This is a genomic window from Novosphingobium sp. FSW06-99 (genome assembly GCF_001519065.1).
GTDB lineage: Bacteria > Pseudomonadota > Alphaproteobacteria > Sphingomonadales > Sphingomonadaceae > Novosphingobium.
Genome location: NZ_KQ954251.1, coordinates 396,306 through 511,648, shown reverse-complemented (window position 1 = coordinate 511,648; position 115,343 = coordinate 396,306). Strand labels below are relative to the sequence as shown.

Sequence of the window (115,343 nt, the reverse complement as noted above, 5' to 3'; positions counted from 1 at the left end):
CAGTCGCGTGCAGGCGGTGGTGCAGGAACTGCAGGGCGAAAAGATCGACATCATCCCCTGGAGCGAAGATACCGCGACTTTTGTGGTCAACGCGTTGCAGCCCGCCACCGTCAGCCGCGTGGTGATTGATGAGGAAGAGAGCCGCATCGAAGTGGTTGTGCCCGATGACCAGCTCAGCCTGGCGATCGGTCGCCGCGGCCAGAACGTGCGACTGGCCTCGTCGCTGACCGGTTCGGCGATCGACATCATGACCGAAGCCGAAGCCTCGGAAAAGCGGCAGAAGGAATTCACCGAACGCTCCAAGACGTTCGAGGAAGAACTCGATGTCGACGAAACGCTGTCGCAGTTGCTGGTTGCCGAAGGGTTCAGCGAACTGGAAGAAGTCGCCTATATCGACATCAGCGAACTGTCGAACATCGACGGCTTTGACGATGAACTCGCCGGCGAATTGCAGAACCGCGCTTTGGAGGCGCTCGAACGCCGCGAAGAGGGCCAGCGCGAGGAACGTCGCAACCTGGGCGTCGAAGATGCCCTGGCCGAATTGCCGCACCTGACCGAAGCGATGCTGGTCACGCTGGGCAAGGCCGGGATCAAGACACTCGACGACCTGGCTGATCTGTCCACCGACGAACTGATCGCGCGCAAGCGGGTCAACGAACAGCGCCGCCGGGGCAACACCAATGAACGTCCCGACCGTCGCGAACGGTCCGAACGCAGCGAAGACAAGGGCGGTGTGCTGGGCGAATATGGCCTGAACGAAGAACAGGGCAACGAAATCATCATGGCCGCCCGCGCGCACTGGTTCGACGATGAACCTGCCGCTGCCGCTCCAACCGAGGAGGCCGCCGATGCGGAATCCTCGCAATGAGCCGCTAACCGCAGACATCCGGGGCAAGGCCCGCGGCTCGGCAGCACGCCGGGGCGCGGCCGGCACCCCCGTGCCAGACCGGCCGGGTGCAGAGCATCCGGGCGGCGGCGGAGTCGTGCCTGAACGGGCCGCCCGGGCTGTCCCCGAACGCAAATGCATCCTGACCGGGCAGCACGATGATCGTGACGCGCTGATTCGGCTGGCCCTGTCGCCCGATGGCGACGTGCTGCCCGATGTATTGGCGCGTGCGCCGGGACGTGGCGCATGGATCGGGGTGACCCGCGTCGAGCTGGACCAGGCGATTGCCAAGGGCAAGCTGAAGGGCGCATTGGCGCGGGCCTTCAAGGGCACGCCGCTGAACATTCCCGTCGACCTTGGCGATCGTATCGAAACCGCGCTGCGCCGCGCCCTGGCCGATCGGCTGGGGATCGAATTGCGATCGGGTATGATCGTACTGGGCACCGAAAAGATCGCCGCTGCGGCGCGGGCCGGGGTGGTGACATTCCTGGGCCATGCCAGCGATGCGGGCGGCGATGGAGCGGGCAAACTGGCACAGGCATGGCGCGTGGGCGAACAGGCCGAAGGGTCTGGACGCAAAGGTGTGATCTTGCCGCTGGACCGCGCGGCGTTGTCTGTGGCATTGGGCCGCGACAACGTCGTTCACCTGGCGCTGACCGATGCCGCTGCCGCCGCGCGCGTGACAGGGCTGCTCGGGCGCCTCATGCATTTTACGGGTTGTAGACCTACGGGTGAAGCCACTGCCGTGGTGACTGACACGGCTGTGGCGAACGACGAGATTGATACGAAGGGCGAATGAGTTCGATGAGCGATAGCGACAAAAAGCCGACACTGGGCCGCAGGCCACTGGGCCTGAAGACCTCGGTGGAAGCGGGCGAGGTCAAGCAGACCTTCAGCCATGGCCGCACCAACAAGGTGGTGGTCGAGGTGAAACGGCGCAAGATCATGCCGCGTCCTGGTGAAGGCGCCGCGCCCGAAGCGCCCGTCGCCGCACCGCAGCCCGCGCCCGCGCCCGCTCCGGTGGCGCGTCCGACTCCGCCGCCTCCGCCGCCGGTGGCGCCCGCCGCCTCGCGCGAAACGCGCCAGGAATTGCAGGCGCGCCTGCTGCGCGAAGCCGAAGAGGCGCGCATTGCCGCCAACGAGGCCGCCAACCGCCGCGAACAGGAAGAGCGCCTGCGCGCGGCCGAGGAAGCGCGTCTGCGCGCCGAGGAACAGCGCCGCGCCGCCGATCCGGCGACCGAGGCACCGGTTGCCGCGCCCGAACCGGCTGTCACGGTTGTCGCCGAAGCGCCCGTCGCTGCGCCCGAACCAGTCGCTGCAGCGGCCGAACCCGCTGTCGCCGCCGCCCCGGCTGAAGTGCCCGCCGCCGCAGCCACGGCCACGGCGCCTGCCGCCGCCGAAACCACCGGCGATGCGCGCCCGGCACAGACCGCGCCGCGCCGCTTCACCCCTGTGGCACCGGTCAAGCGCCCCGAACCGGCGGCCAAGAAGCCGGTGCATGCCCCGCGCGACAAGAACGCCAACGACCGCCGCCAGGCAGGCAAGTTGACCGTTACGCGTGCGCTCAACGAAGACGAGGGCGCGCGCGCCCGTTCGCTCGCCGCGCTCAAGCGTGCGCGTGAAAAGGAACGTCGTGCGCATTATGCCGGGCAACAGCACGTGCGTGAAAAGCAGGTGCGCGATGTCGTCGTGCCCGAAGCGATCACGGTGCAGGAACTGGCCAACCGTATGGCCGAAAAGGCCGCCGATCTGGTCAAGGCGCTGTTCAAGATGGGGGTGATGGTCACCATCAACCAGACCATCGATCAGGACACCGCCGAGCTGCTGGTCACCGATTTCGGCCACAACGTGCAACGTGTCAGCGACAGCGATGTCGATATCGACACCAGCATCGATGTCGATGACGAAGGTTCGCTGCAACAGCGTCCGCCGGTCGTCACGATCATGGGCCACGTCGATCACGGCAAGACCAGCCTGCTCGACGCGCTGCGCGGCACCGATGTGGTACGCGGCGAAGCCGGTGGCATCACGCAGCATATCGGCGCCTATCAGATCAAGACCAAGGGCGGTGATTTCATCACCTTCCTCGACACGCCGGGCCACGAAGCCTTTACCGAAATGCGCATGCGCGGTGCCAATGTCACCGATATCGTGGTGCTGGTTGTGGCCGCCGATGACGGGATCATGCCGCAGACGGTGGAGGCGATCAACCACACCAAGGCCGCAGGCGTGCCGATGATCGTGGCGATCACCAAGGCCGACAAGCCCGAAGCCAATCCGCAGAAGATCCGCGAACGCCTGCTCGAATACGAAGTCCTGGTCGAAGAGATGTCGGGTGACGTGCAGGATGTCGAGGTTTCGGCCAAGACCGGGGCCGGGCTCGACACGCTGATCGAAAAGATCCTGTTGCAGGCCGAACTGCTCGAACTGCGCGCCAACCCCGATCGCGCCGCCGAGGCGACCGTGATCGAGGCCAAGCTCGACAAGGGCAAGGGGCCGCTGGCGACTGTGCTGGTGCGGCGCGGCACGTTGAAAGTCGGCGACATTCTGGTGGTCGGCACCCAGTCGGGCCGCGTGCGCGCGATGCTCGACGACAAGGGACGCCAGATCAAGGCCGCCGGACCGTCGCTGCCAGTCGAAGTGCTCGGCATCGGCGGCGTGCCGATGGCGGGTGACACGCTGACCGTGGTCGAAAACGAAGCGCGGGCGCGCGAAGTTGCCGCCTATCGCGAGGAAAAGGCCAATTCGAAGCGCACCACGTCGCCGCAGGCGAGCATCGACACGATGTTCTCTGCGCTCAAGGCCAAGGAAGCCGTCATAGAATTCCCGGTGGTGATCAAGGCCGACGTGCAAGGTTCGACCGAGGCGATCGTCAACGCGTTGAACCGCCTGTCGACCGACGAGATCAAGGTCCGCGTGCTGCAATCGGGCGTGGGTGCGATCACCGAAGGCGACGTGACGCTGGCCGCGGCCACCGGCGCGCCGATCATCGGGTTCAACGTGCGTCCCAACGCCAAGGCGCGTGAACTGATCGAACGCAACAAGGTGCGGCTGAAATATCACGACGTGATCTATCAGTTGACCGACGAGATCGCGCGCGAAATGGCGGGCGAACTTGGACCGGAACGCATCGAAACCGTGGTTGGCCGCGCCGAGGTCAAGGAAGTGTTCCCCGCCGGCAAGCGCGACAAGGCCGCCGGTCTGCTGGTGCTCGAGGGCTATATCCGCAAGGGCATCCACGCGCGGCTTACCCGCAACGATGTCATCGTGTCGGCCACGCTCATCGCTTCGTTGCGCCGTTTCAAGGACGACGTGTCGGAAGTGCGCGCCGGTCTGGAATGCGGGGTCATGCTGGCCGATACCAACGACATCAAGCCGGGCGACATGCTCGAAGTGTTTGAAGTCGAGGAACGCGCCCGCACGCTGTAAAATCCTCCCCGTGCTGGGGAGGATATATCGGAGGGCGGGATGCTGGCGGTCTTTCTGGGCTCGATCAACGTGGGTGGTAACCGCGTGGTGATGGCAGATCTGTGCGCCGCGCTGGGCAACGACGGGTTCGGTCCCGTCTCCAGCGTGGTGGCCAGCGGCAATCTGTTGCTGGCGGGGCACGACCACGCCGAACCGGGTCTGGGTGCCGCGATCGAGGCGAGCATCGCACGCCATTTCGGCATCACCAGTGTTGCGCTGCCGCGCACGCGCGACCAGGTGCAGGCGGCGATCGACGACAATCCGTTTGCCGCTGGTGATCCGGCGCGGGTGCACACCCATTTCCTCGAATCGACGCCGGATGAGGCCGCGTTTGCCCGATTGCGGGCCGATCATGCCGGGCGCGGGGCCGAAACCCTCGCAATCGGACCTGGCGCACTCTATATCGACTATATCGATGGCGTGGGCAGCAGCAAGCTGACCGCGGCTTTCATCGTACGTCGGCTCGGCTGTCGGGGCACCGCGCGCAATTTGCGCTCGCTGGCCCGGATTGCCGAGCGCATGAACTCGAACGGATAGACACAGACATTGGCTCGTCCCAACCAAACTCCCGAAACCCGCTCCGTCCGCCTGCTCAAGGTGGGTGAACAAGTGCGCCATATCCTGTCGGACCTGCTGTTGCGGCAGGAAGTGCACGACGAAGTGCTGTCGGCGCACACCGTTTCGGTGACCGAAGTGCGCATGACGCCCGATCTGCGCCAGGCCACGGTGTTCGTGAAATCGCTGCTGGGCAGCGATGAAGCGGCAGTGCTGAAGGCGTTGCAGACCAACACCGCGTTTTTCCAGCGCGAGGTCGCCGGGCGGCTGAAGCTGAAATACGCGGCCAAAATTCGCTTTACCGCCGATGAAAGCTTTGATGTGGCCAGCCATATCGACAACCTGCTGGGCGATCCGCGCGTGGCCCGCGATCTTGGTCGCACCGAACCCGACGCCTGATCGTCGACGCCGATGGCCAAGCTGCATTTCTACTATGCCAGCATGAACGCGGGCAAATCGACCGCGCTGTTGCAGGCCGATTTCAACTATCGCGAACGCGGCATGGCGACGATGCTGTGGACGGCGGCAGTCGATCACCGGCCGGATGCCACGCCGGGGCTCGATATTGTCAGCCGGATCGGCATTGGCGCGCCCGCCCGGCGCTATGATCGGGATACCGATCTGGTGGCGGCGATCATGCCCGGTGCGCCCGATCTGTCGGCAGTGCTGGTCGATGAGGCGCAGTTCCTGACCGAAGACCAGGTGTGGCAACTGGCGTGGATTGCCGACGAGGCGGGCATTCCGGTGCTGTGCTATGGCTTGCGCACCGATTTTCGCGGCGCGCTGTTCGAAGGGGCGGCCACTTTGCTGGCAATTGCCGACCGACTGGTCGAATTGCGCGGGGTGTGCCACTGCGGCGCCAAGGCGACGATGAACTTGCGCATCGATCCGCAGGGCCATCCGGTGCGCGATGGCGCGCAAACCGAAATCGGCGGCAACGATCGCTATATCGCGCTGTGTCGGCGCCATTTTCGTGAAAGTCTTGGATGATGAGCGACGACGGCCTGTATATCCCGCTGGGCGGTGGCGAAGGCGACGGCGATCTGGCGCTGCTGCCGCTGACCGAGGCGCATCGTGAAGGCCTGCGCGCGGCCTGTGCGCAAGACAGCGCGATCTGGGATATCTATCCGACCAACTATCTGGGCGAGGCGTTCGATCCGCAATTCGATCTGCTGCTGTCGGGCGGCACGAAACGCCGGGTCTATGCCATCCTGCAAGGCGGCACCGTGGTCGGCATGACTGCGTGGATCGATCAGGGGCAGCCGGGCTGGTCGATCGAAATCGGCAACACATTTGTCGCGCCGGGCCTGCGCGGCAGCGGGCTCAACACGCGGGTCAAGCATCTGTTGCTCGATCATGCCTTTGCCTGCGGGATCGAGCGCGTGGGGTTCAAGGTCGATCAGCGCAACACGCGCAGCCAGGCCGCCGTGACCAAGCTGGGCGCCACGCGCGAAGGCGTGTTGCGCCATGAACGCAAGACCTGGACCGGGCATGTGCGCGACACCGTGTCGTTCAGCATTCTTCGCGCCGAATGGCTCGCGCGATGAACGGGGCCCTCTACGAAGCGGCAACGATGATCCTGCCGCTGATCTTTGCGATTGTCTGTCACGAAGTGGCGCATGGTCTGGTCGCGCGGATGCTGGGCGACCCCACCGCGTCGGAACGCGGACGGCTGAGCCTCAACCCGCTGCGCCATGTCGATCCGTTCGGCACGATCGTGCTGCCCGGCCTGCTCGCGCTGACGCATATGCCGGTGTTCGGATGGGCCAAGCCGGTGCCGGTCAACTATGCCCGGTTGCGCAACCCCAAGCGCGACATGGCGCTGGTCGGCGCGGCGGGCCCGGCCAGCAATTTCGTGCTGGCGGCGTTGAGCGCAGTGGCAATCGGGTTGATGGCGCGCAGCCTGCCGACGGGGGCGAAACCCGGTGCGGTTGAAACCTTCGTGTTCGAAAATCTGGTCAATTTCATCCAGTTCAATTGCTTTCTGGGCATGTTCAATCTCTTGCCGCTGCCACCGTTCGATGGTTCGCGGATCTTGCGCGGGATCGTGCCCTGGCCGCTGGCGCGCCTGCTCGACCGGATCGAACCGTTTGGCATTCTGATCTTTGCGCTGATCTTCGTGATCCTGCCGCAAATGGCGCCGTCGCTGCATCTGCTCGATCGCTTTCTGTTGCCGCCGGTGGGCTGGCTGCTCGACCAGTACGGCGCGCTCGAAGCCTGGGTGGCGGGGCCTCTGGTCAATACCGGATCATGAGCGTTCACGGCTGGATCGTGCTCGACAAGCCGCTGGGTCTTGGTTCGACCCAGGCCGTCGCGGCGGTCAAGCGGGTGTTGCGCCAGGGCGGGCATGGCCGGGCCAAAGTGGGCCATGGCGGCACGCTCGATCCGCTGGCCACCGGGGTGCTGCCGATCGCCATTGGCGAGGCGACCAAGCTGGCGGGCCGCATGCTCGACGCGACCAAGGCCTATGAATTCACCGTGCGCTTCGGCAGCCAGACCGACACGCTCGATCTGGAAGGCACGGTCATCGCCACCAGCGATGTGCAACCTGCGCCGGGCGCGGTGGCCCACGTGGTGGCACAGCGGTTTACCGGCCCAATCGAGCAAGTTCCGCCCGCCTATTCGGCGGTGTTGATCGATGGCAAGCGGGCTTATGATCGCGCGCGTGGTGGCGAAGACGTCGACATGCCGATGCGCAGCGTGATGATCCATCGGTGGGATTCGATCGTCGAGGGCGACAACCAGGCGACTTTGGCTGTTACCGTATCCAAGGGCACCTATATCCGCAGCCTGGCGCGCGATATCGCGCTGGCGCTGGGTACGGTTGGCCATGTCACCATGTTGCGGCGGGTCAGGGCCGGGCCGTTCGATCTGTCTCAGGCGATTTCGCTGGACAAATTGGACACGATCGCTAAGGGCGCATCCCTTGAACACATGATCTTGCCATTGGAGGCAGGGCTGGACGACATCCCGGCTCTTGACCTCGACCCCGAACAGGCAAGGGCGGTCCGACAGGGCCGCGTTCTGACGGGGTTGCCCCAATCCGACGGGCTGTGGCTTGCGCGATCCGGCATGGTGCCGGTGGCGCTGGTCGCTCTGGCGGATGGCGCCATGCGCGTCGAGCGGGGTTTCAATCTGACCGATGTCGCGGAGTGCAGATAAATGACGGTTACCGCAGAAAAGAAGCAGACGATCATCACCGACAACGCCCGCGCAGTGGGCGATACCGGTTCGCCCGAAGTTCAGGTTGCCATCCTGACCGAGCGGATTGTCAACCTGACCGAACACTTCAAGCTGCACCATAAAGACAACCATTCGCGCCGTGGCCTTTTGCAAATGGTCAACAAGCGTCGCAGCCTGCTCGACTATCTGAAGAAAAAGGATGTCGAACGCTACAACGCCCTGATCCAGAAGCTGGGTCTGCGCAAATAAGCGTACCTGGAAAGCGGCCCCTTCGCGGGCCGCTTTTTGTATTCGGGCCATTCGCAATTCGGCGAAAGGCCCAGGGGTGTGAACGAAACCCCACACCGGACCGGGACGGAACCCCCGGCAAGCAAATCCCGCGCGGCAATAGGGCCCGTGGGCTGAAGGAAAAACGATGTTCGACGTCAAGACCGTATCACTGGAATGGGGCGGAAAAACCCTCACTCTGGAAACCGGCCGCATTGCCCGTCAGGCTGACGGGGCGGTCCTCGCCACGTATGGCGAAACTGTCGTGCTGTGCGCCGTCACCGCCGCCAAGTCGGTCAAGGAGGGGCAGGATTTCTTCCCCCTGACCGTGCACTATCAGGAAAAGTTTTCCGCCGCCGGCCGTATCCCGGGCGGCTTTTTCAAGCGTGAACGCGGCGCCACCGAAAAGGAAACGCTGGTTTCGCGCCTGATCGACCGCCCCGTGCGGCCGCTGTTTCCCGAAGGTTTCTACAACGAAATTAACGTCATTTGCCAGGTTTTGAGCTATGACGGCGAAACCGAACCCGATGTCGTGGCGATGCTGGCAGCCTCTGCCGCGCTGACCATTTCGGGCGTGCCGTTCATGGGCCCGATCGGCGCCGCGCGCGTCGGTTACAAGGATGGCGAATACCAGCTCAATCCGTCGCTGACGGCCGTCAAGGAAGGCCAGCTCGATCTGGTCGTGGCCGCCACCGGTAACGCGGTGATGATGGTCGAATCCGAAGCCAAGGAACTGAGCGAAGACGTCATGCTCGGCGGCGTGCTGTTTGCCCATGCGGAAATCCGCAAGGTGATCAACGCGATCATCGATCTGGCTGAAATGGCCGCCAAGGACCCCTGGGACATCGACCTGTCGGACAACACCGCCGACATCAAGGCCAAGCTCAAGAAGCTGGTCGGCAAGGATATTGCTGCCGCCTACAAGCTGACCAACAAGTCGGCCCGCGCCGATGCGCTCAACCTGGCGCGCGACAAGGCCAAGGCCGCATTTGCCGACGAAACCCCGCAGACCAAGATGGTGGCGATCAAGACCCTGAAAAAGGTCGAGGCCGACATCGTGCGCACCGCCATTCTCAAGGATGGCCAGCGCATCGACGGTCGTACCGTCACGCAGATCCGTCCGATCGAAGCGATGGTCGGTTTCCTGCCGCGCACGCACGGTTCGGCGCTGTTCACGCGCGGTGAAACGCAGTCGATCTGCACCACCACGCTGGGCACCAAGGACGCCGAGCAGATGATCGACGGTCTGGATGGCCTGTCGTATCAGCGCTTCATGCTGCACTACAACTTCCCGCCCTATTCGGTTGGCGAAGTTGGGCGCTTCGGCGCTCCGGGTCGTCGCGAGATCGGCCATGGCAAGCTGGCATGGCGCGCGCTGAACCCGGTTCTGCCGTCGAAGGAAGAGTTCCCCTATACGATCCGCGTGCTGTCGGACATCACCGAATCCAACGGGTCGTCGTCGATGGCGACGGTCTGCGGCGGTTCGCTGTCGATGATGGATGCGGGCGTTCCGCTGGCACGTCCGGTTTCGGGCATTGCCATGGGGCTGATCCTCGAAGGTGACGAATTCACCGTGCTGTCCGACATTCTGGGTGATGAAGATCACCTGGGCGACATGGACTTCAAGGTGGCCGGCACCAGCGAAGGCATCACCACGATGCAAATGGACATCAAGGTTGCCGGGATCACCGAGGAAATCTTCCGCGCTGCCCTGGCCCAGGCCAAGGAAGGCCGCGCGCATATCCTGGGTGAAATGACCAAGGCGCTGGGTGAAGTGCGTGGCGAACTGTCGGCGCATGCGCCGCGGATCGAAACGCTGCAGATCGACAAGTCGAAGATCCGCGACATCATCGGCACCGGCGGCAAGGTGATCCGCGAGATCGTCGCGACCACCGGCGCCAAGGTCGACATCGACGACGAAGGCCTGATCAAGATCAGCTCGTCCGACCTGACCCAGATCGAAGCGGCCCGCCAGTGGATCCTCGGCATTGTCGAGGAAGCCGAAGTGGGCAAAGTCTACAACGGCAAAGTGGTCAACATCGTTGATTTCGGCGCCTTTGTGAACTTCATGGGCGGCAAGGACGGCCTCGTGCACGTGTCGGAAATGCGCAACGAGCGCGTGGAAAAGCCGGGCGACGTGGTCAAGGAAGGCCAGGACGTCAAAGTCAAGGTGCTCGAAATCGACCCGCGCGGCAAAGTGCGCCTGTCGATGCGCCTGGTCGATCAGGAAACCGGTGCCGAGCTGGAAGACACCCGCCCGGCACGCGAACCGCGCGAACCGCGCGGCGATCGTCCCGACCGGGGTGATCGCGGCGACCGCCGTGGACCGCGCAACGATCGCGGCGGCCGTGGCCGTGGCGACGACCGTGGTCCGCGTCCCGATCGCGGCCCCCGCCCCGATCGCGATGACGGCCCGGCGCCCGACCATCTGCCCGCATTCCTGAAGTCGGACGATTGATCGTCCACTTCTGACGCGACGCCAGACAAAGGGGGCGATGGTCTTGGACCATCGCCCCCTTTTTTTGGGCGATTGACCCGGTGGAGTGCCAGTCATACCATGGGCCGGTCGAAAACCGGGGGGTGCCCGATGAAACCTGTACGGCTGTTCTGGCTCTCGCTGATCCTGGGGACTTTGCTCATGCCCGAAGTGCCGCACGCTGAATCTGTTGGCCATATCACCGGCATCGGTGGGATATTTGTGCGCAGCAAGGACCCCAAGGCGCTGGCGGCGTGGTATCGCGATGTGCTGGGGATCAAGGTCGAACCATGGGGCGGGGCGATGTTGCGCTACGATGCGCCTGACCATCCAGCCGTGCTGGTGTGGAACGCCTTTGCCCAGGGGACCACCTATTTCGACCCGTCGAACCGCGAATTCATGCTCAATTTCGCGGTCGATGATCTCGACGCCTTCCTGTCGCGGATCACCGCCAAGGGAGTGACCGTGATCAAGCGCGACGACAGCGACCCCAACGGGCACTTTGCCTGGATCGTCGACCCCGACGGCACCAAGATCGAACTGTACCAGCCGGCCAGAAAATAGGCTTCAGGCAACCTTGCGCAACGGCTCGGGCGCTTGCCCGGCAATCACCACGCGGTTGCGCCCGGCCTGCTTGGCGGCATAGAGTGCGTCGTCGGCCGCTTTCAGCGCGGCACTGCGCGTGCGCGCGGCCAGCGCGTCGGCAATCCCGCCGGAAAAGGTGATCCGCCCGAACGGCGTGTCGTTGGCGCGATTGATCAGCCGTTTCTGGGCGATCTCTTCTCGCGCCGCGTCCAGCCGTGCCCAGGCCTCGTTCAGGCTGGCCCCGCGCAGCAGCACCGCGAATTCTTCGCCGCCATGACGTGTGACATGGCACCGCGCGTCGGCGATGCGGCCCAATGTTTCGGCGACATAGCGGATGATACGGTCGCCCGCCGGGTGGCCATGCGTGTCGTTGATGCGTTTGAAATTGTCGATGTCGCAAAACGCCACGCACAATGTCTCGCCGCCCAGCGTGGCTTCGCGCATTTCTCGGTCGAACAGTTCGTCGAACGCGCGCCGGTTTGGCAGTCCGGTCAGATGATCCTGATTGGCCAGGCGGCGCGCCTCGTCGAGCCGGACCTGCAAGGTGCCGATGCGTACCGCGCTGGCGGTCAGTTCACTGGCGACCGTGCGCGTGTGATCGAGCATGCGCCGCGTCAGTGCCGTCAACCGCCCGACCAGATCCGCGTCGGGCGACTGGCTTTGCAGATCGGCGACGTGGCCTTCGAGCGCGACCGAATACGTGCCGGTAGCATCGCGCGCGCCGTCCATCGTTCGTCCGATATCCGACAGATTGCCCTCCAGTTCGCCCACCAGCGTCGCCATCGCTTCGGCAGTGGCATCGCGGGGCTGCACCGCCTGCGCGTCTTCGAGCCACCGCAGCGTGATGGGCAGGCCCTTTTCGGTGCGTTCATGGATCAGTTGGGCCAGCCGCGGGCTGCCGCCGGTGATGCAGTCATAGGCAATCGACAGCGTGAACGGCAGCACTTCGAGTTCGTGATCAATCAGGAAATCGGCAACTTGCGCGATCAGGCGGCGCCGGGCGTGCAGGGCCGCGTCGCGCGGGCTGAGCGGGGCGCCTTCGGGGGCTGGCTGCGGGGTCGATTTCGGGGCAACGCCCAGCCAGGTGCGCCAGCGTGGCACGCGGGGGGAATCTGAAGTTTGCTTTGCTGTCATACCCGTCAAGGACGGCATTGCGACAGCGATGTTAACCAAGGCCCGGCCCGCAATGCGGACCGGGCCTGGCCAATGTCTGCGCCAGTGTCAGCGCACGCGCGGGCCGCCGAACGGCATCGGCGGGGGCGGGCGGCGATGGCCGCGCGGCAATTGCGCCTGATAGGCGCGGCCGCAATGTTCGACGCAATAAGGGAAACCGGGGTTCACCTTTTCGCCGCAGAAATGGAAATCGGGTTCGCCCGGATGCCCCATCGGCCAGCGGCAGATACGATCGCTGAGATCGAGCAGACTGGTCTTGTCGGCGATTTCCGGGCTGGGCCGGGCCGGAACCAGCCGACGCGGCGGGGCGGGCGGTATCGGCGCCTGCTGATCGCCTGGGCCCTGACGCAGAAATCCGCCGGGGCCGACCGACACGATGCGGGGTTGCGGCGCGGCGGGCGGTGCGTCGGTGGCGGCCGCCGCCGGTGCCGGGGCCGCAGCGGGGGCTGGCGCGCGCGGGGCAGGCGGGGCAACCGGGGCGGCTGCGGCTGGGGGAGGTGTGGCCGGGCGGGGCGGCGGCGCCACGCGCGGTTCGACCGGGGCAACCACACGCGGGGCGGGTTTTGGCGGCGTTTCGGCGCGCGGGGTTTCCACCTTTTCATTGGGCTTGACCGGTGAAGGCCGCGCCTTGAGGCCCAGCCGGTGCGCCTTGCCGATCACCGCGTTGCGGCTGACCCCGCCCAGTTCTTCGGCGATCTGGCTGGCGGTGGCGCCGCCTTCCCACATCTTGGTCAGTTTTTCGATCCGCTCGTCCGTCCAACTCATGCCAGTTCCTTCAAGGGGCAGATGCAGCCGCCCGCCATACATATCCTGATCGCAAGGGCAATCCCGCCCAGCCTGCGATCCGCTTGCTATTCCCAAACCACCGCGATACCGCATGGGGCATGGCCGATCAACCGATCCTCGAAACATCGCTGCCCAGTGCGGGTGGCGTCATGTCCAGCTATGCAACAGTGGGGCAATTCCCGCCGCCGGGTGCGCCGGTGTTTCGCGGGTTCAACCGGTTGGGCCTGTGGACACTCTATATGAAGGAGGTTCGCCGCTTCTTCAAGGTTCAGACCCAGACAATCTGGGCGCCGGCGGTCACGACCTTGCTCTATCTGGTCATTTTCACGCTCGCGTTGGGTGGTGGCGGGCGCATGGTGCTGGGTGTGCCGTTCGCCAGCTTTGTCGCGCCGGGGCTGATTGCGATGGGCATGGTCAACAATGCCTTTGCCAACGCCAGCTTTGGCCTGCTGGTCGGCAAGATGCAGGGCACCATCATAGACTATCTGATGCCGCCGGTGTCAGAGGCGGAATTGCTGATCGCGCTGGTCGGTGCAGCGGTCAGCCGCGCAATTCTGGTCGGCCTGGCGCTCTATGCGTCGATGTGGCTGTGGCCGGGGGTCGATCTGACCATGCATCACCCCTGGGCCGTGGTGTGGTTCGGGCTGATGGGGTCGGTGCTGTTTTCGCTGATCGGCGTGCTGACCTCGTTGTGGGCAGACAAATTCGACCAGAACGCAGCGGTCACCAATTTCGTGATCACGCCGATGGCGATGCTGTCGGGCACGTTCTATTCGGTAACCCGGCTGGCACCGGCGTTTCGCGCGATCAGTGCGTGCAACCCGGTGTTCTATATCATGTCGGGGTTCCGCTATGGCTTTCTGGGCCAGAGCGACATCGGATCGACCAACGCGGCGGTGATGGGTGGCGCGATCGGGCTGGGCGTGCTCAATGCCGTGCTGGCGGCCATCACTTATGCGCTGTTGCGCTCTGGCTGGAAATTGCGGACCTGATGCTGTCGCCCGGCCGGATCGGGCGGATCGAACAACGGACCAATCAGTGCGACAGCTTGCGGCGCAGGCGATAGCGCCCGTCGCGAAAGGCCTCGAACATTTCGGTTACCGATGGGTGATCGACCGGGCCGGCCTCGGCATCGGTGATCAGGTTCTGCTGGCTGACATAGGCGACATAGCTGTTTTCGCCGTTTTCCGCGAGCAAGTGGTAAAACGGCTGCTCTTTGTCGGGGCGCACGTTTTCCGGGATCGACTGATACCAGTCTTCGGAATTGGCAAACACCGGATCGATGTCGAAGATCACCCCGCGAAAATCGAACAGCTTGTGCCGTACAACCTCGCCGATTGAAAAACGTGCCTCGCAGATCGGCGGCGCCACGATTTCACGGCCGCTCTGGGCCGAAAAGTAATTCCCTCGTTCCATAGCGGGTATATAGGGCTGCCCGCCCCGGCAAACAAGCGAGCCTTGGTGCAATCGATCACCCTTCCTGTGGCGGCCAACGCTTTTTACGCTTGGCAAGGTCGGAACCATGCGCTAACGGCGCGCTTCCCGACCCGGACCGCCCCTGTGGCGCCCGACGACACTTCGCGGAGAGGTGGCAGAGTGGTCGAATGCACCGCACTCGAAATGCGGCATACTCGTAAGGGTATCGAGGGTTCGAATCCCTCCCTCTCCGCCACTTACCATTCGAAACGATCATGCAGGCCAAGGGGCCTGTTTGGCTGGCAGCGCGCCATTACGATCATTTCCCGGGACGCAGCGCGACCCGCAGGCCGATCGGCGTGATGATCGCCGCCAGCGCTGCGCCAAACAGCAGCTTGGCGGCCAAGGCCGCCGCCAGCGCAAGCTGCGTTCTGCCGATCAGCGCCAGGGTTGCCGTGGCACAGCCCACTGCCACCGCCGCGCTGCCCAACGCCAGCAGCAGTGCGGTCTGCCACAATGTGTGCGGCAGCGGCAGGCGGGTTGGCCATGGCGCCATCCTGCCCGCGCGCACGGCGCGCCGTGCGATGGTGCCGGGCACGAGTGTGGCCATCAGCGCAATCATGAAGGCCTGCGGTCCGAAATCGAACACATAACCGCCCACACCCCACACCGTAACCGGCCGCCTGAATCCGAACACCAACCCGAAGAACACCAGACTGAACGCGCTGTTGATGATCACGCTGACCAGCGTTTCGCGGCGGATATAGGCAGTGACGGGTTTCATGCAGTGGGGTTCCAACCAGATCCGGGGCGGCGGCGCAGCGGCGGTTTCAGCATGACAGCGATCGCAAGTCCACCGCATTGCGCCGCCGCACGATCCCGTTTGCAGGCCGGGCGGGCGCGCCGCAACGCCCGGTTTTGCGGTGATATGCAGCGCTGGCTTGACAGCGCGCCAGCAACAATCATATTTATGTGATAAATCGGAATCAAAGCTGAATCGCTTGGGAGGGACTACCATGAAGTACAAAACGATCCTGCTGACATCGCTTGCCGGTGTCATGCTGGTTCCTGCGGTCGCGCGCGCCGCAGATGATGCGGCCGCGGCACCCGACACATCCTCGATCATCGTGACCGGCCTGCGCGCCAGCCTGCGCGATGCCTTGCAGGCCAAGCGGGTCAGCACGCTGGTGGTCGACACGATTTCGTCGAAGGACATCGGCGCCTTGCCCGATATCACCATCGCCGACGAATTGAACCGCCTGCCGGGTGTCAACGCCTCACGCGATCGCGGCAACGACAGCCAGGCCTCTGTGCGCGGGCTGGGGCCCCGGCTGGTGCTGGGCCTGGTCAACGGGCGCGAAGTGGCCACATCCGAACCCGATCGCAACGTGCGCTGGGAAATCTACCCTTCCGAAGACGTGTCGTCGGTCACCGTGTACAAATCGCAGGATGCCAGCCTGATCGACGGCGGCGTGGCTGCGACAATCGATATCCGCACTTTGCGCCCGCTCGATTATGTCGGATCGCCGCTGATCGTGCGCGCCGGGGCGCAGTACAACAATGGCGGCAAGGACATCCCCAGCTACAACCGGTGGGGCGAACGCGGCAGTCTGCAATATGTGGCCAAACTGTCGGACACGTTCGCGCTGTCCGCAGGTGGCAGCTATCAGAAACAGCGCAACGGCAAGCTTTCGTTCCAGGGCTGGGGCTATAACCAGGCCAACACCTTCGGCGACAATGCCCCCACCTATAACGGCAATGCGGTCAACGCGCCCTATGGGGCGCAGACAGAACTCGACGCCACCACCGAAACCCGCTGGAGCGCGACCGCCGCGATGCAGTGGAAGCCGACGGCCGATTGGGACATCAACGCCGATTTCCTCTATTCCGACGTCAAGATCGCCGAGCCGCAGTATCAGCAGTGGTATGGCAACAGCAACGGCTGGGGCGACTGGGGCGGCACGATCGGTGCGACCGGCGACATCTATCAGCCGGGCAGCTTCACGCTGGCGGGCAACGACATCGTGGCGGGCACGCTGCACAACTATTCGTCGGTCACCAATGTCATCGCCGACTATACCGAAGACAAGCACTTGCTCGCCACCGGTCTGAACGCGAAATACAGCAATGGCGACAACACGTTGAAATTCGACGGGTCCTATTCGCAGGCCGTGCGCACCAATTCGTGGTACGCAGCGGAATCGCAGGTCTATCCGCAGTCGGTCACGTTCAACACCGCCGCCAACGTGCTGCCCAGCGTCAGCGAAAGTTCCGACCCGGCGGCGCCCGGCATCCAGAATTTCAACACCACCGGCGACACTGGGCCGCAACGTCTGTCCGACAGCCTGGGCGCGTTGCAGATCGATTTCTATCACCGGTTGCACGACAGCTTTTTCACCGGGTTTGGCGTGGGCTGGCGCGCGGCGGCGCGGACCAAGACGTTCACTTCGGGCAGCGCGACGGTGTCGATAAACGCCGCTACCCCGGCGCTGAGCGAATTCAGCGTGAACAACACCGGCGTGACCGTGCCCAACTTGCTCTACGCCGATTTCAACCAGCTTGTTTCGGTCAGCAATGCCACCGCGACGGGCGATGACACGCAATACTGGCGCGTGACCGAGGACACCTATGAAGGCTATGCCAAGGCTGATTTTGCCGGGAACGCCGGCAGCGTGCCGTTTGCGGGCAATATTGGCGTGCGCCTGGTCGATGTCAGCACGGGGTCATCGGCGTTCCTGGGCACGACATCGTACAGCAACACGCTGGGGGCCAATGTCACCGCGTTTCAGCCGGTCTATTTCGGCAACCACTATTTCCGTGCGCTGCCCAGCCTGAATGTCAACTTCACGTTGAACCCTGACTTGCTGCTGCGTGCCGGTGTGGCCGAAGTGATGAGCCGTCCGCCGCTCGACGAGCTGCGCGCGGCGACCAACCTCAGCTATTATCCGCCCACTTATCTGCAAGGGGGGTCGGGCAATCCGCTGCTGCATCCGTTCATGGCGACGCAGGCCGACTTGTCGGCGGAATGGTATTTCCACAAGGATGCGCTGTTTGCCGTGGCCGGCTATTACAAGAATGTCGGCACCAACATCGGCTATGGCCAGTCGATCGAGACGATCGCCGGCACGCCCTATACCATCACCGGGCCGCAAAACGGGCCGGGCGGGCATATCCTGGGCAGCGAAATCACGTTCCAGACGCCGTTCTATTTCATCCCCGCGCTCGATCATTTCGGCGTCTATTCGAACGTCGCGCTGGTTACGTCCAACCTCAAGGAACTGGCCCCGGTCAGCAATCCGTTCCCGGCGGTGGGGCTGGCCACGTTCACCAGCGAAACCGATCTGTGGTATTCGGGCCATGGCATCGACGCGCGCGTCGGCCTGAAGCATCACAGCCCTTATACCGCGATATTCGGCTGGAACGCCGCAGTGCTGACCCGGCTCGATTCCGAAACGACGCTGGGGGCAAGCATTTCCTATGCGATCAACCGTTCGCTCAGCGTGCGGTTCCAGGCCAACAACCTGACCAACCAGGCCGCGCGGTACTATTTCAACAACGATCCCAACCAGATCGCGCGCTTTGAAAAGTATGGCGCCAACTATCTGGCGGACATCACGTTCAAATACTGACCAAGCAAGGGGCGCCCCACCGGGCGCCCCTTTTATTCAGGGCCTGGACGCGCCGTAATCCTGGCTGAGGAAATCGAACACCGGCAGTGCGGCATGGCGCGTCAAATCGAACCAGGCCGCATTTTCCCAAGTTGATCCGGTGCCCCAGCGGGTCTTGCACCGGGTCGAGACCCAGTCGGGCGCCCAATAGACCACGCCGCTGCCGCCGCTGGCGACGACAGTGCGGGTCAGATCGATCATATAGCGTTTCTGGTCTGCGGGCGTTGCGCGATAGCCGGGGGCCAGCGCGTGTTCGCCCAGCACATTGCCGCTGCTGTCGGCACCCTCCAACGTGAACGGATAGGCGGTTTCCACCACCACCACTTGCGCGCCATAGCGCGCGCGGGCGGCGGCGATCACTTTGCCCAGCCCCGAAAAGCTGTATTTCGACCATTCGGAATAATAGCTCATGCCGATCAGATCGTAATCGAGCACACCCGCCACGGTTGCCGCATCGAACCACGGGATCACGTTTTCGGGCTGGGCGATATGCAGCATGACCTTGATGGGCGCGTGATGCGCGCGGGCCACTTCGCGCACCGCCGCTATCCCTGCGTTGATCAGGCGCGCATCGCGCGGCCAGTCGATCGGCTTGTCCTTGTTGCCGCCCAGCATTTCCGAATTGATCTCGTTGCCGACTTGCACCCATTCGGGCAACTGGCCTGCCGTTGCCAGCCTTTCGAGCACATCGCGGGTATAGTCGTGCAGCGCGGTTGCCTGCGCAGCGGTGTCGAGCCCAGCCCAGGCAGCGGGCGCGCGCTGCTTGTCGGCATCGGCCCAATCGTCGGAATAGTGGAAATCGAGCAGGACTTTCAGCCCGGCATCATGCGCGCGGCGGATCGATTTGAGCACGTCGTCATACGTGCTGTAATGCGTCCAGTCGGGATTGTTCCAGATGCGGATGCGCGCGATCGTGCCACCCGACGCCTTGAGCAGCACGAACGGATCGGCGCCCTGGCCATTGGCGTCATGGAATTTTGCGCCGCAATCCTCCATCTCGTTGGTGAACGACAAGTCCGCGCCCAGATCGAGCGGGGCGGCGTGAACCGGGGCGGCAAGCAGCGTTGTCGCGAGGAACCAGTGGCGCATCAGCGATCTCCGTAAAACAGCAAGTCGAGCGTGGCATCGGTCAGGCCTTCGCCCGACACCACCAGACGCGCGCCGCCGGGTTGTCCATTGCTTTGCACGATGGCCTGGGCCAGGCCGTTGAACGCGCGGCGTGTGGTGCCATGGTCGGGCTCGGTCGAGGTGGGATTGCCATTTCCCACCCCGATCAGCCGCGCCGCGCCGCTCAATGCAAAGCGCAAGGGCGTATCGGCAGTGGGCACCGGGTTGCCCGCCGCGTCGAGCACTTCGACGCGCACGGCCGCACAATCATCGCCATCGGCGCGCAACCGCACGCGTTCGGCGCCGACCGACAGCCGTGCAGGCGCCCCGGCGGTGACCCGCCGGTCGCGCGCGACAATGTGGCCATGGTTGCGGCCGACCGCTTCGAGCACGCCGGACCGATAGGGCACCTGCCACACCAGATGTCCGTTTTCGGGCATCGCCTTCACCCCCAGGCTGGCGCCGTTGAGCAGCAGTTCGACGCTCTGGGTGTTGCCATGAACCCAGACCTCGATCGGTTGACCTGCCTTGCCCGGCCAGGTCCAGTGCGGCAGCAGATGCACCAGCGGTTGATCGCGGCGCCACCAGGCCCGGTAATAGTAGGCGTTGTCCTTGGGGAAACCGCACAAGTCGTAGGCCCCGAAATAGCTCGAAGTGCTGGGATACGCGGCGTAGGGCGTGGGTTCGCCGCGATAGTCGAACCCGGTCCAGATGAACCCCCCGGCGATCCCCGGATTGGTCGCCACGATCGGCCACCATTGTTCGGCGGTGGCCGCCCACCAGGGATGTTCGGTGTCATAGGCACGCACGACATGGGCTGCGGCGTCGTTGGCATAGGCGCCGCGTGTGGCCACCGTGCTGGCGGTTTCGGTGCCGATCACTGGCACATCGGGATGGGTGGCCTTGAACGCGGCGATCTGGTCGGTGCGGTAGTTGAAACCGACCACATCGATCGCCGTCGCCGCGCCCGGTTGATACCACCCGCTGTCCATCGCCTGGGTGGTCAGCCGCGTGGGATCGAGCGACTTGGCGCGGGCGACCAGGGCGCGCGACAGGCGTGCGCCGCGCTCGGTGCCCTGATGGCCCTCCTCATTGCCGACCGACCACAGAATGATCGAGGGATGGTTGCGGCTCGACCGGATCATGCGATCGAGCTGGTCCAGCCCTTCGGGGCCGTCGCTGTTGAGCCGGGTTTCGGCAATCATCATCATGCCGCGCGCGTCGCACAGATCGAGCAGCGCCTGCGCCGGCGGGTTGTGCGCGCTGCGCCAGGCGTTGGCGCCCATGTCGCGCATGCGGGCGATGCGCCAATCATGCAACGCGGCGGGGATCGCGGTGCCCACCCCGGCATGGTCCTGGTGGTTGCACACCCCCATCAGCTTGACCGGACGGTCATTGAGGAAAAACCCCTGCCGCCCGTCGAAGCGCAGGCTGCGAATGCCGAACGGGGTTTCGACCCGGTCGATCGCCACGCCGTCAATCAGGACTTCGCTGACCAGCCGATAGAGCGCCGGGTCTTCCACCGACCACAGTCGCGCTGTGCCGAGCCGCACCGTGCAATCACGCGCGGCGGTCGCGCCTGCTGCCAGCAGGGCAGGGGGGCAATCGGCGTGGCCGACGATCTGACCGTCTGGGGCGATTACGCTGTGGCGCAGCGTGAGCGACGCGGGCGTGGTGCCCAGATTGGCGCAATCGGTGGTGATTGCGATATCCGCGCCGCCATCGCGCGGGGTGGCGCGCACAAACACGCCCCATTGCGGAATGTGTTGCGCGGGTGCCGACACCAGCGTGACCGGGCGATAGATCCCCGCGCCTTCATAGAACCAGCCTTCGCCCAGGCTGGCATCGACGCGCACGGTCAACTGATTGGGGGTGCCGTCATAGTTGCAGAAATCGGTGATATCGACGCGGAACGGGGCATAGCCGCTTTCACTGCCGCCAACGTGATAGCCATTGACGATGATCATCGAGGCACGGAACACGCCGTCGAATTCCAACCACACCGCGCGGCCCCGGTCCGCCGCCCCGACCGGCAGGCGGCGGCGATACCAGCCCACGCTGTTTTGCGGAAAATCGCGGCCGATCGCGCGAAACCCGTGTGCGGCGGAAAAATCTTCCTTGCCCTTGGGTACCGAGGCGGGCGGGGCATAGCCGAGCGTAACCGCCCAATCGTGCGGCACGCGCACAGTATCCCACCGGCTGTCGTCGAAATCGGGCGCGGCGGCGTCGGTCAGCTCAAATCCCGGTTTGGCGAAGCTGCGCTGCCAGGCGCCAAACCCGAAATCGCGCGCGGGATCGGCGGCATGGCCAAGGTGAAAGCGCCAGCCATCGGCCAGCACGGTTTCCCGGCGCAGTGGGGTGATGTCCTGCGCGGGCAGCGGCGCCGCACGCGCAGCGGTCGAAACCGCCCCGGCCAGCGCACCGGCACCTGCAAGCAGCGAACGGCGATCGATCATCGGCATGGCAAGCGGACCTTTCTGTCAGAATTCAAACGGGGGCAGGGCGCGCGTGTGGCCGACCATCATGGCATCGGCGACCAGCATCAGCGGGCGATGATCGACTTCACTGGCGCCGCCATCGATCATCGCGGCAAACCGCGCATAGAGCCGGGCATATTCGCCATCGGCATCGGTGGTCTGTGGCTGGTCGTCGATGCTCAGCCGGTGCCCGCCTTCGCTCAGGCGCAAGGTGCCGGCATCGGTATCGATGGTGATGTCCCATTGCGGCGTGCCCGGGTGCGCGATCGACAGGTCACACGTTACTGGCGCCTGCCCGTCGTGCAGCATCGTCACCTTTGCCTCCATCGGCGCAACGCGGTTGGCGGGCACCGCCAGATCGGCGGCCACGACTTCGAGCGTGCCGTCAAGAATATGGGTCAGCAGCGAAAACGCGTTGATCGCCGGATCGAACACGCCAAAGCCGCCCGCTGCCAGCAGCCAGTCCTGCCCCGGATGCCATTGGCGGATGTCTTCACGCCAGACGATGCGTACCGCCGCGATCTGCCGCCCGGTCAGCCAGGCGCGGGCCGCATCGGCGGCGGCGGTTTCGCGTGAATGCCAGGTGGCCATCAGGCTGATCTGGGCGGTACGCGCGGCACGCGACAGCGCCTCGACCTGGCTCAGGCTGGCGGCGGGGGGCTTTTCCAGCATGACATGGCGCCCTGCGGCAATCGCCATGCGGGCCAATCCCGCGCGCACCCCCGGCGGGGTGCACAGGCACACCGCATCGATCGCATCGCCACCGGGCGCAGCAAGCATCGCGGCCAGATCGGCATGGGCGGGAATCCCCTCGATCGACCCGTGCGGGCTGGCGGTGGCCACCAGTTCAAAACGGGGATTGCCACGAATGGCCGGGATATGTTGATCCTGGGCGATCTTGCCGACACCGACCAGTCCCAATCGAATCAAAGATTTATGCATCCAGACCATCCTCCGCTTTACTTTTATATGATATATATGCTTATATCGGTCAACCGGTCGCAAAGCTTGCGGGAATCGTCTAGTCAGGCCGGGTCGATCGAGCAGGAGCCTGGAAAGCATGTCGGAAGCACCCCGAACCCCGCGCCTTCGTTCACGCGCATGGTTCGACAACCCTTCGTCCCCCGACATGACCGCGCTCTATCTCGAACGCTATCTCAATTACGGACTGTCGATCGACGAGCTGCAATCCGATCGCCCGATCATCGGTATTGCCCAGACCGGCAGCGACCTCAGCCCATGCAACCGGCACCATCTGGTGCTGGCCGAACGCGTCAAGGACGGCATCCGCGATGCGGGAGGCATCCCCATCGAATTTCCGATGCACCCGATCCAGGAAACCGGCAAACGCCCGACCGCCGGGCTCGATCGCAATCTGGCCTATCTGGGTCTGGTCGAAACGCTGTTCGGCTATCCGCTCGATGGCGTGGTGCTGACCATCGGGTGTGACAAGACCACCCCGGCGTGCCTGATGGCGGCGGCCACCGTCAACATTCCGGCGATCGCGCTGTCGGTCGGCCCGATGCTCAATGGCCATTTCCAGGGCCAGCGCACCGGCAGCGGAACGATCGTGTGGAAAGCGCGCGAACTGCTGGCCAAAGGCGAGATCGACTACAAGGGCTTTATCAAGCTGGTCGCATCGAGCGCGCCGTCGACCGGCTATTGCAACACGATGGGCACCGCGACGACGATGAATTCGCTCGCCGAGGCGCTGGGGATGAGCCTGCCGGGCAACGCGGCGATCCCCGCGCCCTATCGCGATCGCGCCGAATCCGCCTGGGCCACCGGGCGCCAGATTGTCGAAATGGTGCAGGCCGACCGCAAGCCGTCGGATATTCTGACGCGCGCGGCTTTTCTCAACGCGATCCGCGTCAATTCGGCGATCGGCGGGTCAACCAATGCGCCGATCCACCTCAACGCCATCGCGCGCCATATCGGCGTCGAACTGTCGCTCGATGACTGGCAGGACCATGGTGCCGATGTGCCGCTGCTGGTCAACCTGCAACCGGCGGGCGACTATCTGGGCGAGGATTATTATCGCGCCGGCGGGGTTCCGGCGGTGATGGGCGAATTGTATCGCGGCGGGCTGCTCGATGGCGGCGCGCTCACCGCCAACGGGCGCACGGTTGCCGAAAATGTCGGCGATGTGGTGATCGAAAACGAGGATGTGATCCGTCCGCTGAACCGTCCCTTGCTCAACGGTGCCGGGTTGACCGTGCTGCGCGGCAACCTGTTCGACGCGGCGGTGATGAAGCAGAGCGTCATCTCCCCTGATTTCCGCGCGCGCTATCTGGCCGATCCTGCCGATCCCGAAGCGTTTGAAAGCCCGGTGGTGGTGTTCGACGGGCCCGAGGATTACCACGCGCGGATCGATGATCCGGCACTGGGGGTGACCGATCGCACGATCCTGGTCATTCGCGGGGCGGGGCCGATCGGTTATCCGGGCGGCGCCGAGGTGGTCAACATGCGGCCCCCCGCCGCGCTGATCCGCGCCGGGATCGACGCGCTGCCGTGCATCGGCGACGGGCGTCAGTCGGGCACCAGCGGCAGCCCCTCGATCCTCAACGCCGCGCCAGAGGCCGCCGTGGGCGGCGGTCTGGCGCTGTTGCGCACCGGCGATGTGGTGCGTATCGATTTGCGCAAAGGCCGCGTCGATGTGCTGATCGATGAGGCCGAGCTGGCGCAGCGCCGGGCGCAAAACGCTGCCGATCCGTTCACCGGCCCGCCCAGCCAGACGCCGTGGCACGAGATTGCGCGCGCCGAAACCGGGCAGTTCGATGGCGGGGCGGTGATCGAACGCGCGGTCAAGTATCAGCGCATCGCGCAGACGCGCGGGCTGCCGCGCGACAGCCACTGAAGGGCGGCGGTCATGCCACACTGGACTGTGCTGCCGCGTCCCGGCAATCGGCGCGATCTGCTGGGCGAGGGCATTTGTTATGTCGCGCGCGAAAACGCGCTGTTTTGGGTCGATATCCTGGGGCAGCGGCTGCACCGGCGTGGCCTTGACGATGACGCCTATGCCGAATGGGACATGCCGGACCTGATCGGCTGGGTGATCGAACGCGCCGATGCCCCCGGTTTTGTCGCCGGGCTGCGCTCGGGGTTTCACACGCTCACGCTCGATCCCTTTGCGCTGGTGCCGATCGGCCATCCCGAGCCCGATCTGGCGGGCAACCGCATGAACGATGCCGTGGCCGACCGCCATGGGCGCATCTGGGCCGGCACGATGAGCATGGATGGCAGCCGCGACAGCGGCGCGCTCTATCGGCTCGATCCCGACATGACCTGGATGCGCGCCGATGGCCCCTATCGCATCGCCAATGGCCCCGCCATCGCGCCCGACGGACGCACGCTCTACCACACCGACAGCGCGCGCGGCGTGGTCTATCGCTTTGCCATCGACGAAGCCGGGCAATTGGGCCCGCGCGAGACCTTCGTGGCGTTTCCGGATGCCTGGGGTTCGCCCGACGGCATGACCACCGACAGCGAGGGCGGGGTGTGGATCGCGCATTGGGGTGGGGGCTGTGTCAGCCGTTTTACCCCTGATGGGCAGCGCGAACGCTGGATAGATTTGCCCGCCAGCCAGATCACCCGGCCCTGTTTCGGCGGGCCGCAGCTTGACCGGATGTTCGTCACCAGCGCCGCCGATGGCGTGGATGAGGCGATGGCGGGGTGTGTGTTCGAAATCGACCCCGGCGCACGCGGTGTGCCCGCGCACCGGTTTGGCGGCTAGGCGTGGTGGTGGGCCTGTTCGGTGGCAATCACGGTCATCACGTCACCGATGATCGCGGTCATCGCGGCATGGGCGCGCGCCGGATCGCCCGCGCAGATCGCATCCTTGACCGCGCCGTGCGCGGCCAGATCGGCGGTGCGACCGACAATGCGGTTGGTAAAACGGATCGAAGTGCGCAACGCGGTCGCCACGACATCGCGAAACTGCGCAAAGAACGGATTGCCCGACGCGCGCAGGATCGCCAGGTGAAATGCGATATCGGCGTTGAGCCCGTCATCGTCGCCCGCTTCGGCGGCGACCATCCGCGCAAAGCCCGCCTCGATCAGCGCCAGCCCGCGCGCATCGGCGGTCTGCGCGGCCAGCGCGGCGGCGGCCGGTTCGATCGCGGCGCGCAATTCGTTGAACTGGCGCAGCAATTCGGGCGAGAATTTGCGTTCGAGCAGCCAGCGCAGCACATCGGCATCGAACAGGTTCCAGTTGGCGACCGGCTGCACACTGGTGCCCTGACGCGGACGCGCAGTCAGCAGGCCCTTGGCAGTCAGCATCTTGACCGCCTCGCGCGTGACCGAACGGCTGACCCCGTGTTCTTCGGACAAGTCCGCCTCGGTCGGGAACGGCGTTTCGGCAAAGGCACCCGTGACGATCTGGCGCCCAAGGTGTTCGAGCAGGCCATACGTCAGGTTGCGTCCGAGCCCGCCGCGCAGATCGTCTGTTTCGCTGCTCATGATGCGCCTCCGGTATCAATTCATTTTAATCATATAAATAGACATGCGGCCAGGTTGGCAAGGCATTTGGGGGGAGTGGCGTCGCAATGAGGTTGTCGGCAATCGATACGGCGATGGTGATTGCCTATGCGGTGTTCATTTTCGGACTGGCGCAATGGGTCAGCCGCAGGAAGGCGGGCGCGGTCGAAGACAGCGCGGGCTATTTCCTGGCCGGGCGCGCACTGCCGTGGTGGGCGATCGGTGCATCGCTGATCGCCGCCAACATTTCGGCCGAGCAGATCGTCGGCATGGCGGGATCGGGCTATGCCATCGGGCTGGCCATCTCGTCCTACGAATGGATGGCGGCGGCGACCCTGCTGATTGTCGGCAAGTTCTTCCTGCCGGTGTTCCTGAAAAACCGCGTGACCACGATGCCCGAATTTCTTGAGGCGCGGTTCGGCCCGACCATCCGCACGGTGATGGCGGTGTTCTGGCTGGTGCTCTATGTGTTCGTCAACCTGACCTCGATTCTGTGGCTGGGCTCGATCGCGGTGCGCGAAGTGGCCGGGGTTGACCAGGATCTGGCGCTGGCGGGGCTGGGGCTGTTCGCGCTGGCCTATCAGTTCCGCGGCGGGCTGCGGGCGGTGGCGCTGACCGATATCGTGCAGGTCGTGCTGCTGGTGCTGGGCGGGCTGATCATCAGCGGGCTGACCCTGGGCAAGATCGGCGCCGGGCATGGTATCATGGCAGGCTTTGCCACCCTGCTGGCGCGCGTGCCCGACCATTTCCACATGATCCTGAAACCGGGTGATCCGCATTACAAGGATCTGCCGGGGCTGGGCGTGCTGATCGGCGGGATGTGGATCGCCAATCTGTCCTATTGGGGGTTCAACCAGTATATCATCCAGCGCACGCTGGCGGCCAAATCGCTCGACGAAGCGCGCAAGGGCATCGTGTTTGCCGCATTCCTCAAATTGCTGATGCCGATCATCATCGTGCTGCCCGGCATTGCCGCGGTGCTGCTCGCGCCCGATCTGGCCAAGCCCGACAACGCCTATCCGGCCATGATGCACATGCTGCCGCCGGGTCTGCTCGGGCTGGTGTTTGCCGCGCTGACCGCCGCGATCATCGCCTCGACCGCCAGCAAGATCAATTCGATCGCGACGATCTTCACGCTCGACCTTTACAAGCGGCGGATCGATCCTGCCGCCAGCGAGGCGCGGCTGGTTGCCGTGGGGCGGATCACTGCCGTGGTGGCCACGGTAATCGGCATTGTCGCGGCGCGGCCCTTGTTGGGCAGCATGGATCAGGCATTTCAGTATATCCAGGAATTTTCGGGGTTCGTGACGCCGGGGATCACCGTGATCTTCCTGACCGGGCTGTTCTGGCCACGCGCGACAGAAGCCGGCGCGCTGGTCGGTGCATTGGCCAGCGTGGTGTTGAGCGCGGTGTTCCGCTTTGGCGGGATCGCGGCGCTGACATCGGTGCCGTTCATGACCCGCATGGAACTGGTGTTCTTTGCCTCGCTCGGGCTGACCGTGGTGGTCTCGCTGGTCCAGGCACCGCCCGTGCGGCGGGGGCTGGGGATCATGGAAGGCGTGTCGTTTGCCACCAGCCGCAGCTTTGCGGCGGCCGCGGCGCTGATCGTGGCCATTCTGGTGGCGCTCTACTGGGTATGGTGGTGATATGACCGGCAATCTGATCGCGATCGACTGGGGCACCACCAACCGCCGGGTCTATCTGCTCGATGCGGCGGGCCAGGTGTGCCGGACCGAACGCAACGGCATGGGCCTGCTGGCGGTACCGGCGGGGGGCTTTGCCGAAGAAGTGGCGGCGATCCGCGCGCGGTTTGGGGATTGGCCGGTGATTCTGGCCGGGATGGTCGGATCGGCGCGCGGCTGGATCAATGTGCCCTATCTGGACTGTCCGGCCGGCATTGCCGATCTGGGCGCGGCGCTGCACTGGCTCGACGATGGCCGTACCGCGATCGTGCCGGGGCTGGCCGATCCGGCAGGCGACGTGATGCGCGGCGAAGAAGTACAAGTGCTGGGCGCAGTCGCCGGCGGTCTGGTGCCCGACACCGCACTGCTGTGCCAGCCGGGCACGCATTGCAAATGGGCGCGCGTGGCGGATGGTCGGCTGACCACCTTTGCCACCGCGATGACCGGCGAGGTGTTTGCGCTGCTCAAGGCGCACAGTCTGCTGGCCGATTTTCTGGGCGGCGACGTCACCGATGATGCGGCGTTCCGCGAAGGCGTGCGTGACGGGCTGTCGGGCCGGTTGACCACCCTGCTGTTCCGGGTGCGCGCCGCCGCGCTGCTGGGGCGCCGCCCGATCGAGCAGAGCGCCGCCTATGCCTCCGGCCTGTTGATCGGCCACGATGTCGGTGGCGAAGACCTTGCGGACGGACAAGTGGTTCATCTGCTGGCCGATCCGCAGCTTGGCGCGCTCTATGCCTCGGCCATCCGCCTGGCCGGGGGCACCCCGATCATCATCGACAGCCACGCCGCGTTTGTCGCAGGCGTGACCCACATCTGGAAAGCGAGCCAACCATGACCCCATCCGACAGCTTGTTCCACAACGCGCTGGCGCGCTGCCCGTTGGTGGCGATCCTGCGCGGGGTGCGCCCCGACGAAGTCTGTGACATCGGCGACGCCCTCGTCGAGGCGGGCTTCGCGATGATCGAGGTCCCACTCAATTCGCCCGACCCGCTCGATTCGATAGCGCGCCTGGCCGGGCGCTACGGCCCCGACGTGTTGATCGGCGCGGGCACTGTGTTGCGCGTGACCCAGGTTGCTGCGGTTGCTGCGGCAGGCGGGCGGCTGATCGTGTCGCCCAACGTCGATGCGGCGGTGATCCGTGCCAGTGTCGCGGCGGGGCTGGTGTCGTTGCCCGGCTATTTCACGCCGACCGAGGCGTTTGTTGCGCTCGATGCCGGGGCTCACGGGCTCAAGCTGTTTCCCGCCGAAGCGGCCAGTCCGGCCGTGCTGCGGGCCCAGCGCGCGGTGCTGCCGGCAACCACGCCGATGTTTGCGGTCGGCGGGGTGGGGATCGACAATCTGGCGATCTGGATGGCCGCCGGGGCACAAGGCGCGGGGCTGGGTTCGGGGCTCTACAAGCCCGGTCTGACCGCGTCCGAAGTGGCGCAGCGCGCGCGCGCCTATGTGGCGGCGATCCCGCTCAGGGATTGATGATGCGCTGGGTGGCGGCCTTGATGGTCGCCTCGATCCGGGTGGCCGCGCCCAGTTTGGTGCGCGCGTTGTCAGCGTGGAAATCGACTGTCCGTTTTGACAGGCCGAGGATCTGTGCGATTTCCGACGAAGTCTTGCCGCGCGCGGCCCAGGTCAGAATTTCGATTTCGCGCGGGTTGAGATGCACGGTCACCGGCCAGATATCGCTTTTGGGCGTGCGGTCGAGCTTTTGCCGGATGATCGCGTCGAGCAGTTCGAAATCGACGGGCTTGGTCACATAGTCGTCCGCGCCCAGATTGCGCGCCTTGATCATCGAATCGCGATCGGTGAATGCGGTCAGGAACAGGAACGGCATGTGCCCCAGGCGCGGGTTCATCTCGGCCAGCCGCGCCAGGATGTCGAACCCCGACAGCAGCGGCAGGCTGATATCGCACAACACCAGATCCGGGCGTTCGGAGAGGATCAGCCGCAGCCCTTCGGCGCCATCGTGCGCCTGGCGCACCTGATACCCGCGCTCGCCCAGATCCTCGGCCAGCAGCGTTGCCGTGTCCTTGTCGTCTTCGATGCACAAGATCACGGGTGACACGCTAGCCATGACGGTACGAACTTTCTCCTTGGCCGCTCCATAAGCCTTCAGATGCAGGCATACAAAGCCGATTTGCAGCCCGACGTCCGCAGCCCGTTGATATCGCAGGCTGCGGACCGGCGCGTCAGAAGTGGAGGATTACGTCGGCCGAAGCCATCAACTGGTGGTTCTTGGCCTGGCTGGCATCGCCGGTGGCCAGATTGATGTTGAAGGCTGCAGCATCGATCGATCGATAATAGACAATTTCGGGGCGCACCTCGATCTGCGGTGAAAACCAGTGCTGCCAGCCGATGCCGGTTTCCCAATACCGCGTCTTGGTGCCGGTGCGCTGGCCTTCCTCGTCGTTGTAATATTCGGTGCGGAACGACAGATTGTCGAGCGGGTCGGGTTCCCAGTTCAGATACGTCAGCATGGTGAACACGTGCGCGGTGCACGACACCGCGTTGACATTGGCGCATTGCGCGCCGCCCGGGCCGTTGAAGGGATAGAACTGCGGGCTGAACGGTGTCCCGCCCGCTTCATAGATCGCCAGACCAGGTGACCCGGCGTCAACGTTGACGACCTTTTTCTGGTAGAGCGTATAGCTTTCAAACGCGATATGCGTGGTGTCGGTGAACTTGTGGTAATATGTCCCGCCCCACCATTGCAGGTTGTTATAGCCCCAGTTGCCGGCATTGATCGCATCGCCGCAAAGGTAGATGTTGTCGCGCGCCGACTGGTTCTGATAGCGAATGCATGCGGTAACCGATGGCGTTGACCCCGGATCGCGCTTGAACGTCGCGTTGGGATAGAGCGTATCGGCGGTGGTGGCATTCTGGCCCAGTGCGTTGATATAGGGGATCGCCGCGCCATATTGCTGCACCGCATAGTTGGGCAGTTTCTGATCAGCGTTCCAGAACGCGGTGTCGGACCCCATGCTGACACCCAGTTGCAGAAACAGGTTCTTGGTCGCTGCCAGCGTCAACTGTATGCCATTGTTGGTATAGTTGTCATAAGTATACGTCAGCGAATGGGTATACATATAGTTGTTGGGCGCCAATTGCGCCTCGATATCGGGCAAGGCGATATAGCGGCCAAAGCGGATCATCAGGCCCTGTGCGACCTGCGGAATGAAGATCTCGCCATAGATCATCGGCATGTCATAGCCGTTGGCCTTGTTGCGCTGGAACAGCCCCTGATCGACCAGAAACCCCCGGCTGGCGGTATAACGATAGTCGGTGCCATAGATGCCCGACACACGAAATCCCCAGTCGACATGATCGTTCTGCACGGTATCGGGCGTGCGTTCGACATAGAGCACCGCCTGGTCGAGCATCACCGTGTTGGGCGCAAAGGCATAGGCCGCCGGCTGGTTACCCTGCCGCACATTGCTGGTCGACAGGTTGCCGCCGACATCGACCCAGCCATAGGCCTGGATATGGGCTTTGGCCATGGCCTGGCCCAGCCCGGTATCGCCGATCGCCACCATCAACGGGCTGTCGACCGAATTGGGCCGGTTGACCCCCAGCAGCGTGGTGCCCCCATAGGAATATTCGGTGAACGGATAAGGCGGCGATGTGGCAGGCGCGGGCGCCCAGTCGGCGCGGCGCGGCGCCGGGGCATTCGGATCGACTTCGAGCGGGGAGGCTGCCAGGCCCCATTCGGCGGCCTGATAGTTGAAGAACCGGCCGATCACGCTGGTGCCGAGCGCGGAATCCTTGATCGTGGCGGGGTTGGCCGGGGTCGATGCGGCGGGCGCCGATGCAGGCTGGTCGCCCGAAGCGCTGTCGGGGGGCGCGGCGTGTGCGGCGGTTGCGCCCGACAGCGCACTGCCCAGCAACAGACCGGCGTAGAGCACGGAGGAAGGTTTGGTCATCGATTGCCCTTATAAAGCGCGAACCGCCTCAAGCGTCCTGGCGGAGGTGACGGTTCGATTGCCATCCACGATTGCGAGGCAGCGCCAATCCGCACTGCTTCGCAATCGGGACAACTGCGTGCACTTGTAAAATCGGCCCATGCGCAATTCCCGGACTGCGCCGGAAATTGCGCATGGTGGCGATCACCAGTGGATGATGATGTCGCCCGACACCAACAACTGGTAGTTTTTCCCCTGCGACGTATCGCCGGTGAAATTGTTGTTGTTGAAGGCCTTGGTATCGAGCGAGTGGTAATAGACGATTTCGGGGCGGACTTCGATCTGCGGCCCGAACCAGTGCTGATACCCGAACCCGACCGAATAATAGCGGGTCTTGTAGCCGGTGCGCTGGCCTTCTTCGTCGTTGTAGAATTCTTCGCGGAACGAAATGTTGTTCAGCGGGTTGAATTCATAGTTCCAGTACGACAGTTCCGTCGCGGAACGGGCGGTACAGGAAACCTGCGTGGTGTTGTTGCACTGCGCCGCGCTGGGCCCGTTGAACGGATAATAGCCCGGGTTTGCGCCATTGTTGAAGGTCGGGCTGAACGGCGTGCCGCCGCTCTGCCAGATATATTGGCCGGTGGTTTCGCCAGGATTCTGTCCGGCATAGGGCACCGCGGCCTGATAGTTGAGGTTCAGGACATGGCGCTGGAACAGCGTGTAGGTTTCGAACGCGACGTGGAACTTGTTGGAAAACTTGTGGTAATAGGTCATGCCGAACCACTGGAGGTTGTTGTACCCCCAGGTGCCGTTGTCGATCGCGTCCATGCACAAGTAAAGGTTGTCGCTGGCCGAATCCGACTGATACCGCGCACAGGCGGTGAACGCGGGCTTTGACCCCGGGTCGCGCTTGAACGTGTTGCCGGGGAACAGCGGATTGGGCAGATAGTTGGTAAGGGTCTGGTGCGCGTTCCACAGTGCGGAATCGGTGCCGGCCGCAACCGCAGCCTGCAGGAACAGGTTCTTGGTGACCGCCAGCGTCAGCGCAATGCCTTCGTTGGTATAGTTGTCATAGGTATACGTGATCGAGTGCGTATACATATAGTTGTTGGGCGCGAGCTGTGCCTCGATATCCGGAACCGAGATATAGCGGCCTACACGGATCAACAGCCCCTTGGCTATGTGGGGAATATACAATTCGCCATAGATCATCGGGATATCCAGCCCGTTGACCTTGTTCCGTTCGAACAGCCCCTGATCGACAAGGAACCCGCGCGAGGCGGTGTAGTGATAGTCAGACCCGTAGACACCGCCAACGCGGAAACCCCAGTCGACATGGTCTTCCTGCACGGTATCAGGCGTGCGTTCCACATAGAGCGCCACCTGGTTGAGCAATACCGTATTGGGATCATAGGCATAGGCCGCAGGCGCGTTGCCGCCCTGCACTTTGCTGGTCGACAGGTTGCCGCCGACATCGACCCAGCCATAGGTCTGGATATGGGCCGACGACAGTGCCTTGCCCACGTCGGTGTCGGCGATCGCCACCATGAACGGGCTGTCGACCGAGGCAGCACGATTGGCCCCCAGTGCGGTCGCCGCGCCATAGGGCCATTCGGTGAAGGGATAAGGCGGCTGCGTGACCGGTTGCGGCGGGAAATAGCCGCGCCGTCCGGGAGGGGCATTGGGATCGGTCGCCAGCGGCGAGGCTGCCTGGTTCCATTCGGCGGCCTGATACTTGAAGAACCGTCCGATGACGCTCGTGCCCAGCGAGGCATCGGTGATGGTGGCGGGTGCCGGCGGTGTTGCTGCAGGTGTGGCGGCTGGTGCGGTCTGATCGCCCGATCCAGTCGGCGTTCCGGCGTCGGCTGATGTGCTGACGACGGCGCCATCGGCTTTGTCGGCAGCGGCGAAGGCTGGCATTGCGGTGGTCGCAAGCGCCAGCCCCACGCAATACGCGAGGTTATGCTTTCGCATGGTTTTTTGAGCCCCAGTTTGTGGTGTTTCACCACTTTTTGTACTTTTGGGGGTCGATACGCCGTTTTATCATTTGTGCCCCGGATGCATGCATCCAGCGCACAGTTCCCACCGGTTATGGTCGTATCAATCCCAATCATTCGAGTGGGGCATGGCACCTGCTTACGTTGCCACCCCCGAGTTCCGGGCTACCCAACAAGGGTGGACGTTTAAACGCCTTTTATATTTGACCCCACTTTCGCTAATGCAGTGTTGCAGCGCAGCAACGGTTGGTTTCGTTTGCATCCAATAAATATGCGCAACTTTATATCCATATTGGTGGAATTTTAGCAATCAAGCACTACCAAGTTGCTAAAAAAGCAGCATTTAATACGTCGCTTTGCGAATCACCAAATTGATCATTTGCGCGCATGCGTGATTGTCATCAGTGGTTTTTTTGACGGCGCGCATATACGGACCGGACTATGCGGATAAAAGAGGCCCCGAAACCGCAAGCGCGATCCCGGGGCCAGTCCAGGCGTGGCATGGAATCGTGGGGCTCAATCCGCGATACCGGCCAGCTTGCACGAACAGGTCAGAAGTGGACGATCACGTCGCCAGCAGCCACCAACTGGTGGTTCTTGGGATTGCTGGGGCCGGTGCCGGTGGGATCGATGTTGAACGCCGCCGCGTCGATCGAGCGGTAATAGGTCAATTCGGGGCGCACCTCGATCTGCGGCGAGAACCAGTGCTGCAGCCCCAGACCCACTTCCCAATAGCGGGTCTTGGTGCCGGTGCGCTGGCCTTCCTCATCGTTGTAGTATTCGGTGCGCAGCGACACGTTGTCGAGCGGATCGGGTTCCCAGTTCCAATAGGCGAGCGTCGCAAACGTGTGCGCGGTGCACGACAGGGCGTCGGGATTGGCGCACTGCGCGCCGCTGGGGCCGTTGAACGGATAGAACTGCGGGCTGAACGGCGTGCCACCGGCGGCAAAGATCGCGGCACCGGCCGAACCTGGGTCCACGTTGATCACGTGTTTCTGGTAAAGGTCATAGACTTCCAGCGCAACGTGGGTATTCGACGTGAACTTGTGGTAATACGTGCCACCAAACCATTGCAGGTTGTTGTAACCCCAGGTGCCGCTGTTGATCGCGTCCGCGCACAGATAGATGTTGTCGCGCGCGGAATTGTTTTGATAGCGTACGCAAGCGGTGATTGACGGCTTGGCGCCGGGATCGCGCTTGAAGTTTGCATTGGGGAACAGCGTGTCGGTTACGGCGCTGCCGTCGGCGTTGTAGAACACCTGGCCATAGGCGTAGTTCGGCAATTTCTGGTTGGCGTTCCACAGCGCGGTGTCAGACCCGGCGCTGATACCCAGTTGCAGGAACAGGTTCTTGGTCGCCGCCAGCGTCAACTGCACACCTTCGTTGGTGTAGTTGTCGAAGGTATAGGTCAATGAATGCGAATACATATAGTTGTTTGGCGCAAGCTGCGCTTCGATATCAGGCAAAGAGATGTACCGGCCGATACGGATCATCAAACCCTGGGCAACCTGCGGCACGAAGATTTCCGCATAGATCATCGGCATGTCATAGCCGTTGACCTTGTTCTTCTGGTATAGACCCTGATCGACCAGAAAGCCCCGGCTGGCAGTATAACGGTAATTGGTGCCGTACAGCCCCGATACGCGAAAACCCCAGTCAACATGATCGGTCTGCACGGTGTCTGGCGTGCGTTCGATATAGTACACCGCCTGGTCGAGCACGACAGTGTTGGGAGCAAAGTCATAGGCCGCGGGCGCGTTGCCCTGGCGCACATTGCTGGTCGACAGGTTGCCGCCGACATCGACCCAGCCATAGACCTGGATATGCGCCTTGGCCAGCGCCTGGCCCAGGCTCGTATCGGCGAGCGCCGTCATCAGCGGGCTGTCGACCGAATTGGGCCGGTTGACGCCCAGTAGCGTGGTGCCGCCATAGGAATATTCGGTGAACGGATAAGGCGGCGATGTGGTCGGGGCCGGTGTCCAATCGGCGCGGCGCGACGCAGGCGCGTTCGGATCGGTTTCCAGCGGCGATGCAGCCAGGCCCCATTCGGCGGCCTGATAGTTGAAGAATCGTCCGATCACGCTGGTGCCCAGCGCGGAATCCTTGATGGTGGCCGGTGCTGCAGGTGCGGCCGCCGGTGCAGGCGCCGCAGCCGGTGCGCTGGCCGCCTGATCGCCCGCGTCGGCGGTTTCAGCCGCCGCAGTGGTGCTCAACCCCATCGCGGTGCCAAGCATCAGCCCCGCATAGAGGCCTGCATAAGATCGCTTCATCGTGTGCCCTCATGTCGGCTCCGATCGCGCACCCGGTTTTGCGGGCTTCACGCTGTGGTCCGACGGGCATCATCGCTAGGCGCCAAGCGGATTAAGAAGCAAAGGGCGGTTCGCTGATGCAGCATAAAGTTTTCGTAAAGATTTCAGAATGATGTACGTCAAATGGCGTACGTGGGCCGGTATCTAGTCGGTTTCGGGCGCCAACCATTGACCCAGATCGGGCGCTTGTGCGATCAGCGCCAACCCGTGTGCGATCGATGTCAATTCCCCGCCACCGGCCAGTTTTGCCTCACCAAATCGCTGCGCAAACAGGTTGCGCACTGCCGGAATCAGCGATGATCCGCCGGTCAGGAACACATGGTCAATCTGGTGCGGGGCCAGGCCTGCGCCGGCGATTGCGCTGTCGACCGTTTCGGCAATGCGGTGCAGATCGGGCGCGATCCACTGTTCGAATTGCGCGCGGCTGACTTCGGCCTCGATCGTCAACCCTTCGCCGCTGAACCGGAACTGGCCGTGGGTGGCGCCCGACAGGGCACGCTTGATCTGCCCGACTGCTTCGTAAAGCCCATGGCCCAGCTCGTTTTCGACCACCGCGATCATCCGCCCGATCGCGGCGGGATCGGTGGCACTGTGGCGCAGCCGGGCCAGTTGTTCGAGCGTGCGCCGGTTGCGCATCAGCGCCAGCCGCGACCAGTCGCCAAAATCGGCAAAGTGCGCGGGTGGAATTTCCAGCACTTTGTCGAACGAGCGATAGGTGCCGCCTTTGCCGAGCAGCGGCAGCACCAATTGATCCATGATGCGGAAATCGAACCGGTCTCCGGCGATCCCGATCCCTGCGGCGCCCAACGGTGTGCAGCGTTGCGCCGCGCCCGGTTCGGCCACTTGCACCACCGAAAAGTCGCTGGTGCCGCCGCCAAAGTCGGCCACCAGCAGCACCGCCGGTTCGGTCAGCCGCGCGGCAAAGCTGTAGGCGGCGCCCAGCGGTTCATAGACATAGGCGACCTTGCGACCCAGCGCGGCGAACATCGCCTCATAACGCGTGCGCGCCAGCGCCGCATCGGGGCGCGATCCGACATAACGCACCGGGCGCCCGACCACCACGTGATCGGGCAGATCGCGCATCGCCGAGCCGCCATGCGCGGTCAGATGGCGCAGAAAAATCTGTCCGAGCTCTTCAAACCGCAGGCGTTTTTCAAACAGTGTCGCGTGTTCGAACGCCGCATTGGCCGCCACCGACTTGAACGACTGGATAAACCGCGAGGCCGAGGGATAGTCGAGAAATTCGGCGATCGCCCAGGGCCCTGCGGCATCGGCCAGCCCGCCGCGCACCGCTTCGTCGTGCCAGAAACACAAGGCGGACCGGAACACTTGGGCCGGGCCATCGGGCGTGGCGAAATCGACCAGATCGACCGCGCCTGCTGCATCGGCGCGCGCCACCACCGAATTGGTCGTGCCGAAATCGATGCCCAATGCGGCGTGCCTGTGCGGCGACATGGCGAATAATTCCTCGGCGTCGGTGGAACGGTCGGGCGCTATGGCAGCGTCGCCGCGATCCGGCAACCGCACATGCGATCAGGCCGGCGGCAGCACCGCCAGCCAGTGGCTGATGGCGATCACCGCGATCCCCGCCAGAACCGTCAGGTGGGGCAGATAGCCCGCGCCGGTGGCCACACCCGGTTCGGGGCGCAAGTGCAGATCATCGACCATGTCGGCGGGAAAGTGGCCCTTGTCGACCACATAGTGCCGCCAGGCAAACACCGGGAGGATCAGCGCGACGCACACCAGCCCGGTGTAAAGCGTGCCTTTGCCCAGCAAATCGGCACCAACCCCCATCAACGCCAGATTGACGAACGACAACACCGTACCTGCGCCCAGCAACACGTTGGGCGCACGATAGGGGCGTTCCCAGCCGGGGCGATCCATGCGGTGGATCCATGCCGAATTGAGATTGAGAAAGTTGAACAGGATATAGCAGACGTTCGACACGCCCAGCACGAACACGTAGTCCGACATCGACAGCAGGATCAGGTTGAACCCCAGATCGGTCCACATCGCCGCGGTCGGCGCCCCGGCATGGTTGACCCGGCCCAGATAGCGCGGCAGCCAGCCATCGGTCGATGCCTGATAGAGCGTGCGCGAAGACCCGGCCATCGACATGATGATCGCCAGCAGCAGCGCCAGGATCATCATCACCACGATCACGTTGCCAACCACCGGCCCGGCGTGGATCATCCCCGCCATCGCCTTGCCCACGCCCATGTTGTCGGCAATGTCGGGCGCCAGCATGCCGTTCAGCCCGAGCACACCCTGAAAACTGATCGGTACCAGCGTGAACACCACGATGCACAACAGCCCCGACGACAGGATCGCCTTGAACGTGTCGCTGGCCGGATTGCGGAATTCGCGAGTATAGCACACCGCCGTTTCGAACCCGTATGTCGACCATGCCGCGACAAACAGCCCGCCCATGAAGATCGAAATGCCCATCGCATCCCAATGGCCGTTCACCGGGTGCCCGGCGGCATCGTGCGTCAGCGGCAGGATCGGCCAGATATTGGCGCGCGGCAGATCACCGGTCAGCAACGGAACCAGCCCGATCAGCAACAGCGGCAGCAAGGCAACCACACCCAGCACGACCTGGGTGCGCGCGGTCGAACTGATCCCGCGATGCTGGATCGCAAAGGCAATCAGCAAAAACGCTGCGCCGATGATCGCGGTGGCATTGATGCGCAGCGTCAGCCCCGCCTTGAGCATCGACAGATCGACCAGAGTGACCTGCCAGGTGTTGATCGCGGCATTGGCGCCGAACAGGATCGACAGCGAAAACCCCGCCGCCAGTCCCGATCCGATCGCCAGCACCGGCGACCAGGCCAGCCAGTTGCACCACACCGAAACCGGTGCAAACAGCTTTGAATAGCGCGCCCAGGCCACTGCGCCATAGACCGAGGCGCCGCCCGACTTGTCGGGAAACAGCCCGGCGATTTCGGCATAGCTGAACGCCTGGATAAACCCGAACAGGATCGACAGCGTCCACACCAGCCACGACGCAGTGCCGACCGAGGCGGCAATCGTGCCGACCGTGAACAGCACCAGCGCAGGCACCCCGCTGGCGATCCAGAACGCGCCGGTCCAGCTTATCCCGCGTTGCAGTCCCGGGCTGTCAGCCGGTTCGGCGTGCGCCACACTTGCCATTGTTCGTCCTTCGCAACGGGGGGATCAGGATCGGACGCGCGTCTTGTCGGGATCGTAATGCGGAAACCGCACGACCTGGGCACCGATACGTTTCTGCTGCCCGTCCAGCTTGCCGATGGCGAGCACAGTGCCCGGCGCCGCCTGCGTCACATCGATCCGCGCCAGCGCGATCGTGCGGTTGAGCACCGGCGATCGCGTGGCGCTGGTGATCACGCCGACCTGTACCCGCCCGGCATAGACCGCATCGCCGTGCCCGACATGATCGGCACCCTCGATATTGAGCCCCACCAGTGTGCGCTGCGGATGCTCGCGCCGCCGTGCCAGCGCCTCGGACCCGACGAAGGCGGTGCGCTTTGATTTGGGCGCGGCAAAGCCGATGCCGGCCTCGAACGGGTCGGTCTGGTCGCAGAATTCATAGCCCGCAAACACCAGTCCCGCCTCGATACGCAACATGTCGAGCGCATCAAGCCCGGCCGGCAACAGCCCGTGCGGTTCACCTGCAGCGATCAGCGCGTCCCACAGTTCCGGCGCGCGGGTCGGGTGGCACCAGATTTCATAGCCAAGCTCTCCGCTATAGCCGGTGCGCGACACCACCACCGGCACATCGCCAAGCCGCCCGGTGGTAAAGCGGAACCAGCCCAGTTCGGCCACGCTGGGCCGATGCGCGGGGGTGGTCACCAGCGGGGCCAGAATGGTGCGCGACAAGGGGCCCTGCAACGCGACATTGGCAAGCTGGTCGGTGGATGAACGCACCCACGCCTGCAACCCGCGCTCGGCGGCAAGCTGGCGCAGCCACACGCCGCACCAGTCTTCGCCGCAGACCCAGCGGAAATTGGTGGGGCCCAGGCGGAACACCGTGCCGTCGTCGATCATCCCGCCGGTTTCGTGGCACATCGCGGTATAGACGATCTGCCCGACGGCCAGCTTGGTCATGTCGCGCGTGACGGCCAGATCCATCAACGTTTCCGCATCGGGCCCGGTCACCTCGAACTTGCGCAAGGGCGACAGGTCGATCAGCGCGGCGCGCTGGCGGCAGGCCCAGTATTCGGCAATCGCCCCGTGATTGGTATAGGCGCTGGGCAACCAGAACCCGCGATAGTCGATCATCTGGCGGGTCAGTGCGGCAGTGCGCGGGTGAAATCCGGTTTCGCGGGTCAACCGGGGAGGGGCGTCTGGGGTCATGCGATGGGCATTGCCGGCGCGCAGCGCGGCACTCCTGTCATAGATGCGGACATGGATGTCGGTGGGTTCCCAGCCATTGGCCGGATCGATGTCATCGGCACACGAGGATGACGCGCAAACCAGATCGACGGCCGCGCGCAGCAGCACATAGTCGCCGGGGCGCGACCACGGTTCGTCCATGCCGATGGTGCCGTCTTCGGCAACGAAGGTGTTGTAGAAGAAATTGATCGCGGGCCAGCCTGCGCGCGCCGCCACGCCGTGCTCGGCCAGCGCGCGGTTGAAATTGTCGGTGCAATTGGCATGCCCGGGATAGCCCTGATCGTCGTAATACTTGGCCGTGCAGGCCAGCAGAAATGTGTCATGCCGACCCACCGTATCGGCCACCACTTCGACCAGCGGGCGCAAGTCGGCGTCGAAATAGCGTGCATGAAGCCCGGGGCTGGAGAAACTGCGCCCCATCAACGTGCGCGTGACGGTGGGATCGAGCCCGCGTTCTTCGCCGCGATCGAGCGCCGCGGCATCGAACGCCAGGAAATCGGAACATTGCCGCCCGGCAACATCGATGATCTGGATATAGTCCCCGGCGCGCACGCGATAGGCGCGCGCGGTGGCGGCATCGACGCGCACATCGAGCAACGGTTCGGCCAACGGCGGGGGCAAGTCGGCGCTCGCATCGGCGCGGGCAATATGCACGTGCAGGTCGGTCGGCGCATCCTGCGCCTCGGGCGCCATCGGCGCGCCTGGCGCGGTCAGCGTGACGGTCATCGCACGATCGGCGGTGAACCGGTGCTCTGCCCCTGCAACATCGCCAAACAGCGCGATCGCCTCGTCCCCATCGGCGGCATGGCGCACCAGCACCCCGGGTTGCAGTCCTTCGGGATCGACGATCCGCACGCGATCACCGGGACCGAGTGCAAACTGTGCCTCGCTGCCGCCCGGCACCACGAACAGGCGGTCCTGCGCGGCGGGCAAGGGCGGGTCGCTGCGCGTTGCCGTGGCCATTGACCCGCTCTTGCAATCAGACGGTGGTGTCGCTGGTGGCCAGGAACGCTTCGAGCGAATCGTCGAGCGCCTCCATCCAGCGGGTGTGGTGACGCGGGCTCATCGTGCCGGTCAGTACCGAGCGGTAGGACTGGTTGCGATAGCCCATGATATCGTGCTGCTTGTCGTGCTCCCACTGTTTGAACAGCGCGGCCACCGCCTCGGTATCGAGGTGCGGATAATCGGTCGCGGCGATCAACTGCGCCACATAAGCCGCCTGGAAATCGATCTGCTGCTCGGGATTGGCGGCGGCTTCCTCACGGGCCTGCCATTCGGCACTGCTGGCGGCGCGGGTTGCGGCATCGGGGATGGCGATCTTGCCCAGGATCACGTCGCGCACAAACCAGGCCTGCGCGTCGAACATGTTGAATGTGAAAAACTGGTCCTGCATGCCGACATAGAACAGCGCGGGATTGTCCTGCCACACCACCCCCTGCCACAGATTGCCGGGATAGAGCCGGTTGTGCGTGACCAGACGCAGATCGTCGGTCAGGAACGGGAAATGGTGCAGATAGCCGGTGCACATCACGATGGCATCGACCACTTTTGAGGTGCCGTCGATGAAATGGACGGTGTTGCCTTCGACTTTGGTCAGCAAGGGGCGTTGTTCGAACTGTTCAGGCCAGTCGAACGGCAGCGGGCGCGTGCGATAGCTGAACGTGACCGACCGCGCGCCATACTTGATGCATTGCGTGCCGATGTCTTCGGCCGAATAGGAACTGCCGACCATCAGCACGTCCTTGCCCGCGAATTCATCGGCAGAGCGGAAATCGTGCGCGTGCATCACCCGGCCGGGGAACGTTTCGATGCCTTCGAACTGCGGCACGTTGGGGGTGGAAAAATGCCCCGAGGACACGATCACGTGGTCAAACGTTTCCTCGTAGGTCTCGTCGGCAATCTGGTCCTTGACCCGCACGGTGAACAGTTTGCCGGCGTCATCCCACGACACCCAGCGCACGGGGCTGTTGAAGCGCACATAAGGGCGCACCCCCGCGCGTTCGACCCGGCCCATGATATAATCGTGCAGCACCGCGCGCGGCGGATATGACGGGATCGGACGCCCGAAATGCTCTTCGAACGAGTAATCCGCGAATTCGAGGCATTCCTTGGGGCCGTTCGACCACAGATAGCGGTACATCGATCCGTGGACGGGTTCACCAAACTGGTCGAGACCGGTGCGCCAGGTGTATTTCCACAAGCCGCCCCAATCGTCCTGCTTTTCAAAGCAGACCACCTCGGGAACCGCGATCCCCTTGGCTTTGGCGCTCTGGAACGCACGCAGCACGGCAAGTCCGCTCGCACCGGCACCAATCACTGCAATCCGCTTGGCCATCACTGTCTCCCGCCCCATGGCAGTCCGGCGCCCGATTTCGCGGCGCCAACATCATGCCGAACGATAACCGGCACCCCGATTACCGTCAACTCTTAGGAAAAATAATTTCGTATAAAGAATGTTTCCTGCACAATTCAGCCCCCGGTGCTGCCCGCGCGGGGATAGATGATGATCGACAGATAGCGTATCACGCCGGCGCCCATCGCTTCCGGCCCATGCTGGGCCTGGCTGTCGAACAACAAGGTGTCCCCGGCCTTGAGCTCATAGCTGCGATCGCCATGACGATAGGACAGCTCGCCCTCCAGCATATAGATCAGTTCGGTCCCGCTGTGCGAAAAGCTGGTATAGGGCAATGCGTCGGCCGACAGCGTGATCATGTAGGGTTCGATCACCAGATCACCGCTGAGCAAATGGCCCAGCAATTGGTAGATATGCCCTGCCTTGGTGCCGCGCCGTTCGATCTTCACGCCCTGCCCGGCGGCCACGAACGAACAGTCCTGGCGATCCTCGGCCAGCGCAAACAGCGCCGAAATCGGCACGTTGAGCGCCTGCGCCAGCGAATGCACCGATGTCAGCGAGGGCGAGATCTGGCCATTTTCGATCTTCGATAGCATCCCGGTCGACAGACCCGCCGCCGCGCTGAGATCGGCCACCGACAAGTCCTGCTGACGACGCAACTGGCGCACGCGCAGGCCCAGCGCCTTTTCCAGCGCGCGCGGATCGTTGCGCGGGGCGCCCGAACCGGTCGGGAACGGTTCCGCCAGGGCGGGCGCATCGGTCGTTTCGACCGCTGGTTCATCGTTCGCGCTGGTGCGTCCCCGGCGTGGCATCTGTGGTCTCCCGTCAATCCGACAAAGCAGCACAATCGGGCGTGATGCCGGGTGCCGTGGGCGCACCGTCGTCAAATTGGGCCAGATAGGCAACCAGCAACTCGCGATAGCGGGTCAAACCCTTGTATTCGGCAATGTCGGGATGCAGATCGCGCATCACCCGGTGCAGGCGGCGGCCCCACTTGGGCACGCGGGTCAGTTCGTTCAGGCTGGCCAGATACGTCCGGATGCCGAACAGCAACGCGTTCGATCGCGGCAGGCGGAAAAAGCTTTGCAATTCGACGCGCAGGAACAGCCGGTCGCCAATCGTTTCCGCGGTCAGGCTGGCGCGATCGGGCCCCCACAGCGGATAGTTTTCGGGCGAGGTGTCGAGCCGCGGGTTGATCGTCATCGTCCAGTTGAGCCGCCGCGCCGGATGGCCATAACGCACCCGCATCAGATATTGCAGCGCGCGGTCGAACACCCCGGCCTGATGCGCCAGCGGCACTGGCCCATGCCATTCATGGAACGTCATGCCGACATCGAACGCCAGGCTCCAGTCGGCGGGCACGGTGGCAACGCCGCCATCGATGTACAGCGTGCCATCGCGCTGATCCTGCAGCGTGAAATCGCCCTGCGCCTGGCGCACGATATATTCGAACGGCGGATGGGGCAGGGTGGTCGCATCGCCAAAGCGAAAGGTGTGGTGGATGCCCAGTGGTCGGTTGGTCCAGGTCCAGTCGAGCCCGTCACGTTCGAGCGTGAACTGGTCGGGATAGTCCGCAGCCAGACTTTCCATGATCAGTTCGAGCGTGTCCCACTCCGCCTCGCGCATATGCGGCAGCACCAGACAGCGGCCCGGTTCCAGCGCCAGCACTTTGGCGCGTTCCGCGCATTCAGCCACGTAATGTTCGTCGACATCGAACCCTACGGCAAACACGCCCGCCGATCCGGGGCGCGTGTGCGGTTCCATGTTGACGCCATACATGTAGGCGTCTTCGCCGAACGGAAAGGGAAAGCGCAGGATCGCGGTTTCGCTGTTGCCATAGCGGAAATCGTCGCGGAACGTTTCGTCGGGCTTGAACCGGGTCGCCATCACGGGGTGTCCTTCAGATATCGAGCACGAGCAGGGCGCTGCGGCTGCGCGAGACGCAGGGCATCACATGGCACCCCTGTGCGCGCTCGGCTTCGCTCAGGAAATGGTCGCGATGTTCGGGTTCGCCCTGCCGTACGGGCAGGATGCACACGCCGCAGGCGCCCCCCCGGCACAGCGATGGCGTGTCGATGCCGGCCGCCTCGATCGCTTCGAGCATGGTCTGGTCGCCCGCCACCGCGATCTCGATATCCGAAGCGGCGAGGCGCAGCACGAAAGGTTCGCCCCCGGCGGCGCCGAAATCCTCGCGATGGACGTGGCTCGATGGCCAGCCAAGCCCGGCGGCGGCGGCCTCTACATGGTCCATCAGCCCGGCCGGGCCACAAGTATAGACATGGGTTCCAAGCGGTTGCGCCGCCAGCAACGCGGGCAGATCGAGGCTGGTGCGACCGCCATGGATATGCACCTGCTCGCCCGCGCGCGGTGCCAGCAGTGCGGCAAACACCCCGATTTCATCGGCGCTGGCGATCTGGTGCAATTCGAACGGCGCGCCGGTTTCGCGCAAACGGGCGACAAACGCCAGCAGCGGCGTGATGCCGATGCCGCCGCCGATCAGCAGATGCTTTTTCGCCTGACTGTGCAACGCAAACAGGTTGTGCGGCACGGTCGCGTCGATCACGTCGCCGGGCGCCAGTGCCTCGTGAATATGGCGCGATCCGCCGCGCGAACGATCCGCGCGCCGCACGATCAGTTCATAGCCATGTTCGGGGTCGGCGCTGACCAGCGTATAGGAATTGCGCAAGGGCCGCGCGCCATCGGCGCCCGGCAGGCTGAGCGTGATATGCGCGCCGGGGGCGGCGGGTGGCAGCCGCGCGCCATCGGCGGCGCGCAGATGCACGCGGCGCAGCCCCGGCGCGATCAGCGCGGCATCGGCCACCACCAGGGTCAGCGTGTGGTTGTCCATCATGCGCAAAGATCCTCGACCGGGGGCACTTCGCCGGGCGCTTCGGCATCGCACTGCACCCCCATCCAGGTGTTGTGGACCCGCGAAAAATGATCGCGTACGGTCAGCACCGCGCCACAGCCCGCGCATGTGACCAGCGTGGTGGTGACGCCGGGATTGACCGTGCGGCAATGCACGCAGGCGACGCGGCGTTCCGGCGCCCCGCAGGCGAACAGGCGCATTTCCTCGCGCCCCATGCCCGCCTCGCGCGCGATTTTTGCCACATCCCACACGAACGGTTCACTGCCCACGGCATAGATCCGCAGGCCCATCGTTTCCGCCGCAAGCCGATGACGCAGCAGCGCAAGCAAATGGCTGGCCGAACGAAAGCGCTGTTCACTCGGGGCCCCGAACGGCTGCGGCATGACCAGCGCATGCCCCGCCACCGTCCAGCGTTCGGGGAAATCGGTCAGGCCATGGCCGGGGGCAAAGGCGTCGTCGGGAATGGCGGCGCCATCGCACAGCAGCAGATGGGCGCGCGCCTGCGCAAACGGGGAAAGCGGGGCATAGCGGGGGCGGTTGGTCATCGACAAAACAGTCTCGAACAAGGCCTCGAACAAGGCAAGGTGCGGGCAGGGACCATGATGCGCTCCGGGCGGGAAAGACGCAAAAACTTTCTCAGGGGGAAATAAATTTGTCAACGAGGCAATTAGCGTCTCGACAGTCCCCGACCCGATTGATAGGTCTTTTCGCGCAAGAGGAAACCCTTTCCCGACCCCGCCCGCATTTGAACGAGAGGTTGTCCATGCCCGATTCCTGGCGTTTTTCCGCGCTTGCCAGCCGTCACCGCGCGCTCGGTTCCAACCTTGAAGACTGGAACGGCATGGGCACCGCATGGACCTATGCCCATGACGTGCAGGACGATCACACCATGATCCGCACCCGCGCCGGGCTGATGGACGTGTCGGGGTTGAAGAAAGTGCATCTGGTCGGCCCGCATGCCAATGGCGTGCTCGACATGATCACCACACGCAATGTCGGCAAGATCGCGCCGGGCAAGTCGGCCTATGCGACGATGCTCAATGACGATGGGCACTTCATCGACGATTGCATTCTCTATCGCATGGGCCCCGATAGCTGGATGGTGGTGCATGGATCGGGGGCCGGGCATGAAAGCCTGGTCGCGGCGAGCACTGGGCGCAATGTTGCGCTGTTGTTCGACGATGATCTGCACGATCTGTCGCTGCAAGGGCCGGTGGCGGTCGATTTCCTGGCCGAACATGTGCCGGGCATCCGCGATCTCAAGTATTTCAGCCATGTCGGGGCAAAATTGTTCGGCGCGCCGGTGCTGATCTCGCGTACCGGCTATACCGGTGAACGCGGCTATGAAATCTTTTGCCGGTCGGCCGATGCGCCGATGCTGTGGGACACCATTCTCGACAAAGGCAAGGCGATGGGCATCGGCCCGGCCTGCTTCACCGCGCTCGATCTGTTGCGGGTGGAAAGCTATCTGCTGTTCTATCCCTACGACATGTCGGAATATTTCCCGTTTGCCGATGGGTCGACCGGCGACAGCCTGTGGGAACTGGGGCTCGATTTCACGGTCAGTCCGGGCAAGACCGGTTTTCGCGGCGCGGATGCGCATTACCGTCTGAAAGGCCGAGAGCGGTTCCGCATCTATGGTATCGAACTGGCATCGGGCATCGCGCCGGAAATGGGCGACCGGCTGCAAGTCGATGGACGCGACGTGGGCGTAGTGACGATCGGCATGGTGTCGAAACTGACCGGGCGCACGCTGGCGATTGCCCGGCTGGATGTCGATGTGGCAGTGGCCGGCACGCCGCTGACGCTGGTCGGCGCACAAGGGAAGGTTCCCGCCACTGCGCAGCCTCTGCCGTTCGACGATCCGAAAAAGACCAAGCGCACTGCCGTCGGCTAAAGGAATTGGCGTCCTTGCACACGGGTCTTGTATCTGTGATCACGGGTTGATTCTTTTCGGGGGGAATGTGAGTCCATGGTCGATGTGACAACCAGCGACGACGACGATCTGAAGGCGCTCGGCTATTCCGCGCAGTTCGAACGGTCAATGTCGCTGTGGGAAAATTTCGCGCTCGGATTCACCTATCTGTCGCCGGTGGTTGGCGTCTATTCGGTGTTCGCCATCGGCATGGCGGCGGGTGGCCCGCCGATGATCTGGTGGTATCTGATCGCCGCGCTGGGGCAGATGATCGTCTGCCTGACCTTTTGCGAGGTGGTGTCGCAGTTTCCCATCTCGGGCGGGCTCTATCCCTGGTGCCGCCGCCTGGTCGGCAAGAAATGGGCGTGGATGGCCGGCTGGATCTATGGCTGGGCGCTGTTCACCTCGATCGCGGCGGTGTCGGCGGGCGCGGCGCCCTTCGTCGGGCCCTTGCTGGGCTTTACCACCACGCCGGTTACCGCGGGGCTGCTGGCGATCGGGCTGGTGGTGATCTCGACATTGACCAATCTGGCCGGGACGCGCGTGCTGGCGCGGGTGGCGATGTTCGGCTTTATCTGCGAAATTCTCGGCGCCATCGTGGTCGGCGCGTTCCTGCTGCTGTTTCACCGGCATCAGCCGATCGGGGTGATCTTCAACACGTTCGGCATCGTCAAGAGCGGGTCCTATGCTCCGGCGTTTCTGGGCGCGGCGATTGTCGGCCTGTTCACCTGCTATGGCTTTGAGGCCTGCGGCGATGTGGCCGAGGAAACCCCCAATCCCGGCGTCGCCATCCCCAAGGCGATGAAATCGACCATCTATGTCGGCATGTCGGCGTCGATTTTCGTCGCGCTGGCGCTGATCCTGTCGCTGCCCGACGTGATGGGCGTGATCACCGGGCGCGTGGCCAATCCGATCGAGGATGCGCTGAACATCGCGTTCGGGCCGATCGGGGCCAAGGCGGTGGTGGTGGTTGTGCTGGTGTCGTTCCTGTCGTGCGCGCTGTCCATGCAGGCGGCCGCGAGCCGACTGGTCTATGCCTATGCGCGCGACGAAATGGTGGTGGCGAGCGGCTGGCTGTCAAAAGTGTCGGAAAAGCATCATGTGCCGATGAACGCGCTGGTGCTGTCGGGGCTGATCGCCTGTGCGGTGCTGGTGCTGGGCATGTTCTTTGCCGATGCGGTCAACACCATCGTCAGCTTTGCGGTGGTGGGCATCTATGCCGGGTTTCAGATGGTCGTGCTGGGCGCGACATTTGCCCGCGGGCGCGGATGGCAGCCGCACGGACGCTTTCATCTGGGCGCGTGGGGCTGGCCGGTCAATTTGGCGGGAATCGCCTGGGGCCTCAGCTCGATCGCGATCATGCTGCGCCCCGCCGACGGCGCGCCGACCTGGTATGCCAGCTATGGCATGGCGCTGACATTCGGCGCGGTGATCGTGTCGGGTCTGCTCTACATGGCGCTGGGTCGCCCCTATGATCGCAGCGATGCGCCCGCTGGCGATGCCTGGTTGCGCCGCCGCCCGACCGGTTTGTAATACAACGAGGAGATGCGAGGATGCGTACCCTGATCGTCCTGCTGGGCGCCCTGGCCATTCCGGCCCACGCGGCGCCCGTCCACCCGACCAAGGTCGATGTGGTCGAACGCGCCGAGACCGATACGTTCAGCGTGAAAGGCGGCAGCGCGGCCGAAAATGTCGGCGATGTGCTGACCTTTACCAACCCGATCTACGATGCGTCGAACAGCAAGAAGGTCGGCGTCGACCAGGGCTATTGCGTGCGGCTGATCGTTGGCAAGACGATGGAATGCCACTGGACGCTGATCCTCGCCAAAGGCCAGATCATGGTCGATGGCCCGGTCGCCGATGGCGACAACGCGCCCGACACCACACTGGCGGTGACCGGCGGCACCGGCGCCTATCGCGGCGCACGCGGCGACATGCTGATCCACGCCCGCGACGCCAAGGCGACCGCGTATGATTTCCATTACCGGTTGATGTAGCGCGCGCGGTCGGCGCAAATCCTGGCCCCAATCTACAACACCCGATCATCACCGCCGCGCGCATCCTTCGACGAGCTCAGGATGAGCGAGGTGGTGTGAATTGGAGGGGTGGGGATGGGGTCGCCCGGCTTCAGCAATCAAGCGTCGTCGCGCGTTCCCATTCGGTGAGGTGGCGCGCGTAATCGTTCCATTCGGCGTGCTTCAGCTTGACATAGCTCGGCACCAGATCGCCCAGCGCTGCGCCCAGCACCTCGCTGGCTTCGAGCGCGCGGATCGCGTCGAGCAGGTTGAGCGGCAGTTTGGGCACGCCGGTCACTTTCTCGCCCTCGGTATACATGTTGATGTCGAGGCGTGGCCCCGGATCGCGTGCGTTGACGATGCCGTCGATTCCGGCGGCGAGCGCCACGGCAGGCAACAGATACGGATTTACCGCGCCATCGGCCAGTCGCAGTTCCATGCGGTTGGGTTCGGGCACGCGGATCATGTGGGTGCGGTTGTTGCCGGTCCAGGTTACCGAATTGGGCGACCAGGTCGCGCCCGAATTGGTGCGCGGGGCGTTGATGCGTTTATAGCTGTTGACGGTGGGGTTGGTGATCGCGGCCATCGCCGGGGCACTGTGCAACAGGCCGCCGATGAAATGCTTGGCGACAGGGCTGATATCCTCGCCCGCCTCGAACGCGTTGGTATCACCCTGCCACAACGACAAGTGGATATGGCAACCGTTGCCGGTCAGGTCGATAAACGGCTTGGGCATGAACGTGGCGCGCTGGCCGTGCTTTTCGGCGACCGACTTCACCAGAAACTTGAAGAACGCCATGCGGTCTGCGGTGATCAGCGCGTCGTCATAGTGCCAGTTCATCTCGAACTGGCCGTTCGCGTCCTCGTGGTCGTTCTGGTACGGTTTCCACCCCAGTTCGAGCATGGCGTCGCAGATTTCGGTGATCACGTCATAGCGCCGCATCAGCGCCTGTTCGTCATAGCACGGCTTGGTCTGGGTGTCGGCGCCGTCGGAAATGGTCTTGCCGTCCGGCGTGATCAGGAAGAATTCGCATTCCACCCCGGTCTTGAGCTGATAGCCAAGCTCCGCCGCGCGCGCGATCTGCGCCTTGAGCGCGTTGCGGGGGCTTGCGGTGACCGGTTTGCCCGCCATCCATAGGTCCGCCGCCAGCCAGCCCAGTTCCTTTTTCCACGGCACCTGGATCAGGCTGGCCGGATCGGGCACGGCAAACAAGTCGGGATCGGCGGGCGTCATATCGAGCCAGGTGGCAAACCCGGCAAACCCGGCGCCGTTCTTCTGCATCTCGCCGATTGCCGCCGCCGGGACCAGCTTGGCGCGCTGATTGCCGAACAAGTCGGTATAGGAAATCAGGAAATACTTGATGCCCTTGGCCTGGGCGACTGCGGCCAGATCGATGCTCATCCCGATGCTTTCTTTTAGAATTGTTGGCCCGGTATCCAGTTCGTCCCCGCCAAGGGCACGCGCGCCATTGCCGCCGCCTCGATGGTCAGTGCGACCAGATCTTCAGGTTCCAGATTGTGCAAGTGGCGTTTGCCGCAAGCGCGCGCGATGGTCTGCGCTTCAAGCGTCAGCACGGCGAGGTAATTGGCCAGCCGCCGCCCCGCCGCCACCGGATCGAGCCGCGCGGCCAGTACAGGGTCCTGCGTGGTGATGCCGGCGGGATCGCGCCCTTCGTGCCAGTCGTCATAGGCGCCCGCCGTCGTGCCCAGCGCGTTGTATTCGGCCTCAAGATGCGGGTCGTTGTCGCCCAGCGCGACCAGCGCCGCCGTGCCGATCGCCACCGCATCGGCGCCCAGCGCCAGCGCCTTGGCCACATCGGCGCCGTTGCGGATGCCGCCCGACACGATCAGTTGCACTTTGCGGTGCATGCCCAGATCCTGAAGCGCCTGCACCGCCGGGCGGATCGCGGCGAGAATGGGGATGCCGACATGTTCGATGAACACGTCCTGCGTTGCCGCCGTGCCGCCCTGCATGCCGTCGAGCACCACCACATCGGCACCCGATTTCACCGCCAGCGCCACGTCGTAATAAGGCCGGGTGGCACCGACTTTGACATAGATCGGCTTTTCCCAGTCGGTGATCTCGCGCAGTTCCTCGATCTTGATTTCCAGATCGTCGGGCCCGGTCCAGTCGGGATGGCGACAGGCCGAACGCTGGTCGATCCCCTTTGGCAAAGTGCGCATCGCCGCCACGCGGTCGGAAATTTTCTGCCCCAGCAACATGCCGCCGCCGCCGGGCTTGGCCCCCTGGCCGATCACCACTTCGATCGCGTCGGCCTTGCGGATATCGGCGGGGTTCATGCCATAACGGCTGGGCAGGTATTGATAGACCAGCGTCTGCGACTGGCCGCGTTCTTCGGGCGTCATCCCGCCGTCACCGGTGGTGGTGCTGGTTCCCGCGATCGTCGCGCCGCGCCCCAGCGCCTCTTTGGCTTGCGCCGACAGCGCGCCAAAGCTCATGCCTGCGATGGTGATCGGGGTTTTCAGATGGATCGGCTTCTTGGCGAACCGCGTGCCCAGCCACACATCGGTGGCGCACTTTTCGCGATAGCCTTCGAGCGGATAGCGTGACACCGAGGCGCCGAGGAACAGCAGATCGTCAAAATGCGGCAGCGCGCGCTTGGTGCCGCCGCCGCGAATGTCATAGATCCCGGTGGCTGCCGCGCGGCGGATTTCGGCCAGCGTGTGCGGATCGAACGTCGCGGAAAAGCGCGGCAAAGTCTGAGGAATGTGCGAATTGTCCATTTCAGATCCTCAGTAGGCCGAGGCGTTGTCGACGTGAAAATTGTACAGCCCGCGCGCCGAGCCATAGCGGCGGAATTCCGTCGGGCTGACCCCTTCGACGCCCGCCTCGTGCAGCAGTTTCGCCAGGATTTCCTCGTGTTCGGGGCGCAAGTCCTTTTCGATGCAATCCGCGCCGAGGCTCTTGACCGCGCCGCGCACGAAAATCCGCGTTTCGTACAGGCTGTCGCCCAGCGCTTCGCCCGCATCGCCCAGCACGACCAGATTGCCCGCCTGCGCCATGAACGCCGACATCGGCCCGATCGAGCCTTTGACCACGATATCGACGCCCTTCATCGAAATGCCGCAGCGTGCCGAGGCATTGCCGTCGATCACCAGCAATCCGCCGTGCGCGGTGGCGCCGGCCGCCTGGCTGGCATCGCCCTTCACATGCACGCGGCCCGACATCATGTTTTCGGCCACGCCCACGCCGACATTGCCGTTGACGACGATCGTCGCCTGACTGTTCATCCCCGCGCAGTAATAGCCCGCGTGGCCGTCGATTTCGATGGTCACCGGCGCATCGACCCCGGCAGCCAGGGCATGCGCCCCGTCGGGATTGGCGATGTGCCAATGCGTTTCGTTGGTGTTGGCCGGCAGCGCGTGCAGCGCGGCGTTGAGATCCCGCTTTGACGAGACGGCAAGGTCGACCACCGGCATCAGTTACGCTCCCACACATAGGCATGCGCGGGCTCGGGCTCGAATATGCGCGCGGTCTCGATGCCGGGCAGGCCGACCAGTGCGCGATATTCCGACCCGAACGCGACATAGCGGTCGGTTTCGGCCATCACCGCCGGTTTGCACGAAATCGGATCGCGCATCACCGCAAAGCCGTTTTCGGTGCCGATGACGAACGTATAGAACCCGTCGAGATCTTCCAGCCCCGCCTCCAGCGCGGCGGTCAGGCTGTCGCCTTCACGCAGGCGCCAACTGATATAGCCCGCCGCCACTTCGCTGTCGTTGTCGGTGGCGAATGTCAGCCCTTCGTGCTCGAGCTGGCGCCGCAGCGAACGGTGGTTCGACAGCGATCCGTTGTGCACCAGGCACTGGTCGCGCCCGGTTGAAAAGGGGTGCGCGCCATCGGTGGTGACGGCGGATTCGGTGGCCATGCGGGTGTGTCCGATGCCATGCGTGCCGCGCATCGCCGGCAGCGCAAAGCGATCGGCGACCTGGCGCGGCAGGCCCACTTCCTTGTACAATTCGATCCGCTTGCCGGTGCCGGTAACCACCAGATCGGGGCGGTTGAGCGCCAGCCAGCCGCGCACCTGTTCCTCGGCAAACACCGGGAACGACAGCACCAGGTGCGTATCGCGCCGGATTGCGGTGGCAATGTCCGCCAGTGCGGCCTCGACTTCGTCGAGCCGGGGGCCGCGCACGGTCACTTTCAGGTGTTCGGCTTCGCCATGGCCATAGACCGCAAAGCCTGCGCTGTCGGGCCCGCGACTGGTCATCACGACCAGCATGTCCGCCAGCAGGCGGCCGAGTTCCGGCTCCAGCGCAGGGTCCTTCAGAAACAGGCCGACAATTCCGCACATGGCTGAGATTCTCCAGATCGTCTGCCTTCGGGATAGTCTGCGGATCGGGAGTGTGTCAATCACGAAGAAACGGAATTTCCCAAGAGGAATATTTTTGCGTGAGTGTCTGACCCGACACTGTCGTGTCGGGAAGTCGGCACCGGCCCGCTCCCCCGCCCGACCACCCTACTATAGGTATCCTATGGGTGGTCGGGCGGGGGAGCGGGCCGGTGCCGACTTCAAAACGCGCCCTTTCGCGCGTTTCGAGTCAACTCTTGATCCTAATCCCGGAACACCACCGTCTTGTGCCCGTGCAGCAGGCTGCGGCCATCGAGGTGCAATTGCACAGCGCGCGCCAGCACGCGGCGTTCGATATCGCGGCCCTTGCGCACCAGATCCTCGGCGCTGTCGGCGTGGGTGATACGTTCGACATCCTGTTCGATGATCGGGCCTTCGTCGAGATCACCCGTCACGTAATGGGCGGTTGCGCCGATCAGCTTTACCCCGCGCTCGTGCGCCTGATGGTACGGCTTGGCGCCCTTGAAGCCGGGCAGGAACGAATGGTGGATATTGATGCAGCGCCCCGACAGCCAGGCCGCCATCTCGTCCGACAAGATCTGCATATAGCGCGCCAGCACCACCAGTTCGGCGCCGGTTTCGGTGACGATGGCGCGGATCTGCGCCTCTTGCGCAGACTTGGTATCGCGCGTGACGGGCAAATGGTGGAACGGGATCGCGCCCAGATTGACATCGCCAAGCGCCTCGCGCGGATGGTTGGACACCACGCCCACCACATCCATCGCGATTTCGCCCATTTTCAGGCGATAGAGCAGATCGACCAGGCAGTGGTCGAACTTGCTGACCAGCAGCAGCACTTTTTGCAAGGCATCGCGCCGCCGCCATTGCCACGTCATCGCAAAGCGTTCGGCAATCGCGCCCAGATCGCGCCCGATCGCATCGGCGTCGCTGCCGTCATCGACAGCAAACACCAGCCGCATGAAAAAGTGGTTGGCCGCCGCATCGTCGTATTGCGAGGCTTCGGTAATATTGCCGCCGTGGTTGAAGATGGTGGTGGCGATTGCAGCGACGATGCCGGGCTGGTTGCGGCAGGACAGGGTCAGCAGATATTCGGTCATGCGTGGGTATCTTCCTGAAGCGCCGCGACGCCGGCTTGCAGCCAGTCGCGGAAACTGTGGGCAAAACTGCGGAAAACCGCGAGGTGGTAATGGTCTGGCGCAGGGCAATGGACGATCACGCCGATATGCGCGATCACGCTGACCACCGCCGCGCCGGGCACCAGCGTGGTCAGATCGACCGGCAATCCCTTTTGCAGCAGGCGCTGCGCATCGGTGCCGATGACAAGCCACAGGACATAGGCGCTCGACTGGTCGATCACCGTGGCACGCCCGGCCAAGCCATCAGCCAGCCGTTCGGCCCAGTCGGGCGATGCGACATCGGCATAGGCCAACCACTGGCCGGGCGCCACGGGCCACAATCCATCGATGTCGAATGCGGCCCCGCCATGCGCAATGACGCTGGCCAGGCCAAACCCGGTCTGTTCGATCAGCGCAATATCAGCCACGCAGCTTCTCCCCCGCCGGATCGTGGAACACCGGATCGCACACCAGCGCGCGCACATCGGCCCCGCGCACGGGATCGTGGACGACCACCTCTTCGCCATGTCGCTGCGCCCCGTGGGCAAGCAGTGCCAGCGCGATCGGATGGCCGAGCGTGGGCGAAAAACACGCCGATGTGACAAAGCCTTCGTCGTTGGCCGCCACTGGTGCCGCGCCGGGCCGCAGCAGATGCCCGCCCGCGCGGATCGCCGATGCGCCATCGACCGGCCGCAGCCCGACCAGCCGTGGCCGTGCGGGATCGACCAGCGCGGGCCGGGCCGCCATGATCCGCCCGATATAGTCCTTTTTGGTCGAGGCCATGCGGCCCATCCCGAGGTCGGTCGCGGTGGTCCATCCGTTCAGTTCGTTGCCCGCCGGATGGCCCTTTTCGATGCGCATCACGCCCAGCGCCTCGGTGCCATAGGCGATCAGGCCGAACGCCGCGCCGACAGCAAACAGATGCTCGACCAGCGCCGCGCCAAGCCGCGCGGGCACGCTCAGTTCATAGGCCAGCTCGCCCGAAAACGACAGGCGATAGAGCCGTGCAGCATGGCCGCGCCAGCGCAAGGTGGTTGCGCCCATGTAGGGCAGCGCGGCGTTCGACACGTCGAGATCAGGCAGCGCGGCGGTCAGCAGATCGCGCGAACGCGGCCCGGCAATCGCATATGTCGCCCATTGTTCGGTCACCGAAACCGCCGCCACGTCCAGATCGGGCCACAGCACTTGCCGGGCGAAATCGATGTGGCGCATCACCGGCGCGGCATTGGCGGTGGTGGTGGTCATGAACCAGCGATCATCGGCGATCCGCGTGACCGTGCCGTCATCGAACACCAGCCCGTCTTCGCGCAGCATCACGCCATAGCGCGCCTTGCCCACCGGCAGCGTCGAAAACATGTTGATATAGAGCCGGTCGAGCAGCGTGCCGACATCGGGCCCGGCCAGTTCGATCTTGCCCAAAGTCGAGACATCGCACAGCCCGACACCGCCGCGCGTGGCGCTGACCTCGCGATCGACCGACTGACGCCAGTCGGTTTCATGCGGCAGGGAAAACCACTGGGCACGTTTCCATTGCCCGGCGTCGACAAATACCGTGCCGTGCGCTGCGGCCCAGTCATGGCTGGCGGTGCGGCGTTCGGGGCGGAAGTGGCGCCCGCGATGATGCCCGCCAAACGCACCGATGGCCACCGGCACCACTGGGGGCCGCGCACGGATCGTGCCGGTTTCGGCCAATGCGCGCCCGGTCGCGGCGGCCAGCAGGCCGTGGCCGTTGACTTGCCCGACGCGGCCCTGATCGGTGGCCATGCCGAGCGTGGTATAGCGTTTGAGATGTTCAACGCTGGTAAAACCTTCGCGCACGGCCAGCGTGATGTCGCTGGCGGTGACGTCGTGCTGAAAATCGACAAAGGCCTTGGCCTTGCACGGGCCGCTGGCCCACACCGCGCTGACCGCGTGGGGGGTGTTTTCTGCATGGGGCAGGGGAGAGGGGTTGATCGTCCGCCCCAGCGTCTGCGCCGCATCGATCGCAGCGCGGCGCCCAGAGGCCAGGATATCGCCCAGCCCGAACCGGCCTTCGGCTGCACCTGCAGCGTCGAGCCCGGGCGGGGTATCGCCCGGCACATAGGCCGCGATGTCGGCGCGCCAGGCCGGTTTGTGGCCGAGATGCGCGGCCAGCGCGATCTGCGGGTTCCAGCCCCCCGCCACCGCCAGCAGGTCGGCGGCAAAACGGTGCGTGCGCCCGGTGCCATCGCGTGCCTCGATCGAGGTGAGCGGGCTGCCTTTGGCGGCGATGATCTGCCCGCCGGTCAGCACCTGCACCCCGACAGCGCGCACGGGCGCTGCCAGCGCGTCGGTCACGACGCTGCGCGTGTCGATCACCGCGACCAGCGTGATCCCCGCGGCCAGCAGATCGTGCGCGGTGGTCCAGCCGCTGTCGGTGGCGGTGAACACCACCGCGCGGCGTCCGGGCGCCACGCCATAGCGCAGGCAATACGTCGACACCGCCGAGGCAAGCATCACGCCGGGGCGATCGTTGCCGTCGAACACGATCGGGCGCTCGGTCGCGCCGGTGGCCAGGATCGCGCGGCGGGCGACGATTTTCCACAGCCGCTGGCGCGGTTGGCCGGGGCGCGGGACGGGCAGATGGTCGGCCACTTGCTCGATCGCGCCATGTTCGCCATCGTCGAACCGGCCAAACACGGTGGTGCGCATCAGCAACCGCACGTGCGGCATCGCGGCAAGTTCGGCCATCGCCATCGCCGCCCATTGCGCACCGCCAAGGCCGCCCAACCCGGCGCGTTCCGACAGCAGATGCCCGCCGGCCAGCGGGTTTTCGTCGGCCAGCACCACGCGCAGCCCCGCGCGGCCCGCATCGAGCGCGGCAACCAGCCCGGCGGGCCCGGCACCAACCACCAGCAGATCGCAGAACGCGTGGTCATGTTCGTAGTGATCGGGATCTTCCAGCCCCGACACCGCGCCAAGCCCTGCGGCGCGGCGGATCACCGGTTCATACAGCTTTTCCCAGGCTTTGGCCGGCCACATGAAGGTCTTGTAGTAGAACCCGGCGACGAACAGCGGGGCAAACACCTGGTTGATTGCCATCAGGTCAAGCCCGAGGCTGGGCCAGCGGTTCTGGCTGGTCGCCTCCAGCCCGTCGAACAGTTCGATCGTGGTGGCCCGCGTGTTGGGTTCGGCACGCGCGCCGCTGCGCAAGGTGACCAGCGCGTTGGGTTCCTCGCTGCCCGCTGTCAGCACACCGCGCGGGCGGTGATATTTGAAACTGCGCCCGAACAGCCGCACCCCGTTGGCCAGCAGCGCCGAGGCCAGCGTGTCGCCGGGATGGCCAAGATAGGCCTTGCCGTCAAAGCGGAACGACAGCGTGTGCAGGCGGTCGATCAGGCCGCCGTGCGGCAGGCGGAACGGTTGACCGGTCATGCCGCGCGCTCCGGCCGGGCCAGCCGTGCGCCGACAATGGTGTGATCGCGCGTGTTGCGTTCCACGCGCAGCCAGTTGCGGCACCCCTGCGCATGATACCACAGTTCTTCGAACAGGCCCGCCGGGTTGTCGCGCAAGTAGACATAGTCGAACATCGCCTCGGCATCGTCGCCCGCCGGGCGCACCGGGGCGGCATCGCCGCGCGAGACGAATTCACGCGAATCGCGCGATCCGCAGAACGGACAGGGAATGCGCATGCGGAACGCTCCTCAGTGCAGATTGGCTTTCAGTGAAGGTTAGCTTGGGCGCCAACGCCCTTCTCATCGATCACGTGCCCGGTGCGGAACCGGTCGAGCCGATAGGCTGTGGCGGTTTCGTGCGGGCTGTCGGTGGCCAGCAGATGCGCAAAGCACCAGCCCGAGGCGGGCGTTGCCTTGAACCCGCCATAGCACCACCCGGCGTTGAGATAGAGGCCCGCCACCGGGGTGTGGTCGATGATCGGCGACCCGTCAAAGCTCATGTCCATGATCCCGCCCCAACTGCGCAACAGGCGCACCCGGCCGATCATCGGCATCAGCGCCATGCCGCCTTCGCACACGTCCTCCACCACCGGCAGATTGCCGCGCTGGGCATAGGAATTGTAGCCGTCGATATCGCCGCCGAACACCAGCCCGCCTTTGTCCGACTGGCTGACATAGAAATGCCCCGCGCCAAACGTGATCACACCGGGGATCAGCGGTTTCAGCCCTTCGGACACGAACGCCTGCAGGACATGGCTTTCGATCGGCAGGCGCAGCCCGGCCATCGCTGCGACATGGCTGGTCATGCCTGCCACGGCCAGCCCGACTTTGCCCGCCAGGATCGTGCCGCGACTGGTTTCGACACCCGTCACTGTGCCGCTGGTATCGCGCACAAAGCCGGTCACTTCGCAATTCTGGATGATGTCGACCCCCAGTGCAGAGGCCGCGCGGGCATAGCCCCAGTTAACCGCATCGTGGCGCGCGGTGCCGCCGCGAGCCTGCAACAGGCCGCCCTGGATCGGGAAGCGCGCATTGTCGAAATCGAGAAACGGCGCCATCTTGCGCACCGCATCGGCGTTCAGCAATTCGGCATCGACACCGTGCATGCGCATGGCATTGCCCCGCCTGGCATAGGCATCGCGCTGCGGATCGGAATGATAGAGATTGAGCACGCCGCGCTGGCTGACCATCGCGTTGTAGTTCAGATCCTGTTCCAGCCCTTCCCACAGCTTCATCGACCATTCGTAGAACGGTTCATTGCCGGGCAGGCCATAGTTCGATCGGATGATGGTAGTGTTGCGCCCGGCATTGCCGCCGCCGATCCAGCCGCGTTCGATCACCGCGACATTGGTGATCCCGTGCACTTTGGCCAGATACCACGCGGTGGCGAGGCCATGGCCGCCGCCGCCGACAATCACCACGTCATAGCCGTCGCGCGGGGCCGCATCGCGCCATGCCGGTTGCCAGCCGCGATGGCGTTGCAGTGCCTGGGCGGCAAGTTGCACGATCGAATAGCGCATTGGACACCCTTTTTCGCGCTGACCAACTAAATTTCTTGACGGGAAAGCTAGGCCGCCTTCAATGACCATGCTTGTCCAATCAGGAACAATTCATGTCTCCCAGCGACATTCGTATCCCTTCTGCTGCGCCGATGCCGCTTGGCCTGTTGTTGATTCCCGGCTTTGCGCTGATGGGCTATGCCACGCTGGTCGAGGCGTTTCGTGCCGCCAACACGTTGTCGGGCAAACCGCTCTATGCCTGGCACCATGTTTCGCCCGATGGCGCGGCGGTAGAGGCAAGCAGCGGCGCGCGCATCCTGGCCGATGCGCCGGTGGGGCAACGGTTCGATTGCGCGCGGCTGTTCGTGTTTGCCGGAGGCGATCCGCGCGGTTTCAGCGATGCCGCCACGTTTGGCTGGCTGCGCCAGTTGGCACGCGGGGGCTGTGCCATCGCCGGGATCTCGGGCGGGCCCTATGTGATGGCGCGCGCGGGTTTGCTGGCGGGGCGACGCGCGACCATCCATTGGGAACACCGTGCGTTGCTGGCGCAGGAATTTCCCGCGATCACGCTTGATAGCGGGCTCTATGTGATCGACGGGCCGATCATCACGTGTGCTGGGGGTACGGCAGGGCTGGATCTGGCGCTGGCGCTGATCGCGCGGGATCATGGCGACGATCTGGCGCAACGGGTCGGTGAATGGTTCATCCGCACCACCCCGCGCGACGCCGCCGGGCCACAAAGGCCGAGCGCGTCCGAACGCCACGGCACCACCAACCGGATTGTGCTGCAGGCTCTGGCGATGATCGAGGCCAGTCTCGACAGCCCACCGTCGCGCACCGCCATCGCGGCGGCCTGCGGACGCTCGCTGCGCCAGGTTGAACGGCTGTTTCAGGTGCATCTGGGGCAGACCATGGCGCAGACCATGTTGGCCCTGCGGCTCGACAGCGCGGCGCATCGCCTGCGTACGACCGATGCCAGTGTGACGGCAGTCGCGCTCGATTGCGGGTTTGTCAGCGCGGCGCATTTTTCGCGCGTCATGCGCCAGCGGTTTGGCGTGCCGCCGTCGGCGCTGCGCAAGCCATAGTCCCGGATCACCCGTGCGGCGATCCGGGACTTGCACTGGTCAGAAGTGGTACCGCACGTTGAAGCCCCAGGTGCGCGGACGGGCATAGTCCGACTGCGTTGCGCCCGAATAGAGCGTCCCGTCATAGGCATAGATGCGATAGGCGCGGTTGAAGATATTGTTCACATAGAACGCGAAATCGAAATTGCTGTCCTTGGGCGTATAGCCGATGCGCGCGTTTTCGACGTTGTAACCGGGTTCCTGTTCGACCGGGGCGCACAGCAGGGTAAAGCACATGTGCGACTGATACATGGCATCGCCCTGGATCATCGCCATGCCGCCGGCCAGTTCGAATTCATAGCGCACCAGCGCATTGCCCGACCAGTGCGGCGCCTGCGGCAGATCGTGCTCGACATAAGTCACCCCATCGGGCAGCAGCACGTTCGGAACATGGCTTTCTTCCCAGCTTTCCGACAGATTGACGGTCAGCCCGGCGATCGGATGGGTGCTGAATTCGGCCTCAACCCCGCCAGCACTGGCATGCAGGTTGCGGATTTCCTGCGAATAGCCGACTTGCACAAATGCCTGATAATTGTGGTAATCGTAGTAATAGCCGACCAGGTTCAGGTTGGAATGAAACGGCAGGCTGGTCTTGATGCCCACTTCCCAGTCGGTCAGCACTTCGGGCTTGAACGCGATCCCGTTAATCGTGTCATAGACCGCCGCATCGGCAATCTCGACACCGGGGACAGCGGCGTTGAGCGTGGGCGTGCCGGTGGAAAAGCTGAACCCGCCCGATTTCGATCCCCGGTTGTAGGCGGCATAGATCAGCGTGGCCGTGGTCGGCTTGAAATCGAGTTCGGCACGCGCGGTCACGCCGCGATAGGTTTCGTCGGCAACATTGTTGGGAATCGAGAAATCGCCTGCCGCCGCGCTGCCCGATACGCCATTGGTGGGATCGTTGAAGCTGACCCCGTCGGGGCAGTAATGCATTGAAAAGCCCGACCAGTATTCCTGCCCGTTATAGCAGCCCAGTTTGTGATCCTGCCAGTAGCGTGCCCCGCCGATCAGTTTCCACTGATCGTTGAACTTGTATTCATCCTGGGCAAAGAACGCAAAGCTGCGGGTCTGTTGATAGTATTGAACCTGCGGGTCATATTCGTCGAACGGCGTGGCATATTGCGCGTGGAAATGGCTTTCGATCGACATGCCGAACGCGCCGAACACCAGATAGTTCTTGCCGAACGTGGTGGCCGCCCGCAGTTCTTCAGAGAACTGGTTCATGCGCATCCGCTGGTTGAAGATCGTGCCCGGCGCATAACAGGTGATCGAAATATTGCCGGGGCAGGGGCCGGGGGTATACGTCTCACCCTGAACATAGGGAAATTCGGGCTGGCTATCGCCCACTTCGTTGTAGAACTTGTTGAGGTACTGGTAATCGGTGATCGAGGTGATATCGAACACGCCGGCCTTGGCATCGATGCGATACGTGGCGCCAAAGAACTGCCGATTGACATAGGGATCGCCGGTTGCGGCAATCTGCCAGGGATTGCCGCCGCGCCATGCCACCACGGTCTGGCCATTGATCACGCCGTTGAAACCGGTGGCCATCGCGCCTGGCGTGGTGTTGGTGCCAAAGCCAGCCGACGGGGCATAGCCAGGCAGGTTGTACGACGAATTGGGCGCCCAATACGGGCAGATCACATTGGCGGGCAGGTTGACGCCCTGATATTGCGCGTTGGGGCACGATGGCGACAGCGCGTACATCGCGCCCTGGCGTTCATGGTCGGATTCGGCATAGCGCAAGGTCAGCTTGGCGGTGAAGTCCGAAGAAGGTGACCATTTGAAAATGCCGCGCAAGGCCCAGTGGTTGTTGCCGCCGCGCGCGGGCTGGCCGGGAATGACATCCTCGATATAGCCGTCGTCGTGGTCATAGAGCCCCGACACGCGCACATCGAGATTCTTGGCGACCTGGCCCTGCAGCGCGCCCTCGAGAATGGTCTCGTTGAAACGGCCAAAGCTTGCCGAGAGAAAGCCTTCGGTATCGTCTTTCGGTTGCGCCGAAATGAACTGGATCGCACCGCCGGTGGCGTTGCGGCCAAACAAAGTGCCTTGCGGACCGCGCAGCGCCTCGGTGCGGGCAAGGTCGAAAATCGGGAACCCGGCGGTCGCCATCGACGACGAATAGCTGTCGTCCTGATAGACCGCGATCGGCGGTTCCTGTTCATCGCCATACGATGTCATCGACACGCCGCGGATGTTGAACACCACCTGGCTCGATGCATAGGCGTTGTAGCGCAAGTTGGGGATCGCGCGGACCACGTCGGTCGCGTTGGTGATGTTGAGATCGTGGATGGTTTCCTTGTCGAGCACCGTAATCGCGATGCCGACATCCTTCAGTTTCTGTTCGCGGCGCTGCGCGGTCACCACGATGTCGGGCGATGCGGCAGGCGGGGCCGCATCGGCGACGGCCGGGGCGGCAGCCGGCGCGGTTTCGGCACGGGCCGCACCGGGTCCACACGCGATCAGCGCGGCGCCGGCCAGCAATCCGGCGGTCAGCGCGTGATGCGTGGCCGACCTTCGGCGCACAGTCGCGCCTTCGACAATCGTGGAAACAGGTGCCCCCTCAGGCGTGGTCTTGCTCATGAATTGCTCCCCTTAGAATTCATCACTCGCCATCGCGGGCCTGTCGTGACTCACGACTCACAAGGTACGCAATCCGTTCAGCCCCACAACCCGTGTAGGCCACCTTTTTAAGCGTGGGGAAAATATTTTAGCCTAGAAGAAACATTGCCGGCAGCCGGAATGGCGCGTTGCGGTGGTTTTTCGCATGCCGTCACGGCACGGTTGATCCAGGTCAAATCCATCGCGGCCCGCCGCGCCTAGGTGCCGGACAATGTACAAGATCCTGATCCGGCGCAGCGAACGGCCACCGTGTGGCGGGGTTGAACACTGACGCCGCCACCGCGCGGCGAGCGAACCCCTTGTTCTGCAAACCCCACGGCCATGCCCCGCGCTGGCCAGACCGGATCTGTCATCATGCATCATTTCGACGCCATTTCGGCCCAGCTCGCCCAGGTGCGCGCGGGCCATACCCTGCCGCGCGACTTGTACGTCAGCGACGAGGCCTTTCGTTTCGACACCCAGGTCATGCTCAAATCGGTGTGGCTCTATGCCTGCACGGTCGCGCATGTGAAAAAGCCGGGCGACTGGTATCAGTTCGAACTCGGGCGCAATTCGGTGATCATCGTGCGCGGTCGCGATGGCGCGGTGCGCGCGTTTCACAACACCTGCACGCATCGCGGCGCGAAAATCTGCAACCAGCCCACCGGCAGCGGCGGGCGGCTGACGTGCCCCTATCACTTCTGGAGCTTTGGCCTCGATGGCAAGCTGCTGGCCGCGCGGGGCATGCCCGATGATTTTGAAAAGGCCCAGAACGGCCTGCGCCCGGTGGCAATCGAAAATCTGGGCGGCCTGCTGTTCGTGTGCCTGTCGGACAATCCGCCGCCGATCGACCGGGCCAGGGCGGATATCAGCGCGCAGATCGCGCTCTATGACCTCGACCGGATGAAAGTGGCCGACCAGTACGATCTGGTCGATCAGGCCAACTGGAAACTGGTGATGGAAAACAATCGCGAATGCTATCACTGCGAAAGCAACCATCCCGAGTTGCTCAATTCGCTCGATGGCAACGGGTTCGGCAAAGGCCTGCCCGAAGACAACCGCGATGGCGACGCCACACAAGGTGAAGCCGCAATCGAGGCGATGCGTGCGCATTGGCGCGAACTTGGCATCTATCGTGATCTGGTCGAATTTCCCGATGGTTGGTGGCACCGCGTCGCGCGCATCAATCTGGCGCCCGGCGCGGTGTCGCAGACGATGGATGGCAAGCCCGCCTGCAAAAAGCTGATCTGGCCGCATGGCGACCGCGAGGAAACCAGCCTGTCGGTGTGGACCCAGCCCAACAGTTGGCACCATTTCTGCTGCGACCATGTCGTTACGTTCAGCGTGATGCCGCTGGCGGCGGACAAGACGCTGTTGCGCACCAGTTGGCTGGTGCACGAAGATGCGGTCGAAGGTGTTGATTACGATCCCGCCTATCTCAGCTCGGTGTGGCGCGCGACCAACGAACAGGATCGCCTGCTGGCCGAATACAACCATGCCGGCATCCTGTCCGACGGCTATCGTCCGGGGCGCTACTCCAACGAGGAAAAGCTCGTCGAGGCGTTCAAGACGTTTTACGTCGACAAGGCGCTCGAAGCGCTGGGCTGAACCAGGTCGGGCCCCATCGGCAGGCCATGGTGGGTTTCCACCGCCACGCCGATGTGGGCCAGCCATTCGCGCGGCATGGTGCCGCCAAGGCAGGCGATCACCGCATCGTTGGCCAGATTGTGCGTGCCATCGGGACTGGCGATCGCAATCGTGTCGGGGGTGATCGCCACGGGTTGCGTGTGGCGATGCACGGTGATCGTCCCGGCGGCCTCCAGGTGCTCTACCGCCATGCGATTGGCGGCGCGCGCGCGGGCAAAACCCGCGCCGCGATGCACCAGCGTGACCGTGGTGCCGGGCACTTCGGCCAGCGCGATCGCCGCCTCCAGCGCGGCGTCGCCGCCGCCCACCACCACGATCCGCTGTTCGGCATATTGCCCCGGATCGCTCAGCCGGTAGACCACTTTGGCCAGATCTTCGCCCGGCACATGCAACCGGCGCGGCGTGCCGCCGCGCCCGGTCGCCAGCAGCACGCGGCGCGTGCGATGGCGCGCATGGTCGGTTATCACCACAAAGCCATCGCCCTCGCGCTCTACAGTGCGCACGCGTTCTTCAAAGCGGGGGGCAAGCCCGGTGCGGGCCAGCACATCCTGCCAGAAGTGCAACAACCCCTCCTTGCTGATCGCGCCCAGCCGCACTTCACCGATCAGCGGCAGCGTGGCGGGCGCGGTCATCACCAGCTTGCCGCGCGGGTAATGCGCGACCGACCCGCCAAGGCTCGCCTGATCGATCGCTACAAAGCGCAGACCATGCGCCATGGCCCCCAGTGCGGCGGCCAACCCGGCCGGGCCGCAGCCGACAATCACCACGTCGAGCCGGTCGTCGGAGGGGGCGGTTTTGAGCGCGGCGGCCATATGGTCGATGGTCGCGCTGCCCTGGGTGATGGCATTGCGGATCAGGCCCAGTCCGCCCAGTTCGCCCGCGATATGGATGCCGGGAATGCTGGTTTCGCCACCCGGGCCCAGCACCGGCACGTCGATCCCGCGCGTCGGCGTGCCGAACACCAGCGTGATCGCGCCGGCCGGGCAGGCATCGCGGCACACCCCGTGGCCGACGCAGGCCCACGGCTCGATCAGCGTTGCGGTGCGACCGATCAGCCCCAGCACATCGTGTTCGGGGCAGGCGCGCACACAGGCCCCGCAACCGATGCAGCGGGCCGGATCGATGCGCGGGTGCAGGCTGGGCGGTTCGGCCAGCCCGGCCGCGCGGTTGTGCGACAGCAGATCACGGTTGCGCCGCGTGCGCCGGGCATGGTGGCGCGCCCATCCGGCCACCGCCAGTGCCAGCGGCAGCGCATAGACCGGGACGAGGGCATAGGCGGCGATCATCGGGCTGACATTCCTTGTTTTGCGAGAGAAGACAATTGTGCCGCGATTTCCAGCGAAATCTGGCATCACAGCGCTGAACGCGAACAAGGATGGAGTCGCGACACAGCAGGAGCCCATGCCCGGCCTGACGCACAAGATCGGCGATGTTGAGGTAAAGCCCGGGCCGTCGCGGCGCGTCTGGCCGGATATTGCCGCGGTCGCGCTGGCGCTCGCCTTGCTCGCCTGGGGCTGGCGCGCGCGCGGTGATGACGCGCTCGATCCGCATCGCTGGCCGGGCTATCTGCTGGGGTTGGTCGGATCGTTGATGATGCTGGCCTTGCTGGGGTTTTCGTGGCGCAAGCGGGTGCCCGCCGGTCCGGGGTCGGTGGCGGCGTGGTACAACGCGCATGTCCTGCTCGGGCTGTTCGGTGCGGTGGCGGTGGTGATCCATGCGCGGTTTGCCTGGGGCTCGCTCAACAGCAGCTTTGCGCTCGCCGCGACCGGGTTGGTGGTGCTGAGCGGGGCGATCGCGCGCTATGCGCTCGGCCCGGCGCGGCGCAGTGGCGCGCGCTGGGGCACTGTGCTGGTCGAGGCCTGGCATTACCTGCACGTGCCGCTCTACTTCGTGCTGACAGGGGCGGTGCTGCTGCATGTCTATATGGCGCACGCCTACTGATGCGGTGGCTGTCGCGCCTTGTGCTGGTGTTCGCCGGTGTCATGCTGGCAGGCGCCTTGCATGCCGAAACGGTGATCGAACGGCTGGTCAGCCCAGGCCCGCTGTCATCGGCGCATGCCCATCTGGAAACGCGCTGCAACGCGTGCCACGTGCAGTTCAAGCGCGCGACCCAGCCGGCGCAATGCCTGACCTGCCACACCGGCATCGCGCGTGATCGCGCCACGCACACCCGGTTTCACGGCAGTTTGGCCGACGCACGGACCCAGCCGTGCCGCGCCTGCCATGTCGAACATCAGGGCAAGGCGCATGCGCTGGCGGCGTTTGCCCCCGACACGTTCAACCACCAGACATGGTCGATTTATCACCTGACCGGTGCGCATCGGCACACCCGTTGCGCCGCGTGCCATGTCGGCATGGCGCATTTCCGCGAAACGCCGCAGGCCTGCGCCGCGTGCCACCGCCGTGCGGATGTCCATCGCGGCCTGCTCGGCCCGCAATGCCAGTCGTGCCACACCACCGTGCGGTGGAAGGATGTGCTGCCGTTCGACCACGACCGCACGCGCTATCCGTTGACCGGCGCGCATCGCACCACCGGCTGCATCGACTGCCACAAGGGCGAACACTGGCACGATGCGCCGACTGCGTGCGTGTCGTGCCATCTGTCCAAGGATGTTCACCGGGGCGCCGATGGCCCGCAATGCGCGCAGTGTCACACCACTGCCGACTGGCGCACGATCCGATTCGACCATGACACCGTAAAGGCGTTTCCCTTGCGCGAGGCGCATCGCGCCGTGGCCTGTATCGACTGCCATGCCGAAACGGTGCGCCCCGCGCGCGCGCCGGTGGCCTGTGCCGGATGCCATACCAAGGACGATGTCCATCGCGGTGCCGACGGCCCCAAATGCGAAAGCTGCCACAGCCAGACGACGTGGAAAGTTTCCACGTTCGACCATGCCAGGACCGGCTATCCGCTGCTGGGGCTGCACACCCGCGTCACGTGCGTCGGCTGCCACCCGCAATCGGTCGACAAAGTCAAAGTCGGCACGCATTGCATCGATTGCCACGTGCGCGACGATGTTCACCACAACGCGCTCGGCCCCACATGCGAACGCTGCCACAAAGTGACCGGTTTCCGCATTCCCGGCGTGCCGCGCCTGCAGACCCCGTGGCACAGCACGCTGGCGCATGATTTTCCGCGCTCGGGCGTTCGGGACTAGACGATCTACCTTCGTCGATTAGCGTGAACTGTCTTGCGGATGAAACCGCATGGGCATAGCGCGATTGCGGCAAGGGCGGGCAGGAGCAAGTGATGACGACCGATTTCGTAGGGGCGCGCGCCCTGCTCAATGATCCGCTGACCAACCGGGGCACCGCGTTCACGCTGGAAGAACGCGACGCATACGGGTTGCACGGATTGCTGCCCTCGCACGTGTTCAAGCTGGAAGACCAGATCGAGCGCCGGGTGCAGATGCTCGAAGGGATGGATTCGGATTTCCATCGCTATGCCTTCCTGCGCGAATTGCAGGATACCAACGAAGTGCTGTTCCATGCGGTGGTGCAAAGCGATCTGCCGCGCATGCTGCCGCTGGTCTATACCCCCACCGTCGGCGAAGGCTGCCAGCGCTTCAGCCAGATTTTCCGCCGCCCGCGCGGGCTGTTCCTGTCGTGGCCCAACCGCCATCGCATCCGCCAGATCCTGGCCGATCCGTCGCTCGACCGGGTAAAGGTGATCGTGGTGTCCGATGGCGAACGCATTCTGGGGCTGGGCGATCAGGGCGCCGGCGGAATGGGCATCCCGATCGGCAAGCTGGCGCTCTATACCGCCTGTGCCGGGTTCCACCCTGCCGAAGTGCTGCCGATCCTGCTCGATTGCGGCACCGACAATCCCAACCGGCTGAACGATCCGCTCTATATCGGCTGGCATTCGCCGCGGGTGCGCGGCGCCGATTACGACGCCTTTGTCGAAGAATTCGTCAGCGCGGTCGATGAACGCTGGCCCGGCGTGCTGCTGCAATGGGAAGATTTCGCGGGCAAGAACGCCTATGACCTGCTGGCGCGCTATCGCCAGCGCCTGCTGACATTCAACGACGATATCCAGGGCACGGCGGCAACCGCGGTCGGCACATTGCTGGCTGCGGTGCGGGTGACGGGTGTGCCGCTGTCGGCGCATCGCGTGGTGCTTTATGGTGTGGGCGCGGCGGGCAGCGGGATTGCAGAAATGCTGGTGCGCGCGATCATGGCCGAAGGTGTCGACGAAGCGACCGCGCGGCGCACGATCTGGCCGATCGACCGCGACGGGCTGATCGTGGCGGACATGGCTGACCTGGGCCCGCAGCAAGTGGCGCTGGCGCGCGATCCCGCCGATGTGGCGGGCTGGACCCGCGTCGGCAACGGGCGCATCGGGCTGGAACAAACCATCGCACAAGTGCGCCCCAGCGTGCTGATCGGTGCCTCGGGGCAAAAGGATGCCTTCAACGAAGGCGCGGTGCGGCTGATGGCAAGCTTGTGCGAAAAACCGGTGGTGTTTCCGCTGTCGAACCCGGTTTCGCGCGCCGAAGCGACCCCGGCTGACATTTTGCGCTGGAGCGACGGCCGCGCGATCGTCGGCACTGGCAGCCCGTTCGGCACGCCTGGTGTGACGCAAGTCAACAATGTCTATGTGTTCCCCGGCGTCGGGCTGGGCGCGCTGGCAGCCAAGGCCGAGATCGTGACCGACGGCATGTTCATGGCCGCCGCACGGCGGCTGGGCGAACTGAGCGCCGAAATCGGCGATGGCGGCCCCGGCCTGCTGCCGCCGATCACCGCCTTGCGCGAAGTCGCGCTGCGCATTGCCATCGTCGTGGCGCAACAGGCGCTCGCTGAAGGCGTGGCGGGCGTCCCCGCCGAAGCGATCACCCGCGACGCGATCGCCGCACAAATGTGGGAACCGGCCTACGATTGATTTTCAGGACCGGGGTTCCAGCCCAGCGTCGTTCAGCCAGCCCCGCGCACGCAGGGCGACGAACAGGCGATTGACCAGCGGGTTGGACCAGCCGCAATTGGTGGCGAAATCGCGTTGCAGGGTGTCGTGGTGGATCTGGTGCGCCGCCGGGCTCATCAGCAGACCCGTGCGGCGGAGTATGGCGATCGGGCGGGGCACTTTGGGGCAGTGCAGGCTGCCATGAAAATGTTGGGCAAATGCGCTGCCGGTTATCAGCGCAACGCCCAGCGCGATCAGCCAGCCCGGTGCGCCACCCCACAGCGCCAGCGCATTGAGCACGAGCGAGGCGGGCAGGGCCGCCGCGATCAGCGTGACCCCGATTTGTTGCCACAACGACCGGCGCCCCAGCGCATCGGGGCGCGGGTGGTGCGTCTTGAAGTCATAGACCACGCGTTGAAATGCCGACAGGCGCGCGATGCGATCGGCGCGCAACGCCAGGTATTCGGCACTTTCGCGGCTGCCCCGATAATGGAAGATGTCGGTCAGCCCCAGGCCGGGCGGGCAGGGGTGATAATCGAGCAGCATGTGCACCATGCCCGACGCCAGATCGGCCAGATACCATCCGGCCAGCAGGGCGGGCAGGCACAGCCAGTCAAACCGCACCGCCAGCAGCGCGGCATTGAGCGCAAGGCTTGCTGAAAACAGCGCGAGAACGAGCACTCGGACAGGCACGCGGCAAGGGCTCCGGTCAGACGCCGATCAGCCTAACAGTGCGTGTCGTCCTGCCAATCGCTGGAAGCACCAAAGCGGTTGGATTACGATCCGACGGTTTCCGCCGATCGCGCCACCACACTCGCATCGCCCAGCGCGGTGCGACGCTGTTTGCCCCAGCCGCCGCCGCCCGACAGGAACGCGATCCACCCCCAGCACGCACCGGCATGGCGCAGCAACTGGAACGTGAACGGTTCGAAGAACGAAGCGACCAGGGCGGGGCCGAGGCCCAGCCCGTCGCCTTGCCCGGTCCACCGGCGATAGAGCGCGATCGACCACAAGTGAAACGTCAGGTCGATCGCCACTTTGCCCAGCATCACGGCCGCGATCGCACCGACCAGCGGCAAGTGGCCGCGCACCAGCAGCGACACCAGAATGCCGAACGCGACCAGGCCAAAGATCGGCTGCGCAGTGTCGAGCGCCTTGACCACCAGCATGCGCGTACCAAGCGTGCCGAACGCCGGATTGCCGACCATGTCGCGGTTCCAGTGCTGGGTTTGCAAAAACCCGCCGAACCAGCGGCGGCGCTGGCGCATGAACGCCATCGGGCTGGCCGGTGCATCGGTGCTGGCAATCGCGCGGCCGACCACGCGCACGCGCCAGTCGATGCCGGTTTCGTGGGCATGGCGATGCATGCGGTGGATCAGTTCGTAATCTTCCACCATGCAATCGGCATCGAACCCGCCGACCGTGATCACCGCCTGGCGCCGGAACCCCGCAAATGCGCCCGAAATCAGCAACAGGCCGTCTTGTTGCATCCACGCAAAGCGCGACAGGAAATTGCGCACATATTCATAGCGTTGAAACCACTGGAACAGGCGCTCCACCGGCCGCGTGCCGCAGATTGGCACCAGCACCCCGGTCGCGGCGACCAGTTCGGGCTCTGCCGCAAAGGCATCACGCATTGCGCGCAGCGCACCGGGCGCCAGCAGGGTATCGGCATCGACCGTCAGCAACAGTTCGGTATCAAGCTGCGGGATAGCCGCGTTGAGCGCGCGCGCCTTGCCGCCGTGCGGCAGGCGCAGCCAGCGCAGGGCGGGCAACACCGGCGAGGGTGCGCTCATCTGGCCGATCGCGGGCTGTTCCAGGCCATAGGCCACGCGCAGCACTTGCGCGCTGTCATCCGTCGATCCGTCGTCGGCCAGCAGGATCACTTCGGGCGGCAGATCCTGGCCCGCCAGCGTATCGATGGTGATCTGCAGCGACGGTGCCTCGTTGTGTGCAGCAACGATCGCGCCAAGCCGGGCATAAGAGGTCTGCGCGGATGGCGGCGGGGTGGCGCGCATCGACTGGCGCAGCGGCCACAACTGCACGGCGGTGAATGCCAGCAGGAATGTGTCATAGCCGATATAGGCCAGCCCCACCGACCAGCCGAACAGGCTGGAACGGATCAGGCTTTGCCACAGCAGGATCACCAGCAGCACCGGTCCGGCCCAGCCAAGCACGATCCCCATCCAGGGCACCGGACGCGGCGACAGCCGGGGCGACAGGGCGCGAAAGCCGGGGTCGAGAATGCTCATTGCTGAAACTTGTCCAATCTGGGATGAACCGGAGCTTACGGGCGGCACGCGCCATGGCAGGTTTTGCCCGATCTTGACACTGGAATTGGTGGAGAATGTTGCAAATGCCCGAAAGACCTTTGCTCGAACGCTACAGCACGGTTGCCGTCATCCTGCACTGGCTGGTGGCCATTGGTATCATCTACAACTTGTGGGTCGGGCTCGGCTTCGACGATCTGGAGGCGTCGCATTCGCCGCTGCTGCGCCAGACCATCGATCTGCACAAATCGATCGGGATTACCGTGATCGGTCTGGTCGCGCTGCGTATCCTGTGGAAAATCGGTCATCCCGGTCCGGCGCCGCAACCCGGCCTGAAGCCGTGGGAACGCAAGTTGTCGGTCGGTACGCACCATTTTCTCTATCTGCTGATGGTGCTGGTGCCGCTGGCCGGATGGCTGCATGATTCGGCATGGAAGGGCGCGGCTTCGCACCCGATGATGCTGTACGGCGTGGTGCCGTGGTTCCGCCTGTCGCTGTTTGGCGGGCTGAGCGATGCGGGCAAGGACTGGTGGCATGATACGTTGGGTGCGGTGCACGGCCTGTCGGCCAAATTGCTGATCGGCGTCGTAGCGCTGCATATCGCCGGCGCGCTGAAGCACCAGTTCATCGACGGCAAGGCGCAGTTCCGGCGGATGTGGTTCGGCAAGTGACCGCTGCGAGCGGTGCCATGGATCGGCCACCCCGCGTCATGGGGGTGGCCGATCTGGCACTGTTCTATATCGTCACCGGCATTTCGCTGCGCTGGATCGCCTCGGCGGCAACGCTGGGGCCATCGGCGCTGTGGTACTGGGCACTGGCGTTTGCGGGGTTCTACATTCCGCTGGTCGCCGCAGTGATCGAATTGTCTTCGCGCTATCCGCAGGAAGGCGGGCTCTATGTATGGATCCGCGAAACCTTCGGCCCGTTCGCCGGGTTCATGGCGGGGTGGAGCTACTGGACATCGAACCTGCCCTATTTCCCCTCGGTGTTCTATTTCGATGCGGGAAATGCGTTGTTTCTGGGCGGCGCGCGGATGCAGACATGGTCGGGATCGACCACGTGGTTCATGTCGTTTGCGCTAATCGCGCTGGCGGCGATCACCGCGATCAACATCGTCGGATTGAAATGGGCCAAGTGGCTGCACGGCATGGGCGCGGTGGGGATGTGGCTGCCGACGCTGATCATCGTCATGCTGGCGGCGTTCAGCTATCACCGCTTTGGCAGCGTCACGCGGTTCGATGCCGCCTCGGCACGTCCCGCGTTCGACCTGTCGCATATCATCATCCTGTCGGGTCTGGCCTTTGCGCTGTCGGGGCCCGAGGCGGCCAGCTTCATGAGCGGGGAAATCCGTGATCCGCGTCGCACCATTCCGCGCGCGCTGCCGCTGGCGGGGATGGTGGTGCTGCCGGTCTATCTGTTGGGCACGATCGCGGTGCTGGTGATCATGCCCGCCCATGCCGTCAATCCGTTGCAGGGGCTGGTGCAGGCGGGGTCGATCGCGGCGCAGCACATCGGCATGGGCTGGCTGGCCTGGGTGGTCGCGCTGCTGATCACGGTAGGCAATCTGGGCGCGGCGAGCGGTTATCTGTCGGGGTGCGCGCGCCTGCCGTTTGCCGTGGGGATCGATCACATGTTGCCGCCGGTATTTGCCAAGGTCCATCCGCGCTGGGGCACGCCGTGGGTGGCGCTGTTGCTGCAAGGCGGGCTGGGTGCGCTGTTTTGCGTGCTGGGGCAGGCGGGCACCGGGGTGCAGGGTGCCTATGAAGTGCTGGTCAGCATGGGCATCATCGCCGCGTTCCTGCCGTTTGCAGGGGTGTTTCTGGCGGTGCTGCGGATCAATGGCAGCGCCAGCGCCGCCATTGGCGTGACGCGCCTGCCCGGCGGGCGCACGACGTCGATCGGTCTCGCGCTGGTCGGACTGATCACCACGCTGGTCGCGCTGGTGCTGGCGGCGCTGCCCGCCGCTGACGAAGCCAACAAGCCGCTGGCGCTGGCCAAGATCGTCGTGCTCACCGCGATCCTGCTAGGTGCAGGCGCGGCAGTCTATCGCGCCGGGCGCCGCCGCGCCTGATTCAGCAGGGCGATGCGTTCGCGCGCCTGGTCTTCCATCGAATTCAGCTCGGCGATGGTTGTCTGCAAAGCGGTGCGCTGCCGCTCAAGCTGGCGCAGGCGGGTGCGGATCTGCGCCACCAGATGTTGCATCTGTTCCAGATGGGTCGGATCGGCATCGTAGAGATCGAGGAATTCCTTGATCTCGCGCAGCGAAAACCCCAGCCGCTTGCCGCGCAGGATCAATTGCATGCGCGCAATGTCGCGGCGCGAATAAATGCGCGCATTGCCCATGCGCGCCGGTTCGATCAGGCCCTTGTCTTCATAAAACCGCAAGGCGCGGTGCGTGACCCCGAGTTGGGCGGCGGCATCGTTGATGCCGGTCGGCCCGTCGTGCACAGCGTCCTGGCGTTCCTGCGTTGCCAAAGGCGTGGTTCCCCGCTCGCGATATCCACCGAAACGGACCAGAAAAATCGATCGGGATCAAGCGGCAATATCGCCGCGCGGCAGCCATGCGGCCAGGATGGCGTTAACCGCCTCGGGCGCTTCCTGTTGCACCCAGTGCGATACGCCGGGCAAGCGACGCTGGGTCAGATCGACGACATAGCGGTCGGTGCCATCGAGCGTTTCCAGCCCGAGCGCGGTGTCGGCCTCGCCCCAGATCTGCAACGTGGGGACATCCACCCGGCCAGATCCCACCGCCATGTCGGCGCTGTGGCGAAACGCCGCACGATACCAGTTGATCATCGCGGTCATCGCACCGGGCTGTGCGGCGGCGGTGGCATAGACATCGAGCACCGCATCGGGAAAGCGCGCCTTGTCGATCGCCATGCCGCGAAACGCCCGCCGCAACCCTGCTGCATGGTTGCGCAACAACGCGCGTTCGGGCAGCCATGGCACCTGGAAAAACGCCATATACCAACTGCGCCGCCGCTGCGGCCAGTGCCGCAGCGCCGCGTTCAGGCACGCGGGGTGGGGCAGGTTCATCACCACCAGCCGTTCGATCGGGCGCAGGTGCCGGATGGCGAAATACCAGGCCAGCGCGCCGCCCCAGTCGTGCGCGATCAATGTTACCCGCTTGGCCCTGCTGGCATCGATCAGCGCGGCGACATCGCCCAGCAGATGACCAACCCGATAATCGGCAATGCGGGCCGGGCGGTATGACGCGCCATAGCCGCGCAAATTGGGCGCCCACACGCGATAGCCCATCTCCGCCAACAGCGGGATCTGGTGCCGCCACGAATAATGCAGTTCGGGAAATCCGTGCAGGCACAGCGCAAGGTGATCGCCGCTGCCGGCCGTGGCCACTTCAAACGGCAGTCCCCCGGCCTCGATCGTCTCGATCGCGATCCCGCTGCCTGCATCTGGTACCCAGCTTTGCGCCATGGTCGATCCCCCTCGCGCGCATCACAACGCGCAAGCGGGCGCGCGGTCAAGCCCCGTCGGCATCCTCGAACCGGCGCACCCGGCGCAATTCGGGAAAGATCCAGCCCCAGGCCCCCGCGATCGCCACGGCCATCACCCCGCCGAACACCACCGAGCCGACCGGGCCGATCATCGCCGCGACCAGCCCCGATTCCATTTCGCCCAGTTCGTTGGACGCGGTGATGAACAGGCTCGATGTCGCGCCCACCCGGCCGCGCATGGCATCGGGCGTGACCACTTGCACCAGCGTCTGGCGCACATAGACCGAAATCATGTCCGCCGCGCCCAGTGCGGCCAGCATCGCCAGCGACAGCCAAAGCGACGATGACAGCCCGAACACCACCGTCGCCACGCCAAACAGTCCGACCGCGCCCAGCATTTTCGGCCCGATCCCTTCGCTGATCGGTCGTGCCGACAGCCACAGCGCCGTGCTGACCGCGCCGACCGACGTGGCCGAACGCAACAGGCCCAGTCCGCCCGGTCCGACGTGCAGGATGTCGCGGGCATAGGCGGGCAACAGCGCGGTGGCCCCGCCGAACAGCACGGCAAACAGATCGAGGCTGATCGCGCCGAGCAGCATCCGCGTGCGCGCGACATAGGCCAGCCCTTCGACAATGCGCTTGATCGGATGGCCATCGGCCCGCGCGACCGCGCGCAAGGGTTGGGGCACCATCATCTGCGCCGCCAGCGATAGCACGATCAGCGCGCCGGTCAGGCCAAACGCCCAAACCCCGCCCAATCCATAGGCATAGCCGCCGATCACCGGGCCCATGATCCCGCCGATCCGCCCGCCCACTGCGCTGACCGCGATGGCGCGCGGCAGCACCTCGATCGGCACCAGCGCGGGGCCCAGGGCGTTGGTGGCAGGCATATAGAACGCACGACTGGCAGCAAACGCCGCCGCCGCAAGATAGAACAGCGCCGGGCCATGCGCCCCTGCCACCGCCACGGCAAACAACACCGCCACGCTTAGCAATTGCCCGGCCAGCGACAGCCGAACCACCAACCGACGGTCGAACCGGTCCGCCGCCAGTCCGGCCGCCGGATTGAGCAGCAGCACCGGCAGAAACTGGACCAGCCCGATCAAACCGATCCGCAACGAGGCCGCGCGCATATCGAGCGACACCCGCGCCGCGTCATAGACCGCCCAGCCAAGCACCACGACAAAATTGGATTGCCCGAGCACCGCCAGAATGCGCGCCAGCCAGAACCAGCGATAGGCAGGGATCGCCAGCGGGTGCGCAATCGGCGCCGGCTCAGCCACGGCGGGCACGATTTGAAATGGGGTCACGACTCACGCCCGTCCGCATGGCGTACGACGGCGGGGCTGCCAAGTGCGACAATGTCCCGCGCATTATTGATTTTTCTCGATCGACGCAGCGCCCCATCGACAAGCGCAGCAACGCCGGGCATCGTCGGCCTGCCAATCCAACAAGGAAGCCCGAGGATGTCCGCTTATCTGATCTTTATCCGCGACCGTGTGCGCGATCCTGCCGCGCTGGCGGAATATGGCCCGCTGGCCCAGCAATCAACCGCCGGCCACCCGGTCACCCCGCTGGCCTTCTATGGTCCGACCGAAACGCTTGAAGGCGCCGAAGTCGATGGGGTGGTGCTGGTCAGGTTTCCCGACAAGGCTGCGGCCAAGGCATGGTACGACAGCCCGGCCTATACCGAGGCGCGCAAGTTCCGCCATCTGGGCGCGGACTATCGCGTGGTGATTGCCGAAGGGGTCGACTGAACCGGCGCCTGCCGTTCAGGCAAACAAACGCTGTCGCAGTCGCGCCGGGACCAACGGCGCGACCAGCGCGGCACCCAGCGTCGCCAGGCTGCGGCCAGGTTCTTCGGGGAAACCGCGTATGTCATGGTGCAGGCTGCGCAAGGCATAGCGCAAGGCCATTCCCGCGTGACCGCCTGAAACCAGCGCACCCTGTACCACCTGGCGGCAATAGGCTGCCTCCAGCCGGGCCCGGGTGCGCGGGTCGTCGATGTACCGCGCCATCAGGTCGCGCCAGTCGGCATGCATCTGCGCCCAATCGTGCGACAGGCCCGGCACGGTCAGCCGCGCTCCCGCCAGCACCATGTCGAGCCCGACCACCGGACCGCCGCGCGCTACCAGTCGGGCCGCCAGATCTCGGTCACACACGGCACCCGACGCGGCATCAAACCCGCCGATCGCGAGGAATGAGTCGCGCCGCACGACCATGTTCGATGTCGTGCCGATCGGATTTTCGCCGAGTATATCAAGCATATCGAGCGGATTTTCCGCCAATTTTGACAAGGCCCGGGCCCCTGTCAAACCATCGGCGTGGGCGGGGACAAAGGCCATGCGGGCATAGCTGGCGACCAGATCGGGACGCGCGCGGTGCAGGGCGCAATGGGCATAGAGCTTGCCCCGGTCCCACAGCGCATCGGCATCGAGGAACGCGATCAGCGGCGCGCTGGCGACCTCAACCCCCAGATTGCGCGCCGTTGCCACCCCGCCGTTGCCGCGCGCAAGCGCGTGGATCCGCGAATCAAGCGCGGCATGGTGCAACAGGATTTCGAGGCTGTTGTCGTTCGATCCATCATCGATGGCGATCAGTTCAAAGGCGCTCAACGTTTGTGCGCGCAATGAGCCAAGCAACGCGGGCAGCGTGGCCGCCGCATTGCAAACCGGCAGAACCACCGAAATGCGTGCCGGTTCCTCGGCCGTGGCTGACGGCGCAAAAGTGTCGGTCATCATCGTCACGACGGGTCTCCCTGTGGCGATACGCCGATCGAGCGTGAACGTTGCGCGAAATGCGCATCAAACCGGGCCTGGGCAAAAGCAATGGGTGGAGCAACCAATGCGCAAACCTCCTGCGTGCAGGTTTAGGAGTTGTTTTAGTCTACCGCGTGAGGCTTTAGGATTGGTTGCCAATCCGCTCGAATTTGGCGGAAATTCGGCGCAATCGCGCGCTTCTATCCGGTTTCGGTAACCGTCACCCCGGCAGCGATCAGCGCGGCGCGCAAGGCGGGGCTGGTCACCCGGTCGGTCACCAGATGGTCGATGGCCTCTGCCCCGGCGATGCGGATCGGCGCGGCGCGCCCGATCTTGGTGCTGTCGGCGACCAGGATTACGGTGCGGGCCTGGCGGATGATACGCCGCGCCACCAGCACTTCATCGGCATCGAAATCGACCAGATCGCCCGCTTCGCTCAGCCCCGAGGCGCCGATCAGCGCCAGATCGACGCGGAAATTGTCGATGAACTGATCGGCCAGCGCACCGATCACCGCGCGATCGCCCGCGCGCACATGGCCGCCCACCGCGATCACCGCGATGCCGTCGCGACCCGACAGCAGATCGACCACATTGAGGTTGTTGCTGACCACCAGCAGCGTGTGGTGACCGGCCAGATGGCGCGCCACCGCTTCGGTGGTGGTGCCGATGTTGATGAACAGCGAGGCGCCTTCGGGTACCAGCGCTGCGGCGGCGGCGCCAATGCGCGCCTTGGCGGCGGCGGCCATGCCGCGCCGCTCGTCATAGCGCGCGTTGGCAATGCCCGAACCCAGCTCGGCCCCGCCATGCACGCGCGCAATCAGCGCGCGATCGGCCAGATGGTTGAGATCGCGGCGGATGGTCTGCGGTGTCACGGCGAATTCGTGGGCCAGCGCGGCAACGTTGGCTTCCCCGGCGCGGCGCACCGCCGCCAGGATCGCCGCGCGCCGCGCCGCAGAACCCGCCCGGTCAGCCATCGTGCAGCGTGGCCATGAAGGCGTCGATCTGCGCGGCAGCCTGGGGCAGCACGTGCAGGCCCATCTTGCTGCGCCGCCACAGCACGTCGTGCGCGCTGATCGCCCATTCGTGCCGCGCCAGATAGGCCAGTTCCGCCTCGGTCAACCCGGCGCCGAAATCGCGGCCGAGATCGCCCACCGTGCGCGCGCCCGCCAGCACCTGTTCGGCGCGGGTGCCATAGGCGCGCGCCAGGCGCCGTATCAGCGGACGCGGCAGCGCCGGGTGTTCGCCTGCCAGATCGGCAACATAGGCATCGAAATCGCCCCCCGGCAGATCGCCACCGGGCAGCACGGCGCCCGCCGTCCAGGCCGGTCCCGCCATCGGGAAATGGGCGCAGATCTTTTCCAGCGCGTGTTCGGCCAGTTTGCGGAATGTGGTGATCTTGCCCCCGAACACGCTGAGCAGCGGTGCGCCGCCCTCCGGAGCATCGAAATCGAGTACATAGTCGCGCGTGACGGCCGAGGCATTGGCGGCATGATCGTCATAGAGCGGGCGAATCCCCGCATATGTCCAGCGCACGTCGGCGGGGCCGACATCGGTAGCAAAATAGCGCCGCACGGTGTCGAGCAGATAGCTGGTTTCATGCTCGGAAATCGTCGCGGGGCCGGGCGGGGCGGTCCAGGCTTCGTCGGTGGTGCCAACCAGCGTGAATTCGCCTTCGTAGGGGATGGCAAACACCACCCGCCGGTCGGGGTTCTGCAACAAGAAGGCGTGGTCGCCGGGATAGAGCCGGGGCAGGACGATATGGCTGCCCTTGATCAGGCGCACGCCCCGGTCGCGCTGGTTGCCGGCCTGCGCCGGGTCGCGCGTGCGCTGCAGCACGTCTTCGACCCAGGGCCCGGCGGCATTGACCAGCGCGCGGGCCCGCACAGTGCGCGTGGTGCCGTCACTGGTGATCGTGGCCAGCCAGGCCTGGCCGCTGCGCCGTGCCGAGACCAGCCGCGTGCGCGTCAGGATTGTCGCGCCGCGCGTGGCGGCATCCATCGCGTTGAGCACGACCAGGCGGCTGTCTTCGACCCAGCAATCGGAATAGACGAACGCCTTGCGCGCACCGGGATTGAGCCCGGCGCCTTGTGCGGCGCGCGCCAGATCGATGGTTTCGGTCGCCGGCAGGCGCTTGCGGCCGCCGAGGTGGTCATAAAGCCACAGCCCCAGCCGCACCATCCACGCAGGGCGCGGCGAATGCAATTGCGGCAGGACAAAGCGCAGCGGCCAGATGATGTGCGGGGCCATGCCCCACAGCCGCTCGCGCTCGATCAGCGCCTCGCGCACCAGGCGGAATTCGCCATATTCGAGATAGCGCAGGCCCCCGTGGATCAGCTTGGTCGAGGCCGACGAGGTGTGCTGTGCCAGATCTTCCGCCTCGACCAGCATGACCGACAGCCCGCGCCCGGCGGCATCGCGCGCGATGCCCGCACCATTGATCCCGCCGCCAATGATCAGCAGATCGACGGTGTCGCCCGTTGCGACCTGATCCGGGGCTTGCTCTGGCACGACCATGGTGGAATGCTCCGCTGACGAATTTGAGAGTGCGATTTTTAGGCCGGTTCGTGAAAAACGAATTTGAAACGAACGCAAAAGCGTTATAACGAACATGAAACGAAAAGGCGAGAGGGCATGACCATGGCGCAGCACATCCTGGCAATCGATCAGGGCACGACCTCCACCAGGGCGATCGTGTTTGATTCCAGCGCGCGCCCGGTGGCGACTGCCCAGGCCGAATTTGCCCAGCATTACCCCGCCGCGGGCTGGGTGGAACACGATCCCGAAGATATCTGGCGCGACACGCTGGCCACCGCGCGCGAGGCGATTGCCCGCGCCGGACTGAGCGCGGCAGGCATTGCGGCGATCGGCATCACCAACCAGCGCGAAACCACCGTCATCTGGGACCGCGCGAGCGGCGAGGCCATCCACCGCGCGATCGTGTGGCAGGACCGCCGCACCGCTGACACCTGCCACCAGCTCAAGGCCGATGGCGCGGGCGCGATGGTGGCCGAACGCACCGGGCTGGTGCTCGATCCCTATTTTTCGGCGACCAAGATCGCCTGGATTCTCGACCATGTGCCCGGTGCCCGCGCGCGTGCCGAACGCGGCGAACTGGCGTTCGGCACGATCGACAGTTTCCTGCTGTGGCGGCTGACCGGCGGCGCGGTCCATGCAACCGATGTCACCAATGCCGGGCGCACGCTGATCTATGATATCCATCGTCAGCAATGGGACGAAGACTTGTGCCGCCTCTTGCGTGTGCCGATGGCAATTCTGCCCGAAGTGCACGACAACAGCCGCCTGTTCGGCACCACCGCGCCGGGGCTGTTCGATGCGCCGATCGCGATTGCGGGCATGGCCGGCGACCAGCAGGCGGCGCTGTTCGGGCAAGTCTGTTTTCAGCCCGGCGAAGTCAAATCGACCTATGGCACCGGCTGCTTCATGCTGATCAACACCGGGGATAAGGCGCTGACCTCGCACGGCGGGTTGCTGACCACGCCCGCCTATCGCCTGAACGGGCAGATGACATATGCGCTCGAAGGTTCGATCTTTGTCGCGGGGGCGGCGATCAAGTGGCTGCGCGATGGCCTGGGCGTGATTACCCATGCCAGCCAGACGCAGGATCTGGCCACGTCGGTCGACGATGCCCATGGTGTGACGATGGTGCCCGCCTTTGCCGGTCTGGGCGCGCCGCATTGGGACCCCGATGCGCGCGGGGCGATCTTTGGCCTGACGCTGGGCACCACCCAGGCGCATCTGGCGCGCGCCGCGCTTGAAGCGGTGGCGTTCCAGACCCGCGATCTGGCCGCCACGATGGCCGCCGATGGTGCAGTCTGGCCGGCAGCGCTGCGCGTCGATGGCGGCATGGCGGCCAACGACTGGTTGTGCCAGTTTCTGGCCGATCTGCTCGATACGCCGGTTGAACGGCCCGACCACCTGGAAACCACCGCGCTGGGCGCAGCGTTCCACGCCGGTCTGGCCGTCGGAGTGTGGAGCGGGCTCGACGCGCTGGCGCGCACCTGGCAGCGTGGCGCCCGGTTTGTACCGACAATGGACGCAGCCCGGCGTGCGGCACTGGTATCGGGCTGGCAGGATGCGGTATCGCGGACGCTTTCCAGGCGATAAGCGCGATTCGGGATGGGGACAGGCGATGAGAAACGGATATGTGCGGATGGCACTGATCATCGCCGCGTTGGCATTGGGCTTTGCGGTGCTGGCGGCATTCGCCGGGTTTGACGCCGTGCGAGTGTCATCGTCCAGTGGGCATAACGGATAGGCGGATTAGCCCTTTGGCGATCTTGTGCGGTGCACAAGATCGCGGCATGATCGCATTGGTATCAGGCCTTTGGGACATTTTCTGCGATGATCGTTACCTGCCCTGTGCGGCGCATTCTGCTTGGCCCGGCCGCAGCGATCGGCGTGATGATGACATCGGGCGCGGCGCATGCGGCCGACGAAGAAATCCAGGTCTACATGAACGACATCAACCTGCCGCATCAGCCGGGGTTGGAACTTCATGTCAACGATGTGCCTTCGGGCGATGCCACGCTCGACTATCCCGGCCAGGAATCGAGCATCAATCGCGTACGGATCACGCCCGAATTCTCCTACGCGCTCGATGAACATTTCGAACTGGGCGCCTATCTGCCGCTCACCACACTCGACAGCAGCGGGCATTATCAGGTCGATGGCTGGAAAGTGCGGCTGAAATGGCTGGGCAGCCACAGCGAACGCGGGCTGTTCTATGGCATCAACTATGAAGTCGGACGCAGCGATTACCGGCTCGATCGCAACCCGTGGAACAACGAGATCAAGCTGATCGGCGGCTATGAGGCGGCCAAGTGGATCGTCGGCGCCAATGTCAACTTCGACTTCGCTCTGTCGGGCCCGGCCAAGACCCCCGCCGATGTGCAAGTGGCGACCAAGGCCGGGTACAAGATCACCGAATTCACCATCATCGGGCTCGAAAGCTACAACGGCGTCGGCACGGTCAGCAATTTCGGCAATCTGGCCGCCAGCAACCAGTCAAGCTTTGTCGCGCTCGACACGCGGATCGGCCGATGGGATTTCAATTTCGGGGTCGGCCGTGGCTATGGCACCAATCGCGACGGCACGATCCTGAAGATGATCATCGGCTTTCCGTTCGGGAAATGATCACAACAGCGGACGAAATTCGTCGAGCACCTGACGATAGACGCGCTTTTTGAACGGCACGATCAGGTCGGGCAATGTTTCAGGATCGACCCATTTCCATTCCGCGAATTCGGCCGGATCGTGCGCGTTGAGATCAACCTGGCTGTCATCGCCGGTAAAGCGCAGCAGCAGCCATTTCTGCCGCTGACCGCGATAGCGCCCCTTCCACAGCCGCCCGAGCAATTCGGGCGGCAAGTCGTAGAAATGTTCTTCGGCGCTTTCGGCGATCACTTGCACCAGATCGGCGGTGACCCCGGTTTCCTCGTGCAGTTCGCGCAAGGCGGCGACGCGCACGTCTTCACCTTCGTCGATCCCGCCCTGCGGCATCTGCCAGGCATCGCCTTCACCTTCGGCCGCCTCGCCGCGTGCGGCGCGTTCGCGGGTGTCGATCCGCTGGCCGACGAACACGCGGCCCTGGGCGTTGACCAGCATCACGCCGACGCACGGGCGATAAGGAAGTGCGGCAAATTGGTCTGTCATCTAGATCCGTTCCAGTTGCTGCCTGATGGCGGCGAAGATGGTCGCGATATCACCCTGTGCGCTCGGGATAGCCCGGCGCAACTGGACAAAGCCATGGATGACCCCCGCAAATTCGATGAACGTCACCGGCACGCCTGCGCGGACGAGTTCAGCGCCATAGACCCGCCCGCTGTCGCGGATCGGATCCAGTCCTGCCGTCACTAGCACGGTCGGCGGGGTCTGTGCATGGTCATTATGGAGCGGATAGGCACGGATGTGGCCCGGTGTTGCCGAATAGCCATCGTTGAACCACGTCATGGTGTCGGCGGTCAGCAGGAAACCTTCGGAAAACTGCGCGAAAGAGGCATGATCGGGGCGATCGTCGGTGACCGGATAGATCGGCGCCTGCAGGATCACCGGCACCGCAGCGGGCCGCTGGGTCAGCGCCTGGGTGGTGACGATGGTCAGATTGCCGCCTGCCGAATCGCCGGTCAGGATCAGGCCGGTGACGCTGCGGCCGAGCTCTGCCGGGCTGGACGCCACCCAGCGGGCGACCGCTTCGCAATCGTCGGGCGCGGCGGGGAAGGGGTGTTCGGGGGCCAGCCGATAGTCGACCGCAACCACTGGCAGATCGAGCGCAGCGGCGATTTCGGTGCAGAACGCATGGTGCGTGTCGAGATCGCCGATGACGAAACCACCGCCGTGAAAGAACACCACCACCGGCCCGGCCTCACGCGTTTCGCGCGGGTCATACAACCGTACGCGCACCGGCCCGGCGGGGCCCGGCGCAGTCAGATCGCGGATCACCGCCAGTGGTAGCGGTTCGGCCTCGCCCACGCTGCCCATTGCCAGATAGGCCTCGCGCGCCTGGGCAGGCGTCAGCGCGCTCATCGGCGCGGCCCCGGCGCTGTTGAGGAACGCCAGAAAGGCCTCGACATCGGGCCGGACATAGGGAGCGGTGGGCTGGTCTGTTTGCGCCATCTTGGGTGTGCGTCCTCTCTTGCCGTTGGCTGCCGATCGTGGCGGGTGCGGGGAATCGCCCCCTGGTGTCGGCCTGCTTCCTCGATAAGTGCGCCATTGCAACTTGACTAGCGGCAATGACCACGATCAAGGACAATGCGCGTTTCGGCGCGCAGGGGGGCATGCGGTATGGCACCGTGGCAACATGGGGGCCGAGAAATTCTTTTTTGCTCTTGCCCTGCGGCAGCGTTACCCGCCGCAGGACCCGAAGGCAGACAGCGTGAATGACCCCCGCGCAATTGGGCCGCAGGACGAGGAAAACGATGGCAACAGCTCTTTTCGAAGGCCCCGAAGCATTGACCGGCGGCCCCGAGGTTTCGCCCGCACCCGAAGCGGTGGTGGTGCGTTTTGCGGGCGACAGCGGCGACGGGATGCAATTGACCGGCGGCCAGTTCACGCTGTCGACTGCGCTGGCGGGCAACGACCTGGCCACGTTTCCCGATTTTCCGGCAGAAATCCGCGCGCCTCAGGGCACGCTGTTTGGCGTTTCGGCGTTCCAGATCAATTTTGGCTCGACCGAGATCGAAACCGCGGGCGATCAGCCCGATGTGCTGATCGCGATGAACCCCGCCGCGCTCAAGGTGAACCTCGCTGCGCTGAAAGTGGGCGGGTTGATCATCGCCGACAGCGGTGAATTCAACAAGCGCAACCTGGAAAAGGCCAAGTACGAGGCCAACCCGCTCGACGACGGCAGCCTCGACAAGTGGCAATTGCTGGCGTTCGACATTTCCGCGCTGACGTTGCAGGCGGTCAAGCCGTTCGGCCTTGGCAACAAGGAAGCCCTTCGCTGCAAGAACATGTGGACGCTGGGGCTGGCGCTATGGATGTTCGACCGCGACCGGCAGCCGCTGATCGACTGGCTGAACGCCAAGTTTGCCAGGAACCAGGTGCTGGCCGATGCCAATGTCGCGGCGCTGAACGCCGGGCATGCCTATGGCGAAACCGCCGAACTGTCGGGCCCCTTGCGTCAGGTGCATATCGGCGCGGTGGCCAGCGAACCAGGGCTCTATCGCACTGTCACCGGTGCCGAATCGATCAGCTATGGCCTGGTGGCGGGTGCGCAACTGGCCAGCCTGCCGATGTTTTTCGGCGGCTATCCGATCACGCCTGCCAGTTCGATCCTGCACAATCTGGTCAAGCTGAAGGAATTCGGCGTCACCACGTTCCAGGCCGAGGATGAAATTGCCGCGATCGCCTCGGCGATCGGCGCGTCCTATGCGGGGCATCTGGGGGTAACCTCGTCGTCGGGGCCGGGCATCGCGCTCAAGACCGAGGCGATGGGGCTGGCGGTGATGACCGAACTGCCGCTGGTGATCGTCAATTCGCAGCGTGGCGGCCCCTCGACCGGGCTGCCGACCAAGACCGAGCAGTCGGACCTCTATCAGGCGGTCTATGGCCGCAACGGCGATGCGCCGATCCCGGTGGTCGCCGCGCGCAGCCCGTCCGATGCGTTCGATTGCGCGATCGAGGCGGTGCGCATCGCCACGCAATACATGACCCCGGTGATCCTCTTGACCGATGGCTATATCGCCAACGCGGCCGAGCCGTGGAAAGTGCCCGATCCCAAGGCCTACACGCCGTTTCCGGTGACGTTCCTTGAAGAACCCAACGGCCCTGACGGCACCGTGCTGCCCTATGCGCGCAACGACAAGGGCGCCCGCCCGTGGATCAAGGCGGGTACACCCGGCCTGATGCACCGCATCGGCGGGATCGAGAAGAACCCGCTGACCGGCAATATCGACTATGCCCCGGCCAGCCACCAGACGATGACCGACGCGCGCAAGGCCAAGATCGACGGGATTGCGCGCTCGATCCCGGCGCAAGAGGTCACCCTGGGTGAACCGGGCGGCAGGCTGGTGCTGGTCGGTTGGGGCAGCACGTTCGGCGCGATCCATCAGGCGGTGCGCCGCGCGCGCAAGCGTGGTTTGGATGTCAGCCATGTCCATGTGCGTCATGTCTGGCCCTTGCCCGAAAATCTGGGCGATCTGCTCAAGGGGTACGACAAAGTGCTCGTGCCCGAAATGAACACCGGCCAGTTCAAGACGGTGTTGCGCGACCAATATCTGGTCGATGCCCGCCCGCTGACCAAGACCAGCGGCCAACCGTTCACGATCGCGGAAATCGAAGCCGCGATCGACGCCGCGCTGGCTTGAAGGATCATACCATGAACGATCTGACCCCGATCAAGACCACCCTGAAAGACTGGGAAACCGATCAGGAAGTGCGCTGGTGCCCGGGCTGCGGCGACTATGCCATTTTGAAGGCGGTGCAGCGCACTTTGCCCGAGCTGGGCTCCGACCCGTCGAACACCGTGTTCGTGTCGGGCATCGGCTGTTCCAGCCGGTTTCCCTATTACGTCGAAAGCTATGGCTTCCACACCATCCATGGCCGCGCGCCCGCGTTTGCGACCGGGATCAAGCTGGCCAATCCCGATCTCGACGTATGGCTGATCACCGGCGATGGTGATGGTCTGTCAATCGGCGGCAACCACCTGATGCACGTGATCCGCCGCAACCTGAACACGCAGATCCTGTTGTTCAACAACGAGATCTATGGCCTGACCAAAGGCCAGTATTCGCCCACCAGCCGCGAGGGCACCTCTTCGCCGACCACGCCGCTGGGTTCGGTCGATCACCCGGCCAGCCCTTGCGCCTTTGCACTGGGCGCGGGCGGACGGTTCATCGCGCGCAGCTATGACGTGTCGAAAGATCTGCCGCAGGTGCTCAAGGCCGCCCATGCCCACCAGGGCGCGGCGTTTGTCGAAATTTTCCAGAACTGCATCGTCTACAACAAGGATCGCTTCGACGATTTCACCGCCAAGCCGGTCGCTGATGCGACGCAATTGTGGACCCGTCACGGCGAACCGTTGCTGTTTGCCAAGGGCACCAAAGGCCTTGCGCTCGATACGCAGGCGCTGAAACTGAAAGTGGTCGATGTGACCGATGGCGACTGGCAGACGGCGGGCGTGGTCGTGCACGACCAGACCAATCGCACGCTGGCGCATCTGTTGGTCGAAATGCCGTTCGGCGCGTTCCCGATGGCGCTGGGCGTGATCTACGACGATCCGCGCCCAACGTTCGAAAGCGCGCTGCTGGGGCAGGATCACAAGGCCCGCGCGGGCAAGAGCGCCGATCTGGGCAAGCTGCTGGCCAAAGGCCAGACCTGGACCGTTGACGCATAAGGCCTGCCCGAAAGGGCAGGTCGCGCCGGGGGGCTGCACGCGCACAAGGGCGCCATGACCGAACCTGTCCTCGTCTGGCTGCGCCAGGATCTGCGCCTTGCCGATCAGGCCGCATTTGTTGCCGCTGCCGCCGAAGGGCCGGTGATCCCGGTCTATGTGCTCGATGACGAAACCCCGCGCCATCGCCGCATGGGCGGGGCCTCGCGATGGTGGCTGCACCACAGCCTGACCAGCCTTGCGGCGGACTTGCGCAAGGCGGGGTCACGTCTGGTGCTGCGACGGGGCAGGGCCGACGAGCAATTGCGTGCCCTGGCGCAAGCGACCGGCGCGCGGCGCGTGCATGCGCTGGGCCATGCCGAACCATGGTGGCGCAATGCCGAACGCAGCGTCGCCAAGTCGCTCGATCTGGTGCTCCATCCCGGCCAGTATCTGGTTCCGCCGGGCACTTTGCGCACTGGTTCGGGACAGCCCTATCGCATCTATACGCCGTTCTGGCGAACGCTGGTGCAGCACATGCCGCCGCCGCCGCCCGTGCCTGCGCCGGACTTGTCGGCGCCAGTGCAGTGGCCCGCCAGCGACGATCTCAACGATTGGCAATTGTTGCCCACCGCGCCTGACTGGGCGGCCGGCATGCGGCAGGAATGGACCCCGGGTGAAGCGGGGGCACAGACGCGGCTTGACCGGTTTGCCGAATGCGCCGCGCGCTATGGCACCGCGCGCAACCTGCCGTCGCAGGCGGGCACGTCGAAACTGTCGCCGCATCTTCATTTCGGCGAGATTTCGGTGGCGCGGGTGTGGCACGCGATGGCCGGGGCGGGCGGCTCGGTCGAGGTGTTTCTGGGCGAACTGGGCTGGCGCGACTATGCCGCCAATGTGCTGTGGCAATTCCCCGACTATGCCACGGCCAATGCCAAACCGGCCTTTGACCGAATGGACTGGCGTGACGCGCCCGATGAGGTGCGGGCCTGGCAGCGCGGGATGACCGGCTATCCGATCGTCGATGCCGGGATGCGCGAACTGTGGGCGACCGGGTGGATGCACAATCGCGTGCGGATGATTGCCGCCAGTTTTCTGGTCAAGCACTTGTGCGTCGACTGGCGCGAAGGCGAACGCTGGTTCTGGGATACGCTGGTCGATGCCGACCACGCCGCCAACGCGGTCAACTGGCAATGGACCGCCGGCACGGGTGTCGATGCACAGATGTTCGTGCGGATCATGGCCCCGCTGGTGCAATCACCCAAGTTCGATTGCGGCGATTATATCCGCCGCTGGGTGCCCGAACTGGCGCATCTGCCTGATCCGCTGATCCACGATCCGCCGCTGCGTCCGCGCGGCTATCCCGCCCCGATCATCGGCCATGTCGAAGCCCGCGCAAGGGCATTGGCTGCGCATGACCGATTGAAGGCAGATATCTAGGCGGCGCCGAGATCCGATCCGCGATACTGCGCGACAATTGCGTCGAACACATCGTGATCGATCAGGCTGCCGAAGGCCGCGCCGATCATGCCGGCTTCCCACCACACCACTTCGGCCTGCATGGCCGGAAAGCCGGGGATCGTCAGCCAGCAGAAATTGTGGGCTTCCAACCGCGCGGGCGATGTCGCGGTGAACCCGCCGACCGACAAGTCGCGGATAATCGTATCGAACGCGCGGCCCCCGGCCGGGCGCAAGGTTGCGCCAATATGCACGCGCAGGCGCGGCGCGCTGCGATCCTCTTGCGAGGCGTGTTCGTAACTGCCCGGTCCAAACCGGGAATCGTTCCAGGTCGTGCTGTTCATCACCCTGCCCCGATTGTGCGCCGAATTATGAACGCTTTGCGCATGAGGTCGTCGGGGAAGTTGACAGCTTGGCGTTAACCCATCGTCAGACAAACTGGTAAAGCCGGATTAGGTATTCTCAACGCGTTCGCGGTGCGGGCTGGCAAATTCCTCGCTCGCCAGCGCCACCAGTCGCGCGGCCACCACTTCGGGCGCCTTGACGCTGGCCGGGTCTTCGCCCGGATAGGCCTTGGCGCGCATCGCGGTGCGGGTGGCGCCGGGATCGACGATGGCCACGCGGATCGCGGACATGCCGCGCACTTCCTGCGCATAGGCATCGAGCAGGTTGTCGAACGCCGCCTTGGACGCGCCATAGGCACCCCAATAGGCCCGTGGGCTGGCGCCCACGCTGCTGGTCACGCCGATCACCCGCGCGGCGGGCGCCTTGCGCAGCGCGGCGTGGAAACACGCGATCAGCGCTTGCGTCGCGGCAACGTTGAGCAACAGGCCCCGGTTGAGATCGCGCGGTTCGATCTGCCACACCGGGGTCAGCACCGGCAACACGGCGGCATTGATCACCAGCAGGTCAAGCGCAGGCCAGCGCGTGGTGATCGCGGTGGCCAGGCGGCCGATCGCTTCGGGTTCGGCCAGATCGCATGGCGCGATCGTGGCGGTGCCACCGGCATCGAAGATGTCTTGTTCGACCGCTTCGAGATCGCGCGCGGTACGCGCGACCAGCACGACATGCGCGCCCGCCGCGGCCAGCGCACGCGCCGTCGCCGCGCCAATACCCCGGCTGGCGCCGGTGACCAGCGCGACCTGACCCGTCAGACTGCTCATGGTCATCCCTTGACTTTGACTTTGCCCAGCACCGCCGCTTCGCGTTCGCCCAGGTCGGTCAGGCGTGTCGGATAATCACCGCTGAAGCAGGCATCGCAATATTGCGGGCAGGCACGGTCGCGCTGCGCCTCGCCAACCGCGCGATAGAGCCCGTCGATCGAGACGAAGGCCAGACTGTCGGCCTGGATGAAACGGGCCATTTCCTCCACATCCATCCGCGCGGCGAGCAGTTTTGACCGCTCGGGGGTATCAACCCCGTAAAAGCACGAATGTTCGGTCGGCGGGCTGGCGACGCGGAAATGCACTTCGCTGGCACCGGCCTCGCGCATCATCTGCACGATCTTCATCGAGGTGGTGCCGCGCACGATCGAATCGTCGATCAGCACGATGCGCTTGCCCGCGACCAGCGCGCGGTTGGCATTGTGCTTGCGCTTCACGTCGGCGTTGCGCTTGCCGTCGGACGGCTGAATGAACGTGCGCCCGACATAGTGCGAACGGATGATGCCCAGTTCGAACGGAATGCCCGACTGTTGCGCATAGCCCAGCGCGGCCGGGGTGCCGCTGTCGGGCACGGGGATGATCAGGTCGGCCTCGACGCTGGCCTCGATCGCGAGTTGTTCGCCGATCGCCTTGCGCACCTGATAGACCGATCGACCGCCGATCAGCGAATCCGGGCGGCTGAAATAGACATGTTCAAAGATGCACATGCGCGATGCGGCATCGACAAACGGACGGTGGCTGGAAATGGTACCGTCCATCGCCACTTGCACCAGTTCGCCCGGCTCGATCTCGCGCACGAATTCGGCCCCGACCACATCGAGCGCGACCGTTTCGCTGGCAAAGATCACCGCATCGTCAAGCTGACCCATCACTAGCGGACGAATACCGAGTGGGTCGCGACAGGCGATCATGCCCTCGGGCGTCATGCAGATCAGCGAATAGGCGCCTTCGACCAGCCGCAGCGCATCGGTAAACCGATCGAGCAGGGTGGGATAGCGGCTGGTCGCGACCAGGTGGATGATGACTTCGGTGTCCGACGTCGATTGAAAGATCGCGCCCTTGGTCACCAGATCGCGACGCAGCGTCATCGCGTTGGAAATGTTGCCGTTGTGCGCGATGGCAAACCCGCCCGAGGCGAGATCGGCATAGAGCGGCTGCACGTTGCGCAGGCCCGCGCCGCCGGTGGTCGAATAGCGCACGTGGCCGGCCGCCATCACGCCGGGCAATTCGGCGATCGCGTCAACCGACGAAAAGTTCTGCGCGACATGGCCGATGCCACGACGCGAATAGAATTCCAAACCGTCAAAGCTGGTGATGCCCACCGCTTCCTGCCCGCGATGCTGCAGCGCATGCAGGCCAAGCGCGGTCATTGCGGCGGCGTCGCGGGTGCCAAGCACACCGAAAATGCCGCATTCCTCGCGGAGCTTGTCGCCATCCGCGTCGAAAAAGGGGTTGGTCAGGTTCATCGGGCTCTCGGGGTCGTACGGGGGCTGGGCAGGGGGACACGTGCGACGGGTGGGTGTCATCCGCGCGCCATGTGGCCCCGTTTGGTCCGGAACGCAAGGGGCTGTGACCGCCTGATGACACCGTGCAGGCGCCGGTCCGGCACGCAGTTTGTACCTGGCTCCCGATGTGCATCACTATGGTACCATTGCATTAACCATTGATCATAGCGCGGAATTTACCAGTTCCGAGGTTAATGGCGCCATGGCAAGAATACCTGCTCCTGTTGCTGTACTGGCGGTCGCCCTGCTCTATTTTTGCGGGGCCGCGCTGACGTGCCAGTTCGAACGCTGGCACGGCGGGGTTGCCATAATCTGGTTTCCGGGCGCGCTGCTGGCGGCCTGGCTCCATGCATGCCCGCGCCGCGATTGGGCCGCCTTGCTGCTGGCGTGCGGGCTGGCCAATGTGCTGGCGGCCGCGTGGTGTGGACCGGGCTGGATGCCGGGCGTACCGATCGCGCTGGCCAACATGGTCGAAGTCGCTGCGGCTGCGACGCTGGCGCGGCACGCCTTGCGCGCGCACTGGCCGGACACCACGCTCGAACTGGTCGCCTTGTTCCTGCTCGGTACACTGCTGGTGATCCCGGCGTGCGGCGCGTTGATTGCGGCGACGGGCGCGCACGCGATCGGGCATGCGGGCTTTGTCGCGGTGTTTCGTGGCTGGATGCTGGGGCATGCGGTGGGGCTGGTTGCGGTACTGCCGTTTGCGGTGGTCGCGCTGGCGCGCCTGCGTGAAGCGGGCGAGGCCGTACTGGGTCGTCGCACCGGCGACCAGGGCGGGCACGGACATCCCCGCGTGGCCTCGATGCTGATGGTCACAACGATGGCGCTGCTGACCACGTGCGTGTTTGTGCAGTATGAAGACTGGCCGCTGGCCGCTCCGCTGCTGTTCGCGCTGTTTGCCGCGGTGTGGGGCGATGTGCTGATCGCGACGGCAATGCCGATGCTGGTTGCGCTGATTGCCGCGCCGCTGACGCTGGCCGGATATGGGCCGTTTGCCGATGCGGATCACGTGCCACTGGGCCTGCTCTATGCCGGGCTGGTGGCGTGCGGTTCGCTGCCGGTGGTGGTCGAGCAGGCCCGTCGGCGCCGCGAAATCGCCCGATTGAGCCACAGCGCCGCGCATTTTCAGGCCTTGTCGGCGCGCGCCGACAGCCTGATCGACGAATTGCGCCGCGAAGCGCAGACCGATCCGCTGACCGGCCTGCCCAATCGGCGCGCGTTCTATGCCGGCCTGGCGGTGCATGCCGCATCCGACGAACCGACGTGCGTGGCGATGATCGACATCGACCATTTCAAGCGAGTCAACGATCGGCTGGGCCATGCCGCTGGCGATGCGGTGCTGCGCCGGTTTGCCGAACTGGCGCGGTCCAGCTTTCGCGCGATCGATGTCGTCGGGCGTATCGGCGGCGAGGAATTTGCGGTGATCTTGCGCGACGTTTCGGTCGAACAGGCCTGCAGGATCTGCCAACGCCTGACCGACCGGTTTGCCGGAACGCAGATCGAAACGCCGTTCGGCCCCGTGTGCGTAACGATCAGCACCGGCATCGCCGTGATCGGCCGCGATGGCGATGCCGCGATGGCCGCCGCCGACCAGGCGTTGTATGAAGCCAAACGCGCGGGCCGGGCACGACTGGCGTCTGCCGCGTAAACACGTTCGTGCCATTGCCACGCGCGCGGCAAGACCCTAGATGCAGGTGCATCGGTCGCAACCGGCGAAAGTGACGCATCATTTGTTCCTGACCCCTTTTGAATGGACCATTGCCCGGCGCTATATCCTGCCCGGGCGCAGCGAGGCGTTCATCGCTATGGTTGCCGGCATCAGTCTGGCCGCGGTCATGCTCGGCGTTGCCGCGCTGGTGATCGTGATGAGCGTGATGAACGGCTTTCGCGCCGAACTGATGGACAAGATCGTCGGGCTCAACGGCCATGCGGTGATCCAGGCCTATGGCGGTCGGCTCGACGACTGGCAGGGCATCGTGCGCACCTTGCAGGCAACGCCCGGCGTGACGCGGGCCACGCCCTTGCTAGAACAGCCGCTGCTGGCGACATTCAACGGGCGGGTCGAGGCGATCGTGGCGCGCGGCAACACCCAGGGCGATCTGGCGCGCATGGCCGAAAAGAAAGTGGCCGGTTCGTTCAAGGACGTGCAGCCCGGTGCGGGCCAGGTGGCGATCGGGTCGCGCCTGGCGGAAAACCTGGGCGTACAGGTGGGCGACACGATCACCATCATCAATCCCGCGGGGCGAAGCACACCGTTCGGTACGGTCCCGCGCGAAATTGGCTATCGCGTGGCGGCGATCTTTGAAATCGGCGTCTATGACTATGACAATTCGTTTGTGGTGATGCCGATTGCCGATGCGCAGACGTTGTTGCTGACAGGCGATTCGATCGGCATGATCGAGGTTACCACGCGCGATCCCGATACCGTCGGGCAGACGCTGGCGCCGATCAAGGCGCAATTGAACGGCCGCGCAGTGGTAACCGACTGGAAAACGCTCAATGCCAGCCTGTTTCAGGCGCTGGCGGTTGAACGGGTGGCCATGTTCGTGGTGCTGTCGATCATCGTACTGGTGGCGGTGTTCAACATCCTGTCCTCGCTGATCATGCTGGTGCGTGCAAAGACCCGCGACATCGCGATCCTGCGCACGATGGGCGCGACCCGCGGCAGCATGATCAAGATCTTCGTCACGATCGGATCGGTGATCGGGGCAGTGGGCACCGGGGCGGGTCTGGGGATCGGGCTGATCTTCCTCCATTTCCGCCAGGTGGTGGTGCACGGGGTTGAACGGCTGACCGGGCAAAACCTGTGGGACCCGTCGATCCGGTTCCTGACCGATCTGCCCAGCCGGGTCGATCCGGCCGAAGTGGCGGCGATCTGCGGCATGTCCTTGTTGCTCAGTTTCCTGGCGACGCTCTATCCCGCGATCAAGGCGGCAAGCACTGACCCGGTTCAGGTGCTGCGCTATGAATGATGACACGATCGTGCCGGTGGTCCGCCTGACCGATCTGCGCCGCACGTTCCACCAGGCGGGCGTGGCGATCGAGGTGCTGCGCGGCATTCACCTGGAGATTCAGCCCGGCGAGATTGTCGCGCTGCTCGGGCCTTCGGGGTCGGGCAAATCGACCATGTTGCAGGCAATCGGCTTGCTCGAAGGGGGCTTTGCCGGGCGGATCGAGATTGCCGGGATCGATGCTTCGGCGCTGTCGGGCGATGCGCGCACCGCGCTGCGGCGCAGCCACCTTGGCTTTGTCTATCAGTTCCACCATCTGCTGCCCGATTTCACCGCGACCGAAAATGTCATGCTGGCCGGGCTGGTGGCCGGGCATGCCAAGGCCGAGGCGACGCGGCGGGCGCGCGACCTGCTCGAAGCGCTGGGGCTGGGGCACCGGCTCGACCATCGGCCAAGCCAGCTATCGGGCGGCGAACAGCAACGCGTGGCGGTGGCGCGCGCGCTGGCCAATCGCCCGGCGCTGGTGCTGGCGGACGAACCCACCGGAAATCTGGACGAAGCGACCGCCGAACGCGTGTTCGAGGAATTCGTCACGCTGGTGCGCGGGCTGGGCAGTTCGGCGCTGATCGCCACCCACAACGAGCGGCTGGCCTTTCGCATGGATCGCGTGTTGCGGCTGCACGAAGGCGTGCTGGAATAGGCTTGCACGCCGAAGCGATTGCCGTAACCTTCCACGGTGCGCCCGGTTGCAAGGGCGTGCTCGATAAAGGGGATGATGTCGTGACACAGCCGCGCACGATTGCCGATTTTTCCGCGAAGCTGCCCAATGGCGAGGCGATTTCGCTGGCGGACAAGCTGGGCAAAGTGCTGCTGGTGGTCAACACGGCGTCGAAATGCGGCTTCACCCCGCAATATGATGGACTTGAAGCCCTGTGGCGCGAATATGGCGAGCGCGGGTTTGAAGTGCTGGCGTTTCCCTGCAACCAGTTCGGCGGGCAGGAACCGGGCAGCGCGGACGAGATCGAAAGCTTTTGCAAGGTCAATTTCGGGCTGAGCTTTCCTCTGTTTGCCAAGATCGAGGTCAATGGCACCGGGGCCGAGCCGCTTTATCAATGGCTGAAGGACGCGGCGCCCGGGATTGTCGGGACCAAGGCGATCAAATGGAATTTCACCAAATTCCTGATCGGCCGCGACGGCAAAGTGGTGCGCCGCTACGCCCCGCTCGACAAACCGGCCAGCATCGCCAAGGATATCGAGAAACTGCTGTAGCGCGTTGCCCCGGTGGCTTCGCGAAAGCTTATCGGGCCATGCCATAATTCGTATGCGACGGGCATGCCTTGGCACTTGACCCGGAGCGCAGGTGTGGCGAAATGGCGTTTAACCTGAGAACGCACCATTTTCACCGATACGGTTATTTTTGTACAAATTACACGCCATAACGGCAAATTTCTACACCAGAACGGAACGCTCGCCATGCCGATTTCCATCAAGATGCCCGCGCTTTCGCCGACCATGGAAGAAGGCACGCTTGCCAAATGGCTGGTCAAGGCCGGCGACACCGTGTCGTCGGGCGATATCCTGGCCGAGATCGAAACCGACAAGGCGACGATGGAATTCGAGGCGGTCGACGAAGGCGTGATCGTGTCGATCGACATCGCCGAAGGCACCGAAGGCGTCAAAGTCGGCACCGTGATCGCAACGCTCGCCGGTGAAGATGATGCCGCGGCCCCCGCGCCCACCGCTGCGGCGGCCGCAACAGCGCCGGTTGCACCGCCGGCGCCTGTCGTGGCGGCGCCGGCGCCGGTCGCTGCTGCCCCGGTGTCAGCCCCGGCTGCAGCAGCCACGGGCACGCGCGTCATCGCCAGCCCGCTGGCCAAGCGCATCGCCGCCCACCAGGGCATCGATCTGGCCACCATCAAGGGCAGCGGCCCCAACGGGCGCATCGTGCGCGCCGATCTTGACGCCGCCCCGGCGCCTTTCGCTGCAGCAGTGGCCGCACCGGTTGCAGCCGCGGCACCCGCGACGCCAGCGCCGGTCGCCGCGCCAGCCCCGGCTGCAATCCCCGATTTCGGTATTCCCTACGAAGCGACCAAGCTCAACAATGTGCGCAAGACGATCGCGCGCCGCCTGACCGAGGCCAAGCAGACCATCCCGCACATCTATCTGACGGTCGATGTCCGGCTCGATGCGCTGCTCAAGCTGCGCGGGCAGCTTAATGCCGCGCTCGAAGCGCAGGGTGTCAAGCTGTCGGTCAACGACCTGCTGATCAAGGCGCTGGCCAAGGCGCTGGCGCAAGTGCCCAAGTGCAATGTCAGCTTTGCCGGAGACGAATTGCGCACGTTCAAGCGGGTCGATGTGTCGGTCGCAGTCGCCGCGCCGTCGGGCCTGATCACCCCGATCATCGTCGATGCCGCCAACAAGTCGGTTTCGGCGATTGCCGGGGAAATGAAGACGCTGGCCGGCAAGGCACGCGATGGCAAGCTGCAGCCGCACGAATACCAGGGCGGCACGGCCAGCCTGTCGAACCTGGGCATGTTCGGCATCAAGCAGTTCGAAGCGGTGATCAACCCGCCGCAGGCGATGATTCTGGCAGTCGGTGCGGGCGAGGCGCGGCCTTACGTGGTCGACGGCGCGCTGGCCGTGGCCACCGTCATGTCAGCGACCGGCAGCTTTGACCACCGAGCGATCGACGGGGCCGATGGCGCCGAACTGATGCAGGTGTTCAAGTCGCTGGTGGAAAATCCGCTGGCACTGGTGGCCTGATCCGATGGGCTATCCGCCGGACTATCCCAGCGGCGAACCGGCCATCCGCATCACCGCGATGCCGGCCGACGCCAACCCGGCGGGCGACATTTTTGGCGGCTGGTTGATGGCGCAGATGGACATGGCCGCGGGGATCATCGCCGCGCGCCATTGCCGGGGGCGCGCGGCAACCATCGCGGTCGAGGGCATGAAGTTTCAAAGCCCGGTGCATATTGGCGATGAAGTGTCGGTGCATGCCACACTCACATCGGTCGGCCGCACCTCGATGGTGATCGATATCGAGGCCTGGCGCCGCCCGCGCACCGGCGACGAGCGCGAGCGTGTGACGCAAGCGCGATTTGTTTTTGTGGCGATCGACGAAGATCGCCGTCCCCGGCCGGTACCCCCGCTGCCGGGCAGAGCCTGAGGAGTTTGACGTGGCTGACAGCTTTGACGTGATCGTGCTGGGGTCGGGCCCGGGTGGCTATGTGGCAGCGATCCGCGCCGCGCAACTCGGGCTGAAAGTCGCGATTGTGGAGCGCGAAAATCTGGGCGGGATCTGCCTCAACTGGGGGTGCATCCCGACCAAGGCGCTGTTGCGCTCTGCCGAAGTGTTCCACCAGATGCAGCATGCCAAGGCCTATGGCCTGGCGGCGGACAATGTCCGCGCCGATCTGGCCGCCGTGGTGGCGCGGTCGCGCGGCGTTGCCAAACAGCTCAACCAGGGCGTGACGCACCTGATGAAGAAGAACAAGGTAACCGTGTTCATGGGCACCGGCACGCTGAAGGGGCCGGGCAAGCTGGAAGTGACCGGCGACAAGGGCACGCAAGTGCTGGACGGCAAGCACATCATCGTTGCCACCGGGGCCCGCGCGCGCGACCTGCCGTTTGCCAAGGCCGATGGCGAACGCATCTGGACTTATCGCCACGCGATGACGCCGAAGGAATTGCCGTCAAAGCTGCTGGTGATCGGTTCGGGCGCAATCGGTATCGAATTCGCCAGTTTCTACAACGATATGGGATCCAAAGTCACGGTCGTCGAAATGCTCGACCGGGTGGTCCCGGTCGAAGATGCCGATGTGTCGGCATTCCTTGAAAAGGCACTGACCAAGCAGGGCATGACCGTGCTGACCGGGGCAGGGGTGGAAACGCTTGAAGTCGGACCCGCTGCGGTCAAGGCTCGCATCAAGGGCAAGGACGGCAAAGTGGTCGAAGACAGCTTCAGCCATGTCATCGTTGCGGTGGGCATTGTCGCCAACACCGAAAACATCGGCCTCGATAGCGTGGGCATCGCCACCGAACGCGGGATCATCGCGATCGACGGCTATGGCCGCACCGGCGCCAAGGGCATTTGGGCGATCGGCGATGTCACCCCCGGCCCCTGGCTGGCGCACAAGGCCAGCCACGAAGGCGTGATCGTGGCCGAAGCGATTGCGGCGGAACTGGGCAACACCGCGGTTCACCCGCACCCGATGGATCGCGGCAACATTCCAGGTTGTACTTATTGCCATCCGCAGATCGCCAGCGTCGGCCTGACCGAAGCGAAGGCCAAGGAAGCCGGGCACACCGTGCGGGTCGGCACGTTTCCGTTCATCGGCAACGGCAAGGCGATCGCGCTGGGTGAGGCTGAAGGGTTCGTCAAGACGGTGTTCGACGCCACGACCGGCGAATTGCTGGGCGCGCACATGATCGGCGCCGAAGTGACCGAAATGATCCAGGGTTACGTTGTCGGCAAGACGCTGGAAACCACCGAGGCCGAATTGATGGGAACGGTGTTCCCGCATCCCACGATCAGCGAATCGATGCACGAATCCGTGCTGGCCGCCTATGGCCGCGCGCTGCACATCTGATCGATCAACGCGTATGAAAAAGGGGGCGCTGCCAGCGATGGCAGCGCCCCCTTTTTTGTTTTTGCTGGGTCGCAATCAGTATTGCGACTGTGATTGTCCATCGCCCGGCGGGGGCAGCGTGCGTTCATCGAACACATGCTTCTGCTCCGGAGTCAGCGTGGCGTAAAACGCCTTGAGCACTTGCGACTGGTGTTCCAGATCGGTCAGTTCCTGGCGCATCTCCGCCTCGACCAGGTCCATCCGGCGCGGCGCATCGAGCGTGCGGAACAGCGTGGAGGCTGCCCGGCGCCGCGACTGTGCCTTGTCCGGCACATCGGAGGCGCTGCGATAAAGCTGCCAGGCCGTCTCTTGCGAAGGGGTCAGGTGGAGCGCCTGGTGCAACTGTTCAATCGGAGTCAGCCCAACCGTCTGCGCCAACGCCGGGCCGGCACTGACGATCAGGGCCAACCCGGCGGCAAACGCCGCATAACGCGAAGTGTTCATGACGATACCGAAACCCCGATTACTGGCAGCCATTGGTGGCCCAGTGATACTGCTTGTCGGTATCGCTCCACTGCCAGTTGCCACACGTCTGCGCCTGCGGAGCCGCTGCCTGCGGAGCAGTGGCCACTGGCGGCGCACTGCCCGGAGCAGGCGCAGCCGCTGCCGGGGCACCGTAATAGGGGTAATAGGGATAGCCGTAATAGCCATAGGGGTAACCCCAGAGCCACGGATCGGACCAATAACCGAGATAGAGCCCCAGCGCCGGACCATAGAACCACGGGCCGCCATAATAGCCGCGATAGCCACCATGGTAGTAGCCACCGTGATAATAGCCTCCACCGCGATAGGCGCCGCCGCCACGATAAGCCCCACCGCCACGGTAGGCGCCGCCGCCATGGAATCCACCACCACCATGGAAGCCGCCGCCGCCGCCGCCATGGCTGGCATGCGCTGCTGCCGGAACAACAGCGAGCGCCGCTGCCGCGATCAAGCCGGTAAGAATTTTCATCGCCAATTCCTTTCCCGTCGGCACAACCGTCGTTGCTGTGCCCGTGCCGTAGGTGCCACGCCAGAAAACGACAGGCCAATGACAAAGGCAAGGCAATTCAACCACGACGTCGCCGTCTTGGCGCGGACTATCGCAAAAAGTTCCTTAACCGTGGCTGACTGCCCACGCTCGGTGCGCCTGCCCTTTGAGGCATCCTGCGCGGATTCAGGTCAGCGCCTGTTCGCGGCGGGCCTTGCGATTGGCCACGCTGAAACAGGGCAGGCTGATCTTGCCGCTGGCCAGCAATCCGGCTTGTTTGGTCAGGAATTCCTCGGTGTTGCGCGGCACACCTGCCGCGACCAGGTGGTGTTGCATGAACCGGTGGCGGGTGCACAATCCGCCATTGCCATCGCTGACCAGATCGCGCGCAAAGCTGATCCCCTGGCTCGATTCGCGTGAGCGAACAACGGTTGCCAGTTCGAATTGACCTTCACCGAAATCGACCATGAACGGCGTGCCGATCGGCACGTCGAGCAGGCCTTCAATCAGCGCGCCCGATTGCGACAGGTTGCGCAAGGTGACCGGATAATAATGGTCTTCGTGGATTACGCCGATGGTGCGGAACATGGCGCGGCGTTCATGGCGCTGTTTGGCCGGGCCTTCGGGCTCGATGACCCATTCCTCGTCGGGCAGGTCGACGAACAGGTGCTCGACGCGCACCGGCTTGCTGTAGATATAGCCCTGGACCATGCCGATCTTGAGATCGCGCACCATGTCGAGTTGATCAAAGGTTTCCACGCCTTCAGCAATGGTGTCCATGCCCAGCGCATTGGCCAGCGCGACGATCGCGCTGATGATCGCGCGGTTGCGGTTGTCGTTGCTGGTGGCGCCACGCACAAAGCTCTGGTCGATCTTGATTTTGTCGAAGGGGGCGTTCTTGAGATAGGACAAGCTGGAATAGCCCGTACCGAAATCGTCGAGCACCAGCCGCACGCCAAGACCCTTCAGCGATTTGAACATCGCGTCGGTGGCCTCGCCTTCCTGCAGGAACACGCTTTCGGTCAGTTCCAGTTCAAGCCGGTCGGGATCGAGCCCCGTTGCCATCAGCACCGTGGCGACGATCCGGGGGAACTGCGGGTCGGCAAACTGGACCGGCGAGACGTTCACCGCAACCCGCACCCGGCCGGGCCAGCGCGCGGCGTCTTCGCAGGCCTTGCGCAGGATCCATTCGCCAATGCGGCAGATCATCGTCGATTCTTCGGCAATCGGAATGAACAGCGCCGGCGAGATCAACCCGCTTTCGGGATGATTCCAGCGCACCAGCGCCTCTGTCCCCACCACCCGGTTGCTGGCCAGATCAACCAGCGGTTGATAGTGCAGTTCGAATTCACCCTTGATCAGGGCGTCGTGCATGGTTTCTTCAAGATGGCGCCGCTGTTCGGCAGATTCGAGCATCTCGTTGGAATAGAACCGGAACCGCCCGCGCCCCGAATGTTTGGCCGCATAGAGCGCCAGATCGGCATTGCGCACCACATCATCGGCGGTTTCGCCGTCATAAGGGCTGACCGCGATTCCGACCGATGTGCCGATCGTACAGCGGTTGCCTTCGATCGTATAAGGTTCGGACAGCATCGTGATGATCCGCCCCGCCACGTCGCCCAGCCGCCCCCGGTCTTCGACATCGGGGAACATCACCTGGAATTCGTCGCCGCCCAGCCGACAGATGCGATCCTTGTCGCCCACCACCTTGATCAGCCGCTGCGCCACTTGTTTCAACAGCGTGTCGCCGACCGCATGGCCCAAAGTGTCGTTGACTTGCTTGAACCGGTCGAGGTCGATCAGCATCACCGCGCAGGGTCTGCGTTGCGGTGCAAACGCCGCGAACGTACGCTTGAGGATATTGGTCATGTGGCGGCGATTGAGCAGCCCGGTCAGCGCATCGGTGGTGGCCAGTTGCGAGGCTTCCTCCGCACTCTGCCGGTCGCGCGTCACATCGACGATATGGCCCCGGAAACCGGCAAATTCCCCATCGCCATCGACGATGGGTTCCCCGGAAACCGACCAGACGATTTCGCGCTCGTCCAGTTCGCTACGGGCGATCACCGCCTCGAAGCGTCCCTTGCGCGCAAACACAAAGGGCAGTGTGCGTTGCCCATCGATCCCGGCCCGCGGACGCACAAACAGCGTGACGAAATCCCGCCCCGCCGCATCGCTGTCGCCGACCAGCGCCGCCAGCAACCCGGCTGACAGATAGCCGATCCGCCCCGCTGCATCGGTCGACCAGAACCCGCCGAGATTGAGCGCCTCGAAAGTGGCGCACATCTGTTCGGCATCGGCGCCGTGCAACCCAAAGCTTCGCTCGACCGCGACGCGAGTCGGCGCGACGGCAATCTGGGTCTTCAACCGTGAATACAAACTAGCCACGTGACACGCGTTATTCCCACCCCGAGCCCGTCGGTAGGGTTAACACGCGCTAGCTTTAGAATAAGTAAAGTCGGCAAGTTGACCATGGGCGGTGGTTCAGCCGCGGGCGCGGGATTCCAGCACCCATCGACGATTGCGCCGCTCCAGCCGGCTTTCGCAGCGCCGGCACATCGTTGTCGTGACACCGTCAGGCATCACCCGCACGCGACGCCGAGATGGTAAATGGCCCAGCAGCAGGCATCCCAGCCAGCCAAAATGCCGTTTGATCCAAAGACCTTGCTTGATCGCCACGTTGCCCGCTCCGCCATTATGGACCAGATTTTGTGCATAGCGATATATGTGACACTGGTGCGACTTACTCGCAACATTGGATAAATACTTTTTAGAAGGGTATCACGCGATCGCATCCGGCAGTGCCCCGCCAGGGTCATCGCTGGTCCGTCTGCGCCCTGATCCAATCGCGCAGCACGAGCACTTCGGGCCGGGTGATGTGGCTGGTGCGCGGGATACAGATGTAATGCCGCTGTTCGTGCCGCAGCGCGATGCCGCCGGGGTGGACCACCAGCCCGCGTTCCAGATGCAGATGGCACAACTGGGCATCGATGATCGCCGAGCCGGCCCCTGCGGCCACCAGTTCCAGCGCAATGGCCGACGTGTCGACGGTGATACCGGCCTGCATCTCCTGTTCGGGCCAGCCGAGCTGCACCGCCAGTTTGCGCCACAGGTTCTCCATCCCCAGGATATGGATCGGGGCCTGTCTCGCCAGCGCGTACAGCGCCGTCGATGTATCACCAACCATGGCGTTGCCCGGTGGGCAGAGCGGGTAGGAAATGCCTTCGCTCAACGCGATGGCGTCGTAATCAGGCCACAGCCCGCTGCCATAGCGCACTTCGAGATCGACATGCGTGGCATCGGCATCATCGCTCCACACCGGCGTCTGGACCTGAACCGACACCCCGGGATAGGCCTGCGCAAAGCGGTGAAGGATGCGCGGCAGGCGCAGGCTCGCAAAACTGGCGACACAGCGCAGCGTGATCGTGCGGCCACTATGGATGCCAAACAGGGCCACGGTGCCTGCGGCGAAATCGTCGAGCAGTCCGGTGACAATCGGCGCGTAATCACGCCCGATCGGGGTCAGGGCAATGCCCCGCGCCATGCGCTTGAACAGGGCAAAGCCAAGCTGGGCCTCCAGGTGTCGGATATGCTGGCCGACCGCGGCCGGGGTCAGGCCCAGTTCGTCGGCGGCACGGGCAAAGCTGCGATGCCGGGCACAGGCTTCGAACGTGCGGACCCACGGCAAGTGGGGAAACGAGGTGGTCATGCATTTCCCTAAACCAGATTGACGCCTTGAATGCGGTTTATATTGTTTGAGCGATGGTGTCCAAAGTGCAAGCCTGGGCATGGCTCGCAGGAAAGGGTGCCGCTTGGACTTGTTCGATTTCATCGTCGTCGGGGCGGGATCTGCCGGTTGCGTGCTGGCGGATCGGCTGTCGCAGGGGCAGGGGGGCACGGTGCTGGTGCTCGAAGCCGGGGGCACCGATCGCCGGTTCTGGATCCGCACCCCGATCGGGTATGGCAAGACGTTTGACGATCCGCGCGTCAACTGGAAATTCCGCTCAGAACCCGATCCTGCCACGATGGGACGGCGGGCCTATTATCCGCGCGGCAAAGTGCTCGGCGGGTCCAGTTCGATCAACGCCATGGTCTATTGCCGCGGTTTGCCAGGCGATTACGACGATTGGGGCGCGGCCGGCAATCCGGACTGGAACGCGCAGAGCGCCTGGGCGGCGTTTGCCGCGCTCGAACGGCACAAGGCGGGCGACGGCATGACCAGCGGCACCGGGCCGCTGTGGGTCGAACAGCGCCATGCCGATCATCATCCGGTCACCCGCCATTTCATCGAGGCTGCGCGTCAGGCCGGATTTGCAGTGACCGATGATCTCAACGTCGTGCCCTGCGAAGGCGTCGCGCCTTATGCCATCAACACCCACAACGGGCGCCGCTGGTCCAGCGCGAGCGCGTTTCTGCGCCCCGCGATGCAGCGGCGCAATCTGGTGCTGCGCACCGGGGTGTTGATCGACCGGGTACTGATCGAGCAGGGCCGGGCGGTCGGCGTGCGCTATCTGCGGCGCGGCGTGTGGCACGAGGTGCGCGTGCGGCGTGAAGTCATCCTGTGCGCGGGTGCGGTTGGATCGCCCGCCATCCTGATGCGATCAGGGATCGGGCCCGGGCCCGTGCTGGCCGGTGCCGGCGTGCCGGTGCGCGTTGAAAACACGTCGGTCGGCGCGCATCTGCAGGATCATCTGGGCGTCGATTATCACTACAAGGCGAACCGGCCGACATTGAACAATCAACTGGGCACGCTGGCCGGACAGATCGCGGCGGGCTTGCGCTATGTGTTCAACCGGCGTGGGCCGCTTGGCCTCAGCATGAACCAGATCGGCGGTCTGGTGCGCAGCGACCGGGCCACCGGGCGTCCCGATGTGCAGCTCTATTTCAACCCGATCAGCTATTCGCGCGCGGTTTCCGGCAAGAAGGAACTGACCCGGCCCGATCCGTGGCCCGGCTTCATCATCGGCTTCAACGCCTGCCGCCCGACCTCGACCGGGCACGTGATGATCGTCTCGGCCGATGCGATGGTGCCACCGCGTATCGAACCGCGCTATCTGTCAACCGACCAGGACCGCGCCGACGTAATTTCCGCTGCACGCGTAATCGAACGGATCGGCGCCACACCGGCGATCGCCGCGATCACGCTGGCCCCGCATGGCTTCAATCCGCAAGGGGCCACCGATTATGCCATCCTGCAGGATTTTCGCGAGCGCAGCGGCACGGTGCACCACCTGTGCGGCACTTGCCGGATGGCGCCGCCTGATCGCGGCGGGGTGGTCGATGCCGCGCTGCGGGTGCATGGGGTGGCGGGGTTGCGCGTGATCGATGCCTCGGTGTTTCCCAACATCACCTCTGCCAACACCCATGCGCCCACGGTGATGACCGCGTGGCGCGGGGCCGATATGATCCTTTCTTCGCTTTGAGGGAGTGCGCCATGACGGCGATTACGCGGCTGGAAACTTTTGCGACACCCGATGTGGCGATGGTGCGGGTGACCACCGCCGATGGCGCCATCGGGTGGGGCCAGACATCGACGTACAATGCGGACATCACCGCACAAGTCTTTCACCGTCAGATTGCGCCGTGGGTGCTGGGCCGCGATGCGCTCGATATCGAGGGCGCGGTGCGGCTGGTCGAAGAGCGCGAGCACAAGTTTCCCGGATCATACCGTTGCCGCGCGCTGGCCGGGCTCGATACCGCACTGTGGGACTGGCGTGGTCGGCGGCTGGGTGTGCCGGTCGCCACGTTGCTGGGCGGGGGCCCGCGCAAATTGCGCGCCTATGCCTCGTCGATGAAGCGCGACATCACCCCGCATGACGAAGCGCGGCGGTTGCAGCATTTGCGCGATACCCAGGGGTTTGACGCGTTCAAATGGCGGGTCGGTGCCGAATGCGGGCGCGATATCGACGAATGGCCGGGGCGTACCGAGGAAATTGTGCCGGTGGTCGCCCGCGCACTGGGCCCCGACGTGGCCAAGCTGGTCGATGGCAACAGCGGCTTCAGCCCCGCGCGCGCAATCGCGGTGGGGCGCCTGCTCGAACAGGAAGGCATTGTGCATTTCGAGGAACCGTGCCCCTATTGGGAACTCGAACAGACCGCGCAAGTGACTGCCGCGCTTGATCTGGATGTCACCGGCGGCGAACAGGACTGTGATCTGAACGTGTGGAAACGCATGCTCGATTTGGCCGCGGTCGATATCGTGCAGCCCGACGTGATGTACATGGGCGGGATCTGCCGCACGCTCAAAGTGGTCGAACTGGCGCAGGCCGCCGGGGTTCCCGTCACCCCTCATTCGGCCAACTTGTCGCTCGTCACGATGTGCACCGCGCATCTGCTGACGGCGATCCCCAATGCGGGCAAGTACCTGGAACTGTCGATCGAGCGCGAGGACTATTACCCCTGGCAATATGGCCTGTTCCGCAACGATCCGTTTCGCGTCGAAGACGGCTGCATCACAGTGTCCGACGAACCGGGCTGGGGCGTCGAGGTGTCGCCCGAATGGCTGGCCCGCGCGCAATACCAGGTAACCGAACGCGATTGACCGGTCCTGCGCGCGGGCGGGACTGCTAGAAGTGGCTGCGGATGCCGAAATAGGCGGTGCGGCCCAGACTGTTATAGCCATAGGCTGTCTGGTAGTGGACATCGCCGATGTTTTCGATCCGGCCAAACAGCGTCAGTCCCGATGCCAGTTTCCATTCGGCCCGCCAGTCGACCAGCGTATAGCCCCCCAGCGTGAACGGATAGGCGCCGTCCACCGACGAACCCGAGGTGCGCACGGCCACACTGGTGGTCACCCCGAACGGCAATTCATAACCGAGCGAGCCGTTGAACAAGTGACGCGGCACGCGCGGCAACTGGTCACCATACGTCACCGAACCGGGGGTGCGATCCTCGTTGACGACAATGCTGTAATTGGCATCGACGAGGACGTGGGCAAAGTGGGCCGATCCGGTCAGTTCCAGCCCGCGCCCCTGCGCCACATCGACATTGGCGTAATAGCCATAGAAGTTGATGCTGCACGCCGCCGGTGTGGTCGGCGTGATGGTCAAGGGACAAAAGGCGAATTCGATCAGGTTGTTGGTGTGGCGTTCCCACCAGGTCGCGCCCAGTTGCACCGCCTTGCCGAACAGCGACCGCTGCACGCCGACTTCCCAGCCACGGGCGCGTTCGGGTTGCAGGTTGGGATTGCCGTAATCGCTGTAGAGTTGATAGAGCGACGGCGCCTTGTACCCTTCGTCATAGCTGGCGCGCAGCACTGTCGTGCCTGCATCGGGGGTATAGGCCGCGCCGGTGCTGAACACCGTGTTGCCGCCGAATTGCGACTGGTGATCATAGCGCACCCCGCCGTTGAGCGTCAGGCCGGTAAACGGCGTCACCCGTGCTTCGCCATAGACGCTGTTGGTGGTGGCCTGTTCGGGGAACAGTTCATAAGGCTGGATCGCGTCATAGGGCGAACCCACGCGCATATGTTCCTCTTCGCGTTCGGCGCCAAACACCAGATCGACGCCTTTGGCTGCATTGAACGTACCCTGGTATTCATACCGGCGCGTCCGGCCGTGGCCGACAAAGGTCAACGCCGGGCTGGCATCATAGACGGGGTTGGCGGGGTCGATATCCTCGTTGTCGGTCTGGTCCTGCATGACCGACAGGCGGTTCTTGAAACGCCCGTCGAGCAAGGCGAAATTGAGCCCGACATAGACCGACCATTGCTTGGTCAGCCCGTAATCACCGGGATAGATGCCGGTCGGCACCGAATAGGCATCGGAATAGCTGTTGCGCGCGCTGTCCCAGTATCCGCGCACGTCGAGCGAGACATCGGGGGCCAGGTGGAACGTGGTGGTCGCGCTGGCGGCCTGGCGGCTATAGCCATTGGGCACCGTGCCGCCTGCCAGCGTGGGGATGCCCTGGGTCGAAAAGGCGGTTCCCGACACGCGCCAGTCAACCAGCGACGACGTGCCGCCCAGCCCGGCGTGGGCATCGACGGTCTGGTTCGATCCGCCTTCGACCGAAATATCCGCCTGCAACGGGCGTGTCGGCGCAACCGTGGTCACGTTGACAATCCCGCCGATGGCGTCCGATCCCCACAGGATCGATTGCGGCCCGCGCAGGATTTCCACGCGCGCGATGTCGTCGGCAAACAGTTGCGAGAAATCGAACCCGCCGTCGGTCGCAGTGGGGTCGGCCACGCGCATGCCATCGATCACCACCACGGTCTGGCTGGGATCGGCGCCGCGAATGCGCAGGCTGGTCGATTCGCCATAGCCACCGTTGCGCGCCAGGCTGAGGCTGGGGGTGGTCACCAGCACATCGCTAAGGGCCAGCGGTTGCGCGCGTTCGAGCGCGGTCTGGTCGAGCACGGTCACGCTTGAAGGCACCTGGTCGGAATCGACCGGGGTGCGCAATGCCGAAACGATGATCGTGTCGCTGTCGTCGGCAGCGCGCGCCATCGCAGGCAGGCCGAGCGTGGCCAGTGTGGCGAGGGCAGTCATGGTCTTGCAATTCATTCGGGTATCCCCTTGCACAGTCAACAAGACCCCGCAAAGCCCGGCCTTGCGACAGGGGTTGCGCCGATGGACCAGCCACGCGGCAACACCCCCACGCAGGCAAAGCCCACGGAGCCAAAGCTGTCGCTCGTCAGGGAAACCCCCGCTCGCCCCGAACACCCCTGTCGGCACGAAGAACGACCACGACAGGCAGGTCTCCTGGCTCACGGGTCAAGGCCTATCCGGCGCCTTCTCGGAACGGATGTTCCAATGGCGAAATGGCCGGTCGGCTCACCGCTTACAGTTGCAGGGGCAGCCCGGGATTTCCACCCAAGTTCCCTTTTGATCCCCTTGCGGGAAACCTGTCGCAGTCCGCCGCTTAAGCGGCGGGGCGCGCGTTGACAAGGGGCAGCGCCGATGCCGCGGCCACACGAACGGGTGAAGCATTCACACCCGATCGGGGGATGTCGAAATTCTGCGATGGAATAGTCTGTCGGCATGTTCTTTACGCTGGAAAATCAACCGCGATTTGACAGCGCGGAGCCTGCAGAGCCGCGCCCTGCAGAGAGCTGGCGCCAACGCGCAAGGCACCTTGCGGGCTGGTTTGCGGTTTGCGCATGTCTGTGCGTGAGCGAAGGCATGATTTTCACCGGCAGGGCCGGTGGTCTGCCAACAGCGATCGCGCAAGGGGTGGTCCACCTTTGCATTCTGGTCGCCTTGGCCACCCTGCTGTGCCGCATACAGGCCAGACGGGCCACGCTGGAACAGAGCGAACGGCACTATCGGCTGATCTTCGACACGCTGTCGGTCGCGATATTGGAGCACGATTTTTCGGCGGTGGCCGCCCGGATCGCCCAGCTTCGCAAAGGGGGTGTTTCCGACATCCGGAATCATGTCGGCAATCATCCCGAATTCGTCGCCGCGATGCGCAAGCTGGTCAAAATAACCGATATGAATGCGGCGGCCCTGGCGATGCTGGGGGTCGGCAGCAAGGCCGAATTCCTGGCCAGAATGTGTGGGTTTTTCAGCGAAACCGACGACAGCTTTTCCGAATGTATCATCGCCATTGGGGAGCGACGTCCGCTGTTCCAGGTGGAAACGCACGTGCTTCCGATCCACGGGCCACCGAGGCAGGTTGTCGTGGCCTTTGGCCTGGGCCCGGACATCTCGCTCGACCGGGTTCCAGGCAGCCTGCTCGACGTGTCCCATCGGCGCGCGCTGGAGCGGCAACTGCTTCAAAAGCGGGACCAGCTTGCCCATGCCGAACGGACCGGGGCCCTTGCGGCGATGTCGGCCATGATTGCCCACGAACTGAACCAGCCGATGGCTGCCATTCAAAGCTATGCCGATGCCGCACGACGCTGGATGTCGCGCAATCCGCCAGACTTGCGTGAAACGTCGCTGGCATTGGCGGGCATTGTCGAAGGCGTCGATCATGCGCGAACTGTCATGGAGCGCGTTCGCGCGCTGGTCGGGAGTTCCCGGATCGACCTTGCCGAAGTCGAACTGGACGGCGTGCTGCTGACCACCGTCGCCCTGATGCGGTGCGAGGCGGCTGAAACAGGCACGCGGCTGGTCATGATCCCGACCACCGGGGACACCCTGAGCGTGATGGGCGATCGCATTCTTCTCAAACAGATCTTCGTAAACCTGATCACCAACGCCATTCATGCGATGCTGAACAGTCCGCCAGAGCAGCGGATGGTGACACTGTCCCTCGAAAGGCGCGACGACAGCGCGCTGGTGACGGTAGCCGATCAGGGTCCCGGGTGGGACGAACTGGACAGTGGCAAGGAATTCGACACCTTTTTCACCACCAAGAAAAACGGCATGGGCCTGGGACTGCATATCTGCAGAACAGCGGTCGAATGCCATGGCGGCACGCTGTCCCGGCGCAACGCAGAGTGGGGGGGCGCAATTGTCGAAATCTCCATCCCGCTCTCCCCGTTCCATCAACGAACCGGCCCGGCCGCCGATTCGGTCAAAGACAGCCACAAGTCGCCATTTTTGTTTGGCGTTTGACCGGCCCGGCAGGCTGCCGGGCCACGATTGCGGCATGTCATTGCGGGTGGTCCGGGAATACCGACGTGTGATAGGCCCGATCCCGGCGGGCACGGTTGCACCGCAAACACGTTTGTGGCGTGGCACAAGTACACCAATGCGCATGGTCTTCATGCAGGGACGTTTGATCAAGGCCAGTCATGACCAGCACCCGTACTATCCGTGTTCTCATCGTGGACGATCATCCCCTGCTGCGTGAAGGGGTACGGGCCGTTATCGAAAACCAGCCCGATTTGACGATCGTTGCCGAGGCAGAGACCGGCGAACAAGCGCTTGACCTGTTTGACGCGCACCGGCCCGATATCGTCCTGATGGACCTGCAGATGCCGGGCATGGGCGGTGTGGCCGCAATCCAGGCGCTGCGCCGCGCCGATCCGGCATGCCGGATCATCGTCCTGACGACCTATTCCGGCGACGCGCAGGCGATCAGGGCGTTGCATGCAGGGGCAACCGGTTATCTTCTCAAAAGCAGTCTGCGCAAGGAACTGCTCGATACGATCCGGACTGTCCACGCAGGAGGCAAGCACTTGTCTGCAGACGTGGCGACGGGCATTGCCTTTCACATGGCCGAAGATCTGTTGTCCGGTCGTGAAGCCGAAGTGCTGACCCTGGCAGCCGCCGGAAACTCCAACAAGCAGATCGCCGGCCGGCTCAATCTGTCTGAAGACACCATCAAGGGCTACATGAAGGTGATCTATGCCAAGCTGGGCGCAGCGGACCGAACCCATGCGGTCACCATCGCGGCGCGGCGCGGGATGATCGAGCTTTGAAGGATCGCGCTTTTACCGGGCGCCGCCTTGGCGATCATGTTGCGGCCTTGATACGACCTTTGGCGAAATCCGCCGTGGCGGCCGGATTTTTGGCCTGCCTTGGCCTGTCCATGCCCGGGCGGGCAGAAATCACCCCGGAACTGCCTGGCCGGGAGGCGCATCATTGGCGCGCGGATACGGGCGCCTCAACCGATATCCGTGCCATCGCCCAGACACCCGATGGCTATCTCTGGCTGGGCACGGCCAGCGGACTCTACCGGTTTGACGGGATCAGCTTCGAACACATCGTGCCATCGACGTACAACCGCCGGCAGTCGAGCCTGATCACGGCACTTGCCGTTGCCGCTGACGGGGCACTGTGGGTTGGGCACGATTTTGGCGGGTTGTCGGTTTGGCGCAATGGCAGGCTGACGGACCTGCCTCCCGAGATACAGTCCAAAGGCGCGGTCATGGCGATTGCCACGGCGCCCAATGGTGATGTGTGGGTGGCCTGTCTTGGCAGCATGGGCCAGCAGTTGCGGCAGTATTCCCGTGGCCAGGTGCATGTTCACGATACGAACGACTGGCTAAAGCCCGAAAGCATCGATCACCTGTTGGTGGCGCACGACGGATCCTTGTGGATTTCGCAAGCGGTGTCGGTGTTGCATGTGCCCAATGGCGCGGCGCGGCCGGAGGTCGTGGCAACAAAGCCGGTCTTCACCTCAAGTCTGGTCGAAGACGACCATGGGCAGGTATGGTTTGCCGGTCGTGACGGGCTGCATAGCCTTACGGGGCGCCCGGCTCGAATCCCGATACCTGACACGCCACTGCGTCCTGGGGTGTTCCAGCACGGGCAGGCGCTGTTCAGCGATGGCCGAGTGCTGTTTGCCGGGTATCGTGACGGGCTAATGGCCGTTCCGGTGCAACGCGCCGGACCGGTGATGCACATTCCCGAGCGGGCCGCCACCGTGATGCGCGATCGCGAAGGCACGATCTGGACCGGCGGGCCCGATGGTTTGACCCGCTTTGGCCGCACCGTATTGGTGCGCCCGGCGCTGCCCGGTACACCGATCACCGGTTTTGCCCTCGGCGGGAACCCGACCATGCCCCTTGCCGTCGCAACCGACAGCGGAGTGTTCGCGATCGGCAAGGGCGAGGTGCGCCCCATCCTCACAGTGCCCGGCATCACCGCGTTGTGTGCCGGGCAAAGCGGCGAAGTGCTGGTCGAAACCGAAAAGGGCGACCGTTTGCTGCGCGGTGCGAACTGGCAATCCATCGCCAAGCCATTCCCCCTGATCAGCGCAAATGCCTGCGCGATCGGTCGCGATGGCCGGGCGTGGAGCGTGATCGGCAATGCTGCGCTCTATCAACTCAACGGTTCGCGATGGCAGGCCCAGGCGGACTTGCCGCCGAGCCAGTTCATCGTGTCCGATCAGGTGTCAGGGGCACAAGGCGGCATCTATGCCAACGAGCCGCTCCACGCGGTGTTGCATATTGCCGACCACAAGGTGGTGCCGATCTGGCAGGGAGACGATATTGCGGTCGGCTTTGTCCGGTTGATCAAGGTCATCGGCGGACACACTTATATCGGAGGCCAGATGGGCCTGGCCCGCACCGAGGGCAACCGGATCATCGCGATCGAGGCGCGCAATCACCCGTGGCTGACCGGGCTGACCGGTGTGACGCTCGGTCCGTCAGATGCCTGGCTGATCACGTCGGCCGGCATCGTCAGAATTTCACGCCCCGATTTCGAGGCCGCCTTTCGCCATCCCCATCAACCGATCCCCCATCGTTTGCTGGGGGCAGCGCAGAACGTGCACGCCCGCAGTTCTGTCTATTGGTCGGCCAACGATGCGGAAGTCGATGCTGCCGGGCAACCCTGGTTTGTAACCGACCAGGGCCTGGTCGGCGTTGATCTTGCCGCAAATGCGGTGAACCCGATGCCCCCACCCGTGTTGATCCGGGGTCTGCAGGCGGGCGGTGTCACCTACATCGGCAGCCGGGCGGAATTGCCCGCAGGCACCAACCGTATCGCGTTCGAATTCGCCGCGCTCAGCCTGACCGATCCATTGCACAACCGCTACCGGTATCGGCTTGAAGGCGTAGACGGCGATTGGGTGGAACCGGGCATTACCGGCGACGGCGCGAGGCAAGAGGCGACATATACCCAGTTGCGGCCCGGCACTTATCGCTTTCACGTGATCGCAGCGAATGGCGATGGGGTCTGGAACCAGACGGGCGCCACCATGGCCGTCACCATCGCCGCCTATTACTGGCAGACGTGGTGGTTTGCAGGCGTGCTGGCAATCGCCGCGTCGGGGGCCCTGGTGGCCGTCTTCAACTGGCGTGCACGCGTCACGTCAGCAGCGCTGCGCCAGCGGCTGGCAGACCGGATGGCGGTGCGCGAACACATCGCGCGCGAACTGCATGATACTCTGCTCCAAGGGTTTTATGGACTGACCTTGCGCTTTCAGTCGATCAAGGAGCGTTTGCCGCAGG

General features: G+C 64.5%; 96 protein-coding genes, 1 tRNA gene and 1 riboswitch (2 of these 98 cut by a window edge). Of the genes, 48 read left to right on the top strand and 49 right to left on the bottom strand.

What is annotated here, in order from left to right:
• From nusA to AQZ49_RS02315, 12 genes are all read left to right on the top strand, one after another.
• A protein-coding gene (nusA, locus tag AQZ49_RS02370) for a transcription termination factor NusA (RefSeq protein ID WP_067612239.1) crosses the window boundary here: on the top strand, nt 1–868 show its 3' portion. It extends 785 nt beyond the left edge of the window; only the last 868 of its 1,653 coding nucleotides appear in the window; its start codon lies off the left edge, out of view; the stop codon is at nt 866–868.
• 115 nt (nt 869–983) lie between these two features.
• Complete coding sequence (locus AQZ49_RS02365) at nt 984–1,685, top strand: DUF448 domain-containing protein (protein ID WP_231738624.1); 702 nt, start codon at nt 984–986, stop codon at nt 1,683–1,685.
• Nucleotides 1,686–1,690: 5 nt separating this feature from the next.
• The gene (gene infB, locus AQZ49_RS02360; RefSeq protein WP_197410883.1) at nt 1,691–4,315 is read left to right on the top strand and encodes a translation initiation factor IF-2; all 2,625 of its coding nucleotides are present in this window, start codon (nt 1,691–1,693) and stop codon (nt 4,313–4,315) included.
• Between the two features lie 39 nt (nt 4,316–4,354).
• Entirely contained in the window at nt 4,355–4,891 is a 537-nt protein-coding gene (locus tag AQZ49_RS02355; RefSeq protein ID WP_067612228.1) for a DUF1697 domain-containing protein, read from the top strand.
• Between the two features lie 9 nt (nt 4,892–4,900).
• Nucleotides 4,901–5,308: a 30S ribosome-binding factor RbfA gene (gene rbfA / locus AQZ49_RS02350; RefSeq protein ID WP_067612225.1), complete on the top strand. Its 408-nt coding sequence runs from the start codon at nt 4,901–4,903 to the stop codon at nt 5,306–5,308.
• A gap of 12 nt (nt 5,309–5,320) precedes the next feature.
• Nucleotides 5,321–5,899 (top strand): thymidine kinase, encoded by a 579-nt coding sequence (locus tag AQZ49_RS02345; protein ID WP_067612222.1) that lies wholly within the window; start codon nt 5,321–5,323, stop codon nt 5,897–5,899.
• Complete coding sequence (locus tag AQZ49_RS02340; RefSeq protein ID WP_067612220.1) at nt 5,899–6,456, top strand: GNAT family N-acetyltransferase; 558 nt, start codon at nt 5,899–5,901, stop codon at nt 6,454–6,456. Before AQZ49_RS02345 ends, AQZ49_RS02340 begins: the two co-directional genes overlap by 1 nt.
• Nucleotides 6,453–7,163 (top strand): site-2 protease family protein, encoded by a 711-nt coding sequence (locus AQZ49_RS02335; protein ID WP_067612217.1) that lies wholly within the window; start codon nt 6,453–6,455, stop codon nt 7,161–7,163. Before AQZ49_RS02340 ends, AQZ49_RS02335 begins: the two co-directional genes overlap by 4 nt.
• Complete coding sequence (truB, locus tag AQZ49_RS02330) at nt 7,160–8,071, top strand: tRNA pseudouridine(55) synthase TruB (RefSeq protein WP_067612215.1); 912 nt, start codon at nt 7,160–7,162, stop codon at nt 8,069–8,071. The genes AQZ49_RS02335 and truB overlap by 4 nt, the downstream gene beginning before the upstream one ends.
• Complete coding sequence (gene rpsO, locus AQZ49_RS02325; protein ID WP_067612212.1) at nt 8,072–8,341, top strand: 30S ribosomal protein S15; 270 nt, start codon at nt 8,072–8,074, stop codon at nt 8,339–8,341.
• A 166-nt stretch (nt 8,342–8,507) separates the two neighbouring features.
• Nucleotides 8,508–10,817 (top strand): polyribonucleotide nucleotidyltransferase, encoded by a 2,310-nt coding sequence (gene pnp / locus AQZ49_RS02320; protein WP_067612210.1) that lies wholly within the window; start codon nt 8,508–8,510, stop codon nt 10,815–10,817.
• 129 nt (nt 10,818–10,946) lie between these two features.
• On the top strand, nt 10,947–11,399 hold the full coding sequence (locus tag AQZ49_RS02315; protein WP_197410882.1) for a VOC family protein: 453 nt from the start codon (nt 10,947–10,949) through the stop codon (nt 11,397–11,399).
• Nucleotides 11,400–11,402: 3 nt separating this feature from the next.
• On the opposite strand, the gene AQZ49_RS02310 is transcribed toward AQZ49_RS02315, so the two are convergent.
• Complete coding sequence (locus AQZ49_RS02310; RefSeq protein WP_231738619.1) at nt 11,403–12,521, bottom strand: GGDEF domain-containing protein; 1,119 nt, start codon at nt 12,519–12,521, stop codon at nt 11,403–11,405.
• A gap of 120 nt (nt 12,522–12,641) precedes the next feature.
• Nucleotides 12,642–13,358, bottom strand: coding sequence for a GcrA family cell cycle regulator (locus AQZ49_RS02305; RefSeq protein WP_067612606.1), 717 nt, complete (start codon nt 13,356–13,358; stop codon nt 12,642–12,644).
• Between the two features lie 119 nt (nt 13,359–13,477).
• Between AQZ49_RS02305 and AQZ49_RS02300 the strand changes: the two genes are divergently transcribed.
• Nucleotides 13,478–14,371, top strand: a complete 894-nt coding sequence (locus AQZ49_RS02300) for an ABC transporter permease (protein WP_082701262.1) — start codon at nt 13,478–13,480, stop codon at nt 14,369–14,371.
• 43 nt (nt 14,372–14,414) lie between these two features.
• Here AQZ49_RS02300 and hspQ read toward each other — a convergent pair whose 3' ends face one another.
• A complete protein-coding gene (gene hspQ / locus AQZ49_RS02295) occupies nt 14,415–14,795 on the bottom strand; it encodes a heat shock protein HspQ (protein ID WP_067612205.1) in 381 nt (126 codons plus the stop codon).
• 166 nt (nt 14,796–14,961) lie between these two features.
• On the opposite strand from hspQ, the gene AQZ49_RS02290 reads away from it, so the two are divergent.
• A tRNA-Ser gene (locus AQZ49_RS02290) sits at nt 14,962–15,051 on the top strand.
• A gap of 63 nt (nt 15,052–15,114) precedes the next feature.
• Here the strand turns inward: AQZ49_RS02290 and AQZ49_RS02285 are convergent.
• Entirely contained in the window at nt 15,115–15,579 is a 465-nt protein-coding gene (locus AQZ49_RS02285; RefSeq protein ID WP_067612200.1) for a hypothetical protein, read from the bottom strand.
• A gap of 232 nt (nt 15,580–15,811) precedes the next feature.
• On the opposite strand from AQZ49_RS02285, the gene AQZ49_RS02280 reads away from it, so the two are divergent.
• On the top strand, nt 15,812–18,424 hold the full coding sequence (locus tag AQZ49_RS02280; RefSeq protein WP_067612197.1) for a TonB-dependent receptor: 2,613 nt from the start codon (nt 15,812–15,814) through the stop codon (nt 18,422–18,424).
• A 36-nt stretch (nt 18,425–18,460) separates the two neighbouring features.
• On the opposite strand, the gene AQZ49_RS02275 is transcribed toward AQZ49_RS02280, so the two are convergent.
• Genes AQZ49_RS02275 through AQZ49_RS02265 form a run of 3 tightly spaced genes read right to left on the bottom strand, consistent with a single transcriptional unit; the run spans nt 18,461 to nt 22,977 of the window.
• Nucleotides 18,461–19,552, bottom strand: a complete 1,092-nt coding sequence (locus AQZ49_RS02275) for a glycoside hydrolase family 53 protein (protein WP_067612194.1) — start codon at nt 19,550–19,552, stop codon at nt 18,461–18,463.
• On the bottom strand, nt 19,552–22,032 hold the full coding sequence (gene galA / locus AQZ49_RS02270; protein ID WP_067612191.1) for a beta-galactosidase GalA: 2,481 nt from the start codon (nt 22,030–22,032) through the stop codon (nt 19,552–19,554). Before galA ends, AQZ49_RS02275 begins: the two co-directional genes overlap by 1 nt.
• Nucleotides 22,033–22,050: 18 nt before the next feature.
• Nucleotides 22,051–22,977, bottom strand: coding sequence for a Gfo/Idh/MocA family protein (locus AQZ49_RS02265; RefSeq protein WP_369819053.1), 927 nt, complete (start codon nt 22,975–22,977; stop codon nt 22,051–22,053).
• 130 nt (nt 22,978–23,107) lie between these two features.
• Between AQZ49_RS02265 and AQZ49_RS02260 the strand changes: the two genes are divergently transcribed.
• Both AQZ49_RS02260 and AQZ49_RS02255 read left to right on the top strand, forming a co-directional pair.
• On the top strand, nt 23,108–24,904 hold the full coding sequence (locus AQZ49_RS02260; protein WP_067612185.1) for an IlvD/Edd family dehydratase: 1,797 nt from the start codon (nt 23,108–23,110) through the stop codon (nt 24,902–24,904).
• Nucleotides 24,905–24,916: 12 nt separating this feature from the next.
• Complete coding sequence (locus tag AQZ49_RS02255) at nt 24,917–25,780, top strand: SMP-30/gluconolactonase/LRE family protein (RefSeq protein ID WP_067612182.1); 864 nt, start codon at nt 24,917–24,919, stop codon at nt 25,778–25,780.
• Here AQZ49_RS02255 and AQZ49_RS02250 read toward each other — a convergent pair.
• On the bottom strand, nt 25,777–26,505 hold the full coding sequence (locus AQZ49_RS02250) for a FadR/GntR family transcriptional regulator (RefSeq protein WP_067612179.1): 729 nt from the start codon (nt 26,503–26,505) through the stop codon (nt 25,777–25,779). The genes AQZ49_RS02255 and AQZ49_RS02250 overlap by 4 nt on opposite strands.
• An 86-nt stretch (nt 26,506–26,591) precedes the next feature.
• On the opposite strand from AQZ49_RS02250, the gene AQZ49_RS02245 reads away from it, so the two are divergent.
• The 3 genes from AQZ49_RS02245 to AQZ49_RS02235 are packed head-to-tail and all read left to right on the top strand — an operon-like array spanning nt 26,592 to nt 29,675.
• Nucleotides 26,592–28,169, top strand: a complete 1,578-nt coding sequence (locus AQZ49_RS02245; protein ID WP_067612175.1) for a sodium/sugar symporter — start codon at nt 26,592–26,594, stop codon at nt 28,167–28,169.
• Between the two features lies 1 nt (nt 28,170).
• A complete protein-coding gene (locus tag AQZ49_RS02240) occupies nt 28,171–29,040 on the top strand; it encodes a 2-dehydro-3-deoxygalactonokinase (protein WP_067612172.1) in 870 nt (289 codons plus the stop codon).
• Entirely contained in the window at nt 29,037–29,675 is a 639-nt protein-coding gene (locus AQZ49_RS02235; protein WP_067612169.1) for a 2-dehydro-3-deoxy-6-phosphogalactonate aldolase, read from the top strand. Before AQZ49_RS02240 ends, AQZ49_RS02235 begins: the two co-directional genes overlap by 4 nt.
• Here AQZ49_RS02235 and AQZ49_RS02230 read toward each other — a convergent pair.
• From AQZ49_RS02230 to AQZ49_RS02175, 12 genes are all read right to left on the bottom strand, one after another.
• Complete coding sequence (locus tag AQZ49_RS02230) at nt 29,665–30,261, bottom strand: response regulator transcription factor (RefSeq protein ID WP_197410881.1); 597 nt, start codon at nt 30,259–30,261, stop codon at nt 29,665–29,667. The genes AQZ49_RS02235 and AQZ49_RS02230 overlap by 11 nt on opposite strands.
• Nucleotides 30,262–30,385: 124 nt before the next feature.
• Nucleotides 30,386–32,116, bottom strand: a complete 1,731-nt coding sequence (locus AQZ49_RS02225; RefSeq protein WP_067612163.1) for an outer membrane beta-barrel protein — start codon at nt 32,114–32,116, stop codon at nt 30,386–30,388.
• A gap of 183 nt (nt 32,117–32,299) precedes the next feature.
• Nucleotides 32,300–34,015: an outer membrane beta-barrel protein gene (locus tag AQZ49_RS02220; RefSeq protein WP_197410880.1), complete on the bottom strand. Its 1,716-nt coding sequence runs from the start codon at nt 34,013–34,015 to the stop codon at nt 32,300–32,302.
• A gap of 628 nt (nt 34,016–34,643) precedes the next feature.
• Entirely contained in the window at nt 34,644–36,362 is a 1,719-nt protein-coding gene (locus tag AQZ49_RS02215; protein ID WP_067612157.1) for an outer membrane beta-barrel protein, read from the bottom strand.
• 183 nt (nt 36,363–36,545) lie between these two features.
• Nucleotides 36,546–37,856, bottom strand: a complete 1,311-nt coding sequence (locus AQZ49_RS02210; protein WP_067612155.1) for an Hsp70 family protein — start codon at nt 37,854–37,856, stop codon at nt 36,546–36,548.
• Nucleotides 37,857–37,934: 78 nt separating this feature from the next.
• Complete coding sequence (locus tag AQZ49_RS02205) at nt 37,935–39,554, bottom strand: trimethylamine N-oxide permease (protein ID WP_067612152.1); 1,620 nt, start codon at nt 39,552–39,554, stop codon at nt 37,935–37,937.
• A gap of 24 nt (nt 39,555–39,578) precedes the next feature.
• Nucleotides 39,579–41,738, bottom strand: a complete 2,160-nt coding sequence (locus AQZ49_RS02200; protein ID WP_067612148.1) for a trimethylamine N-oxide demethylase — start codon at nt 41,736–41,738, stop codon at nt 39,579–39,581.
• Between the two features lie 16 nt (nt 41,739–41,754).
• On the bottom strand, nt 41,755–43,110 hold the full coding sequence (locus tag AQZ49_RS02195; protein ID WP_067612145.1) for an NAD(P)-binding domain-containing protein: 1,356 nt from the start codon (nt 43,108–43,110) through the stop codon (nt 41,755–41,757).
• Nucleotides 43,111–43,244: 134 nt separating this feature from the next.
• Nucleotides 43,245–43,940: a helix-turn-helix domain-containing protein gene (locus AQZ49_RS02190; protein WP_067612143.1), complete on the bottom strand. Its 696-nt coding sequence runs from the start codon at nt 43,938–43,940 to the stop codon at nt 43,245–43,247.
• 13 nt (nt 43,941–43,953) lie between these two features.
• Nucleotides 43,954–45,015 (bottom strand): heme-dependent oxidative N-demethylase family protein, encoded by a 1,062-nt coding sequence (locus tag AQZ49_RS02185; protein ID WP_067612141.1) that lies wholly within the window; start codon nt 45,013–45,015, stop codon nt 43,954–43,956.
• A gap of 13 nt (nt 45,016–45,028) precedes the next feature.
• Entirely contained in the window at nt 45,029–45,979 is a 951-nt protein-coding gene (locus AQZ49_RS02180; protein WP_231738609.1) for a PDR/VanB family oxidoreductase, read from the bottom strand.
• Complete coding sequence (locus tag AQZ49_RS02175; RefSeq protein WP_067612600.1) at nt 45,976–46,542, bottom strand: dimethylamine monooxygenase subunit DmmA family protein; 567 nt, start codon at nt 46,540–46,542, stop codon at nt 45,976–45,978. Before AQZ49_RS02175 ends, AQZ49_RS02180 begins: the two co-directional genes overlap by 4 nt.
• 218 nt (nt 46,543–46,760) lie before the next feature.
• Between AQZ49_RS02175 and AQZ49_RS02170 the strand changes: the two genes are divergently transcribed.
• The 3 genes from AQZ49_RS02170 to AQZ49_RS02160 all read left to right on the top strand — a co-directional run bounded on the left by AQZ49_RS02170 (nt 46,761) and on the right by AQZ49_RS02160 (nt 49,909).
• A complete protein-coding gene (locus AQZ49_RS02170; RefSeq protein WP_067612136.1) occupies nt 46,761–47,894 on the top strand; it encodes an aminomethyl transferase family protein in 1,134 nt (377 codons plus the stop codon).
• Nucleotides 47,895–47,969: 75 nt separating this feature from the next.
• A complete protein-coding gene (locus AQZ49_RS02165; RefSeq protein ID WP_067612134.1) occupies nt 47,970–49,445 on the top strand; it encodes an amino acid permease in 1,476 nt (491 codons plus the stop codon).
• Between the two features lie 20 nt (nt 49,446–49,465).
• Nucleotides 49,466–49,909: a dirigent protein gene (locus AQZ49_RS02160; RefSeq protein ID WP_067612132.1), complete on the top strand. Its 444-nt coding sequence runs from the start codon at nt 49,466–49,468 to the stop codon at nt 49,907–49,909.
• 130 nt (nt 49,910–50,039) lie between these two features.
• Here the strand turns inward: AQZ49_RS02160 and glnT are convergent, their stop codons facing one another.
• From glnT to AQZ49_RS02115, 9 genes are all read right to left on the bottom strand, one after another.
• Nucleotides 50,040–51,329, bottom strand: a complete 1,290-nt coding sequence (gene glnT, locus AQZ49_RS02155; protein WP_067612129.1) for a type III glutamate--ammonia ligase — start codon at nt 51,327–51,329, stop codon at nt 50,040–50,042.
• Between the two features lie 14 nt (nt 51,330–51,343).
• Nucleotides 51,344–52,672 carry an FMN-binding glutamate synthase family protein gene (locus tag AQZ49_RS02150; protein ID WP_067612127.1) on the bottom strand — a complete coding sequence of 443 codons (1,329 nt, stop codon included), beginning with the start codon at nt 52,670–52,672 and terminating at the stop codon, nt 51,344–51,346.
• 9 nt (nt 52,673–52,681) lie between these two features.
• Complete coding sequence (locus tag AQZ49_RS02145; protein ID WP_067612121.1) at nt 52,682–53,368, bottom strand: GltB/FmdC/FwdC-like GXGXG domain-containing protein; 687 nt, start codon at nt 53,366–53,368, stop codon at nt 52,682–52,684.
• The gene (locus AQZ49_RS02140; protein ID WP_067612117.1) at nt 53,368–54,243 is read right to left on the bottom strand and encodes a class II glutamine amidotransferase; all 876 of its coding nucleotides are present in this window, start codon (nt 54,241–54,243) and stop codon (nt 53,368–53,370) included. Before AQZ49_RS02140 ends, AQZ49_RS02145 begins: the two co-directional genes overlap by 1 nt.
• 260 nt (nt 54,244–54,503) lie before the next feature.
• The gene (gene purU / locus AQZ49_RS02135; RefSeq protein WP_067612114.1) at nt 54,504–55,358 is read right to left on the bottom strand and encodes a formyltetrahydrofolate deformylase; all 855 of its coding nucleotides are present in this window, start codon (nt 55,356–55,358) and stop codon (nt 54,504–54,506) included.
• Nucleotides 55,355–55,804, bottom strand: coding sequence for a sarcosine oxidase subunit gamma family protein (locus AQZ49_RS02130; RefSeq protein ID WP_067612112.1), 450 nt, complete (start codon nt 55,802–55,804; stop codon nt 55,355–55,357). Before AQZ49_RS02130 ends, purU begins: the two co-directional genes overlap by 4 nt.
• Nucleotides 55,797–58,769 carry a sarcosine oxidase subunit alpha family protein gene (locus AQZ49_RS02125; protein WP_067612109.1) on the bottom strand — a complete coding sequence of 991 codons (2,973 nt, stop codon included), beginning with the start codon at nt 58,767–58,769 and terminating at the stop codon, nt 55,797–55,799. The genes AQZ49_RS02130 and AQZ49_RS02125 overlap by 8 nt, the downstream gene beginning before the upstream one ends.
• Nucleotides 58,766–59,026 (bottom strand): sarcosine oxidase subunit delta, encoded by a 261-nt coding sequence (locus tag AQZ49_RS02120; protein ID WP_067612106.1) that lies wholly within the window; start codon nt 59,024–59,026, stop codon nt 58,766–58,768. Before AQZ49_RS02120 ends, AQZ49_RS02125 begins: the two co-directional genes overlap by 4 nt.
• A 29-nt stretch (nt 59,027–59,055) precedes the next feature.
• Nucleotides 59,056–60,309, bottom strand: coding sequence for a sarcosine oxidase subunit beta family protein (locus tag AQZ49_RS02115; protein ID WP_067612102.1), 1,254 nt, complete (start codon nt 60,307–60,309; stop codon nt 59,056–59,058).
• 92 nt (nt 60,310–60,401) lie between these two features.
• Between AQZ49_RS02115 and AQZ49_RS02110 the strand changes: the two genes are divergently transcribed.
• Nucleotides 60,402–61,373, top strand: a complete 972-nt coding sequence (locus tag AQZ49_RS02110) for a GlxA family transcriptional regulator (protein WP_067612099.1) — start codon at nt 60,402–60,404, stop codon at nt 61,371–61,373.
• A 39-nt stretch (nt 61,374–61,412) separates the two neighbouring features.
• Here the strand turns inward: AQZ49_RS02110 and AQZ49_RS02105 are convergent, their stop codons facing one another.
• Nucleotides 61,413–63,998, bottom strand: a complete 2,586-nt coding sequence (locus AQZ49_RS02105; protein ID WP_067612096.1) for a TonB-dependent receptor — start codon at nt 63,996–63,998, stop codon at nt 61,413–61,415.
• Between the two features lie 393 nt (nt 63,999–64,391).
• On the opposite strand from AQZ49_RS02105, the gene AQZ49_RS02100 reads away from it, so the two are divergent.
• Entirely contained in the window at nt 64,392–65,624 is a 1,233-nt protein-coding gene (locus tag AQZ49_RS02100; RefSeq protein ID WP_067612092.1) for an aromatic ring-hydroxylating oxygenase subunit alpha, read from the top strand.
• Here the strand turns inward: AQZ49_RS02100 and AQZ49_RS02095 are convergent.
• Entirely contained in the window at nt 65,591–66,949 is a 1,359-nt protein-coding gene (locus AQZ49_RS02095) for an NAD(P)-binding domain-containing protein (RefSeq protein WP_231738604.1), read from the bottom strand. The two genes, AQZ49_RS02100 and AQZ49_RS02095, sit on opposite strands and share 34 nt — an antisense overlap.
• Nucleotides 66,950–67,064: 115 nt before the next feature.
• Here AQZ49_RS02095 and AQZ49_RS02090 point away from each other — a divergent pair, with 115 nt between their 5' ends.
• From AQZ49_RS02090 to AQZ49_RS02080, 3 genes are all read left to right on the top strand, one after another.
• Nucleotides 67,065–67,604 (top strand): hypothetical protein, encoded by a 540-nt coding sequence (locus AQZ49_RS02090; RefSeq protein ID WP_067612089.1) that lies wholly within the window; start codon nt 67,065–67,067, stop codon nt 67,602–67,604.
• Nucleotides 67,604–68,821, top strand: a complete 1,218-nt coding sequence (locus tag AQZ49_RS02085) for a cytochrome c3 family protein (RefSeq protein WP_067612085.1) — start codon at nt 67,604–67,606, stop codon at nt 68,819–68,821. The genes AQZ49_RS02090 and AQZ49_RS02085 overlap by 1 nt, the downstream gene beginning before the upstream one ends.
• A 92-nt stretch (nt 68,822–68,913) precedes the next feature.
• A complete protein-coding gene (locus tag AQZ49_RS02080; RefSeq protein ID WP_067612080.1) occupies nt 68,914–70,545 on the top strand; it encodes an NAD-dependent malic enzyme in 1,632 nt (543 codons plus the stop codon).
• A 3-nt stretch (nt 70,546–70,548) separates the two neighbouring features.
• Here AQZ49_RS02080 and AQZ49_RS02075 read toward each other — a convergent pair whose 3' ends face one another.
• Nucleotides 70,549–71,256 carry a fatty acid desaturase CarF family protein gene (locus AQZ49_RS02075; protein WP_067612077.1) on the bottom strand — a complete coding sequence of 236 codons (708 nt, stop codon included), beginning with the start codon at nt 71,254–71,256 and terminating at the stop codon, nt 70,549–70,551.
• A gap of 83 nt (nt 71,257–71,339) precedes the next feature.
• Complete coding sequence (locus AQZ49_RS02070; protein WP_067612074.1) at nt 71,340–72,815, bottom strand: glycosyltransferase family 2 protein; 1,476 nt, start codon at nt 72,813–72,815, stop codon at nt 71,340–71,342.
• Nucleotides 72,816–72,919: 104 nt separating this feature from the next.
• Here AQZ49_RS02070 and AQZ49_RS02065 point away from each other — a divergent pair, with 104 nt between their 5' ends.
• Both AQZ49_RS02065 and AQZ49_RS02060 read left to right on the top strand, forming a co-directional pair.
• On the top strand, nt 72,920–73,504 hold the full coding sequence (locus AQZ49_RS02065) for a cytochrome b (RefSeq protein ID WP_067612593.1): 585 nt from the start codon (nt 72,920–72,922) through the stop codon (nt 73,502–73,504).
• A gap of 17 nt (nt 73,505–73,521) precedes the next feature.
• On the top strand, nt 73,522–74,904 hold the full coding sequence (locus tag AQZ49_RS02060) for an APC family permease (RefSeq protein WP_082701259.1): 1,383 nt from the start codon (nt 73,522–73,524) through the stop codon (nt 74,902–74,904).
• Here AQZ49_RS02060 and AQZ49_RS02055 read toward each other — a convergent pair.
• The 3 genes from AQZ49_RS02055 to AQZ49_RS02045 are packed head-to-tail and all read right to left on the bottom strand — an operon-like array spanning nt 74,877 to nt 77,598.
• On the bottom strand, nt 74,877–75,308 hold the full coding sequence (locus tag AQZ49_RS02055) for a MerR family transcriptional regulator (RefSeq protein ID WP_197410879.1): 432 nt from the start codon (nt 75,306–75,308) through the stop codon (nt 74,877–74,879). The genes AQZ49_RS02060 and AQZ49_RS02055 overlap by 28 nt on opposite strands.
• A 57-nt stretch (nt 75,309–75,365) precedes the next feature.
• Nucleotides 75,366–76,268, bottom strand: coding sequence for an alpha/beta fold hydrolase (locus tag AQZ49_RS02050; protein WP_067612066.1), 903 nt, complete (start codon nt 76,266–76,268; stop codon nt 75,366–75,368).
• A 46-nt stretch (nt 76,269–76,314) separates the two neighbouring features.
• Complete coding sequence (locus AQZ49_RS02045) at nt 76,315–77,598, bottom strand: MFS transporter (RefSeq protein WP_231738601.1); 1,284 nt, start codon at nt 77,596–77,598, stop codon at nt 76,315–76,317.
• A 156-nt stretch (nt 77,599–77,754) separates the two neighbouring features.
• Here AQZ49_RS02045 and AQZ49_RS02040 point away from each other — a divergent pair, with 156 nt between their 5' ends.
• Entirely contained in the window at nt 77,755–78,045 is a 291-nt protein-coding gene (locus AQZ49_RS02040) for a DUF1330 domain-containing protein (RefSeq protein WP_067612065.1), read from the top strand.
• Nucleotides 78,046–78,060: 15 nt separating this feature from the next.
• Here the strand turns inward: AQZ49_RS02040 and AQZ49_RS02035 are convergent, their stop codons facing one another.
• The 3 genes from AQZ49_RS02035 to AQZ49_RS02025 form a co-directional block, all read right to left on the bottom strand.
• Nucleotides 78,061–79,029 carry a glycosyltransferase family 2 protein gene (locus AQZ49_RS02035; protein ID WP_067612063.1) on the bottom strand — a complete coding sequence of 323 codons (969 nt, stop codon included), beginning with the start codon at nt 79,027–79,029 and terminating at the stop codon, nt 78,061–78,063.
• A gap of 218 nt (nt 79,030–79,247) precedes the next feature.
• The gene (locus tag AQZ49_RS02030; RefSeq protein ID WP_067612060.1) at nt 79,248–80,021 is read right to left on the bottom strand and encodes a DeoR/GlpR family DNA-binding transcription regulator; all 774 of its coding nucleotides are present in this window, start codon (nt 80,019–80,021) and stop codon (nt 79,248–79,250) included.
• Complete coding sequence (locus AQZ49_RS02025) at nt 80,014–81,561, bottom strand: glycerol-3-phosphate dehydrogenase (protein WP_067612058.1); 1,548 nt, start codon at nt 81,559–81,561, stop codon at nt 80,014–80,016. Before AQZ49_RS02025 ends, AQZ49_RS02030 begins: the two co-directional genes overlap by 8 nt.
• A 117-nt stretch (nt 81,562–81,678) precedes the next feature.
• On the opposite strand from AQZ49_RS02025, the gene glpK reads away from it, so the two are divergent.
• Together glpK and AQZ49_RS02015 are read left to right on the top strand one after the other, a co-directional pair.
• On the top strand, nt 81,679–83,172 hold the full coding sequence (gene glpK, locus AQZ49_RS02020; protein ID WP_369819050.1) for a glycerol kinase GlpK: 1,494 nt from the start codon (nt 81,679–81,681) through the stop codon (nt 83,170–83,172).
• A 237-nt stretch (nt 83,173–83,409) separates the two neighbouring features.
• Nucleotides 83,410–84,201: a hypothetical protein gene (locus AQZ49_RS02015; protein WP_231738598.1), complete on the top strand. Its 792-nt coding sequence runs from the start codon at nt 83,410–83,412 to the stop codon at nt 84,199–84,201.
• Here the strand turns inward: AQZ49_RS02015 and AQZ49_RS02010 are convergent, their stop codons facing one another.
• Together AQZ49_RS02010 and AQZ49_RS02005 are read right to left on the bottom strand one after the other, a co-directional pair.
• Entirely contained in the window at nt 84,202–84,720 is a 519-nt protein-coding gene (locus AQZ49_RS02010) for an RNA pyrophosphohydrolase (protein ID WP_067612056.1), read from the bottom strand. It abuts the gene before it with no gap.
• Nucleotides 84,721–85,680 (bottom strand): alpha/beta hydrolase, encoded by a 960-nt coding sequence (locus AQZ49_RS02005; protein WP_067612052.1) that lies wholly within the window; start codon nt 85,678–85,680, stop codon nt 84,721–84,723. It abuts the gene before it with no gap.
• Nucleotides 85,681–85,982: 302 nt separating this feature from the next.
• Between AQZ49_RS02005 and AQZ49_RS02000 the strand changes: the two genes are divergently transcribed.
• Genes AQZ49_RS02000 through AQZ49_RS01990 form a run of 3 tightly spaced genes read left to right on the top strand, consistent with a single transcriptional unit; the run spans nt 85,983 to nt 90,316 of the window.
• Nucleotides 85,983–87,872 carry a 2-oxoacid:acceptor oxidoreductase subunit alpha gene (locus AQZ49_RS02000; protein WP_067612047.1) on the top strand — a complete coding sequence of 630 codons (1,890 nt, stop codon included), beginning with the start codon at nt 85,983–85,985 and terminating at the stop codon, nt 87,870–87,872.
• A gap of 11 nt (nt 87,873–87,883) precedes the next feature.
• Nucleotides 87,884–88,900 (top strand): 2-oxoacid:ferredoxin oxidoreductase subunit beta, encoded by a 1,017-nt coding sequence (locus tag AQZ49_RS01995; RefSeq protein ID WP_067612043.1) that lies wholly within the window; start codon nt 87,884–87,886, stop codon nt 88,898–88,900.
• A gap of 54 nt (nt 88,901–88,954) precedes the next feature.
• Complete coding sequence (locus tag AQZ49_RS01990) at nt 88,955–90,316, top strand: cryptochrome/photolyase family protein (RefSeq protein WP_067612039.1); 1,362 nt, start codon at nt 88,955–88,957, stop codon at nt 90,314–90,316.
• Here AQZ49_RS01990 and AQZ49_RS01985 read toward each other — a convergent pair.
• The 3 genes from AQZ49_RS01985 to purF form a co-directional block, all read right to left on the bottom strand.
• Complete coding sequence (locus AQZ49_RS01985) at nt 90,313–90,678, bottom strand: PilZ domain-containing protein (protein ID WP_067612036.1); 366 nt, start codon at nt 90,676–90,678, stop codon at nt 90,313–90,315. The genes AQZ49_RS01990 and AQZ49_RS01985 overlap by 4 nt on opposite strands.
• Nucleotides 90,679–90,786: 108 nt before the next feature.
• Nucleotides 90,787–91,503: an SDR family NAD(P)-dependent oxidoreductase gene (locus AQZ49_RS01980; RefSeq protein ID WP_067612033.1), complete on the bottom strand. Its 717-nt coding sequence runs from the start codon at nt 91,501–91,503 to the stop codon at nt 90,787–90,789.
• The gene (gene purF, locus AQZ49_RS01975; protein WP_067612030.1) at nt 91,500–92,963 is read right to left on the bottom strand and encodes an amidophosphoribosyltransferase; all 1,464 of its coding nucleotides are present in this window, start codon (nt 92,961–92,963) and stop codon (nt 91,500–91,502) included. The genes AQZ49_RS01980 and purF overlap by 4 nt, the downstream gene beginning before the upstream one ends.
• A gap of 241 nt (nt 92,964–93,204) precedes the next feature.
• Here purF and AQZ49_RS01970 point away from each other — a divergent pair, with 241 nt between their 5' ends.
• The 7 genes from AQZ49_RS01970 to lpdA all read left to right on the top strand — a co-directional run bounded on the left by AQZ49_RS01970 (nt 93,205) and on the right by lpdA (nt 100,545).
• Nucleotides 93,205–94,650 (top strand): GGDEF domain-containing protein, encoded by a 1,446-nt coding sequence (locus AQZ49_RS01970; RefSeq protein ID WP_067612027.1) that lies wholly within the window; start codon nt 93,205–93,207, stop codon nt 94,648–94,650.
• A gap of 82 nt (nt 94,651–94,732) precedes the next feature.
• On the top strand, nt 94,733–95,974 hold the full coding sequence (locus AQZ49_RS01965) for a lipoprotein-releasing ABC transporter permease subunit (protein WP_067612581.1): 1,242 nt from the start codon (nt 94,733–94,735) through the stop codon (nt 95,972–95,974).
• Nucleotides 95,967–96,653, top strand: a complete 687-nt coding sequence (locus tag AQZ49_RS01960; protein ID WP_067612025.1) for an ABC transporter ATP-binding protein — start codon at nt 95,967–95,969, stop codon at nt 96,651–96,653. Before AQZ49_RS01965 ends, AQZ49_RS01960 begins: the two co-directional genes overlap by 8 nt.
• 80 nt (nt 96,654–96,733) lie before the next feature.
• A complete protein-coding gene (locus tag AQZ49_RS01955; RefSeq protein WP_067612578.1) occupies nt 96,734–97,222 on the top strand; it encodes a glutathione peroxidase in 489 nt (162 codons plus the stop codon).
• 204 nt (nt 97,223–97,426) lie between these two features.
• Nucleotides 97,427–98,716 carry a pyruvate dehydrogenase complex dihydrolipoamide acetyltransferase gene (locus AQZ49_RS01950; RefSeq protein ID WP_067612022.1) on the top strand — a complete coding sequence of 430 codons (1,290 nt, stop codon included), beginning with the start codon at nt 97,427–97,429 and terminating at the stop codon, nt 98,714–98,716.
• Between the two features lie 4 nt (nt 98,717–98,720).
• Nucleotides 98,721–99,122: an acyl-CoA thioesterase gene (locus tag AQZ49_RS01945; RefSeq protein ID WP_067612019.1), complete on the top strand. Its 402-nt coding sequence runs from the start codon at nt 98,721–98,723 to the stop codon at nt 99,120–99,122.
• Between the two features lie 10 nt (nt 99,123–99,132).
• Nucleotides 99,133–100,545 (top strand): dihydrolipoyl dehydrogenase, encoded by a 1,413-nt coding sequence (gene lpdA, locus AQZ49_RS01940; RefSeq protein WP_067612017.1) that lies wholly within the window; start codon nt 99,133–99,135, stop codon nt 100,543–100,545.
• Nucleotides 100,546–100,620: 75 nt separating this feature from the next.
• On the opposite strand, the gene AQZ49_RS22480 is transcribed toward lpdA, so the two are convergent.
• From AQZ49_RS22480 to AQZ49_RS01920, 4 genes are all read right to left on the bottom strand, one after another.
• The gene (locus AQZ49_RS22480; RefSeq protein WP_067612015.1) at nt 100,621–101,028 is read right to left on the bottom strand and encodes a Spy/CpxP family protein refolding chaperone; all 408 of its coding nucleotides are present in this window, start codon (nt 101,026–101,028) and stop codon (nt 100,621–100,623) included.
• A gap of 19 nt (nt 101,029–101,047) precedes the next feature.
• Nucleotides 101,048–101,536 (bottom strand): hypothetical protein, encoded by a 489-nt coding sequence (locus AQZ49_RS22475; protein ID WP_067612012.1) that lies wholly within the window; start codon nt 101,534–101,536, stop codon nt 101,048–101,050.
• A 204-nt stretch (nt 101,537–101,740) separates the two neighbouring features.
• Nucleotides 101,741–103,939, bottom strand: coding sequence for a putative bifunctional diguanylate cyclase/phosphodiesterase (locus AQZ49_RS01925; RefSeq protein ID WP_231738595.1), 2,199 nt, complete (start codon nt 103,937–103,939; stop codon nt 101,741–101,743).
• Between the two features lie 427 nt (nt 103,940–104,366).
• On the bottom strand, nt 104,367–105,260 hold the full coding sequence (locus tag AQZ49_RS01920; protein ID WP_067612007.1) for a LysR family transcriptional regulator: 894 nt from the start codon (nt 105,258–105,260) through the stop codon (nt 104,367–104,369).
• A gap of 103 nt (nt 105,261–105,363) precedes the next feature.
• Here AQZ49_RS01920 and AQZ49_RS01915 point away from each other — a divergent pair, with 103 nt between their 5' ends.
• Together AQZ49_RS01915 and AQZ49_RS01910 are read left to right on the top strand one after the other, a co-directional pair.
• On the top strand, nt 105,364–106,974 hold the full coding sequence (locus AQZ49_RS01915; RefSeq protein ID WP_067612003.1) for a GMC family oxidoreductase: 1,611 nt from the start codon (nt 105,364–105,366) through the stop codon (nt 106,972–106,974).
• An 11-nt stretch (nt 106,975–106,985) separates the two neighbouring features.
• Nucleotides 106,986–108,092 (top strand): mandelate racemase/muconate lactonizing enzyme family protein, encoded by a 1,107-nt coding sequence (locus AQZ49_RS01910; protein WP_067612000.1) that lies wholly within the window; start codon nt 106,986–106,988, stop codon nt 108,090–108,092.
• 25 nt (nt 108,093–108,117) lie between these two features.
• On the opposite strand, the gene AQZ49_RS01905 is transcribed toward AQZ49_RS01910, so the two are convergent.
• Nucleotides 108,118–110,040 carry a TonB-dependent receptor plug domain-containing protein gene (locus AQZ49_RS01905; protein WP_156428080.1) on the bottom strand — a complete coding sequence of 641 codons (1,923 nt, stop codon included), beginning with the start codon at nt 110,038–110,040 and terminating at the stop codon, nt 108,118–108,120.
• Nucleotides 110,041–110,225: 185 nt separating this feature from the next.
• Nucleotides 110,226–110,415: riboswitch (cobalamin riboswitch) on the bottom strand.
• Between the two features lie 117 nt (nt 110,416–110,532).
• On the opposite strand from AQZ49_RS01905, the gene AQZ49_RS01900 reads away from it, so the two are divergent.
• The 3 genes from AQZ49_RS01900 to AQZ49_RS01890 all read left to right on the top strand — a co-directional run.
• Nucleotides 110,533–112,056 carry a sensor histidine kinase gene (locus AQZ49_RS01900; protein WP_082701256.1) on the top strand — a complete coding sequence of 508 codons (1,524 nt, stop codon included), beginning with the start codon at nt 110,533–110,535 and terminating at the stop codon, nt 112,054–112,056.
• Between the two features lie 179 nt (nt 112,057–112,235).
• Complete coding sequence (locus AQZ49_RS01895; protein ID WP_067611990.1) at nt 112,236–112,865, top strand: response regulator transcription factor; 630 nt, start codon at nt 112,236–112,238, stop codon at nt 112,863–112,865.
• Nucleotides 112,866–112,975: 110 nt separating this feature from the next.
• On the top strand, nt 112,976–115,343 hold the 5' portion of the coding sequence (locus AQZ49_RS01890; RefSeq protein ID WP_156428079.1) for a sensor histidine kinase. The gene runs 527 nt beyond the window's last position; 2,368 of the gene's 2,895 nt are visible here — the first part of the coding sequence; the start codon lies at nt 112,976–112,978; the stop codon falls past the right edge of the window.

Coding starts and splice junctions, on each gene's coding strand:
- truB (WP_067612215.1), top strand. CDS start 7,160: ATGAGCGTTCACGGCTGGATCGTGCTCGACAAGCCGCTGGGTCTTGGT.
- AQZ49_RS02280 (WP_067612197.1), top strand. CDS start 15,812: ATGAAGTACAAAACGATCCTGCTGACATCGCTTGCCGGTGTCATGCTG.
- AQZ49_RS02140 (WP_067612117.1), bottom strand. CDS start 54,243: ATGTGCGGAATTGTCGGCCTGTTTCTGAAGGACCCTGCGCTGGAGCCG.
- AQZ49_RS02205 (WP_067612152.1), bottom strand. CDS start 39,554: ATGGCAAGTGTGGCGCACGCCGAACCGGCTGACAGCCCGGGACTGCAA.
- AQZ49_RS02315 (WP_197410882.1), top strand. CDS start 10,947: ATGAAACCTGTACGGCTGTTCTGGCTCTCGCTGATCCTGGGGACTTTG.
- AQZ49_RS01900 (WP_082701256.1), top strand. CDS start 110,533: ATGTTCTTTACGCTGGAAAATCAACCGCGATTTGACAGCGCGGAGCCT.
- AQZ49_RS02225 (WP_067612163.1), bottom strand. CDS start 32,116: ATGACCAAACCTTCCTCCGTGCTCTACGCCGGTCTGTTGCTGGGCAGT.
- AQZ49_RS01990 (WP_067612039.1), top strand. CDS start 88,955: ATGACCGAACCTGTCCTCGTCTGGCTGCGCCAGGATCTGCGCCTTGCC.
- AQZ49_RS02025 (WP_067612058.1), bottom strand. CDS start 81,561: ATGGTCGTGCCAGAGCAAGCCCCGGATCAGGTCGCAACGGGCGACACC.
- AQZ49_RS01960 (WP_067612025.1), top strand. CDS start 95,967: ATGAATGATGACACGATCGTGCCGGTGGTCCGCCTGACCGATCTGCGC.
- AQZ49_RS22475 (WP_067612012.1), bottom strand. CDS start 101,536: ATGAAAATTCTTACCGGCTTGATCGCGGCAGCGGCGCTCGCTGTTGTT.
- AQZ49_RS02180 (WP_231738609.1), bottom strand. CDS start 45,979: ATGATGGACAACCACACGCTGACCCTGGTGGTGGCCGATGCCGCGCTG.
- AQZ49_RS02255 (WP_067612182.1), top strand. CDS start 24,917: ATGCCACACTGGACTGTGCTGCCGCGTCCCGGCAATCGGCGCGATCTG.
- AQZ49_RS02240 (WP_067612172.1), top strand. CDS start 28,171: ATGACCGGCAATCTGATCGCGATCGACTGGGGCACCACCAACCGCCGG.
- rpsO (WP_067612212.1), top strand. CDS start 8,072: ATGACGGTTACCGCAGAAAAGAAGCAGACGATCATCACCGACAACGCC.
- AQZ49_RS22480 (WP_067612015.1), bottom strand. CDS start 101,028: ATGAACACTTCGCGTTATGCGGCGTTTGCCGCCGGGTTGGCCCTGATC.
- AQZ49_RS02245 (WP_067612175.1), top strand. CDS start 26,592: ATGAGGTTGTCGGCAATCGATACGGCGATGGTGATTGCCTATGCGGTG.
- AQZ49_RS02355 (WP_067612228.1), top strand. CDS start 4,355: ATGCTGGCGGTCTTTCTGGGCTCGATCAACGTGGGTGGTAACCGCGTG.
- AQZ49_RS01950 (WP_067612022.1), top strand. CDS start 97,427: ATGCCGATTTCCATCAAGATGCCCGCGCTTTCGCCGACCATGGAAGAA.
- AQZ49_RS02000 (WP_067612047.1), top strand. CDS start 85,983: ATGGCAACAGCTCTTTTCGAAGGCCCCGAAGCATTGACCGGCGGCCCC.
- AQZ49_RS02050 (WP_067612066.1), bottom strand. CDS start 76,268: ATGGCGCAAAGCTGGGTACCAGATGCAGGCAGCGGGATCGCGATCGAG.
- AQZ49_RS02190 (WP_067612143.1), bottom strand. CDS start 43,940: ATGCCACGCCGGGGACGCACCAGCGCGAACGATGAACCAGCGGTCGAA.
- AQZ49_RS02345 (WP_067612222.1), top strand. CDS start 5,321: ATGGCCAAGCTGCATTTCTACTATGCCAGCATGAACGCGGGCAAATCG.
- AQZ49_RS02105 (WP_067612096.1), bottom strand. CDS start 63,998: ATGAGCAAGACCACGCCTGAGGGGGCACCTGTTTCCACGATTGTCGAA.
- AQZ49_RS01895 (WP_067611990.1), top strand. CDS start 112,236: ATGACCAGCACCCGTACTATCCGTGTTCTCATCGTGGACGATCATCCC.
- AQZ49_RS02160 (WP_067612132.1), top strand. CDS start 49,466: ATGCGTACCCTGATCGTCCTGCTGGGCGCCCTGGCCATTCCGGCCCAC.
- glpK (WP_369819050.1), top strand. CDS start 81,679: ATGACCATGGCGCAGCACATCCTGGCAATCGATCAGGGCACGACCTCC.
- AQZ49_RS02200 (WP_067612148.1), bottom strand. CDS start 41,738: ATGGCCACGGCAACGCGCAGCGACCCGCCCTTGCCCGCCGCGCAGGAC.
- AQZ49_RS02340 (WP_067612220.1), top strand. CDS start 5,899: ATGAGCGACGACGGCCTGTATATCCCGCTGGGCGGTGGCGAAGGCGAC.
- AQZ49_RS01985 (WP_067612036.1), bottom strand. CDS start 90,678: ATGAACAGCACGACCTGGAACGATTCCCGGTTTGGACCGGGCAGTTAC.
- AQZ49_RS02250 (WP_067612179.1), bottom strand. CDS start 26,505: ATGAGCAGCGAAACAGACGATCTGCGCGGCGGGCTCGGACGCAACCTG.
- AQZ49_RS01980 (WP_067612033.1), bottom strand. CDS start 91,503: ATGACCATGAGCAGTCTGACGGGTCAGGTCGCGCTGGTCACCGGCGCC.
- AQZ49_RS02145 (WP_067612121.1), bottom strand. CDS start 53,368: ATGCCGGTGGTCGACCTTGCCGTCTCGTCAAAGCGGGATCTCAACGCC.
- AQZ49_RS02125 (WP_067612109.1), bottom strand. CDS start 58,769: ATGACCGGTCAACCGTTCCGCCTGCCGCACGGCGGCCTGATCGACCGC.
- AQZ49_RS02195 (WP_067612145.1), bottom strand. CDS start 43,110: ATGGCCAAGCGGATTGCAGTGATTGGTGCCGGTGCGAGCGGACTTGCC.
- AQZ49_RS02215 (WP_067612157.1), bottom strand. CDS start 36,362: ATGAAGCGATCTTATGCAGGCCTCTATGCGGGGCTGATGCTTGGCACC.
- AQZ49_RS02305 (WP_067612606.1), bottom strand. CDS start 13,358: ATGAGTTGGACGGACGAGCGGATCGAAAAACTGACCAAGATGTGGGAA.
- glnT (WP_067612129.1), bottom strand. CDS start 51,329: ATGAGCATCGATCTGGCCGCAGTCGCCCAGGCCAAGGGCATCAAGTAT.
- AQZ49_RS02170 (WP_067612136.1), top strand. CDS start 46,761: ATGCCCGATTCCTGGCGTTTTTCCGCGCTTGCCAGCCGTCACCGCGCG.
- AQZ49_RS02090 (WP_067612089.1), top strand. CDS start 67,065: ATGCCCGGCCTGACGCACAAGATCGGCGATGTTGAGGTAAAGCCCGGG.
- AQZ49_RS02085 (WP_067612085.1), top strand. CDS start 67,604: ATGCGGTGGCTGTCGCGCCTTGTGCTGGTGTTCGCCGGTGTCATGCTG.
- AQZ49_RS01905 (WP_156428080.1), bottom strand. CDS start 110,040: ATGACTGCCCTCGCCACACTGGCCACGCTCGGCCTGCCTGCGATGGCG.
- AQZ49_RS02080 (WP_067612080.1), top strand. CDS start 68,914: ATGACGACCGATTTCGTAGGGGCGCGCGCCCTGCTCAATGATCCGCTG.
- AQZ49_RS02300 (WP_082701262.1), top strand. CDS start 13,478: ATGGCCGATCAACCGATCCTCGAAACATCGCTGCCCAGTGCGGGTGGC.
- AQZ49_RS02110 (WP_067612099.1), top strand. CDS start 60,402: ATGTCTCCCAGCGACATTCGTATCCCTTCTGCTGCGCCGATGCCGCTT.
- AQZ49_RS02095 (WP_231738604.1), bottom strand. CDS start 66,949: ATGATCGCCGCCTATGCCCTCGTCCCGGTCTATGCGCTGCCGCTGGCA.
- AQZ49_RS02060 (WP_082701259.1), top strand. CDS start 73,522: ATGGATCGGCCACCCCGCGTCATGGGGGTGGCCGATCTGGCACTGTTC.
- AQZ49_RS01970 (WP_067612027.1), top strand. CDS start 93,205: ATGGCAAGAATACCTGCTCCTGTTGCTGTACTGGCGGTCGCCCTGCTC.
- AQZ49_RS02165 (WP_067612134.1), top strand. CDS start 47,970: ATGGTCGATGTGACAACCAGCGACGACGACGATCTGAAGGCGCTCGGC.
- pnp (WP_067612210.1), top strand. CDS start 8,508: ATGTTCGACGTCAAGACCGTATCACTGGAATGGGGCGGAAAAACCCTC.
- AQZ49_RS01945 (WP_067612019.1), top strand. CDS start 98,721: ATGGGCTATCCGCCGGACTATCCCAGCGGCGAACCGGCCATCCGCATC.
- galA (WP_067612191.1), bottom strand. CDS start 22,032: ATGCCGATGATCGATCGCCGTTCGCTGCTTGCAGGTGCCGGTGCGCTG.
- AQZ49_RS02040 (WP_067612065.1), top strand. CDS start 77,755: ATGTCCGCTTATCTGATCTTTATCCGCGACCGTGTGCGCGATCCTGCC.
- AQZ49_RS02100 (WP_067612092.1), top strand. CDS start 64,392: ATGCATCATTTCGACGCCATTTCGGCCCAGCTCGCCCAGGTGCGCGCG.
- AQZ49_RS01910 (WP_067612000.1), top strand. CDS start 106,986: ATGACGGCGATTACGCGGCTGGAAACTTTTGCGACACCCGATGTGGCG.
- purF (WP_067612030.1), bottom strand. CDS start 92,963: ATGAACCTGACCAACCCCTTTTTCGACGCGGATGGCGACAAGCTCCGC.
- AQZ49_RS02335 (WP_067612217.1), top strand. CDS start 6,453: ATGAACGGGGCCCTCTACGAAGCGGCAACGATGATCCTGCCGCTGATC.
- AQZ49_RS01995 (WP_067612043.1), top strand. CDS start 87,884: ATGAACGATCTGACCCCGATCAAGACCACCCTGAAAGACTGGGAAACC.
- AQZ49_RS02220 (WP_197410880.1), bottom strand. CDS start 34,015: ATGCCAGCCTTCGCCGCTGCCGACAAAGCCGATGGCGCCGTCGTCAGC.
- AQZ49_RS02175 (WP_067612600.1), bottom strand. CDS start 46,542: ATGACCAACCGCCCCCGCTATGCCCCGCTTTCCCCGTTTGCGCAGGCG.
- purU (WP_067612114.1), bottom strand. CDS start 55,358: ATGACCGAATATCTGCTGACCCTGTCCTGCCGCAACCAGCCCGGCATC.
- AQZ49_RS02260 (WP_067612185.1), top strand. CDS start 23,108: ATGTCGGAAGCACCCCGAACCCCGCGCCTTCGTTCACGCGCATGGTTC.
- AQZ49_RS02010 (WP_067612056.1), bottom strand. CDS start 84,720: ATGACAGACCAATTTGCCGCACTTCCTTATCGCCCGTGCGTCGGCGTG.
- AQZ49_RS02235 (WP_067612169.1), top strand. CDS start 29,037: ATGACCCCATCCGACAGCTTGTTCCACAACGCGCTGGCGCGCTGCCCG.
- AQZ49_RS02005 (WP_067612052.1), bottom strand. CDS start 85,680: ATGGCGCAAACAGACCAGCCCACCGCTCCCTATGTCCGGCCCGATGTC.
- AQZ49_RS02275 (WP_067612194.1), bottom strand. CDS start 19,552: ATGCGCCACTGGTTCCTCGCGACAACGCTGCTTGCCGCCCCGGTTCAC.
- AQZ49_RS02035 (WP_067612063.1), bottom strand. CDS start 79,029: ATGATGACCGACACTTTTGCGCCGTCAGCCACGGCCGAGGAACCGGCA.
- AQZ49_RS02150 (WP_067612127.1), bottom strand. CDS start 52,672: ATGGACAATTCGCACATTCCTCAGACTTTGCCGCGCTTTTCCGCGACG.
- AQZ49_RS02120 (WP_067612106.1), bottom strand. CDS start 59,026: ATGCGCATTCCCTGTCCGTTCTGCGGATCGCGCGATTCGCGTGAATTC.
- AQZ49_RS02065 (WP_067612593.1), top strand. CDS start 72,920: ATGCCCGAAAGACCTTTGCTCGAACGCTACAGCACGGTTGCCGTCATC.
- hspQ (WP_067612205.1), bottom strand. CDS start 14,795: ATGGAACGAGGGAATTACTTTTCGGCCCAGAGCGGCCGTGAAATCGTG.
- AQZ49_RS02285 (WP_067612200.1), bottom strand. CDS start 15,579: ATGAAACCCGTCACTGCCTATATCCGCCGCGAAACGCTGGTCAGCGTG.
- AQZ49_RS01920 (WP_067612007.1), bottom strand. CDS start 105,260: ATGACCACCTCGTTTCCCCACTTGCCGTGGGTCCGCACGTTCGAAGCC.
- AQZ49_RS02030 (WP_067612060.1), bottom strand. CDS start 80,021: ATGGCTGACCGGGCGGGTTCTGCGGCGCGGCGCGCGGCGATCCTGGCG.
- infB (WP_197410883.1), top strand. CDS start 1,691: ATGAGCGATAGCGACAAAAAGCCGACACTGGGCCGCAGGCCACTGGGC.
- AQZ49_RS02185 (WP_067612141.1), bottom strand. CDS start 45,015: ATGGCGACCCGGTTCAAGCCCGACGAAACGTTCCGCGACGATTTCCGC.
- AQZ49_RS02070 (WP_067612074.1), bottom strand. CDS start 72,815: ATGAGCATTCTCGACCCCGGCTTTCGCGCCCTGTCGCCCCGGCTGTCG.
- AQZ49_RS02015 (WP_231738598.1), top strand. CDS start 83,410: ATGATCGTTACCTGCCCTGTGCGGCGCATTCTGCTTGGCCCGGCCGCA.
- AQZ49_RS02115 (WP_067612102.1), bottom strand. CDS start 60,309: ATGCGCTATTCGATCGTGCAACTTGCCGCCCAGGCACTGCAACGCCAT.
- AQZ49_RS02210 (WP_067612155.1), bottom strand. CDS start 37,856: ATGTCGCCGCACAGGCACGCCGCATTGGGCATCGATTTCGGCACGACC.